103 protein-coding genes (1 of these 103 running past the window's edge) are annotated in these 115,343 nt (G+C 70.9%); 49 read left to right on the top strand and 54 right to left on the bottom strand.

What is annotated here, in order from left to right; genetic code table 11:
• From IT355_12655 to IT355_12610, 10 genes are all read left to right on the top strand, one after another.
• A protein-coding gene (locus tag IT355_12655) for a glycosyltransferase (GenBank protein ID MCC7054107.1) crosses the window boundary here: on the top strand, window positions 1–688 show its 3' portion. The gene continues 521 nt to the left of window position 1, outside the view; the window shows 688 of its 1,209 coding nt (coding positions 522–1,209); its start codon lies off the left edge, out of view; it ends in the stop codon at window positions 686–688.
• Window positions 689–900: 212 nt separating this feature from the next.
• Window positions 901–1,839 (top strand): glycosyltransferase, encoded by a 939-nt coding sequence (locus tag IT355_12650; GenBank protein ID MCC7054106.1) that lies wholly within the window; start codon window positions 901–903, stop codon window positions 1,837–1,839.
• A gap of 7 nt (window positions 1,840–1,846) precedes the next feature.
• Window positions 1,847–2,263, top strand: coding sequence for a GtrA family protein (locus tag IT355_12645; GenBank protein ID MCC7054105.1), 417 nt, complete (start codon window positions 1,847–1,849; stop codon window positions 2,261–2,263).
• The gene (locus tag IT355_12640) at window positions 2,250–3,896 is read left to right on the top strand and encodes a hypothetical protein (protein MCC7054104.1); all 1,647 of its coding nucleotides are present in this window, start codon (window positions 2,250–2,252) and stop codon (window positions 3,894–3,896) included. Before IT355_12645 ends, IT355_12640 begins: the two co-directional genes overlap by 14 nt.
• Window positions 3,897–4,097: 201 nt before the next feature.
• A complete protein-coding gene (locus IT355_12635) occupies window positions 4,098–5,459 on the top strand; it encodes a citrate synthase (protein ID MCC7054103.1) in 1,362 nt (453 codons plus the stop codon).
• Window positions 5,460–5,519: 60 nt separating this feature from the next.
• Window positions 5,520–6,440, top strand: coding sequence for a glucose-1-phosphate thymidylyltransferase RfbA (gene rfbA / locus IT355_12630; protein MCC7054102.1), 921 nt, complete (start codon window positions 5,520–5,522; stop codon window positions 6,438–6,440).
• Between the two features lie 32 nt (window positions 6,441–6,472).
• On the top strand, window positions 6,473–6,985 hold the full coding sequence (gene rfbC, locus IT355_12625) for a dTDP-4-dehydrorhamnose 3,5-epimerase (protein ID MCC7054101.1): 513 nt from the start codon (window positions 6,473–6,475) through the stop codon (window positions 6,983–6,985).
• The gene (gene rfbD, locus IT355_12620; GenBank protein ID MCC7054100.1) at window positions 6,982–7,857 is read left to right on the top strand and encodes a dTDP-4-dehydrorhamnose reductase; all 876 of its coding nucleotides are present in this window, start codon (window positions 6,982–6,984) and stop codon (window positions 7,855–7,857) included. Before rfbC ends, rfbD begins: the two co-directional genes overlap by 4 nt.
• Entirely contained in the window at window positions 7,838–8,956 is a 1,119-nt protein-coding gene (gene rfbB, locus IT355_12615; protein MCC7054099.1) for a dTDP-glucose 4,6-dehydratase, read from the top strand. The genes rfbD and rfbB overlap by 20 nt, the downstream gene beginning before the upstream one ends.
• Window positions 8,957–9,275: 319 nt before the next feature.
• On the top strand, window positions 9,276–10,343 hold the full coding sequence (locus tag IT355_12610; protein MCC7054098.1) for an acyltransferase: 1,068 nt from the start codon (window positions 9,276–9,278) through the stop codon (window positions 10,341–10,343).
• A gap of 6 nt (window positions 10,344–10,349) precedes the next feature.
• Here IT355_12610 and IT355_12605 read toward each other — a convergent pair whose 3' ends face one another.
• Together IT355_12605 and IT355_12600 are read right to left on the bottom strand one after the other, a co-directional pair.
• Complete coding sequence (locus tag IT355_12605; GenBank protein MCC7054097.1) at window positions 10,350–10,913, bottom strand: hypothetical protein; 564 nt, start codon at window positions 10,911–10,913, stop codon at window positions 10,350–10,352.
• A 189-nt stretch (window positions 10,914–11,102) separates the two neighbouring features.
• The gene (locus tag IT355_12600) at window positions 11,103–12,380 is read right to left on the bottom strand and encodes a VWA domain-containing protein (GenBank protein ID MCC7054096.1); all 1,278 of its coding nucleotides are present in this window, start codon (window positions 12,378–12,380) and stop codon (window positions 11,103–11,105) included.
• 159 nt (window positions 12,381–12,539) lie between these two features.
• Here IT355_12600 and IT355_12595 point away from each other — a divergent pair, with 159 nt between their 5' ends.
• Both IT355_12595 and IT355_12590 read left to right on the top strand, forming a co-directional pair.
• The gene (locus IT355_12595; protein MCC7054095.1) at window positions 12,540–13,616 is read left to right on the top strand and encodes a Gfo/Idh/MocA family oxidoreductase; all 1,077 of its coding nucleotides are present in this window, start codon (window positions 12,540–12,542) and stop codon (window positions 13,614–13,616) included.
• A 1-nt stretch (window position 13,617) separates the two neighbouring features.
• The gene (locus tag IT355_12590; protein MCC7054094.1) at window positions 13,618–14,196 is read left to right on the top strand and encodes an N-acetyltransferase; all 579 of its coding nucleotides are present in this window, start codon (window positions 13,618–13,620) and stop codon (window positions 14,194–14,196) included.
• On the opposite strand, the gene IT355_12585 is transcribed toward IT355_12590, so the two are convergent.
• The 3 genes from IT355_12585 to IT355_12575 form a co-directional block, all read right to left on the bottom strand.
• A complete protein-coding gene (locus IT355_12585; protein ID MCC7054093.1) occupies window positions 14,157–16,439 on the bottom strand; it encodes a PAS domain-containing protein in 2,283 nt (760 codons plus the stop codon). The two genes, IT355_12590 and IT355_12585, sit on opposite strands and share 40 nt — an antisense overlap.
• A gap of 182 nt (window positions 16,440–16,621) precedes the next feature.
• Complete coding sequence (locus IT355_12580) at window positions 16,622–18,091, bottom strand: sigma 54-interacting transcriptional regulator (protein ID MCC7054092.1); 1,470 nt, start codon at window positions 18,089–18,091, stop codon at window positions 16,622–16,624.
• Window positions 18,092–18,240: 149 nt separating this feature from the next.
• Complete coding sequence (locus IT355_12575) at window positions 18,241–20,334, bottom strand: molybdopterin oxidoreductase family protein (protein ID MCC7054091.1); 2,094 nt, start codon at window positions 20,332–20,334, stop codon at window positions 18,241–18,243.
• Window positions 20,335–20,491: 157 nt separating this feature from the next.
• Here IT355_12575 and IT355_12570 point away from each other — a divergent pair, with 157 nt between their 5' ends.
• Complete coding sequence (locus tag IT355_12570; protein MCC7054090.1) at window positions 20,492–20,695, top strand: hypothetical protein; 204 nt, start codon at window positions 20,492–20,494, stop codon at window positions 20,693–20,695.
• A 125-nt stretch (window positions 20,696–20,820) separates the two neighbouring features.
• On the opposite strand, the gene IT355_12565 is transcribed toward IT355_12570, so the two are convergent.
• The 10 genes from IT355_12565 to IT355_12520 form a co-directional block, all read right to left on the bottom strand.
• Entirely contained in the window at window positions 20,821–21,837 is a 1,017-nt protein-coding gene (locus IT355_12565; protein MCC7054089.1) for a hypothetical protein, read from the bottom strand.
• Between the two features lie 7 nt (window positions 21,838–21,844).
• Window positions 21,845–22,474 carry a hypothetical protein gene (locus IT355_12560; GenBank protein MCC7054088.1) on the bottom strand — a complete coding sequence of 210 codons (630 nt, stop codon included), beginning with the start codon at window positions 22,472–22,474 and terminating at the stop codon, window positions 21,845–21,847.
• Complete coding sequence (locus tag IT355_12555) at window positions 22,474–23,781, bottom strand: 4Fe-4S dicluster domain-containing protein (protein MCC7054087.1); 1,308 nt, start codon at window positions 23,779–23,781, stop codon at window positions 22,474–22,476. Before IT355_12555 ends, IT355_12560 begins: the two co-directional genes overlap by 1 nt.
• Window positions 23,774–24,967: an FAD-binding protein gene (locus IT355_12550; GenBank protein MCC7054086.1), complete on the bottom strand. Its 1,194-nt coding sequence runs from the start codon at window positions 24,965–24,967 to the stop codon at window positions 23,774–23,776. Before IT355_12550 ends, IT355_12555 begins: the two co-directional genes overlap by 8 nt.
• Window positions 24,934–26,343 carry an FAD-binding protein gene (locus tag IT355_12545; GenBank protein ID MCC7054085.1) on the bottom strand — a complete coding sequence of 470 codons (1,410 nt, stop codon included), beginning with the start codon at window positions 26,341–26,343 and terminating at the stop codon, window positions 24,934–24,936. Before IT355_12545 ends, IT355_12550 begins: the two co-directional genes overlap by 34 nt.
• Before the next feature lie 89 nt (window positions 26,344–26,432).
• On the bottom strand, window positions 26,433–26,897 hold the full coding sequence (locus IT355_12540; protein ID MCC7054084.1) for a response regulator: 465 nt from the start codon (window positions 26,895–26,897) through the stop codon (window positions 26,433–26,435).
• 185 nt (window positions 26,898–27,082) lie between these two features.
• Window positions 27,083–27,976 carry an RNA polymerase sigma factor RpoD/SigA gene (locus IT355_12535; protein MCC7054083.1) on the bottom strand — a complete coding sequence of 298 codons (894 nt, stop codon included), beginning with the start codon at window positions 27,974–27,976 and terminating at the stop codon, window positions 27,083–27,085.
• Between the two features lie 300 nt (window positions 27,977–28,276).
• Window positions 28,277–28,831: a 3D domain-containing protein gene (locus IT355_12530; protein ID MCC7054082.1), complete on the bottom strand. Its 555-nt coding sequence runs from the start codon at window positions 28,829–28,831 to the stop codon at window positions 28,277–28,279.
• Window positions 28,832–28,896: 65 nt separating this feature from the next.
• Window positions 28,897–29,964, bottom strand: a complete 1,068-nt coding sequence (gene aroB / locus IT355_12525; GenBank protein ID MCC7054081.1) for a 3-dehydroquinate synthase — start codon at window positions 29,962–29,964, stop codon at window positions 28,897–28,899.
• 10 nt (window positions 29,965–29,974) lie between these two features.
• Complete coding sequence (locus IT355_12520) at window positions 29,975–30,526, bottom strand: cob(I)yrinic acid a,c-diamide adenosyltransferase (protein MCC7054080.1); 552 nt, start codon at window positions 30,524–30,526, stop codon at window positions 29,975–29,977.
• Window positions 30,527–30,607: 81 nt separating this feature from the next.
• Between IT355_12520 and IT355_12515 the strand changes: the two genes are divergently transcribed.
• Window positions 30,608–31,630: an NAD(P)/FAD-dependent oxidoreductase gene (locus IT355_12515; protein MCC7054079.1), complete on the top strand. Its 1,023-nt coding sequence runs from the start codon at window positions 30,608–30,610 to the stop codon at window positions 31,628–31,630.
• 288 nt (window positions 31,631–31,918) lie between these two features.
• Here IT355_12515 and IT355_12510 read toward each other — a convergent pair whose 3' ends face one another.
• The 3 genes from IT355_12510 to IT355_12500 are packed head-to-tail and all read right to left on the bottom strand — an operon-like array spanning window position 31,919 to window position 36,029.
• Complete coding sequence (locus IT355_12510; GenBank protein MCC7054078.1) at window positions 31,919–33,520, bottom strand: serine/threonine protein kinase; 1,602 nt, start codon at window positions 33,518–33,520, stop codon at window positions 31,919–31,921.
• Window positions 33,521–33,546: 26 nt separating this feature from the next.
• Complete coding sequence (locus tag IT355_12505; protein MCC7054077.1) at window positions 33,547–34,458, bottom strand: ABC transporter permease; 912 nt, start codon at window positions 34,456–34,458, stop codon at window positions 33,547–33,549.
• Window positions 34,455–36,029, bottom strand: a complete 1,575-nt coding sequence (locus tag IT355_12500; GenBank protein MCC7054076.1) for an ABC transporter substrate-binding protein — start codon at window positions 36,027–36,029, stop codon at window positions 34,455–34,457. Before IT355_12500 ends, IT355_12505 begins: the two co-directional genes overlap by 4 nt.
• A gap of 352 nt (window positions 36,030–36,381) precedes the next feature.
• Between IT355_12500 and IT355_12495 the strand changes: the two genes are divergently transcribed.
• The 4 genes from IT355_12495 to IT355_12480 are packed head-to-tail and all read left to right on the top strand — an operon-like array spanning window position 36,382 to window position 44,847.
• Window positions 36,382–38,604: a BamA/TamA family outer membrane protein gene (locus IT355_12495; protein MCC7054075.1), complete on the top strand. Its 2,223-nt coding sequence runs from the start codon at window positions 36,382–36,384 to the stop codon at window positions 38,602–38,604.
• Window positions 38,605–38,608: 4 nt separating this feature from the next.
• Window positions 38,609–43,147: a translocation/assembly module TamB gene (locus IT355_12490; protein MCC7054074.1), complete on the top strand. Its 4,539-nt coding sequence runs from the start codon at window positions 38,609–38,611 to the stop codon at window positions 43,145–43,147.
• A gap of 1 nt (window position 43,148) precedes the next feature.
• On the top strand, window positions 43,149–44,015 hold the full coding sequence (locus IT355_12485; GenBank protein MCC7054073.1) for a sigma 54-interacting transcriptional regulator: 867 nt from the start codon (window positions 43,149–43,151) through the stop codon (window positions 44,013–44,015).
• Window positions 44,016–44,049: 34 nt separating this feature from the next.
• Entirely contained in the window at window positions 44,050–44,847 is a 798-nt protein-coding gene (locus IT355_12480; protein MCC7054072.1) for a C40 family peptidase, read from the top strand.
• A 3-nt stretch (window positions 44,848–44,850) separates the two neighbouring features.
• On the opposite strand, the gene IT355_12475 is transcribed toward IT355_12480, so the two are convergent.
• Entirely contained in the window at window positions 44,851–45,291 is a 441-nt protein-coding gene (locus IT355_12475) for a hypothetical protein (protein ID MCC7054071.1), read from the bottom strand.
• 65 nt (window positions 45,292–45,356) lie between these two features.
• Between IT355_12475 and IT355_12470 the strand changes: the two genes are divergently transcribed.
• The 8 genes from IT355_12470 to IT355_12435 all read left to right on the top strand — a co-directional run bounded on the left by IT355_12470 (window position 45,357) and on the right by IT355_12435 (window position 52,441).
• Complete coding sequence (locus tag IT355_12470; protein MCC7054070.1) at window positions 45,357–46,298, top strand: DMT family transporter; 942 nt, start codon at window positions 45,357–45,359, stop codon at window positions 46,296–46,298.
• Window positions 46,295–47,008, top strand: a complete 714-nt coding sequence (locus tag IT355_12465; GenBank protein ID MCC7054069.1) for a haloacid dehalogenase-like hydrolase — start codon at window positions 46,295–46,297, stop codon at window positions 47,006–47,008. The genes IT355_12470 and IT355_12465 overlap by 4 nt, the downstream gene beginning before the upstream one ends.
• Complete coding sequence (locus tag IT355_12460) at window positions 47,008–47,787, top strand: hypothetical protein (GenBank protein MCC7054068.1); 780 nt, start codon at window positions 47,008–47,010, stop codon at window positions 47,785–47,787. The genes IT355_12465 and IT355_12460 overlap by 1 nt, the downstream gene beginning before the upstream one ends.
• Window positions 47,784–48,176, top strand: coding sequence for a holo-ACP synthase (locus IT355_12455; GenBank protein ID MCC7054067.1), 393 nt, complete (start codon window positions 47,784–47,786; stop codon window positions 48,174–48,176). The genes IT355_12460 and IT355_12455 overlap by 4 nt, the downstream gene beginning before the upstream one ends.
• Before the next feature lie 119 nt (window positions 48,177–48,295).
• A complete protein-coding gene (locus IT355_12450; protein MCC7054066.1) occupies window positions 48,296–48,583 on the top strand; it encodes a ferrous iron transport protein A in 288 nt (95 codons plus the stop codon).
• 29 nt (window positions 48,584–48,612) lie between these two features.
• Entirely contained in the window at window positions 48,613–50,781 is a 2,169-nt protein-coding gene (gene feoB / locus IT355_12445) for a ferrous iron transport protein B (GenBank protein ID MCC7054065.1), read from the top strand.
• Between the two features lie 8 nt (window positions 50,782–50,789).
• The gene (locus IT355_12440; GenBank protein MCC7054064.1) at window positions 50,790–50,960 is read left to right on the top strand and encodes a FeoB-associated Cys-rich membrane protein; all 171 of its coding nucleotides are present in this window, start codon (window positions 50,790–50,792) and stop codon (window positions 50,958–50,960) included.
• A 5-nt stretch (window positions 50,961–50,965) separates the two neighbouring features.
• Window positions 50,966–52,441: a hypothetical protein gene (locus IT355_12435; GenBank protein MCC7054063.1), complete on the top strand. Its 1,476-nt coding sequence runs from the start codon at window positions 50,966–50,968 to the stop codon at window positions 52,439–52,441.
• A gap of 3 nt (window positions 52,442–52,444) precedes the next feature.
• Here IT355_12435 and IT355_12430 read toward each other — a convergent pair whose 3' ends face one another.
• The 11 genes from IT355_12430 to yajC are packed head-to-tail and all read right to left on the bottom strand — an operon-like array spanning window position 52,445 to window position 61,065.
• Window positions 52,445–53,179, bottom strand: coding sequence for a hypothetical protein (locus IT355_12430; GenBank protein MCC7054062.1), 735 nt, complete (start codon window positions 53,177–53,179; stop codon window positions 52,445–52,447).
• Window positions 53,180–53,213: 34 nt separating this feature from the next.
• The gene (locus tag IT355_12425; protein MCC7054061.1) at window positions 53,214–53,978 is read right to left on the bottom strand and encodes a hypothetical protein; all 765 of its coding nucleotides are present in this window, start codon (window positions 53,976–53,978) and stop codon (window positions 53,214–53,216) included.
• 51 nt (window positions 53,979–54,029) lie between these two features.
• Window positions 54,030–55,067, bottom strand: a complete 1,038-nt coding sequence (tsaD, locus tag IT355_12420) for a tRNA (adenosine(37)-N6)-threonylcarbamoyltransferase complex transferase subunit TsaD (protein MCC7054060.1) — start codon at window positions 55,065–55,067, stop codon at window positions 54,030–54,032.
• Window positions 55,068–55,083: 16 nt separating this feature from the next.
• On the bottom strand, window positions 55,084–55,635 hold the full coding sequence (locus IT355_12415) for a TlpA family protein disulfide reductase (protein ID MCC7054059.1): 552 nt from the start codon (window positions 55,633–55,635) through the stop codon (window positions 55,084–55,086).
• A complete protein-coding gene (locus tag IT355_12410; GenBank protein ID MCC7054058.1) occupies window positions 55,632–56,300 on the bottom strand; it encodes a ribulose-phosphate 3-epimerase in 669 nt (222 codons plus the stop codon). Before IT355_12410 ends, IT355_12415 begins: the two co-directional genes overlap by 4 nt.
• 48 nt (window positions 56,301–56,348) lie before the next feature.
• Window positions 56,349–57,140, bottom strand: coding sequence for a PASTA domain-containing protein (locus IT355_12405; protein MCC7054057.1), 792 nt, complete (start codon window positions 57,138–57,140; stop codon window positions 56,349–56,351).
• The gene (gene rsmB / locus IT355_12400) at window positions 57,137–58,534 is read right to left on the bottom strand and encodes a 16S rRNA (cytosine(967)-C(5))-methyltransferase RsmB (protein ID MCC7054056.1); all 1,398 of its coding nucleotides are present in this window, start codon (window positions 58,532–58,534) and stop codon (window positions 57,137–57,139) included. Before rsmB ends, IT355_12405 begins: the two co-directional genes overlap by 4 nt.
• Window positions 58,512–59,144, bottom strand: coding sequence for a thiamine phosphate synthase (locus tag IT355_12395; GenBank protein MCC7054055.1), 633 nt, complete (start codon window positions 59,142–59,144; stop codon window positions 58,512–58,514). Before IT355_12395 ends, rsmB begins: the two co-directional genes overlap by 23 nt.
• On the bottom strand, window positions 59,141–60,088 hold the full coding sequence (locus tag IT355_12390) for a methionyl-tRNA formyltransferase (protein ID MCC7054054.1): 948 nt from the start codon (window positions 60,086–60,088) through the stop codon (window positions 59,141–59,143). Before IT355_12390 ends, IT355_12395 begins: the two co-directional genes overlap by 4 nt.
• Window positions 60,089–60,112: 24 nt before the next feature.
• Window positions 60,113–60,703, bottom strand: coding sequence for a peptide deformylase (gene def / locus IT355_12385; GenBank protein ID MCC7054053.1), 591 nt, complete (start codon window positions 60,701–60,703; stop codon window positions 60,113–60,115).
• A complete protein-coding gene (gene yajC, locus IT355_12380) occupies window positions 60,703–61,065 on the bottom strand; it encodes a preprotein translocase subunit YajC (GenBank protein MCC7054052.1) in 363 nt (120 codons plus the stop codon). The genes def and yajC overlap by 1 nt, the downstream gene beginning before the upstream one ends.
• A 235-nt stretch (window positions 61,066–61,300) precedes the next feature.
• Here yajC and IT355_12375 point away from each other — a divergent pair, with 235 nt between their 5' ends.
• On the top strand, window positions 61,301–61,819 hold the full coding sequence (locus tag IT355_12375; GenBank protein MCC7054051.1) for a hypothetical protein: 519 nt from the start codon (window positions 61,301–61,303) through the stop codon (window positions 61,817–61,819).
• A gap of 2 nt (window positions 61,820–61,821) precedes the next feature.
• On the opposite strand, the gene tgt is transcribed toward IT355_12375, so the two are convergent.
• From tgt to IT355_12335, 8 genes are all read right to left on the bottom strand, one after another.
• Window positions 61,822–63,051, bottom strand: a complete 1,230-nt coding sequence (gene tgt, locus IT355_12370) for a tRNA guanosine(34) transglycosylase Tgt (GenBank protein ID MCC7054050.1) — start codon at window positions 63,049–63,051, stop codon at window positions 61,822–61,824.
• A gap of 342 nt (window positions 63,052–63,393) precedes the next feature.
• Window positions 63,394–64,443 carry a tRNA preQ1(34) S-adenosylmethionine ribosyltransferase-isomerase QueA gene (gene queA, locus IT355_12365; protein ID MCC7054049.1) on the bottom strand — a complete coding sequence of 350 codons (1,050 nt, stop codon included), beginning with the start codon at window positions 64,441–64,443 and terminating at the stop codon, window positions 63,394–63,396.
• A 240-nt stretch (window positions 64,444–64,683) separates the two neighbouring features.
• Complete coding sequence (ruvB, locus tag IT355_12360; protein MCC7054048.1) at window positions 64,684–65,715, bottom strand: Holliday junction branch migration DNA helicase RuvB; 1,032 nt, start codon at window positions 65,713–65,715, stop codon at window positions 64,684–64,686.
• 46 nt (window positions 65,716–65,761) lie between these two features.
• Window positions 65,762–66,361 carry a Holliday junction branch migration protein RuvA gene (ruvA, locus tag IT355_12355; GenBank protein ID MCC7054047.1) on the bottom strand — a complete coding sequence of 200 codons (600 nt, stop codon included), beginning with the start codon at window positions 66,359–66,361 and terminating at the stop codon, window positions 65,762–65,764.
• The gene (gene ruvC / locus IT355_12350; protein MCC7054046.1) at window positions 66,358–66,870 is read right to left on the bottom strand and encodes a crossover junction endodeoxyribonuclease RuvC; all 513 of its coding nucleotides are present in this window, start codon (window positions 66,868–66,870) and stop codon (window positions 66,358–66,360) included. The genes ruvA and ruvC overlap by 4 nt, the downstream gene beginning before the upstream one ends.
• A gap of 15 nt (window positions 66,871–66,885) precedes the next feature.
• Window positions 66,886–67,623: a YebC/PmpR family DNA-binding transcriptional regulator gene (locus IT355_12345; protein MCC7054045.1), complete on the bottom strand. Its 738-nt coding sequence runs from the start codon at window positions 67,621–67,623 to the stop codon at window positions 66,886–66,888.
• 61 nt (window positions 67,624–67,684) lie between these two features.
• A complete protein-coding gene (locus IT355_12340) occupies window positions 67,685–68,524 on the bottom strand; it encodes an AAA family ATPase (protein ID MCC7054044.1) in 840 nt (279 codons plus the stop codon).
• Window positions 68,524–68,910, bottom strand: a complete 387-nt coding sequence (locus IT355_12335; GenBank protein MCC7054043.1) for a hypothetical protein — start codon at window positions 68,908–68,910, stop codon at window positions 68,524–68,526. Before IT355_12335 ends, IT355_12340 begins: the two co-directional genes overlap by 1 nt.
• A 115-nt stretch (window positions 68,911–69,025) precedes the next feature.
• Between IT355_12335 and IT355_12330 the strand changes: the two genes are divergently transcribed.
• Genes IT355_12330 through IT355_12305 form a run of 6 tightly spaced genes read left to right on the top strand, consistent with a single transcriptional unit; the run spans window position 69,026 to window position 76,490 of the window.
• Window positions 69,026–70,585, top strand: a complete 1,560-nt coding sequence (locus IT355_12330; protein MCC7054042.1) for a response regulator — start codon at window positions 69,026–69,028, stop codon at window positions 70,583–70,585.
• Between the two features lie 47 nt (window positions 70,586–70,632).
• Entirely contained in the window at window positions 70,633–72,423 is a 1,791-nt protein-coding gene (locus IT355_12325) for an ABC transporter ATP-binding protein (protein MCC7054041.1), read from the top strand.
• On the top strand, window positions 72,420–73,496 hold the full coding sequence (locus tag IT355_12320; protein ID MCC7054040.1) for a glycosyltransferase family 4 protein: 1,077 nt from the start codon (window positions 72,420–72,422) through the stop codon (window positions 73,494–73,496). The genes IT355_12325 and IT355_12320 overlap by 4 nt, the downstream gene beginning before the upstream one ends.
• A gap of 32 nt (window positions 73,497–73,528) precedes the next feature.
• On the top strand, window positions 73,529–74,446 hold the full coding sequence (locus tag IT355_12315) for a lysophospholipid acyltransferase family protein (GenBank protein MCC7054039.1): 918 nt from the start codon (window positions 73,529–73,531) through the stop codon (window positions 74,444–74,446).
• A gap of 50 nt (window positions 74,447–74,496) precedes the next feature.
• Window positions 74,497–75,339, top strand: coding sequence for an ABC transporter permease (locus tag IT355_12310; protein MCC7054038.1), 843 nt, complete (start codon window positions 74,497–74,499; stop codon window positions 75,337–75,339).
• Window positions 75,336–76,490, top strand: coding sequence for an aminotransferase class V-fold PLP-dependent enzyme (locus tag IT355_12305; protein ID MCC7054037.1), 1,155 nt, complete (start codon window positions 75,336–75,338; stop codon window positions 76,488–76,490). Before IT355_12310 ends, IT355_12305 begins: the two co-directional genes overlap by 4 nt.
• Window positions 76,491–76,496: 6 nt before the next feature.
• On the opposite strand, the gene IT355_12300 is transcribed toward IT355_12305, so the two are convergent.
• Window positions 76,497–77,768, bottom strand: a complete 1,272-nt coding sequence (locus IT355_12300) for a tyrosine--tRNA ligase (protein MCC7054036.1) — start codon at window positions 77,766–77,768, stop codon at window positions 76,497–76,499.
• Window positions 77,769–77,840: 72 nt separating this feature from the next.
• Between IT355_12300 and IT355_12295 the strand changes: the two genes are divergently transcribed.
• The 7 genes from IT355_12295 to IT355_12265 all read left to right on the top strand — a co-directional run bounded on the left by IT355_12295 (window position 77,841) and on the right by IT355_12265 (window position 85,434).
• Window positions 77,841–80,039 (top strand): PBP1A family penicillin-binding protein, encoded by a 2,199-nt coding sequence (locus IT355_12295; GenBank protein MCC7054035.1) that lies wholly within the window; start codon window positions 77,841–77,843, stop codon window positions 80,037–80,039.
• Window positions 80,036–80,785: a hypothetical protein gene (locus IT355_12290; GenBank protein MCC7054034.1), complete on the top strand. Its 750-nt coding sequence runs from the start codon at window positions 80,036–80,038 to the stop codon at window positions 80,783–80,785. Before IT355_12295 ends, IT355_12290 begins: the two co-directional genes overlap by 4 nt.
• Window position 80,786: 1 nt before the next feature.
• Window positions 80,787–82,148, top strand: a complete 1,362-nt coding sequence (locus IT355_12285) for an amidohydrolase family protein (GenBank protein ID MCC7054033.1) — start codon at window positions 80,787–80,789, stop codon at window positions 82,146–82,148.
• A 117-nt stretch (window positions 82,149–82,265) separates the two neighbouring features.
• Window positions 82,266–82,931: a hypothetical protein gene (locus tag IT355_12280; GenBank protein MCC7054032.1), complete on the top strand. Its 666-nt coding sequence runs from the start codon at window positions 82,266–82,268 to the stop codon at window positions 82,929–82,931.
• Between the two features lie 118 nt (window positions 82,932–83,049).
• On the top strand, window positions 83,050–84,009 hold the full coding sequence (locus IT355_12275) for a branched-chain amino acid transaminase (protein ID MCC7054031.1): 960 nt from the start codon (window positions 83,050–83,052) through the stop codon (window positions 84,007–84,009).
• Between the two features lie 166 nt (window positions 84,010–84,175).
• Entirely contained in the window at window positions 84,176–84,763 is a 588-nt protein-coding gene (locus IT355_12270; GenBank protein ID MCC7054030.1) for an HNH endonuclease, read from the top strand.
• Complete coding sequence (locus IT355_12265; protein MCC7054029.1) at window positions 84,760–85,434, top strand: phosphoribosylanthranilate isomerase; 675 nt, start codon at window positions 84,760–84,762, stop codon at window positions 85,432–85,434. Before IT355_12270 ends, IT355_12265 begins: the two co-directional genes overlap by 4 nt.
• Before the next feature lie 18 nt (window positions 85,435–85,452).
• Here IT355_12265 and IT355_12260 read toward each other — a convergent pair whose 3' ends face one another.
• Genes IT355_12260 through IT355_12225 form a run of 8 tightly spaced genes read right to left on the bottom strand, consistent with a single transcriptional unit; the run spans window position 85,453 to window position 92,541 of the window.
• Entirely contained in the window at window positions 85,453–86,136 is a 684-nt protein-coding gene (locus IT355_12260; protein ID MCC7054028.1) for a hypothetical protein, read from the bottom strand.
• Window positions 86,136–87,878 (bottom strand): polymer-forming cytoskeletal protein, encoded by a 1,743-nt coding sequence (locus tag IT355_12255; protein MCC7054027.1) that lies wholly within the window; start codon window positions 87,876–87,878, stop codon window positions 86,136–86,138. Before IT355_12255 ends, IT355_12260 begins: the two co-directional genes overlap by 1 nt.
• A gap of 20 nt (window positions 87,879–87,898) precedes the next feature.
• Window positions 87,899–89,323, bottom strand: a complete 1,425-nt coding sequence (locus IT355_12250; protein MCC7054026.1) for a sigma-54-dependent Fis family transcriptional regulator — start codon at window positions 89,321–89,323, stop codon at window positions 87,899–87,901.
• A 9-nt stretch (window positions 89,324–89,332) separates the two neighbouring features.
• On the bottom strand, window positions 89,333–89,818 hold the full coding sequence (locus tag IT355_12245; GenBank protein MCC7054025.1) for a hypothetical protein: 486 nt from the start codon (window positions 89,816–89,818) through the stop codon (window positions 89,333–89,335).
• Entirely contained in the window at window positions 89,811–90,362 is a 552-nt protein-coding gene (locus tag IT355_12240) for a hypothetical protein (protein MCC7054024.1), read from the bottom strand. The genes IT355_12245 and IT355_12240 overlap by 8 nt, the downstream gene beginning before the upstream one ends.
• A gap of 44 nt (window positions 90,363–90,406) precedes the next feature.
• Complete coding sequence (locus IT355_12235) at window positions 90,407–91,003, bottom strand: hypothetical protein (protein ID MCC7054023.1); 597 nt, start codon at window positions 91,001–91,003, stop codon at window positions 90,407–90,409.
• Window positions 90,996–91,316 (bottom strand): hypothetical protein, encoded by a 321-nt coding sequence (locus tag IT355_12230; GenBank protein MCC7054022.1) that lies wholly within the window; start codon window positions 91,314–91,316, stop codon window positions 90,996–90,998. Before IT355_12230 ends, IT355_12235 begins: the two co-directional genes overlap by 8 nt.
• Entirely contained in the window at window positions 91,309–92,541 is a 1,233-nt protein-coding gene (locus IT355_12225) for a HAMP domain-containing histidine kinase (GenBank protein MCC7054021.1), read from the bottom strand. The genes IT355_12230 and IT355_12225 overlap by 8 nt, the downstream gene beginning before the upstream one ends.
• A gap of 1,937 nt (window positions 92,542–94,478) precedes the next feature.
• On the opposite strand from IT355_12225, the gene IT355_12220 reads away from it, so the two are divergent.
• Window positions 94,479–95,492 (top strand): DNA-3-methyladenine glycosylase, encoded by a 1,014-nt coding sequence (locus IT355_12220; protein ID MCC7054020.1) that lies wholly within the window; start codon window positions 94,479–94,481, stop codon window positions 95,490–95,492.
• Window positions 95,489–96,790: a dipeptidase gene (locus IT355_12215; protein MCC7054019.1), complete on the top strand. Its 1,302-nt coding sequence runs from the start codon at window positions 95,489–95,491 to the stop codon at window positions 96,788–96,790. Before IT355_12220 ends, IT355_12215 begins: the two co-directional genes overlap by 4 nt.
• Window positions 96,791–97,157: 367 nt before the next feature.
• On the opposite strand, the gene IT355_12210 is transcribed toward IT355_12215, so the two are convergent.
• Window positions 97,158–99,716: a hypothetical protein gene (locus IT355_12210; GenBank protein MCC7054018.1), complete on the bottom strand. Its 2,559-nt coding sequence runs from the start codon at window positions 99,714–99,716 to the stop codon at window positions 97,158–97,160.
• A 152-nt stretch (window positions 99,717–99,868) separates the two neighbouring features.
• On the opposite strand from IT355_12210, the gene IT355_12205 reads away from it, so the two are divergent.
• From IT355_12205 to IT355_12195, 3 genes are all read left to right on the top strand, one after another.
• Window positions 99,869–100,156 carry a hypothetical protein gene (locus IT355_12205; protein MCC7054017.1) on the top strand — a complete coding sequence of 96 codons (288 nt, stop codon included), beginning with the start codon at window positions 99,869–99,871 and terminating at the stop codon, window positions 100,154–100,156.
• A gap of 212 nt (window positions 100,157–100,368) precedes the next feature.
• Window positions 100,369–101,571: a hypothetical protein gene (locus IT355_12200; GenBank protein ID MCC7054016.1), complete on the top strand. Its 1,203-nt coding sequence runs from the start codon at window positions 100,369–100,371 to the stop codon at window positions 101,569–101,571.
• Window positions 101,572–101,653: 82 nt separating this feature from the next.
• Window positions 101,654–103,606, top strand: a complete 1,953-nt coding sequence (locus tag IT355_12195; GenBank protein MCC7054015.1) for a serine/threonine protein kinase — start codon at window positions 101,654–101,656, stop codon at window positions 103,604–103,606.
• Window positions 103,607–103,690: 84 nt separating this feature from the next.
• Here IT355_12195 and IT355_12190 read toward each other — a convergent pair whose 3' ends face one another.
• Genes IT355_12190 through tdh form a run of 3 tightly spaced genes read right to left on the bottom strand, consistent with a single transcriptional unit; the run spans window position 103,691 to window position 106,938 of the window.
• The gene (locus IT355_12190) at window positions 103,691–104,902 is read right to left on the bottom strand and encodes a glycine C-acetyltransferase (GenBank protein MCC7054014.1); all 1,212 of its coding nucleotides are present in this window, start codon (window positions 104,900–104,902) and stop codon (window positions 103,691–103,693) included.
• Between the two features lie 13 nt (window positions 104,903–104,915).
• Window positions 104,916–105,917 (bottom strand): threo-3-hydroxy-L-aspartate ammonia-lyase, encoded by a 1,002-nt coding sequence (locus tag IT355_12185; GenBank protein MCC7054013.1) that lies wholly within the window; start codon window positions 105,915–105,917, stop codon window positions 104,916–104,918.
• A complete protein-coding gene (gene tdh / locus IT355_12180; protein ID MCC7054012.1) occupies window positions 105,910–106,938 on the bottom strand; it encodes an L-threonine 3-dehydrogenase in 1,029 nt (342 codons plus the stop codon). The genes IT355_12185 and tdh overlap by 8 nt, the downstream gene beginning before the upstream one ends.
• Window positions 106,939–107,460: 522 nt before the next feature.
• On the opposite strand from tdh, the gene IT355_12175 reads away from it, so the two are divergent.
• From IT355_12175 to IT355_12165, 3 genes are all read left to right on the top strand, one after another.
• Complete coding sequence (locus tag IT355_12175) at window positions 107,461–109,113, top strand: TldD/PmbA family protein (protein ID MCC7054011.1); 1,653 nt, start codon at window positions 107,461–107,463, stop codon at window positions 109,111–109,113.
• Complete coding sequence (locus IT355_12170; protein ID MCC7054010.1) at window positions 109,110–110,504, top strand: TldD/PmbA family protein; 1,395 nt, start codon at window positions 109,110–109,112, stop codon at window positions 110,502–110,504. Before IT355_12175 ends, IT355_12170 begins: the two co-directional genes overlap by 4 nt.
• A gap of 180 nt (window positions 110,505–110,684) precedes the next feature.
• On the top strand, window positions 110,685–111,008 hold the full coding sequence (locus IT355_12165) for a hypothetical protein (protein ID MCC7054009.1): 324 nt from the start codon (window positions 110,685–110,687) through the stop codon (window positions 111,006–111,008).
• 175 nt (window positions 111,009–111,183) lie between these two features.
• Here the strand turns inward: IT355_12165 and IT355_12160 are convergent, their stop codons facing one another.
• Complete coding sequence (locus IT355_12160) at window positions 111,184–111,330, bottom strand: hypothetical protein (GenBank protein ID MCC7054008.1); 147 nt, start codon at window positions 111,328–111,330, stop codon at window positions 111,184–111,186.
• 244 nt (window positions 111,331–111,574) lie between these two features.
• Window positions 111,575–112,354, bottom strand: coding sequence for a hypothetical protein (locus IT355_12155; GenBank protein ID MCC7054007.1), 780 nt, complete (start codon window positions 112,352–112,354; stop codon window positions 111,575–111,577).
• 152 nt (window positions 112,355–112,506) lie between these two features.
• Between IT355_12155 and mutM the strand changes: the two genes are divergently transcribed.
• Window positions 112,507–113,283 (top strand): bifunctional DNA-formamidopyrimidine glycosylase/DNA-(apurinic or apyrimidinic site) lyase, encoded by a 777-nt coding sequence (gene mutM / locus IT355_12150; GenBank protein ID MCC7054006.1) that lies wholly within the window; start codon window positions 112,507–112,509, stop codon window positions 113,281–113,283.
• 518 nt (window positions 113,284–113,801) lie between these two features.
• Here the strand turns inward: mutM and IT355_12145 are convergent.
• Window positions 113,802–114,983 (bottom strand): class I SAM-dependent rRNA methyltransferase, encoded by a 1,182-nt coding sequence (locus IT355_12145; protein ID MCC7054005.1) that lies wholly within the window; start codon window positions 114,981–114,983, stop codon window positions 113,802–113,804.
• Between the last annotated feature and the right edge of the window lie 360 nt (window positions 114,984–115,343).

Below are 115,343 nucleotides of genomic sequence, written 5' to 3'. Positions count from 1 at the left end.
GCACTCCGGCTTCGGGCACGTGGTGTGCAGCCGCCGCGAGCAGGAGCAGCTGGCGGCGCTGGCGCCGCGCGCGCGCATCGCGGTGGCGGAGAACGGCGTGGACTGCGCGGCGTTCACGCCGCGTGGTGCGCACGTGCCGGGTGACGTGCATCTCGTCTTCGTCGGCTCCATGGACTACTTCCCGAACGTCGATGCGGCGCAGCATTTCGTGACCACGACCTGGCCGGCGATGCGGGCGCGGTTCCCGGCGGCGCGCCTCTCGATCGTCGGGGCCAACCCGACCGAGGCGGTGCGCGCGCTGGCGTCGGTGCCCGGCGTGACGGTCACCGGGACGGTGCCGGATGTGCGCCCGTACTACGACGGCGCGCTGGCCTCGATCGTGCCGCTGCGGACCGGTGGCGGCACGCGCCTCAAGATCCTCGAGTCGATGGCGATCGGCACACCGGTGATCTCCACGGTGATCGGCGCCGAAGGCATCGACGTCACCGACGGCGAGACGGTGCTCCTGGCCGACGCGGCGACGCCGGCCGAGTGGGTGGCGCAGGTCGAGCGGCTCGCCTCGGACCCGGCGGCCCGCCGCCGCATGTCGGCGGCGGTCCGGACGCTGGCGTCCGAGCGGTACGACTGGGTGCAGATCGGGCGCGAGATGGTGCGCACGTATGCCGACTGGCTCGGTGCGGCGCGATGATGGCCTGCTGTCGCGTTGCTGGTCCGTTGCGTGGCACCCGTGACCGTCGGGTGCGATGATGCGTCGTTTCTGGTACTTTTCCCGTCCCGGCATGTCCCTCCTGACGTCCGGGGTGCGTCGCCATGCGGCGCACTGGTGCGCGAGGCATGGTGTTGCCCCGGTCCGCGGGTGCCGCACGGCAGTCCGTTGTGCGATCCGTTTCCCAACCAGCCATGCCTGACCTGAATCCCACCGTCGCGGTCGTCATTCCCTGCCACAACGAGGAAGTGGCGATCGGGCGCACGATCGATGCGTTCCGTGCCGCGCTGCCGGCCGCCACGGTGTTCGTCTACGACAACTGCTCGACCGACGGCACCTCGCGCGTGGCGCGCGAGCATGGCGCGGTGGTGCGCTACGAGCCGCAGAAGGGGAAGGGGAACGTGGTGCGGCGGATGTTCGCCGATGTCGAGGCCGACGTCTACATCATGGTCGACGGTGACGACACCTATGACGCCTCGGCGGCGCCGGCCCTGATCGAGGTGCTGCTCTCCGAGTCGGTCGACATGGTCAGTGCGATCCGCGACGAGACCGGCGAGGCCGCCTACCGCCGCGGGCACCGCTTCGGCAACTGGATGCTCACCAGCCTGGTGTCCTACATCTTCGGCAACCGGTCGCAGGACATGCTCTCCGGCTACCGCGTGATGTCGCGCCGGTTCGTGAAGAGCTTCCCTGCGCTGTCGGCCGGCTTCGAGATCGAGACGGAGCTCACCGTGCACGCGCTGCAGCTGCGCTGCCCGATCGCGGAGCGGCGCACGCCGTACAACGAGCGGCCGCCCGGGAGCGTGAGCAAGCTCTCGACCTACCGCGACGGGTTCCGCATCCTCCGCACCATCGGCCTGCTGGTGAAGGACGAACTCCCGATGCAGTTCTTCGGCATCGTGGCCGGCGTGCTGGTGGCGCTGTCGCTGGTGCTGGCGACGCCGATCGTGCTCACCTACCTCGACACGCACACCGTGCCGCGCCTGCCGACGGCGGTGCTGGTGGTGGGCCTGACGGTGGTGGCGGCACTGAGCCTCGTGTGCGGCCTCGTGCTGTCGACGGTGACCCGTGCCCGCAATGAGATGAAGCGGCTGCACTACCTCGCGCAGTCGATCCGCATCACCGGGCGATAGCCGCGCCATGCCCGTGCGCGTGCGGCAGTTCCTCTGGTTCGCCGGCATCGGCGTGGTCGGGTTCGTGGTCGATGCCTCGATCGTGTTCGCGCTGGTGCGCGGCGCCGGCGTGAATCCGTACCTGGCGCGGGTGGCGTCGTTCTGCGCTGCGGTCACGACCACCTGGTTCCTCAACCGCACCCTCAACTTCCGCTCTGCCAGGCCGCCGCTGCGCGAGTTCGCGGGGTTCCTGGCGGCGAACAGCGTCGGTGCCGCCGTGAACTTCGGGGCCTACTCGCTGGTCATCGCGCGCATCGGCACGCAGGGGCTCGCGCCGGTGACGGCGGTGGGCGTGGGCTCCATCGCAGGACTGGGCGTCAACTTCCTGCTCTCGAGCCGCCTGGTCTTCTCCGCTGACAAGAACGAGGCCCATGCAGACCTCTAGTGCGATCACCCCGTGGACGCGGCGCGACTCGATCACCGCGCTGCTGCTCGGTGTCTGTGCCGCGGTGGCGTACCTGCTCAGCGAGGGGGTCTGGTACGGCGACGGCATCAGCTACGCGATCGACATCCACGCCGGCGTCCTGGTCGAGCCGGGGCACCTGCTCTGGCGGCCGATCGGCGCGGTCATCGCCGGCATCGCCGGCCTGGACGGGACCGCGTCCGACACCCTGTGGGTCCTCCAGGGCCTGTCGCTGCTGATGAGCGTGGCGTCGGTGGCTGCGATGCACCGGCTGCTGCGGCAGTATGTGGAACCCGCCGCGGCGACCGCTGCCGCTGCCGTGTTCCTGGTGTCGAACGGCTTCTGGACCTATGCATACTCGGGCTGCAGCTATTCGCTGAGCGTGCTGCTGCTGATCCTCGCGCTGTCCTTCGCGGTGCCGCGCGACGGGGGCGCGGTGACGGGTGGCGAGGACCTCGGTCGCGTTGCCCTCTCGGCCAGCTTCGCGGCGCTCTCGGCTGCCGCATGGGGCGTGCAGGTGATCGCCGCCCCCGCGGTCTGGGTGGTCGTGCTGTTGCATGACGGGGCGCCGGGCCTGTTGAGCCGGTCGCGCCTCGTGAAGACCGCGATCTTCACCGTGGCGTTCCTGGTCTTCCTGGTCGGGCCGCTGGCGGTGTTGCACTCGGGCGCCGCCGCCATCGGACTGGCCCGCTACCAGACGCCGACGCCGGCCACGGTGGACCTGCTGGGGTGGATCCGCTCCTCGAGCCACGGGATTGCCACGGCGTTCGGGCCGAGCCAGGTCTTCCGCGTGATCGTGGGCGTGCCGCAGTCGCTGGCGTCGCTGAGCGATTTTCCGCAGCGACTCCGGCTCTGGATGAACGGCGACGTGGCTTTCCCGGCCACGGTGTGGCTCGGCGTGCTCGTGCTGGCCTACGGGAGTGTCGCCGCGCTCGCGCTGGTGCTCTGGAAGGGGTGGAAGACGCTCGCGACGGCGCATCGGAACATCCTGCTCGCTGCCGTCCTCGGGATCGGGATCAACCTCGGCTTCGCGCTGTCGTGGCAGGGCACGGACCTGGAGCGGTATTTCCCGTCGCTGCCGCTGCAGGTGCTGCTGCTGGCGGTGGCGCTCCAGTCGTGGGGCCGGCGGACCGGTGGCTCACGGATCGTGGTGGCCGGTGTCGCTGCCACCGGCCTCATCGTGGCGACCAATGTGCTGGGGAACCTCAGGCCGCTGCTCGCGGCGGACTCGTTCCGCCGGACCTGGCTGGCGGCGCTCCATGCACACACGCGTCCGGCGGACCTCGTGCTGCTGTTCGGCAACCGGAAGTCGCAGATCTATGCGCCGCACGACGTCGGCCTGCCGAGGGTGATCAACGTGTCCAGCGTCGTGAACCTCGAGCCGGCGCGATGGCAGGAGATCGTCGCGGCCGCGGTCGCGAAGTCACGCGCCGGCGGCGGCCGGATCTTCGTGGGGGAGTCGCTGGTGCGCACCGACAGCGGCCCGCGCGATGGCTGGAGCTTCCGCCAGCGGCCGGATCCGAGTCCGGCCATGCTCCGCAGCGTGTTCCTCCCGCTCGCGGGTGACTCGGTGGTGTTCACCGTGCAGGGCGAGCGAGTCTGGCGCGCGCCGTGACGCGGCGGCGGTCGGGTCGGCGCGTGCGCGGGGCGTCGGCTGGGCGGCGCACGTCCCGAACCGGGACTCCTCGTTAGTTTTGGCCGGAGCACGCGCGCGGCGTGCGTTCGGCCCGGTGTCTGCCAGGGCCGGCGCGTGCAGGCCGTCAGGCGCCGGGACCTGCCCGGGCACAGCACCACCTTCCAGAGCGGAGACCGCGGGATGAGCGAGACGAACGCCGGGGGTACCCTCGAGTTGCGGGACAGCCGGACCGGCGCAGCGTACAGCGCGGCGATCTCCACCGAGGGCCCCGAGGGCGACACCTACGTCCGGGCCGCCGACCTGAAGCAGGTCAAGCGCGGTGAGCCGGGCGAGTTCGGGCTGCTGAGCTACGACCCGGCGTTCATGAACACCGCCAGCTGCAAGAGCGCGATCACGTTCATCGACGGCGACAAGGGGATCCTCCGCTATCGCGGCTACCCGATCGAGCAGCTCGCCGAAAAGGCGACGTTCCTCGAGGTGGCGTACCTGCTCCGCTTCGGCGAGCTGCCCACGCAGCCGCAGTACGACGGGTTCGTGAACGACATCACGTTTCACACCTACGTGCACGAGAACATCCGGAAGTTCCTCGAGGGCTTCCGCTATGACGCGCACCCGATGTCGATGCTCTGCTCGTCGGTGGCGGCGCTCTCGAGCTTCTACCCGTCGGCCCGCAACATCTTCGACCCGCGCGAGCGCTACATCTCGGTGATCCGCCTCCTGGCGAAGGTCCCGACACTGGCCGCCTTCGCCTACCGGCACGTGAAGGGCCTGCCGATCATCTACCCCGACAACACGCTGAACTACGGGGACAACTTCCTCTCGATGGTGGCCCGCATGAGCGAGCCGCGGTACGAGGCGAACCCGATCTTCAGCCGTGCGCTCGAGGTGCTGTTCATCCTGCACGCCGACCACGAGCAGAACTGCTCGACGAGCGCGGTGCGCGCCGTGGGCTCCAGCCACGTGGACCCGTTCAGCGCCGTCTCGGCCGGCATCGCCGCGCTCTTCGGTCCGCTCCACGGCGGCGCCAACGAGCAGGTGCTGCGCATGATCAAGGAGATCGGTGACCCGAAGAACGTGCCGGCCTTCATCGAGTCGGTGAAGAGCGGCAAGGGCGGCCCGAAGCTGATGGGCTTCGGGCACCGCGTGTACAAGAACTACGACCCGCGCGCCCGCATCGTGAAGAAGCTGGCCGACCAGGTCTTCGCGCAGATCGGCATCGACAAGGACCTCGAGATCGCGCTGGAGCTGGAGCGGATCGCCCTCTCGGACGACTACTTCATCGCGCGCAAGCTCTACCCGAACGTGGACTTCTACACGGGCCTGATCTACCGCTCGATGGCGTTCCCGACGGACTTCTTCACGGTCCTGTTCGCGGTGGCGCGGACGGCCGGGTGGCTGGCGCAGTGGGAGGAGATGCTCGACGACAAGGAGCAGAAGATCGCGCGTCCGCGGCAGATCTACATCGGGGCGGGGGAGCGGGAGTACGTGGACCCGCTCACCAACAAGTTCCCGCGTGCGGTCAAGGACAGCATCCGCCGCTGACCCGGTGACACCGACAGCGGGCCGCGCGGCGGCCGGGATGACCATGCGCCGGTGTGCGCGATGACGACGGACGGCACGACCGGCACGATCGCCGGCGGCGCGCGGTGCGGCATCGTGCTCGCCGGCGGCTCGGGGACGCGGCTGTACCCGATCACGCAGGGCGTCAGCAAGCAGCTCCTGCCGGTGTACGACAAGCCGATGATCTACTACCCGCTCTCCACGCTGATGCTGGCGCAGGTGCGGGACGTGCTGCTGATCACGACCCCGCACGAGCAGGTGTTCTTCCAGCGCCTGCTCGGCGACGGGTCGCAGTGGGGCATGTCGCTGCGCTATGCGGTGCAGCCATCCCCCGACGGCCTCGCGCAGGCCTTCCTCATCGGCCGCGAGTTCGTCGACGACCGGCCGAGCTGCCTCGTGCTCGGCGACAACATCTTCTACGGGCAGGACCTGCCGCAGGCCCTGAAGCGGGCCAGTGCGGTGCCGAGCGGCGCGACGGTCTTCGGCTACCGCGTGAGCGATGCGTCGGCGTACGGGGTGGTGGAGTTCGACGCCGACGGGCGGGCCGTGGGCATCGAGGAGAAGCCGGCGAAGCCACGCTCGAACTATGCCGTCACGGGCCTCTACTTCTACGACCGGCAGGTCTGCGACATCGCGGCCGGCATCCGGCCGTCGGCGCGCGGGGAGCTCGAGATCACGGACGTGAACCGCGCCTACCTGGCGATGGGCGCCCTGAACGTGCAGCTCCTTGGCCGCGGCACCGCGTGGCTCGACACCGGATCGCACGAATCGCTGCTGCAGGCTGGCCAGTTCATCCAGACCATCGAGCAGCGCCAGGGACTGAAGATCGCCTGCCCCGAGGAGATCGCGTGGCGACTCGGGTGGATCGACGATGACCAGGTGCTGCGGCTGGCCGAGCCGCTCCGGAAGACGCAGTACGGGCAGTACCTCGTCGCCATGCTCGACGAGGCGCGCGGCAGGTGAAGGTCACGCGTCTGGCGCTCCCCGGAGTCTGCGTGCTGGAACCGAGGGTGTTCGCCGACGCACGCGGGTTCTTCCTCGCCAGCTGGAACGACGAGGCCTTCCGGTTGCAGGTGGCGGACACGGGGTTCGTGCAGGACAACCAGAGCCGGTCGCTGCGCGGCACGATCCGCGGCCTGCACTTCCAGCTCCGGCACACGCAGGGCAAGCTGGTGCGGTGCAGCAGCGGCCGCATCTGGGATGTCGTGGTGGACGTGCGGCGGTCGTCGCCCACCTTCGGGCAGTCGCTCGGCCTCGAGCTTTCCGGAGAGGACCATCGGCAGCTCTGGATCCCGGCGGGGTACGCCCATGGCTACCTGGTGCTCTCGGAGACGGCTGACCTGCAGTACAAGGTGACGGACCGCTACGACCAGACCAGCGAACGCACGCTGCTGTGGAACGACCCGGCGCTGGGCATCGACTGGCCCCTCCCGCCCGGCATGGCCCCGATCCTCTCCGCGAAGGACCTGATGGGCGTTCGGCTCGCCGAACTCGAGACGCTGCCGTGACCGGCCCGGTGCTGGTCACCGGCGCCGCAGGCCAGCTCGGCGCGGAGCTGTGCCGCACGGTGCCGGAGGGCGTGCGCCTCGTGGCGGTGGACATCGCGGAGCTGGACGTGACCGATGCCGATGCGGTCGAGGCGTGCGTCGGCGCCTGCCGTCCGTCGCTGGTGATCAATGCCGCGGCGTTCACGGCCGTGGACCGTGCCGAGGCTGAGCCGGAGCTGGCGGCTGCCGTGAATGCCGGCGCGGCGCGATTGCTGGCCCGGGCGGCGGCGCATCATGGCGCGCGCATGATCCAGGTGTCCACCGACTACGTGTTCAGTGGCGCGGCCGCGGGGCCGTGGCGACCGTCGGACCTGCCGGCGCCGGCCTCGGTGTACGGGCAGACGAAGCGCGACGGGGAGCTTGCCGTGCTCGGTGCACTGGGTGGGCAGGCGCTGGTGATCCGCACCGCATGGCTGCATTCCGCGCATGGCGCGAACTTCGTGAAGACCATGCTGCGCCTGATGGCCGGGCGCGACGTGGTGCGCGTCGTGTCGGACCAGGTGGGCACTCCCACCTGGGCGCGCGAGCTCGCGGTCACGATATGGGCCGCGGCCGCGGTGCCATCGCTTGCCGGCGTGCTGCACTGGACCGACGCCGGCGTCGCGAGCTGGTACGACCTCGCGGTGGCGGTGCAGGAGGAGGCGCTGGTGCGCGGGCTGCTCCGCCACGCCGTGCCGGTGCGGCCGATCGCCACCGCCGACTACCCGACGCCGGCGGCACGACCGGCGTACAGTGTGCTGGACACCACCGCGACCACGGCTGCGCTGCATCGGGCGCCGCAGCACTGGCGCACGAACCTTCGCACCATGCTCGATGAGCTCTCCCACGCGTAGGCTGCTGGTCACCGGCGGCGCCGGCTTCATCGGCTCGAACTTCGTGCGTCACTGGCTGTCGGCCACACGCGACGGCACGGTGGTGGTGCTCGATGCGCTGACGTACGCCGGCAACCTCGCGAGCCTGGACGACCTGCGTGCCGACCCGCGCCTGGTGTTCGTGCACGGCGACATCGGCACGGCCGGCCTCGCCGCCGGCCTGCTGCGCGAGCACCAGCTCGACACGGTGGTGCACTTCGCCGCGGAGTCGCACGTCGACCGCTCCATCGCGGGGCCGGACGCGTTCATCGCGACGAACGTGACCGGCACGCACGAGCTGCTGAAGGCGGCGCGCGCCGTCTGGCTGCAGGAGCGCGCCGTCACCGGCGACGTGCGGTTCCATCACGTCTCGACCGACGAGGTGTACGGGTCGCTGGGCCCCGACGATCCCCCGTTCCACGAGGCGACCCCATACGCACCCAACTCGCCCTATTCGGCGAGCAAGGCCGCGTCTGACCACCTCGTGCGGGCGTACCACCACACCTACGGGCTGCCCGTCACCACCACCAACTGCTCGAACAACTACGGGCCGTACCACTTTCCCGAGAAGCTGATCCCGCTGGTGATCGTGAACATCCTCGATGGCCGCCCGCTGCCGGTGTACGGTGACGGCCGGAACGTCCGCGACTGGCTGTACGTGCTCGACCATGCGCGCGCGATCCGGGCGGTGCTGGATGGCGGGCGCGTCGGCGAGGTGTACAACGTCGGGGGACACAACGAGTGGGCGAACATCGACATCGTGCGGCTGGTCTGCGCGCTGGTGGACGAACGGATGGCGGCCGATGCGGCGCTGCGGGGGCGGTTCTCCTCCTGCCCTGCGGCGTCCGGTGTGCCCTCGTCGAGCCTGGTCACGTTCGTGGCCGACCGGCCCGGCCACGACCGCCGCTACGCCATCGACGCGCGCAAGATCGCGTCGGAACTGGGATTCGTGCCATCCTGCACCTTCGAGGAGGGCATCCGCGAGACGGTGGCATGGTTCCTCGCCAACGAGCCCTGGTGGCGCCGGGTGATGGACGGCAGCTACCGGGCGTGGGTGGACATGGGGATCGTACAGAGCTGATCGCGGCATCCGGCGAGCGTCACGCTTGCGCCGCGTGGGCCAGCCCCTGGTGGACTGGAAACGAAGTTCGGGGTGCAGTCGGTCGCCGTGACACCCCACCCGCCGACGTTGGAAATCCTCGCAATACCGCTGGTATTGCTGCGGTTTCCGCCTTGGCGGGTGGGGTGCCACGACACCCTTCATGCTATCCCAACTTCATTTCCAATCCACTAGGATTCATGGGCCAGTCCGCGGCCGCCCCCCCCATGCACGCGCCTCCACCATGCCGGGCCGGCCCACTGCCTGACGCCACTGCCGTCCCGCGCCACACGTCCACGCGATGAACCCACCGCAGCGCACCTACGGCATCGACCTGCTCCGTGGCATCGCGGCATTCTCGGTGCTGGTCTTCCACTACCTGTCGCGCGGGCCGCGGTCGGACTGGATCACGGACGTGCCGCTGCGGAGCCTGGAGCCCGTCGCGCGCTACGGGTTCCTCGGTGTGGACCTGTTCTTCATGGTGAGCGGGTACGTGATCTTCATGTCGGCGATCGGGCGCACCCCGCGTGCGTTCGTGGCCTCACGGGTCGCACGGCTCTATCCTGCGCTCTGGGTGGCTGCCACCATCACGTGGCTGCTGACGACGTGGCGTGGGGATCCGCGATTCGCGGTGACGTGGGTCGACTGGCTCTGGAACCTGACGCTGATCCCGCAGTATGTCGGCGCGGAATACGTCGACGGTGCGTACTGGTCGCTGGCGGTGGAGCTCCAGTTCTACCTGATGGTCTGGCTCGCGATCCGCACGAAGCTGCTGGAGCGCAGCGAATGGCTGCTGGCAGGCTGGTTGCTGGTGTCGCTGGCCGATGCCATCCGTCCGATGTACCCGGTGGAACGCTGGCTGGTGGCGAACTACGCCCCGCTCTTCACCATCGGCGCGGTGACCTTCCTCGCGCATTCGCGCGGCTGGACCGCGGCGCGCGTGGGGCTGCTGATGGCCGCGGTGCCGCTCGGCGCCTGGCACTCGGTGGCGAAGGCGCGTCGCATGGGAGACGACTGGAACGGCTTCGCACCGGACCCGGTCGTGCATGGTGCGATCGTCGTCGTGCTGGTCGGTGTGTTCCTGCTGGTGGGGACGGGGCGGATCACGATCGGGAAGACACGCTGGGCGACCATCCCCGGTGAGCTGACCTATCCCCTGTACCTGATCCACCAGAACGCCGGCTTCGTGCTGTACCAGGCGATGGTGGAGCGCGGGGTCGCACCATCGATCGCACTCGCGGTGATCGTCGTGTTCGCCGTCACCACGGCCGTTGCGATCCATCGACTGGTGGAGGAGCCGCTCGGCCCGGTGCTCCGGAGGCTGGTCAGTGCGCGGAAGCCGGCTGCCGTGGCACTCGAACCGTCTTGAGCCGGGCTACCCCGGGCGTGCCTTCGGCGTCGCCGCGTACGTCCTGCACACGCTGCGCACCGGGCAGGCGCCGCAGTGCTTCACCCGCGCCGTGCACACCAGCGCGCCGATCTCCATCAGCGCCTGGTTGTGTGTCCACACGGCGGCCGCCTGCTGCGGGAGCGAGCGCTCGGCCAGGTCCCAGAGCGCGTGCTCCGTGGCTGCCACCTTGCGGCGGGCCCGCGGCAGGAACACGCGCTGGAGCACGCGCGCCACGTTGGTGTCGACCAGCGGTGCGCGACGGCCGTATGCGAAGCTCGACACCGCGCCAGCGGTGTAGCGGCCGATGCCCGGCAGGGCGCGGAGGGCGGCCACGTCGGCCGGGAGCATCGCGGCGGGATCGGCGCCGTCACGGGTGACGAGACGGGCCGTGCGGTGCAGGTTGCGCGCGCGGGCGTAGTACCCGAGCCCCTCCCACGCCTCCTCGACGTGCGCCACGTCGGCCATGGCGATCGCATGCAGTGACGGGAACCGCGCCAGGAACTCGTGCCACCGCGGCACCACGCGCAGCACCTGCGTCTGCTGGAGCATGAGCTCCGAGACGAGGATGGCGTACGGGTCCCGGGTGCGGCGCCACGGCAGGTCACGCGCGTTGCGCCGGTACCACGCGCGCAGCAGGCGGCCGAACCGCCGCAGCGCATCATCCGGGATGCGTGCGGCGGGGGATCGCGTCCGTGGTCGCGCGGCGGCGGGCAGGGCAGTGCGTCCGGGGCGCGTGGCTCAGCTCACCCGCTTGGTCTTCTTGCGCAGGAAGTCCATCAGCACGAACTGGCCGAGGCTCATCGTGTTGGTGAAGTACGCCTTCCCGCGCGAGATGATGGACACCCGCTTCACGAAGTCCACCAGTGCGTGGTCGCGCGCCAGCATGAACGTGTTGATCGTGATGCCGGAGCGCCGGCAGTCCGCCACTTCCTTCAGCGTCTGGCCGATCACGTTCAGGTCCAACCCCATGCTGTTCTTGTAGATCTGCCCGTCCGGCATGGTGAGCGCACTGGGCTTGCCGTCGGTGATCATCACGATCTGCCGCATGTCCTTCTTCTGCGACATGAGGATGCGGCGCGCCAGCTTCAGTCCCTCGGCGGTGTTGGTGTGGTACGGCCCGACCTGCGCGCCGGCCAGCGCCGCGAGCGGGATCTCCTCGGCGCTGTCATGGAACAGCACCACGCGGATCGTGTCACCCGGGAACTGCGTGCGGATGAGGTGCGTGAGCGCCAGCGCCACCTTCTTCGCCGGCGTGAACCGGTCCTCGCCGTAGAGGATCATCGAGTGCGACGTGTCCAGCATCAGCACCGTCGCGCAGCTGGAACGGTACTCGGACTGGCGGACCATCAGGTCGGAATACTCGAGGTCCATCGGCACGTCGAGCGACCCGGTGCGGAGCATCGAGTTCCTGAGCGTCTCGTTCACGTCGAGGTTGAGCACGTCGCCGAACTCGTAGGGCCGGCTCCAGGCATCGCTCTCGATGCCCGTGGCCAGGTACGGCGTGTCATGGCTGCCGAAGGTGCTCCGGCCGAACGAGCCGAGGATGTTGCGCAGCGCCTTGTAGCCGAGGAAGTCGATGCCCTTCTGCGTGAGGTTGAACTGGACGTCCTTGCTGGCGGCATGGGCGAGCCCGCCCTTGCCGGTGACCGGCTGGTGCGAGTCCGCACCCTGCGGCGGCACCTCGGCGTTGATGAAGCCCTCGCTCATGAGGCGCCGCACGATCTGGTCGAGCAGCTCGGCCAGCTTCTCCTCGGCGTCCTCGTCCCCGTCGCCGCGGAGGGCGTCGAGCATCTCGGGCGTGAACTGCCCGCTCTCGATCAGCGCATCGAGGATGGCCTTCCGGAGCGCCTCCATCGAGCGGTCCGCCGGATCCTCGTCGTTCCCCCAGGGCGAGTAGCCGCCCGACTCCGCGAACCCGCTCTGCAGGAGGAAGTCGGACAACCCGTCGAGCAGCGCCTGCAGGTCCACTGCATCCGCCAGCTCGGGGTTGTACTTGGTGTAGGTGTGGAACTTCATCGAGCCTCCGGCGCCGGCCACGCGATGCGCGAGGGCGCGCACCGATCAGGAGTCTAACGACCGCCGCGGTGCACACGTGCCCGGGGGCGGGCGCAGCAGCGCCAAATCACGCCGCGGCGGCTATTTTCGGTGCTGGCCACTCTCCCCGCCCCCACCGACATGTCCCTCGTCATCCCATCCCGCGCACGCCCGATCACCGGGCGGCCGATCCGGTTCGGCCTCGTCGGCTGCGGCCGCATCTCGGCGAACCACATCGGGGCCATCGCGGCGCACGCCGATCGCGCCGAGCTGGTGGCCGTCTGCGACGTGGCGCCAGACCGGCTCATCGCCGCGGCAGCCGAGACCGGTGCCGCCGCCTACGACTCGATCGAGGGCCTGCTGGCACACGAGCCGCGGGTGGACGCGGTGATCCTGGCCACGCCGAGCGGCCTCCACGCCGCCCAGGCCATCGCCTGCGCCGCCGCCGGCCGCCACGTGGTGACCGAGAAGCCGATGGCCACCCGCTGGCAGGACGGGAAGGCGATGGTCCACGCCTGCGACTCCGCCGGCGTGCACCTGTTCGTCGTGAAGCAGAATCGGCGCAACCCGACCCTGCAGCTCGTGAAGCGGGCGATGCAGAAGGGGCGGTTCGGGAAGGTGTACATGGTGAACGTGAACGTCTTCTGGAGCCGGCCGCAGAGCTACTACGACAGCGCGGCGTGGCGCGGCACCTGGGAGTTCGACGGCGGCGCGTTCATGAACCAGGCCAGCCACTACGTGGACCTGCTGGACTGGCTCGTCGGTCCGGTCGAGAGCGTGCAGGCGTACACCGCCACCCTCGCCCGCAACATCCAGGTGGAGGACACGGGGGTGCTCTCGATCCGCTGGCGCACCGGCGCACTCGGCTCGATGAGCGTCACGATGCTCACCTACCCGAAGAACCTCGAGGGATCGATCACCATCCTCGGCGAGAAGGGCACCGTGCGCCTGGGCGGCGTGGCGGTGAACAAGATCGACCACTGGGAGTTCGCCGACAGCGATCCCGACGATGCGCTGGTGGAGCAGGCGAGCTACGACACCACCTCGGTGTACGGCTTCGGCCATCCGCTCTACTACGACAACGTGATCAGCGCGCTGCGCGGCGAGGTGGAGCCCGACACCGACGGTCGCGAGGGGCTGCACTCGCTCGAGCTGCTGATCGCGACCTACCTCAGCGCGCGCGACGGCACCCGCGTGGCTCTGCCGCTGGAGTACTGAGATGGCGGTCACCATCCACCCCACGGCGATCGTCGACGAGGGCGCGACCGTCGGTGATGGCACGCGGGTCTGGCACTGGGTGCACATCAGCAGCGGCGCACGCATCGGCGCGCGGTGCTCCTTCGGGCAGAACGTGTACGTCGGCAGCCGGGTCGTGATCGGTGACAACTGCAAGGTGCAGAACAACGTCTCGATCTACGACAACGTCACCCTCGAGGACGACGTGTTCTGCGGGCCGAGCATGGTCTTCACCAACGTGTACAACCCGCGGGCGGCGGTCTCACGCAAGGACGAATACCGCGACACCCTGGTCTGCCGCGGTGCCACGCTCGGCGCCAACTGCACGATCGTCTGCGGCGTGACGGTGGGCGCGTTCGCGTTCGTGGGTGCGGGGGCGGTGATCCACCGTGACGTGCCGCCGTACGCACTGATGGTGGGCGTGCCGGCGCGGCAGGTCGGCTGGATGAGCGAGCACGGGGAGCGCCTGGCGCTGCCACTGGCGGGTGACGGGGAGGCCGCCGACCCGGTGACGGGCACCCGCTACGCGATGCGTTCCGGTGTGGTGACGCGCCTGGACTGAGCGCCGGTCGGGGGGCGGGTGCCCGCCTCGGTGGCGGCGAGGGGCATGTAGATCGAGATCGCGGTCCCGACCTTGGGTTCGCTCTCGACACTGATCACCCAGGCGTGCTCACGCGCGATGCCAGCCACCGCGGCCAGGCCAAGTCCCGCCCCGCGACGCTGCTGCGTGGTGTAGAACGGGTCGAACATGCGACGCTGCGCCTCGCTGCCCATGCCGACGCCGGTGTCGGCGATGGTGAGCACGACGTACCGGCCGGCCGGCGCCGGATAGCGGCCGCTGCGATCGTCCGGCACCTCGGCCAGCGTGGTCGCGACGGTGAGCGTGCCGCCACGCGGCATCGCCTCGCGCGCATTCACCAGCAGCGCCGTGACCGCGTCCTGCACGATCGCCGGGTCACTCCAGATCGAGGAGCCGGCGGTGGTGAGCCGCAGGTCGAGCACCACGTCCTTCCCGAGCGTGCCGTGCATCGACCGCAGCGTGCCGGTGATGGCGTCGTTGAGGCTGACCGCGCCGCGGTGCGACATGCCGCGCCCGCCGTAGCACTGCAGCTGGCGCGCGACCGTGAGCCCGCGGCCCGACAACTCACTCATGCGCTTGAGCGCCATCGCGCGCATGTCGGGGTCGTGTTCGTTCTCGATCGCGAACTGCGTGAACCCGGACATCCCGACCAGCACGTCGCTGAACTGGTCCGCGACCTGGCCCGCGAAGCCCACCAGGTCGGGCGCGCCGTGTGTGACCCGTGCGCCGCTGCCGCCGCCGGCGCCCGCGCCGCTCGTCGCCTCCTGCGCCGTGACGAGGCGCATGGGCGTGGACTGGTCGGTGAAGTGCGTCACGGTGAGGGTACAGCCCCGCCGCGTGCCGTCGGCGGTGAGCAGCGTGGCGGGACCGCTGCGCGTGGGCGGCGGATCCTCGCCGGCGGCAACGGGCGCCACCAGCGGTGCTCCCACGGCATCCACGAGTTCACCATCGCGCTGGCCCATCAGCGAGCCGACCGACACCCCGAGCAGGCGCGCAGCGGCCGCGTTGGCGCGGGTGATGCGACAGCTCGCCGCACCGTCCGCCGAGGCGTCGGCGATCCACATCGCGACCGGAGAATCCTCGAACACCTGCAGGGCGCGCTGCAGGTCCTCCTGCGTGACCTTGCGACGCGCCTCCAGTTCGGACGCCATGGCGTTGAGCGCCGCACCGAGCTGGCCCAGGTCACCATCGGACTCCGCCACGGTCGAGCGGTGCGAAAGCGCCCCCGCACCGAGGCGCCGCGCATCGGCGATGAGCGTCTGCACCGGCGCCGTGAACGCGCGCAGGACGATGGTGACACCGAATCCCGCGATCGCGAGTGCCACCAGCGCCAGCAGCGCGAGGTCGCGCAGGCGGTCGTTGCTGCCGGCCATCGCGGCCTCGGACGGCAGCCCGACGTACACACGCCACGGCCGGCGTTCGAGCGTCGCGAAGCCCACCAGGCGCGACGCGTCGTCCCCGCCGCGGACACTGATCACACCATCGCGCTGGCCGCCGGTGGCGAGCACGCTGCTGTCGCCAGCGCCGCGGTCGATCCAGCGCGCAGGCCGCGCGATGCGCCCGAGCGGCTCGCCGGAGCGCCCGAGCAGCACGGCGACGGCGTTCTCGGGCAGCGTGTCACTGCCGAGCAGCGACTGGATCCCCTTGTCGGACAGCAGTGCCACGACCGCGCCGATCGTGTCGGCGAGGCAGGCGCAGGGCACCGCGCGTGGGAGCAGCGGGCGGACGATGATCATGGCGATCGAGTCAGCGGCTGCCCGGCTCAGGCCCTCGTCGACGATCGTCGGCAGGGCCGACCCGGCGCTGGCGGCGCGACCGGCCAGCGCCGGGGCCACGAGTGCGGCCCGCCGCTCGGCGGGCACGGCCGTCACGCGGTCGGCGTCGCCGAGGAACGTTCGCCGGCGCCGGCCTGCGCTGTCGAGGACGGCGATCGTGAGCGTGGTCGCCAGCGGATTCGGCCGCGGATCGACGATCTCGATCCGGCGGTCACCGATGCCCGGTCGCGCCGCCTGGACCATCGCGGAGTCGAGCAGGTCGTCCACGGTGCGCAGCCGCTCATCCATGAGCGACGCGACGGCGCGCGCGCGGGTGAGGACGTCGTCATGCAGCGCCGTGCGAGCGAGCGTCTTCTCCCGTCCGGCCGACACCGCGAGATACACCACGAACGGTGCGGTCGCAGCGGCAGCGACGGCAAGCAGGCGGTTTCGCAGGCTGGCGGAAGGCATCACGGTCACCCGACAGGTGGGACGACGGCGCGCGACGAACGGACGCGGGTGAATCTGTCGATCCGGACCCGACTGAATACTAATACGCTCGAGCTCGCCAAGTACCCCGGATGCCAGAAGCGCCCGGGCCGACGGGGACGTCGGGCCGGGCGCTCGGGGGGCGCCGGGGTAGGCGCGGCCGATCAGAAGTGGTCGTTCGGGCGCCGCCGTTTCTCGGGGATGGCCCGGCCGTACTGCCCCACGTCGTTCCGGCTGATCTTCTTGCGGGCGACGAGCGCCTCGAGCACCAGCTCGCAGGCGGCGGCGGTGGTGCCGGCATCGTCCGGATCGGCCAGCCGGAGCGCGCGGACGATGTCCAGCAGGGTCGGCACCGTCGCGAAGGCCTGGCACATGGTGGACGCCGCGACGTCGGCGGAGACCTGCAGCGCGCCCCCCTCGTCGAACCAGATCACGATCTCGTCGCTCGAGAACTCCTTGCCGGCGGCTGCCAGCGTCGCGTCGGCCGCGCGGCGGATCAGTTCGCGCGCGATCTTGTCGCCGCCGACCAGCTCGCCCTCGTATTCCAGCTCGATCTTGCCGGTGATGGCGGGCAGCGCGGCGTACACGTCACTCATGCGCGGCACCGCCACGTCCTCGCCGGTCTGGAGCGCGCGCCGCTCGGCATTCGACACCACGTTCTCCAGCACCGAGATGGGCATGCGCTGCGACACGCCGCTGCGGCGGTCGATGCGCTTGTCCTCGCGCGCCTCGAACGCGATGCGCTCGACGACCTCCGACATGAACCCCGGGACCGAGATGGCGACGGTGTCGCGGCGGAGCCACGCTTCCTGGCGCGTGATCGCGACCCCGAGGTCCACCGTCAGCGGGTAGTGGGTCATGATCTCGCTCCCGATGCGGTCCTTCAGCGGCGTGATGATCTTGCCACGCGCCGTGTAGTCCTCCGGGTTGGCCGTGAAGCAGAGCAGCACGTCGAGCGGCAGGCGCACCGGGAAGCCCTTGATCTGGACATCCCCTTCCTGGAGGATGTTGAACAGGCCGACCTGCACCTTGCCGGAGAGGTCGGGGAGCTCGTTGAGGGCGAAGATGCCGCGATTGGCGCGCGGCAGCATCCCGAACTGGATCGTGAGCTCGTCGCTGAGCAGGTGTCCACCACGCGCGGCGCGGATCGGGTCCACGTCACCGATGATGTCGGCGATGGTGACGTCGGGGGTGGCGAGCTTCTCGATGTAGCGCTGGTCGCGATGCACCCAGGCGATGGGGGTGTCGTCGCCGGCCTCCTCGATGCGGGTGCGCGCGTAGCGGGAGATCGGTGCGAACGGGCTGTCGTTGATCTCGCTGCCGGCCACGATCGGCATCTCGTCGTCCAGCAGCGCGGTGAGCGCGCGGAGGATGCGGCTCTTCGCCTGGCCGCGCAGGCCCAGCAGGATGAAGTTGTGCCGGCTCAGGAGGGCATTCACGAGCTGCGGCAGGACCGTCTCCTCGTAGCCGATCACCCCCGGCAGCAGGGTGTCACCCGCCTGCACCCGGGCCAGCAGGTTCCCGCGGATCTCGTCCTTGACGGAGCGGCGCGCGCGCGCGGGATCACCCCACGACGACTGCTTGAGTGCTCCAAGGGTGGCGGGCAATTTCGACACGACGGACTCCGGAGGCAGGGAAGAAGAAGCTCTCCGGTGCGAACGCCGACGGGGAGCGGATTCGTTTCAGGCCCGGCCGTGGCGCGGCCGGTGGGAGTGCCTGCATCGCGGAATGTACCGTGGCCGTGCCGCACGCCTGCGCGCGCTGCCGCGCCAGCTCGCCCGGGTCAGCCGATGGGGGTGATCTCGACGAGGTTGTCATAGAACACCGGTGCCTCCCCGAGGTCGGTCAGTCGCTGCGAGGTGGTCTCGTTCACGTTGCGGCCATCGGGCGAGAGTTTCGTCCACCAGATCGACGGTGCCCACGCCACGCCCGGCCGGATGCCGTCGCTGATCCTGACCCGCGCCTGGAACGCACCGCGGTCGTTGGAAACCTGCACGAGCTGGGCGTCGGCGATCCCGCGCAGTCCCGCATCGTCGGGATGCATGACGCACTCCGGCTCGCGCGCCGCCCGCCGCAGCGACGCGATGTTGACGAACGAGCTGTTGAGGAACTGGTGCGCCGGGCTCGAGATGAGCTGCAGGGGGAACCGCGCGGCGAGCAGTGGGTCGGATTCCGCCGACTCGTACGGCGGGATGTAGGTCGGCACGGGGTCCAGGCCGAGCGCCGCGAGGCGCGGCGAGACGAACTCGCACTTCCCGCTGGGGGTGAGGAACGCGCCGTTGGCGAACGGGAGGTACGGGCGCGGGACGTTGAGGCGCACCCAGCCCCGGTCCAGCAGCGCCTCGAACGTCACGCCCTGCATAAGCGCAGAGTTGGACTCGAGTGCCTGCCTGATCAGGGTGAGGTCGTCGTCACGCAGCGCCGGTTCGTCGAGCTGCATCACGGCCGCGAGGCGACGGAAGATCTCGGTGTTCGGCAGCGACGCCCCGACCGGTGCGATGGCCGGCCGGTTGAGCGAGGCGTTGTAGTGCCCATACGCGGTGTGCACATCCCAGTGCTCGAGCTGCGTGGTGGCCGGCAGCACGATGTCGGCCCAGTCGGCGGTGTCGGTCTGGAAGTGCTCGAGGACGACGGTGAAGAGGTCCTCGCGCGCGAGGCCGCGGCGCACGGCACTGGCGTCGGGGGCCACCGCGGCCGGGTTGCTGTTGTAGACGATCAGGGCGTCCACCGGCGGTCCGCCCACGCCGGCATCCGGCGTGGTGAGTGCCTCGCCGAGGAGGCTCATGTTGATCGTGCGCGCCGGCGGCCCGAGATCAGGGCGCTGCAGCGCCGCCTTGTCGAAGGCGAACGCGCCACTGGTGGACAGGCTCACGCCGCCACCGGCGCGCCGCCAGTGGCCGGTGAGTGCCGGCAGGCAGGCGATGGTCCGCACCGCCATCCCGCCGCCGGCGTGCCGCTGCAGCCCGTAGTTGAGGCGCAGGAATGCGGCGCGCGCGGTGCCATAGGCCACCGCCAGCGCCTCGATCGTGTCCTCCGCCACTCCCGTCACCGCCGCCGCACGCGCCAGCGGCCACTCGGCGGCACGCGCGCGCAGCGCGTCGATGCCGGTGGTGTGGCGCTCGATGTAGTCGTGGTCGACGAGGTCGCGCGCGAAGAGCTCGTGCATGATGCCGAGGGCGAGCGCGGCGTCGGTGCCGGGACGCGGCGCGATCCACTCGTCGCACTGTTCGGCGGTGCGGGTGCGGACCGGATCGATGCAGATGACGCGCGCGCCGGCCTTCCGGGCATCGAGGATGAACGGCCAGAGGTGCGGATTGGCCGTGAGGGTGTTGGTGCCCCACAGGATCACGAGGTCGGCCGACGGCACCCCTTCGAGGTCGGTGCCGACGCTGGCGCCGACCGTCATCATGTAGCCCACGCGGCCGGCCTCGGCGCAGATCGTCCGGTTCAGCCGGCTCGCACCGATGGCGTGGAAGAAGCGCCGGTCCATGGAACTGCCCTGCAGCTGTCCCATCGTGCCGGCGTACGAATAGGGGAGGATGGCCTCGGGGCCATGCGGTCCGCGGCGGATGGCGTCGAGGCGTGCGCCGATCTCCCGGAGCACCTCGTCCCAGGAGCAGGGCTCGAAACGGCCGCTCCCCTTCGGCCCCACGCGGCGCAGCGGCGTGGTGAGCCGGTCGGCGTGGTAGGTGCGCTCGAGGTAGCGGTTCACCTTGGCACAGAGGAAGCCGCTGGTGACCGGGTGGTCTGGGGCGCCCTGGATCCGCGTCGCGCGTCCAGAGGCGTCGACGGTGACGATCGTGGCGCAGGTGTCCGGGCAGTCGTGCGGGCACGCACCGCGCACGGTCGTGGTCACCACCTCGGCAGTATTCGGCACAATCCGGCGCTTCCTTGCGGCAAAATAGGTGGAATTTCAGCAATTCCACTTGACATCGTGGACCTGCAGAATATCCTTCACTCCGCTTCCAGCCGGCGGGCCCGCCGACCGGGAGCTTCAGTTTGTCACCACCTCGGATATCCAAGGAGATTTTCCAATGAAGCGTATCGCCACGTTTGCCGCCATGCTCGTCCTCGCCGCCTGCGGCGCCAAGACGGAAGAAGCCCCGAAGGTCGATTCCGCCGCTGCCGCTCCGGCCGCTGCGCCGGCTCCGGAGGCCGCTCCGGCCGCCGTCGCCGACACGATGAAGAAGGACAGCACCGCGATGGCCGCTCCGGCCGCCGACACGACCAAGAAGTAATCTCGCTTCGGCGAAACAAGGCGGGGCTGCTCACGAGAGCAGCCCCGCTTTGCATTCCCCCTGTCCGGGATGCGGATCGCAGCGAGGATGGCGTGCGCCGGTGCCGGGGGTAGGGCGCGCAGCAGTCAGTCTGCGGCGGCGTCGTCGGTGACCCGTGCGGCGTGCGTTGCGCCGGCGGCGTCACTCCAGGCCAGGCGCGCGTCGCGCTGCACCTCCCGTCGCAGCATCGCGATCCCGATGCCGGTGCCGCCGTCGTCGAGCGCCACGCTGCGCGAGACACCCACCGCCGCACCATCGGCATCCCGCAGTTCCGTCCCGTGCGCCGGCAGGGCACCGGGGTATGCCACGCGTCGCAGCGTGCGGTTCACGTGCCCGCGGAAGTGCACGCGCGCCACCGTCTCCTGCCCGGTGTAGCATCCCTTGCGGTAGGAGATGGCCTGCAGCGCGTCCATGTTGGCCTCCTGCGCGAGCGTGTTCTCGTCCATGTCCACGCCCCACTCCGGCCGTGCGGCCATCACGCGCAGGCGGTGCCACTCGATCTCGCCCCCGTCCACCGCGCCGGCGGCGCGCAAGGCGGCGCCCGCCGCATCCACGGCCGCGGCGTCACCGATCAGGTCCACCGTGCTGCGCGGCCCGAGGTCGGGTGCGCGCACCACCCTGACGTCGGCGTCGCCGACGGTGGCGCGGACATGCGTGAACGCCGCACCGGCTTCCAGCGCGTCCAGCGACGACGCGTCGCCGGCCACCTGGCGCAGCAGGGCAAGTGCGCGATCGCCGGCGAGGGTCAGGCAGCGGGTCTCGCTGCTCACGTCGGTGTACGTCGCCAGCCTCGGGTTCACGTACTTCCGGATCATCGCGGCGAAGCCGCTGCCAGCCGCAGCGTTGGCATCCACCAGGTAGGAGCCGACGCCGGCGCCATCCGCACCGGCGATCGCCAGGATGCGCACATCGGCGATGATCCGGCCCTTCGCCGTGAGGGCGCAGGCGTACAGGCCGTCGCCGCCCCGCAGCGCGAGCACGTCGTTCGTGACCAGGCCGGTGAGCGACTCCGCCGCCTTGGCGCCGGTGAACTGCATGCGCAGCCGCGTGCTGCGGTCGAAGAGCGGCACGGGACCAGGGGCGGCGGAATGCGGTGACATCATGTGGAGCTCAGAAGAGGGAGATGACCTGCGCCGGGTCCATCGCCGCGACGGTGGTGGCGGGCGGCACCGGCGTGCCACCATGCGTGCCGCCGGCACGGATCACCTGGAGCCCGGCAGCGCGCGCGCCCGCCAGCAGCGGGGCCGGTGCGAGTGCCACGGCCCGGTCCACATGCAATGCCGCGCGGGCGGAGGCCCAGGCCTCATGCTGGTCCCGCTCACGCATCGTCGCAAGCGAGCGGATGGTGCTGATGTACACCTCCAGTCCGGCCATCTCGAGCAGTTGCAGCGCATCGGCACGGGTGCCGCGGGTCACCACGGCGATCGGGAACTCCGAGGCGAGCGTCTCGATGGCGCCTGCCACGGCGGTGTGCAGGGTCGCCGCGCCCTGCGCGATGGCGGCACTGCCAAGGTCGGTGGCCCGGTGCAACACGAGGTCGCGACCGGTCTCGTCGAGTGCGGTGATCGCCGGCAGGTGGCTGAGCGCCACCACCGCCGGCAACCCGGTGTGGGCGAGGGCGATGCTCCGCGCGCCGAGTGTCACCCCTTCGGCGTCGAGCGCCTGCTGCAGCGCCGTGGTGCGCAGCGGGAGCGTGTCGAAGAGCACCTCCTCGATCTCCAGCAAGACGCCAGTGCGCATCAGCGTGGCGGCTCCGCGGCGTACGCGGCGTCGAGCAGGTCGATCGGGTGGGCCACGCGCACGGTGCTCCCCGCGCGCGCGAGCCCGGCGCCGATCTGCATCAGGCAGCCGGGGTTGCCGGTGGCGACGAGGGTGGCCCCGGTCGCTGCGATGTGCCGGAGCTTGGGGGCCAGCACGGCGTCGGAGACCCCCGGTTCGATCAGGTTGTAGATGCCGGCCGATCCGCAGCACTGGTCGCTGTCCTCGAGCGGGATGCGCTCGAGGTTGCCGATCGCGTCGAGCACCGCCAGTGGAGGTGCCACCAGGCGCTGTGCGTGCTGCAGGTGGCACGGGGCATCGTAGGTGATGCGCAGGGGGGCGGCGAGTGCCGCCGGCCGCGGACCGGCGTTGGCGAGCAGTTCGGTGGCATCGCGGGTACGCGCCGCCACGGCGGCGGCGCGGTCACGCCACGCCGGATCGTCGTGCAGCAGGTGGGCGTACTCCTTGAGCATCGCCCCGCAGCCGGCGGCGTTCACCGCGATCAGCGCGTCCGGCACGGCCTCGAAGGCGACGATGTTGGCGCGTGCGAGCATCCGTGCCGACGCCAGGTCGCCGGCGTGTGCGTGCAGCGCGCCGCAGCAGCGCTGCGCCGGTGCGTCGACGAGCACGTAGCCGTTCACGACCAGCGTGCGGCGGGTGGCGCTGGTGGTGGCGCCGAAGAGGCCGTCCATGACGCAGCCGGTGAGCAGCGCGACCGGCCCGCGCGATCCACTGCCGCGCGGCGCGTACTCGCGGGTTGCGAGGACCGGCCGCGTGCTGTGGAGCATCGCCATCCCGGCACCGATGCGTCCCGGCACGCGCGAGAGCAGGGCTGGGAGCCGCAGTGCGCGGGCTACCCGCCCGCCGGCCAGCGCCAGCGGCAGGAGCACCGGCGAGGCGAAGACGGCGAGGAGCAGTCGCGCGACCAGCGGTGGCGACGCGGATTCGCGCAGCGTCGCGCGCGTGGCCTCGAGCAGCTGGCCATACGGCACGCCGCTGGGGCAGGCCGTCTCGCATCCGCGGCAGCCCAGGCACCGGTCGATGTGCTGCTGCACCACCGTATCGGTGGGCGACAGCTCCCCGTCGAGCAGCCCGCGCATCAGCACGATCCGCCCGCGTGGGCTGTCGTTCTCGTCGCCGAGCGCGAGGTAGGTGGGGCACGCCTGCAGGCAGAAGCCGCAGTGCACGCAGGCATCGAGTCCCGCGGCCGCGCCGGCCAGCGGCGTGCCGGGCAGCGCGCAGGGCCGCGTGGTGGCCGCGTGGTCGCTCACGGCCGGCAGTTCAGGCATGTGCCGCCTGGCGACGGTTGCAGATGTGTGCCGGGTCGAACGCCGCCCGCACGCGACCGGCGAGGCCGGTCGCGAACGCATCCGGCGCGTCGTCCCACCAGGCGTCGGGTTGGCGCTCGACGATCACCCGCTCGTCCGCGGCAGTCGCGGAGAGGACGTCCCGCACCGGCGCCTCGGCCTCATCCGCGATGAGGCGGACGATCCCGCGACCGACGGTGGCATGCAGCACGATCGACCCCTGGCAGCGCGATCGCAGGGCGCGCAACATGCCGATGCGCGACGGCAACCCGCTCACCGGGCCGCTGAAGCGCGCCACCACCGCAGCGAGCGCATCGCGGGTCGCGAGCGCGGCCCAGACCGCGGGGTCGGTGGGCGCACAGGATGCCGCGTTCTCGATCGCGGCACGCTGCCCGCGCACGAAGGCGTCGTTCCCGCCAAGGCGCACCAGCACGATGTCGGTCCCGTCGCCGACACCGAGGCGCCGTGCGGTGTCACCGTCGACCCACTCCATCGCGAGGAACGACATCGTCGGCGCGCGCAGGATGGCCAGCAGCGTGGCGAGGTGGGCCTCGCCGTCCACGCGGATCGCCAGTGTCACGTCATGCACCGGCACGGCGCGGAGGCGCAGCGTGAGTGCCGTCACCGGACCCAGCGTGCCCCAGGCGCCCGTGTTCAGGCGCACGAGGTCGAAGCCGGCGACGTTCTTCACCACGCGGCCGCCGGCGTGCACCACCTCGCCGTAGCCCGTGACGCACTCCAGCCCCAGCACGAGGTCGCGCGGCGTGCCGAATGCATGCGCGAGCGGGCCGGCGGACGCGGTGGCGATCGTGGCGCCGATGGTCCCGTGCCGGGCGCCAGCCGGGTCCAGCCCGAGCCACTGCCCGTGTGCCGCCGTGGCATGGGACAGCTCGGCGAGCGTGGTGCCGGACCACGCGGTGAGCGTCAGGTCGCCCGGCACGTACTCGATGATGCCGGCCAGGCCGGCGAGTGACAGGGTGCGCAGACTGCACACCGGTGGGCCCGCCTGCCGCCAGGTGCCCGCGCCCTGGATGCGCAGCGGCTCACGCGCCGCGAAGGCGCCGCCGACGATCTCGCGCACGCCTGCGGTCGTGTCGGGCAGCAGCAGCGGCGTGGACACCGCGTCCGGTGCCATCACGTTGCCCGCCCCGCCGGCGCCTGGTGCCATTCGCGGCAGGTGTGCACCGGCACCACCTTGCCGCGGTTCGAGAGGTGCGCGGGGTCGAACACATCGCGCAGCCGGCACATCGCTGCCAGCGTGTCGCCATCGAAGAGCGCCGGCATGTAGTCGATCTTGTCGAGGCCCACGCCGTGCTCGCCGGTGATGGTGCCACCGGCCGCGATGCAGGCCTGCATGATCTCGGTCATGCACGCATGCACGCGCGCCGCCTCGCCGGGGTTCCCGGCGTCGTAGCTCACGCTCGGGTGCAGGTTGCCGTCGCCCGCATGGAAGATGTTCCACACCGCCACACCGTGGCGCGCGCCGATGCCCGCAATCTGCTGGAGCATGTCGGGGAGGCGCGTGCGCGGCACCACCGCATCCTGCAGCACGAGGTGCGGCGCGGCGCGGCCCATGGCACCGAACGCCTTCTTCCGGCCCTGCCAGAGCAGGGTGCGCTCGGCACCGTCGGTGGCGATGCGCACGTGCCGTGCCCCGTGCGCGCGGCAGATCGCGTCCACCGCGGCCACGTCATCCTCGAGCCCGTCCGCCACGCCGTCCAGGTCCACCAGCAGCACCGCATCACAATCCGTCGGGTACCCCGCCGCGTACACCGACGCCTCGACGAGCCGCACGGCGGCACCGTCCATCATCTCGAGCGCGGCGGGGAGGATCCCGCTGGCGATGATGGCACTGGTGGCGAGGGCGGCGTCGTGCAGCTGCGAGAAGTCCGCCAGCAGCGTGCGCACGCGCGGGGGATCGGGGAGCAGGCGCACGGTGCAGTCCAGCGCCACGCCGAAGCACCCTTCCGATCCCACGAATGCCCCCAGCAGGTCGTACCCCGCCGTCTCGCCATGCCGGCTGCCGAGGGTCACGATCTCACCGTCGGGCAGGAGCACGGTGCAGGCCACGGTGTGGTTCAGCGTCACCCCGTACTTCAGGCAGTGTGGCCCGCCGGCGTTCTCGGCCACGTTGCCGCCGATGGTGCAGGCCGACTGGCTGGACGGGTCGGGGGCATAGTGCAGCCCGTGCACGGCCGCCGCCTTCTGCAGCGCACTGTTCACCACTCCGGGCTCGACGGTCGCGATCCGGTTCACGGGATCGATGTCGAGGATGCGGGTGAGGCGGTTGAGGCCGAGGAGCACGGTACCGTCGGCCAGCGCGCCGCCACTGAGCCCGGTGCCGGCGCCGCGGGGCACGAAGGGCAGGCCGGCACCGGCGAGGGCGCGCACCACGGCCACCAACTCGTCACGGGTGCCCGGAAAGACGGCCAGCGATGGCACCTGGTGGTAGCCGGGCAAGCCATCGCTGGCGTAGGCCGTCAGCGCGCTCCGGCGCTCCAGGACGCGCCGTTCGCCGACGATGCCGGCGAGGGTCGAGGCGATCGGGAGTGATGACGTGGGCACGACCGGAAACTATCACGTCGGTGCGGACGACACCGACGTCCTGCGCGGCGCCGGTCGCCGCGCCGTCGTCAGTTCGGCTGGCCAGCCACCGGGGGCATCGCGTCCACCAGCGCGAGCAGCCGCGCGAGGTCGAACGGCTTCTGCAGCACCGCGCAGTCACTGCCCCGGATGTAGCCGGTCGATGCATCGTCGCCGGTGTCGCCGGACGAGAAGATGAAGCGCTGAGCAACCGCGGGACAGCGCTCGTGGACGCACTGGTGCAGTGCGATGCCCGTGAGGTGCGGCATGCGCATGTCGGTGATGATCGCGTCGAAACCCGCGCCGACGTGTGCGCCGTCGAGCAGCAGCGCGCGGGCCTGTTCGCCGTCGGCGGCGTCGACCACCGCCCAGCCGCGGCGCACGAAGAACCGGCGCAGCGCGTTGCGGATGGTCACTTCATCATCGACGATGAGCAGCGACCGTCCGGTCGCGCGGGCCTGCGTGGCAGCGAGCGAGGTCGCGAACTCCGACGACGTCGCCTTCGTGGGGATCATGCGGGAGCAGCGGTGGGAGGGACGTCCAAGCTACACCCGTCATGGCGGCTGTACAGCACCCACTTTGCGACGAAATCATTAACGAACGCACATGCCCACCACGACGGTGGGGCCTGTCGTGGTGGGCATGCAGTGGCGTGCGGGTGGGGCAGCCGGCCGGCGGGTCGCCGGCCGGGATCATGCGGTCAGGCGACCTGCCAGAACCCCGCCAGGGCCGAGCCGTCCGCGCTCTCACGCAGCTTCTCGAAGGCGCGCTCCCGGATCTGCCGGATGCGCTCCCGGGTGACACCGAGCAGGTCACCGATCCGCTCGAGGGTCATCGGCTCGGCGGCATCGTCGAGGCCGTAGTACATCGTGAGGATCTGGCGCTCGCGGATGGTGAGGTGCTTCTGGATGGCATCCTTCACGAACACGCGCATCAGGCGTTCGTCGGTGGCCTCCTCGATGTCGCGGCCGTCGCTGACCGAGAAGCGCTCACCGAGGGTGCTGGCGTCGCGGTCCGACTTGTCGACAGGCGCGTCGAGCGAGGTTTCGCTGGTGGTCATCTGGCGCTGGGCCCGGACCGTCTCGGCGTCCTCGTTGATCATCGCGCCCAGCTCGGCATCGGTGGGCTCACGATTGAGCTTGCCGGCAAGGATCTGCTCGGCCTTGGCCATGCGGAGCAGCGCGGAGTTCTGGTTCAGCGGCACGCGGATGCTGCGCGTCTGCTCGGCGAGCGCCTTCAGGACGGCCTGGCGCACCCACCAGACGGCGTACGAGATGAACTTGACGCCCTGGTCCGGATCGAACTTCCGCACCGCCTTCAGCAGCCCTTCATTGCCGATGGCAACCAGCTCGGCCAGGTCCAGCCCATGGCCCTGGTACTTCTTCACGTAGCTGATCACGAAACGCAGGTTGGCCGTCACGAGCCGCTCGGCAGCCGCCACATCACCCTGCTGGGCAAGGCGGGCGAGTGCCCGCTCCTCTGCCACACTGCCGATCAGCGGGAGACGCTTGATGTCGGCGAGGTACTGGTCGAAAGTGCTTCCACTGCTGGACCGGGCTGCCTGACGGCTGCGCTGAGTCGCGACCTTCTCCATGGAGTCTCCCTGATGCCAGAGCGACGCTGGTTGCGCCGCCAGCCTTCGTGTTCGCATCGAGTCGAGGGCTGGTCGGCTGATGGTGGAAGCCGGGTCGGCCCGGATTCACGGCCACAATAACCGTCACGGAATACTTACATGTCAAGTGTCAGGAAAAGTGGACAATCGTGCATTATCCCGGGGAAAAACCCGGGGTTACCATCTGCCTGACAGCGGTGACTGTAAACTTCCTGACACACAGCGAATAGATGTGTCCGGTTCAAGTTGTCGCCGTGCAACGACATCCGCACCACGCGATCGTCAGCGGGCCGGAGTCTCCTTGCGCACCAGCTGCGCGTACCCGCGACGGCGACCGAAGCGGCGCGCGGCGGTGCAGTCGGACATCCAGACGTCGATCCGGCCGCCCTTGATCGCGCCGCCGGTGTCGTCGGCCAGAAACCGGCCGTACGAGCGTCGCCCGAAGAAGAGCTCGACCTCCCGCCCGAGCGGGAACAGGGCCCGGTCCACCGCGATGATGCCGGCGCGCACCGGATTGCCGCGCCGCGTGCGCCCCTGCAGGCAGTAGGCGGTCACACTCACGGCCACGCGCTCGCCGGCGCGCGCACGATCCTCGATGCTGCGGAACAGGTGGCCGCTGGGCACTGGCACCGCAGGCTGCAGCCGGCCCGTGCGACGCGATGGGGCGACCGTCGCCACCGTGTCGGGGCGCCCACCGGTTCCGCTGTCGGTGCCTGGTGCCCCGCCGACGCTTTCGTCCGGCAGGGCGTCGGGCGCCACGGCCGGCGGCGGCGTGGGCAGCGGAGACGGGTGTGCGACGAACCAGATCGCCGCGCCGCCGACCAGCAGTTCGAGCACGATCCGGATGCGCTGTCGCTTCCGCCGGCGCCGACGCTGCCTGGACGCCGGCGGCGGCACCGCGTTCACGCCCCGCGCAGCGCCGCGATGGCCACGTCGCGCGGCACCGGAATGCCGTAGCCACACGCTGCGCCGGCCATCGACCCGCACGCTGCGGGCAATGCGTACTCCACGACACCGCCGCGGGCCTTCTTGTCGCTGCTGGTGGCGTCCACCACGACCTCGGCGCTGAGGACGGTGGGCAGCGTCACCGGCAGGCCGAGATGCCCGAGCGCCGCCTGCAGCATCCGCACGAGCGCGGGGTCGCAGAGGCCAAGGGCGACCGCGATGCGGGCCTCGGCCAGCATGCCGAAGGCCACGCAGGCGCCGTGCGGCACGGTGAAGGCCATGAGCTGCTCCACGGCGTGACCGATCGTGTGGCCGAAGTTGAGGATCTTCCGCAACCCGCCTTCGCGTTCGTCGGCGGCCACGACGGCGGCCTTGATCTCCACGCTCCGCGCGACGATCGCCTGCCAGTCGGCATCGGCGGGATCGATCCCGCCGATCATCGCGAAGTACGCCGCATCGCGGATCACGCCGTGCTTGAGCGCCTCGGCGAGGCCGTTGATCAGCTCCATCGGAGGGAGGGTGCGCAGCGTGTCGAGGTCGGCCACCACCGCCGTCGGCGGGTGGAACGCGCCGACGAGGTTCTTGCCGTGGGGCGTGTCCACACCGGTCTTGCCGCCGATCGACGCATCGACCATCGCGAGCAGCGTGGTGGGCAGGTGCACGACGGGAATGCCGCGGAGGTAGGTGGCGGCGACGAAGCCCGTCAGGTCGCAGATCACGCCACCGCCCAGCGCGATGAGGAGGCTGTCGCGGCCGAACCTCGCCGCGAGCAGGGCGTCGGTGACCTGCGCCCACGTCTCGCGGGTCTTCTGGTCCTCGCCGGGCGGGAGGGCGATGAGCAGGCTGCGATCCTCGCCGAGCGCGGCGGCGAGCCGGCCGGCGTGCAGCGGGGCCACCACGTCGTCGGAGATGACGGCAATGCGGTGGGCGGTGCGGAGCGCCGGGACGAGCGTCGGCAGCGTGTCCAGCAGTCCGTACCCGACGTGCACCGGGTACGGCAGCGTGTGGCAGGTGGTGACCGTCACCTGGCCGCGGCTACCAGGTCACTTCGCCGGCACCGGCGCGACGGTTGGCGACGCGGGCCAGCGTGAAGAGCAGGTCGGAGAGGCGGTTCAGGTAGATCACCACCAGTTCCGGCACGTCGGCATCGTGCTGCAGCCGCACCACGCGGCGCTCGGCGCGGCGACAGACCGTGCGGGCGACGTGCAGGGCCGCCGCCTTGGGGGTGCCGCCCGGCACGATGAACGCCGTCAGCGGCTCGAGCTCTGCCTCGCCGGCGTCGATGGCGCGCTCCAGCTCCTCGATGCGTTCCTCGTCGATGCGCGCCTTCCGGAGCTGCTCCGCCATCTTCTCCCGGTCGGGGGTGGCGAGGATCGCGCCGATGCCGAACAGGTCGCGCTGGACCGGCACGAGCACCTCGTCGATGCGCGGCATGAGTTCCACCGCGCGGGCCATGCCGACGGAGGCATTGAGCTCGTCGACTTCGCCGTACGCCTCGACGCGCGGGTCGTCCTTTGCCACGCGCCCACCCCCGAACAGGCCGGTGTCGCCCTTGTCACCCGTGCGGGTGTAGATCTTGTATGCCATGGCGGGAAGTTAGCCGGTCGGGGCGCCGGGGACCGGGGAGGGGTTTCACCGGGAGGGTGGGCCGGTGAGTATTCCGGCACCATGACTCACGAGCTCAGGGACCTCACGATCATCGGCGCCGGCCCGACCGGGCTGTACGCGCTGTTCTATGCCGGCATGCGTGGCATCTCGGCGCAGGTGATCGACGCGCTGCCGCAGGTGGGCGGCCAGCTGGCGGCGCTCTATCCCGAGAAGATGATCTTCGACGTGGCGGGGTTCCCGCACGTGCTGGCGAAGACGCTGGTGGGCGGGCTGCACGACCAGGCGGCGCAGTTCGGGAGCCCGCTGCACCTCAACCGGACCGTGATCGGCCTGGACGAGGTGGATGGGCATTTCGTGCTGCGCACCACCGACGGGGACTTCCCCACGCGCAGCGTGGTGATTGCGGGTGGCATCGGGGCCTTCGCGCCACGCAAGCTGCCGCAGGTGGCCACGCACGCGTGGTACGGGCGCGGCATCGACGACAGCGTGCAGGATCCCGCCCGCTACACGAACAAGCGCGTGGTGATCGTGGGCGGTGGCGACAGTGCCTTCGACTGGGCGCAGCAGCTCCGGCCTCGGGCACTGCACGTCACGCTGGTGCATCGCAGCGACCGGTTCCGCGCGCACCAGGCCACGGTGGACGACGTCCTGGCGGCCGCCGCGCGCGGGGACGCCACCGAGGTGGTCACGTTCCACGAGATCCACGACGTGGTGTCGAGCGGCGGTGAGGTGCTGACCGGGGTGGTCCTGCGCGGCACGAAGGACAAGGTGCTGCGCGAGATCCAGGCTGACGTCGTCCTGCCGATGCTGGGCTTCGTGAGCGACATCGGCGCCCTGGCGCAGTGGGGCCTCAACTGCACGAAGGACGAGCTCTGCGTGACGCCGCAGATGGAGACGGGCCGCGCGGGGATCTATGCGGCGGGCGACATCACGACCTATCCGGGCAAGCTGAAGCTGATCTCGGTCGGCTTCGGTGAGGCCGCGACGGCGGTCAACCAGGCGGTCCACTGGATCTACCCGGAGAAGAAGGTGAATCCGGGGCATTCGTCGAACCTCGCGATCTTCGGGCAGACGGCCGACTAGGTCTGCGCTGTTCGTCAAACAGCAACTGCAAACTGCTTGAACGCAAAGACGCGAAGCGGCCTGCGGCCGCCGCAAAGAGGCCGGCCTTCTGTGCTGGGCTCGGGCCTCTGCGGAGCGAGGGGCATCGGAAATGCCGGGGGAACTGCAACCGCAACCGCAGTTCCCCTCAAGTATTCAACGCGATGGCGCGCAGACGTGTCGCGCAGGGCGCAGGGCTCCTGCTCCTTTGCGGCGGCCGCAGGCCGCTTCGCGTCTTTGCGTTCAAGCAGTTTGCAGTTGCGGTAGTTGTCAGCGCTGACGTGACTCGAGCGCGCTGACGCGCGCGGCAAGGGCGGAGACGTCGGCCGCGAGACCGTCGAGCGACGGGAGCTGTGCGCCCGCTTGGCGTGACGCTGCGGGCGTTGGAGCCGTGCGGCGCACGGGAGCCGGCGCGTCGATGTGCACTTTGCCGCTTCCGCGGGAGAATCGCGCCAGTAACCACGCACCGGCGCGACCGAGCCAGACGGCGTTGAAGAGTCGTTCTGTCAGCGTGCGCTTGAACGGGCTGGTGCTGAGGATCGCGATCGCCATCGTGGTGCCGAGCACGCTTGCGAAGAAGGCGAGCGTTGACGGTGTGCCCTTCAGATGGATGTTGCCGTCCCGGCCTGCCTTGGAGAACAGTGCGGCGAGCAGCGCCGCCTGCAACACCAGCAATGCCCCGGCGAGCAGCACGCGTCGACGCCGCTTGCGAACCTCCACGGTGTCGGTGGCGCGGCGCGCGCGTTCCTCGTCGCGCTCGGTGAGCGTCACGCGCAACAGCCGCTGCAGCTCCGCAATGGAGTAGCCGGATCTGCGCAGATGACCGGCCTCGCGCAGCGCGGCCACCGTCCCAGCGACAGCGGTGGCCGCGATCACGACACCAATGGCGAACGTATTGCCATTCTGCGTGGCGACGAGGGAGGCTGTGCCGAATGCGAGCACACCTACACTGATGACTGCGCGTGCCGTGCTGCTCGACAACTCCGGGGCGAGCAGGCGGATCGCCACCGGGATCTCGGGCGTCGACAGCTGCGCCGCGTCGAGTGCCTCGACCAGCGCCTCGGCGTTTGGAAACCGGTCGTCAGCCTCCTTCGCGCAGCAGCGATCCACGGCGCCGCTGAGCGCAGGGGGCAGGTCAGTGCGCACGCCAGCCAGCGGCGGGATGACCTCGGTGAGCTGCTTGACCAGGATGCGCTGCGTGCTCTCACCCGTGACGGCGGTGCGGCCGGCGAGCGCGAACCAGGCCACCAGGCCCAGCGAGTAGAGGTCGGCACGGCCATCCACCGCCTCGCCCGCCGCCTGTTCGGGGCTCATGTACTCCGGCGTGCCCACCACCTCGCCGATGCGCGTGAGGCCCGGCTTGTCGGCGACGGGCGTGATCGCGCGCGCGATGCCGAAATCCATGACCAGCGCGCGGCCGGTCGCGCGCTCGATCATGATGTTGTCCGGCTTGATGTCGCGATGCACGACGCCGCGCCCATGCGCATATGCGAGGGCGTAGCCGACATCGGTCATGAGCCGGACGGCATCACGCTGCGACAACGGCCCCTCGCGTGCGACACGCGCCGAGAGCGCCTCCCCCTCGACGAACCCCATCGCGAAGGCGAGGACATCGTCGGTCTCCTCGATGGCGAAGACCGGGACGATGTTGGGGTGCGAGAAGCCGGCCGCGAGGCGGGTCTCGCGGAGGAACCGCTCGCGCAGCTCCGGCACGGACGCGAACTCGGGTGGCAGCACCTTGAGTGCCACCGGGCGGTCGAGCCGGCGATCACGAGCGAGGTACACGGTCCCCATGCCACCGCGTCCGAGCTCATGCTCGAGCAGGTACCGATCCCCGAGCGTCCGGCTCAGTGCCGCGAGGTCCTCGCTCATGCACGCTCCATTCTGTGGAAGGCCACCTACGCCACGCGCGGATCCGCCCGCTTGTAGGCGAGGTCGGTCACCAGGTTCACGAGCACGAAGACGACACTCAGAAAGAGCACCGTTCCCTGGATCGCCGGAAGGTCCCGCCGGGAGATCGCGTTCACCACGTAGCGCCCCAGGCCCGGCCATCCGAACACGGTCTCGGTGAGGATGCTGCCGGTGAGGTAGCTGCCGACGTCGAGCCCGAGCACGGTCACCACCGGGATCAGTGCGGTGCGCAGGCCGTGCCGGAGGACCACCGCCCCGCTCGACAGCCCCTTGGCGCGAGCGGTGCGGACGTGGTCGCTCGACATGGCGTCGAGCATGCTCGAGCGCGTGACACGGGCGAGGTAGGCGATGCTGCGTGACCCGAGCGTGAGCGCGGGCAGGATCAGCACCAGCCCGCCGCCGTAGCCGCTGGGTGGCAGCCAGCGCAGGGTGAGCGCGAAGAGCAGGATGAGGAGCAGGCCGACCCAGAACACCGGGAAGCTGATGCCGAGGTAGGTGGCGCCCATCAGCACCTTGTCGAAGGCGCCGGCCGGCCGCAGCGCGGCCAGGATCCCGATGCCGATGCCAAGGACGATGGCCAGCGCCATCGCCGCGAGGGCCAGCTGCGCCGTCTTCGGGAAGCGCTCGCGGATGTCCTGCATGATGGGGCGGCCGGTGATGTAGCTGCGGCCGAGGTCACCACGCAGCACGCCGCCGGCATAGCTCGCGAACTGGACCGGCAGCGGCTCGTCGAGCCTGAGCTCCGCGCGGAGCCGCGCGATGGTGACGCTGTCGGCGCGCTCGCCGACCATCTGCTGCACCGGGTCGCCGGGGGCGACGTACAGCAGCAGGAACACTGCAACCAGCACGCCGGCGAGCGTGGGGATGGCGAGCAGCAGCCGGCGTGCGAGGAAGGTCACGGCGCAGCGCGGTCGATGCGCGTGCCGATCATCCGCTGGCCGTTGAAGATCGTCGGCGCGGTCCAGTTCTTCAGCCAGGGCTGCACGGCGTACAGCTCGTTGTAGAAGAACAGGAAGACCATCGGCGCCTGGGCGAAGGCAATGCTGTCGGCCCGCTGGTAGAGCGCGATGCGCCGCGGGAGATCGGTCTCGCGCCGGGACGCCGTCACCACCGAGTCGAACGCCGGATCGCGGAAGAAGCTCACGTTGCCGCCCACGCCGGCGTTCGCCGAGTGGAGCAGCGGGTAGAGGAAGTTCTCGGCATCGGGGTAGTCGGCATACCAGTCCTTCAGCACCAGGTCGGCCTCACCCTTGCGCGCGGCCTCGCGCATGCTGGCGCTCTCGCGCTGCACCAGCTCGGCGGTGATGCCGGCCTCCTTGAGGTAGCCCTGGATGGCCTGCGCGACCCGCGACTGGGTGGCGTCCTGCGAGCACCAGAGCCGGAGGGTGATGCCGCCCGGGAATCCGGCCTCGGTCAGCAGCGCCCGGGCCTTCGCCACGTCGTGGGCGTACGGCGCGCGCAGGGTGTCGGCGCCCTCCAGCGCCGGCGGAATCACGCCGGCGGCGAGCCGCCCGCGGCCGCCGAGCAGCTGGGTGAGGATGGCGCGGGTGTCGATCGCGTGGTTGATCGCGCGTCGCACACGCGCGTCGGCCAGCGGGCCCCGGGTGGTGTTCATCGCGACGTACCAGAGTCGCAGGACCGGCGCGGCCTGGAGCAACCCCTTCTTCTCCTCCGTCTGCTCCCACTGCCGCGTCTCGGCCTCGGGGATGTAGAGCAGGTCGACGTTGCCCGACTCGAACTCGGCGACCGCGGTGCTCAGCTCGGGGATGATGCGGGCGACGAGCGTGTCCTGCACCGGCTTCTCGCCCCAGTAGGTCTCGTTGCGCACGAAGCGGACGAAGTCGTCGTGCTTCCACTCGGCGAGCTTCCAGGGGCCGGTGCCGACCGGCTTCTCGCCGAAGTCCGCCGGCACCGACGACGGGACGATCGACGCCACCGGCATCGCCAGCAGCTTCGGGAAGATCGCGAACGGTTCGGTGAGCGTGATCTCGATGGTGCTGTCGTTCTCGATGCGCAGGCCGCGGATGGCGGTCGCCGTGCCGGCGGCGAACTCGGTGGCGCCGGCAATCGGGAAGAGCGGCCACCCGCGCCCGCCGCGGGTCTTCGGGTCGAGCACGCGCGTGAAGCTGCCGACCACGTGGCGGGCGGTGAATGCCGTGCCGTCGTGGAACTTCACGTTCTGCCGCAGGGTGAACCGCCAGATGCGGCCATCCGGCGACACGGTCCACGACGAGGCGAGCGCCGGTTCCACCTGCGCGTCGGGGGAGAAGCGCGTCAGCCCCTCGAAGACGTACCCGACGGCGCGCCCGGTCGGCACGTCGGTGGACAGGGCGGGATCGAAGGAGCGCGGGTCGTACGTGTCGCGGCTGTCGACGATGGCGCGCCGCGGTGGGCCGGAGTCGCCGCCGCCGCAGGCCGCCAGGAAGATCACGGCGATGAGCGCCGGTACGTGGCGTCTGAGTGGTGGCATCACGGTCGGGACAGGGATGGGAGACGGGGGCGTGGCGACGGGGCGCCGAAACGAGCTAACCCGTTGTCGTGAAAGCGCGTACGTCGTTGACACCGGGAGGCACGGGCGTGAACTTACGGCCGGTTCAACAAGGGTGCCAACCGCTCCCGTCGTGCGCGGTCGCGCGACACCGTCAATCGTTCCCTCGGTCCGTCCACTGCCGCCGCGCGCTGCCATCGCATTCTCCCATCGGGCCTGGAGTGAGGCGCGCCTCCTCCGGCGCTGCCTGCACGGCGTCGCGGTGTGCCTTGGCCTGGCGAGTCCGCTCGCGCTCCATGCGCAGCGGGGCGCGTGCGATCCGGCAGAGCTCGAAGTGCGGTCGCTGTCGTTCATCGGCAACCGGGCGTTCACCGACGGGCAGCTCGCGGGGCTCATCGCCCTCACCGCCTCCGACGTGAAGCGGCGCGCCCCGGTGATCGGCAGCGTGCTCGGTGATGCGCGCTGCGCCAACCCCGGGCTGGTGGCGATCGACCGCGCACGCCTCGTGATCTACTATCGCCGGCGCGGCTATCCCGACGTGCAGGTGGACACGACCGTGCAGCGCGAGGCACGGCTGATGGATGTCCGGTTCACCATCCGCGAGGGCCGACCGACGCGGATCGACACGCTGCGCGTCACCGGTGTGGGGCTGATCGCCGAGCGGGAGCGCGTGTTGCGCAACCTGCCGATCGCGCGCGGGCAGGCATTCGACCTGTACCTGCTGGAGCAGAGCCGCGACACGCTGCGGCGCCGGCTCTCGAACGTGGGGTATCCCTTCGCCCAGGTGTTTCTCGCCACGGACGTGCTCCGCGGCGAGGGCGCGGACTCCACCAACCGGCAGGCGGTGGTGGAGTTCTCGGTGCGCCCGGGGCCGCGGGTGACCATCGGCGACGTGGTCGTGCAGGCGGTGTCGCGCGAGGGGCGGCGCCAGGAGATCCCATCCGACGTGGTGCGGGGCATCGTGGGACTGCGGCGCGGGCAGCGATACGAGCAGCACGAGGTGGAGCGTGCCACGCGTGCGCTCTACCTCACCGATGCCTACCAGCAGGTGCGCATCGAGCCGCGCCTGCGCGACTCCCTCACGTCCACGCGCGACAGCGCGACGGTGGACATGGTGGTGAACGTGGCCGAACGCTTCATGCACAGCCGCACGGTGAGTGCGGGGTTCGGCACGCTCGACTGCTTCCGCACGCAGCTGCAGTACACCGACCGCAACCTCTTCAGCCGCGCCCGCCGGCTCGAGGTCACCGGCCGGGTGAGCAAGATCGGCACCGGCCGCCCGATGGACTACTCGTGGGCCGACGGGCTGTGCGGCGCGGTGGCGAATGGCAACGACCCGTACAGCGACGAGCTCAATTACTACGTGGGGGCGACGCTGCGCCCGCCGGTGGGGCCCGGCGGGCTGCGCATCCCGGAACTGACGCTGTACAGCGAGAAGCGCGGCGAGTTCAAGGCCTACCGCCGCACCACGCCGATCGGTGCCATTGCCAGCGTCACGCTGCAGGCGGCGCCGCGGGTGCCGGTGACGCTGGCCTACGACCTCAGCCTCGGCAGGACCGAGGCGCAGCCGGCGCTCTTCTGCTCGGTGCTCAACCGGTGCGCGCCGGAGGATCGTGACGTCTTCACGAACACCCGTCGCCTCGGCGTGATCGGCGCGAACTTCACGCGCGATCGCACCGACGACCCGATCAACCCGCGCCATGGCTCGTTCACGCGGCTCGCCATCCGGCACGCCTCGCCGGTGACGTTCTCCGACTCGGCGTTCAAGTTCAGCAGCGCCGTGCTCGACGCGAGCCGGTTCTGGGGGCTGGGCTTCGGCACCACGCTGGCGGTGCGGCTGCAGCTCGGCGCCGTCTTCGGGAGCAGCGACCGCCTCGTGCCGCCGCAGGAACGCCTGTATGCCGGCGGCCCCACCACGGTGCGCGGCTTCCGGCAGAACGAGCTGGGCCCGGTGGCCTACGTCGTGAGCCCCGACACCAGCATCGCGACGCAGCGCTTCGTGCGTCGCCCGTCACCCGTCCATGCCGACTCGTTCTACTACGAAGTGAACCCGTCGGTGCAGCCGTTCCGCGTCGTGCCGGTGGGTGGCAACACCGTGGCCGTCGGCAACGTGGAACTGCGGATCCGCAGCCCGTTCCTGCCGTCGCTGCTGCAGTGGACGCTCTTCACGGACGTCGGCCAGACGTGGAGCCGCGGCGGCAGTGATGCCACCCTGCGCAACAGCACGCTCCGCGTCACGCCGGGCATCGGTGCCCGCGTCTTCTCGCCGATCGGCGTGATCCGCCTCGACTTCGGCTACAACGACTACGCGCCACGCGCCGGCGCAGCCTACTTCAACGAGCTGCCGCTTGCGGATGGCTCGCAGGCCCTCCTGTGCGTGAGCCCCGGCAACACGATCCTCGCCGGTGAGAGCCCGGGGGTCGACAGCGACGGCAAGCCGTTCGTGCGGATCGTGCAGAACGCGTACAAGAGCTGTCCCGGGAGCTACGCCCCGCGCCTGAACCGCGGCGTGCTCGGGCCATTCACCTTCTTCTTCGCGATCGGGCAGGCGTTCTGACGCGATGATCCGCCGCCGACGCCTGGTGCTGGCCTCGGGCCTCATCACCGTGCTGCTGATGGCGATCGGCGCGGTGGGCTCGGTGCTGTTCGTGACCGGCACCGACATGGGGCGCGGCTGGGTGCGGCGGGTCGTGGTGCAGCAGATGGCCCCGGTGGTGAAGGGCCGGCTCCACCTGGGGACGATCAGCGGCCCGATCCTGACCGGGCTCACCATCGACTCGATCGAGATTGCCGACAGCGCCGGCGTGCCGCTGCTGGCCGTCGGCCGCACCACGATGCGCTGGGACCCGCGTGACTTCCTCGACCGCCGCATCCTCGTCCAGCGGCTGATCACCGACAACGTCTTCGTCCAGGTCATCAAGTACAAGGACGGGGACTGGAACTACAAGCACATCTTCGCCGACGCCTTCCGGAAGGACCGGAAGCCGAAGCCGAAGGCGAAGGGCGGGTTCGGCGAGTTCATCGTCCTCGACTCGGTGTCGCTGACGCGCGGGACGTTCTTCCTGACGATGCCGTGGACGCCCGCCGACTCGCTCACGGGGGTGCGGCGCGACAGCGCGATCGCCGTCAACCTCGCGCGCACCAACGCGCAGATCCGCCGCGGGCCGCGCGGGTTCGTGCGCACCTGGAAGTGGGAGGAGGGGCACCTCGAGCTGTCGCACGTGCGCATGGCGCACCCCGACACGGTCGCCCGGCTGTTCCGCGTCACCGACATGGACGTGGCCGAGTTCGACCCGCCGTTCCGGTTCAGCAACATCCGCGGCGACGTGCGCTGGCAGGGTGACTCGATCTGGCTGGCACTGCCGCACTTCGAGTTGCCGGCCTCCGAGGGGTCTGCGACAGGGAAGGTCGTGTGGGGCAGCGACCTGCCCGAGCGATACGACATCGCGATCCGCGGCTCGAAGGTCGCGATGAACGACATCCACTGGCTCACCGAGACGTTCCCGACGCAGGGCGGCGGCACGATGGACCTGCACATCCGCAACGACCCGGCGAACCTGCGCGTGCTGACGTACGCCATCAGCAACATGGATGCGCGCAGCCACGACTCGCACCTGCGCGGCCGCATGACCTGGGGGGTGGGTGGCCCGGTGGTGACGCTCACCGACGTGGATCTGCGCGCCGAGCCGCTCGACTTCGCGCTGCTGCGCCAGTTCAACGGCATCCCGTTCCCGTACCCCTGGCGCGGCCAGTTCACCGGCACCGTGAAGGCGAAGGGCGGCCCGCTGCACCGCTTCGACGTGGACGAGCTGAAGTTCACCTTCCGTGACGCGAACGTGCCGGGCGCCACCAGCGCCGGCAGCGGTCGCGGGCAGGTGGACATCCTCTACCCGGCGTTCACGCGATTCCGCGGCTTCGACCTCGAGCTCACCCGCGGCGACCTGCGCACCCCGCGCTTCCTGAACCCCGAGTTCGCCGAGGTGAACGGGTTCGTGCGCGGCCGGGCGCGGCTCGACTCGCTCTGGTACGACGTCCGCGTGCGCGACATGGACATTTTCCACGACGACGGCAGCAACACGCCGCTGTCGCACGTCACCGGCGGTGGCCGGATGACGCTCGAGCCGAAGTACGTGCTGTACGACATGCAGCTCAATGCCGAGCCGCTCTCGCTCAGCATGCTGGGCAACTCCTACCCGCTGATGCCGCTGCGCGGCACCTACACCGGCCCGATCACGGTGAAGGGCACCATCGCGGCGCTGACGGTGACGGGGCAGCTCACCGGGGACGGCGGCACGCTCTCGGGCAGCGGCATCGTGGACATCGAGCCGGCCGGCTACGCCATCCGCGGCCAGGCGGCCTTCGGCCGGATGGACCTGCGCACGCTGCTGGAGAAGCCCACCCTGCCGGTCACGCAGCTCAACGGCCTGCTGGACCTCGACCTGCGCGGTGACTCGCTCGCGAACCTCGACGGCACCGCGGGCATCGCCCTCGACCGGTCGCGTGCCGACCGCCTGCGCCTGGACGAGGGGCGGGCGCGGTTCTCGTTCCGCGACGGCATCGCGCACCTGGACACCCTCGGCATCCTGTCGCCGTCGTTCTCGCTCATCGCGCGCGGCGGCATCGGCCTGCGTGCCGACCGCAGCGACTCGCTGTCGCTGCGCCTCACCGCCGATTCGCTGGGCGGGCTCCGGCCGTACCTGAGCACGGCGTCCGTCGAGTCGCCCGACTCGCTCGGCGGCACCGCCACCCTGCGCGCACAGCTCGCCGGCTGGCTGGACTCGGTCACCGTCCGCGCGTCGCTGTCGGGGCGCGACCTGCTGAGCGGCCGCATGATGGCGTCAGCCGCCGACCTCACGGCGTCGGGGTCGTGGGTACGTGGCCTGCCACGTGGAGCGCTGCGCTTCACCTCCGACTCGGTGGCGCTCGGGCCGGCGCGCTTCACCACGGTGACGGCCACCGGCGCATTCAGCTCCGCGCGCGACGGGCAGTTTTCCATCGACGCGCGGGCCGACAGTGGCGTGCATGCGGGCATCGCGGCGCGCCTGCGCGGTGCCGGCGACTCGGCCGTCGCAACGATCGACCAGCTCTTCGCGGGCGGGCCGAACACGCGCTGGTCGCTGCTGCACCCGGCCGTCATCTCGCGGGCCCGTGGCATCACCGCCATCGACTCGCTGGTCCTCGGCGACACCGGGGTCGCACGGGTGCGGCTCTGGGCGCGCGTACCGCAGGCCGACAGCATCTCGATGGTGCTGGACGGTGCGCAGATCCCGCTGCGCGACATCGCGTGGGTCACGCGCCGCGAGCGGACGATGACCGGCGTGCTCGAGGGGCGCCTGCAGGTGAAGGGGATGCGCGAGGCCCCCACGGCGTCACTCGTCGCACGTGCCAGTGCGATCACCGTCGGCACCACCGAGATCGGTGATGCGCGCGTGGACGGCACCTACGCCGACAGCAGCTTCCGCGCCGAGGTCTCGCTCAGCGAGCACAATCGCGCCACGTCACTGCTCTCGGCGCGGGTGGCGCTGCCGGTGACGGCCACCATGGATGCCTTCCCGTCGCTGCAGCAGGACGCCCCCCTCAGCGGCTCGCTGCTGCTGCGCAACACGCCGCTGGCGCTGTTCGAGGCCGCGACGTCGGCGATCTCGGATGCCAGCGGCACGCTGGCCGGGGAGCTGCAGCTGCGCGGCACGGTGCGCGAGCCGCGCCTGGACGGCAGCGTGACCATGGTCGAGGGGGCCAGCTACTTCGCCCCGCTCGGCGTGCGCATGGTGGGGATGAACGGCGAGCTGCGCTTCGCCGGGGACAACCTCTCGCTGCCGCGCCTGACCGTGAGTGGCGCCGGCACCCGCGGGGGCAGCGCGATCCTGAGCGGCCGCATCGGCTTCGCGTCGCTCACGGACCCGTCGTTCGACCTCGCGATCCAGTCCAGCAACCTCCGCATCTTCGACCGGCCGCGCATCGCCACGCTGGCCGTGTCCACTGACGCGGGCGGGCTGCAGATCCGCGGCACCCAGCGCGGCTCGGTGCTGACCGGCACCGTCACGATCCCCGCCGGCGACATCACCATCCCGGAACTGGGGGTGGCCAAGAACCTGGTCTCGATCGACGACCCGGAGTTCTACACGCTGATCGACACCACCACCACGCAGGGGCGCTCGCTGCTGGCGGCCGCCCCGTCGCCGCTGCTGCGCAACCTCGAGGTGCGCGACGTGCGACTGGTGATGGGCAACAACGTGTGGCTGCGCTCCGCCGAGGCGAACATCAAGCTGGCCGGCGACGTGGGTGTCACGCTCGGCCGCGCGCGGCAGGACAGCGCCCGCGTGCAGCTCGCGCTCGACGGCACGCTGCTGGCCGAGCGCGGCACCTATCGGCTCAACCTCGGCTTCGGCGCGGTGCAGCGCACCTTCGAGCTCGAGCGCGGCACGCTCAAGTTCTTCGGCGAGCCCGAGCTGAACCCCACGCTCGACATCCAGGCCGTGAACATCGTGCGGCAGTACACCCGCCAGGACCGCGACATCCCCGTGCGCATGACCATCGGCGGCACGCTGGTCGCGCCGACACTCAAGCTGGGCAGCGGCGACCCCACGCTGGTGCTCTCCGAGTCGGATGCCATCAGCTACCTGTTCACCGGACGCCCGAGCTTTGCCGTGACCACCGCCGCCGACCAGTACTCGTCGCAGGCCTACAGCGTGCTCCTGCCGACCATCGGCAGCTACTTCGGCGACCGTGTGGCGCGTGCGCTCGGCTTCGACCAGTTCCAGATCCAGACCGCCGGCGGCGTGAGCGGGCAGGAGTTCGGCGCGACCTCGGTGCTCGCCAGCACGCGCCTCGGTGGCGGCGTGCAGATCGGCGGCCGTACGTTCGTGAGTGCGACCGTCGGCCTGTGCCAGCTCTTCGGCACCGGCCAGGTGAGCAGCAGCCAGCCGTTCGTGAACTCGATCGGGGCGAAGCTGGAGTATCGCTTCAGCACATCGCTGTCGGCCTCGGTGGGTCGTGAGCCGCCCACCAGCCTCCTGCAGTGCAACAACGTGAACGCCCGCAACTTCGTCCCGACGCCGCAGCAATGGGGCCTCGACATCACGCGGAAGTGGGAGTACTGACGTGCGCGACACCGTCCCGCTGCCGCTGACCGGCACGAGCACCACCATGCGCGCCCTCGCGGCGCGAGACGGCGAGCTGCGCCGCGACACCACCCGGCCGGTGCTCATCGCGGGCGCGCGCGGCCTGGGCAAGCACCACCTGGCGCGCGGCATCCACGCCGGCTCGGAGCACCGCAACCTCCCGCTGCTCGAGCTCGACGCGCGGCACGCCGCCGCCGGCGACCTCCACCAGCTGGTGACCGGCGCACCGGACGGCACCACGCTGCTGCTGCGCCATGTCGACCGGCTTCCGCTCGCGGCGCAGCAGGAGCTCGAGGAGCGCACCCGCCAGCGCGGGCGCATCGTGCGCCTGCTCGCCACCACCACGGCCGACATCGTCGCGCTGGTGAATGCCGGTGCCTTCAGCGAGTCGCTCTACTACCGCCTCCACGCCTGGCCGATGCTGCTCCCGGCCCTCGCCGCCCGCGAGGCCGGCGACCTGCTGGCCCTCGCGTCGGCGATCCTCGCGCAGACGGCCGACGGCGATCCCGGGCTGCCGGTGTCCTGCGATCCCGCGGCGGAATCGCTGCTCTCCACCCGCCCGTGGGACGAGAACCTGCGCGAGCTGGAGGCGACGCTGGCCCTCGCGCAGATGCGTGCGCGCGGGCAGGCGCACATCGGCGCCGCGCACCTGGCGCCGACCGCCGCCGATGGCGACGTGCCGCCGGCAACCGCCACGCTCGCCGAGGTGGAGCGCTGGCACCTGCTGCGCGCACTGGCGCTCTGCCGGGGCAACCGCACCCACGCGGCGCGGCAGCTCGGCATCAGCCGCATGACACTGATCACTCGCCTGAAGCAGGCCGGCGCGACCGCGATGGAGGCGTCCTGAGCATGCGATTCCCCGTTTCCAAAGGGTGGCTGTCATGAGCAGCGACATCATCGGCCACGCCTTCGTGCGCAGCGCCATCGCGCCGCTCTTCGCGGAGGGGCGCGTGTCGTCGGCCCAGGTGTCGCAGCGGCTCGCGGGGCATCCCGTCTACGTGCTCGAGTCGCGCGACGACCACTGGCACCGGGTGCGCGGCATGGACGCCTACGAGGGCTGGATGCACGACGGGTACTTCATGCGCCTGGTGGACGAGTCGCCCGTGATCGCGACCACGTCGGAGGACTTCGCGCTGACCTACGTGCCGCGCGTCTCGATGGGCGTGATCGCGCGCAGCGAGCGCCACGGCCTGCGCGCGCTGCCGCTGGGCGCCTGGCTCGACCTCGACGAGGAGATCGTCGACGGGGATGTCGTGCCGCTGAACCGGATGGAGGAGCACTTCGCCACCGCGCCGGACGCCATCGCGCAGTCGGCGGTGGAGTGGTTCGAGGGAACGTCCTACCAGTGGGGCGGCATCACGCCATGGGGCGCGGATTGCAGCGGCTTCGTCCAGACGATCTACGGTGTGCACGGCGTGCCGCTGCCGCGGGACGCGCACCAGCAGGCCCTGGCCGGCGAGGCGGTCGCGCGCACGGCGCTCCAGCCCGCCGACCTGCTCTTCTTCTCGGACCGCGAGGACGGCCGCATCACCCACGTCGGCGTCGCCCTTGCCGGCGACCGCCTCGCGCACATCGCGCTCGGGCGCGGCGGCTTCGCGCTGGAGTGGCTGGGTGACCTCGACGACGCCTACGTCGCGACGCTGAACGCGCGGTTCGTCAGCGCACGCCGGGTGGTGTAGCCGTCACGAGACCAGGCCGGCCGGGGCCGGCGGCGCCAGCGGCAGGGCCGAGGCGAGCACCTGGGTCACCTGGAGCGCCGTTCGCGTGGCCTCCGCACCGTCCACCGCGACGACCATCGTGTAGAGCCCCGGCACGTCCATCGGCAGGTCCACCACCGCCAGCAACGGGACGTCGATGCCATCGGCGCCCTCGTGCACCGGGCCGACGACCAGCTCGCCGGTGGACGACCAGAGCACCACGCCAGCCGGGTTGACCCACTCCAGGCTCACCCCGTGCGCGCCCTCGTCCTCGGCCACGGCCTTCAGGCGCACCACGAACGTGGCCCGCGGATGCAGCGAGGGAAGCTGCCCCACGTGCAGGGCGTCGAAGACGCCCAGGATGTTGAGCTTTCCTTCCTGCGACAGGTTGGCCGCATCGGCGAACAACGCGAATTGGACATGCATCCGCGCATGCTACCCTCCCGCCGGGGGCGCAGGAAGGGATGCCGGGGGGCGCTAGATTGAGCCCCATGTCCGCCACCGTCGCCTCCGCACCCGTCACGCCGCCCGCCGCAGCCGTCGTGACGCCGGAGCCGGCCGGCTTCGGCGTGATCGACCTGCTGCTGCTGCTGATGGCCGCCATCTGGGGGGCGAACTTCTTCGCCGTGCAGTACGGCACCGCCCACATGCCGGGGCTGTCATTCAACACCTCGCGGATGGCGCTTGGAGCGATCGCGATGCTCGCGATCGCGCTGCTGACGGTCCGCGACCCCTGGCCCGGCCGCGCCGACACCATCCGTTTGCTGGTGTTCGGCGCGCTCGGCAACGGGATCTATCAGTGGCTGTTCGTCATGGGCCTCTCGCGGGCCCGTGGCGGATCGGCATCCCTGATCCTGGCGGCGTCTCCCGCCGCGCTGGCGCTCCTTGGCTGGGCCACGCGGACGGAACGGCTCACGCGGTTCCTGGTGGGCGGCGTGATCCTCTCCGTGGCCGGTGTGGCGATGGTGATGCTCGGCGACAACGTCGTCGCGCAGACCGGCGGCAGCTGGATGGGCAGCGTCTACCTGATGGCCGCGATGCTGAGCTGGTCGGTCTACGCCACCCTCCTGCGGCCGCTGACCCAGCGCGTGAACGGGCTGCACCTGACGCTGATCACGCTGATCGGCGGGCTGGTCCCCCTGCTCGGGCTCACCGGTCCCGATCTCCTCGCCACCGACTGGGGTGCGCTGCAGGCCGGCACCTGGGCGGCGATGGCATACTCGGGGCTGGGCGCGATCGTCGTCGCGTACCTGATCTACTACCATGGACTGAAGAAGATCGGGGCCACCAGGACCTCGCTGTACGCGAACCTGCAGCCCTTCGTGGCCATTCTGGTGGCATGGCAGTTCCAGGGCGACCGTCCAACCTTCTGGCAGATCATGGGATTCCTCTCCATCACCGGCGGCCTCCTGCTCGCGCGGCGCAAGGCATGACCGTCCTCGTCCTGTTCGACATCGATGGCACGATGCTGCTGGCGCATGGCGCCGGCCGGCGCAGCGTGCACCAGGCCATGACCGACGTGTTCGGGGCCACCGGACCGCAGCACCACCCGTTCGACGGCAAGACGGATCCGCAGATCGTGCGCGAGCTTGGCACCCTCGCCGGCATCACCCCTGACGTCATCGACGCACGGATGGATGCAGCCCTCGAGCGCTACTTCGGCTACCTCGAGGCCGACATCACCGGCACACCCGAGACGGTGGAACTGCTGCCGGGAGTGCATGACCTGCTCGCCGCGCTCGAGGCCCGCGAGGACGTGATGCTCGGCCTCCTCACGGGCAACATCGTCGCCGGCGCCGCCCTCAAGCTGCGCGCGGTCGACATCGCGCCCGAGCGGTTCGTGGTGGGGGCGTTCGGCTCCGACGCGGCATCACGGCCCGCCCTGCCTGCCATTGCGCAGCAGCGCGCCTCGGCGCGGATCGGCAGTGAGCTGCCGGGATCCCGGATCGTGATCATCGGCGACACGCCGCACGACCTCACCTGCGGCCGCGAGATCGGCGCCCGCGCCATCGGGGTCGAGACGGGGCGCTTCTCCGCCGCCGACCTGCATCCGTACGCCCCGCTGGCGGTCTTCGCGAACCTCACCGAGACGGCCACCGTGGTGGACACGATCCTGAGCGTGCGGCAGGAGCGCGCCGCCTGATGGTGGCCATCGCCGCGAGCATCCCCGCGCGCCTCCGCGGCGCGTGGCAGGAGCGCTCGCTGGACTACGATGCGGCGGTCGAGCTCACCGCCACCGCGCTGCAGATCGCCTACGACCCGCAGGATCCGAAGGTCGTCGAGGTCTCCCTCGACTCCCTCGACGGGGCCACGCTGGAACACGGGGTGCTCTCCCTCTGCCTTGCGACAGGGAAGAAGGTGGTGCTCTCGGATTCCGCGTACCTGGACGGGCTCCGGCTGCGTCTCGAGGCTGCGGTCTGTGCCTTCCCGGCGCAGACGCTGTCGCTGCGGGCCTTCGGGTCGGAACGCAGTGCGCCGGGGTCGGATCACGACCGCTGGTTCGAGGCACTGCTGACGGCGCGGCGGGTGGCCGAGGAGAGCCGGACGATCGAGACGCAGCGTCGGGCCTTCGATGCCGGGCGGCTGGGCCGTCATGCGCAGCTCACGCGCGAGGGCTGGGCCGCCGATCGCTTCGAGGCGGCCGCCGATCGCCGCGCGCTGGCGGCGGAACTCGAGGAGATCGCGGCACCCTACGGCTCGGCGCTCTTCCGGCTCGAGGCGGCTGCGCTGGCCCTGCGCCACGCGAGCGATGCCACGCAGTTCGGGGTCTGGCGCGGCTGGGCCGAGGCGGTGCAGGGGGCCTTCCGCAGTGCGGATGAGACCTGGTCGCTGATGGTGCCGGTGCTGGCGGACTCCCGCGGTGTGCGGGGGGCGTTCTGGCGCCGCCTGCTGCGCCGTGGTGGCGCCGGCGGCGCGACGTGATCGCCGGGATCGGGATCGACCTCGCCGACATCGACCGGATCGAGCGCCTGCTGGCGCGCCACCCGGAACGGGCCCGGGCCCGCCTGTTCACGGCGGGCGAGCGCGCCTACTGCGACCGGCGGGGGGCTCCGGCCCGGCATTTCGCGGCACGGTTCGCGGCCAAGGAGGCCGCCTACAAGGCGCTGGCGGGCAGCGAGGACGCCCGCCACATCCACTGGCAGGAGATCGAGGTGGCGAACTCACCGCTCGACGGGCGGCCGCTCCTCCGCCTGCATGGCCGGGCGGCCCGGCGGGCGACGGAGCTGGGGGTCCTGACGATCCATGTGACGCTGACCCACTCCGACGCCGTGGCGGCCGCAGTGGTGGTGCTCGAACGCCCGGACTCTTGAGTCCGGGCGGAATTGCCAACAGATTGTTCGGCATTCGGCGCTTCTGCTCTAGCCGAGCCTGAACGCTGGGTGTATTGTTCAATCACCCGCCTGAGAATCATTCTCAACTAGACCGAACCGTGACGTCTGTCGCCCTGTCGATCGTCGATTCCGCCCCCGCCGGTGCGGCGCCCCGTGCGCCCCTCGCGTGCCGGCTGGGCGAGTGCCGGGCGGGTGCGTCGGCGACCGTCGTCACGCTCGGGTGTGGGGAGAACGAGGCGTGCCGCCTCCGCGAACTCGGCCTCATGGAAGGCTCGAGCGTCAACATCGTGGATGCCCGGCACTGCATGCTCCTCGACGTGCGCGGTTCGCGGCTGGCCCTGAGCCCCGCCATCACCGCCGGCATCACCGTCCTTCCGACGCGCTGAGCGCGGCGCGGTTCACGCCGCACCTGCCGGTGTCCACCTCATTTGTGCCACACGCCGGCAGCGGGATGCCGGTCGAGCCCGGGCTGCGCCGTATCCGCGTGGCGCTCGTCGGCAACCCGAACACGGGCAAGAGCACCCTCTTCAACGCACTGACGGGGATGCGGCAGCGGGTCGGCAACTTCGCCGGCGTCACCGTGGAGCGGGTGGAAGGCGCCGTGCGCGGGCCGGCGGGTGAACAGATCACCATCGTCGACGTCCCCGGCTGCTACGCGCTCTCGCCGGCGAGCCCCGACGAGGAGATCGCGCTCGGCGTGATGCGGGGCACCGGCGGTGAGCCGATGCCCGACGTGGTGGTGGTGGTGGCCGATGCACTCCACCTCGAGCGCAACCTCTACCTCGTGAGCCAGGTGCTGGAACTCGGCCTGCCGACGGTGGTGGCGCTGAATCAGGTCGACGCCGCCGCCGACGCGGGCGTCGAGGTGGATGCCGTCGCGCTGATCCACGAGCTGGGGGTGCCGGTCATCCCGACGATCGCCACCCGTGGCGAGGGGCTCGACGTGCTGCGGAAGGCGATGGTCGCAGTGCTGGCGCAGCCCGCTCCCGTGCGGCCGTTCCCGCTGCCGCCGGACATTGCCGACGCCCTCGCACCGCTGGCCGAGGCGCTGATGACGCGCGGGGCGCCGGCCCCGATCGCGGCCCACGATGCGCTGCGGCTGCTCGCCGTGCCGCGACTCGAATCGTGGTACGGTGCCTCGCGCGACGCGATCGCGCCGGTGGTGGACGAGGCGCGCATCGCCGTCGCGGCCGCCGGCAGCAATCCGCGCAGCCTGGAGGCGGAGCTGCGCTACGGCTGGAGCAGCGCGGTGGTGGCGCGCACGGTGATCAACCACAACGCCGGCGCCCGCACCAGCAGCGACCGGATCGATGCCGTGGTGCTCCACCGTGTGTGGGGACCGGTGCTGTTCGTGGTGGTGATGGCGCTCGTCTTCCAGGGCATCTTCACCTGGGCGCAGCCGCTGATGACGGCCGTGGAGTGGGCCGTGTCGCGGCTGGGCGATGCGGTCGGCGCGCTGCTGCCGGAGGGCGACCTGCGCGGCCTGCTGGTGGACGGCGTGATCGGCGGCGTGGGCAGCGTGCTCGTCTTCCTCCCGCAGATCGCGATGCTCTTCCTGTTCATCGGGATCCTCGAGGATAGTGGCTACATGGCGCGGGCGGCGTACCTCATGGACCGCCTGATGCGCCGCGTCGGCCTGCACGGCAAGAGCTTCATCCCGATGATCAGCGGCTTCGCGTGCGCCGTGCCGGCGATCATGGCCACCCGCACCATCGAGGAGCCGAAGGACCGCCTCGCGACCATCATGGTGGTGCCGCTGATGAGCTGCTCGGCACGGCTGCCGGTGTACACGCTGCTGATCGGCGCCTTCGTGCCGCCGGTGGCCGTGCTCGGCGGGCTGTTCAGCCTGCAGGGCGTGACGATGCTCCTGATGTACGTGCTCGGCACGGTCACGGCGCTGGCCGTGGCGGCGGTGTTCAAGCGCACCCTGCTGCGCGGACCCGTGCGGCCGATGATCCTCGAGATGCCGGCCTACCGGCTGCCGAACCTGCGCACGCTGCTGCAGAACGTCTGGCATCGCGCGCAGCTCTTCCTGCGGCGGGCGGGCACTGTGATCCTCAGCTGCAGCGTGTTGCTCTGGGCGCTGGCGACCTATCCGAAGAGCGACGCGCCGGCCGGCATGCCCGCCGAGCGTGCCCACGAACTCCAGCTCGAGAACTCCGCGCTCGGCCGCGTCGGGAAGCTGATCGAGCCGGTGGTGCGCCCGCTGGGCTACGACTGGAAGATCGGGGTGTCGATCGCGGCCAGCTTTGCGGCACGTGAGGTGTTCGTGAGCACGATGGGCACGATCTACGGTGTCGGCGACGCGGACGAGACGTCGCTCGCGCTGCGCGACCGGCTGCGCTCGGAGGTGAACCCGGCCACGGGCGCGCCACGGTACTCGCCGCTGGTGGCGCTGGGGCTCATGGTCTTCTACGTCTATGCCCTGATGTGCATCAGCACGGTGGCCGTGACGGTTCGCGAGGCGGGCGGCGGACGCATCGGGTGGAACTGGGCCGCGATCCAGTTCGCCTACATGCTCGGGCTTGCGTACTTCGCGGCCCTGGTGGTGTATCAGGGTGGACGCATGCTGGGATTCCGGTAGGAGCAGACATGGTCGAACAGTTCGCCACCGCGCTGATCGTGCTGGCCGCCGCCGCCTTCGTGGTGCGGCGGATGTGGCGCGCCATTGCCGCCGCGCGGGCGCCGAAGGGCGGCGCCTGCGACGCCGGCTGCGGGTGTGCCGCGCCGCCCGCCGACCCGCGCGTGAAGCGCCCGGGCTGACGATCGTGCAGGCGCCGCGCGAGATCGGGAGCCGCTCGCCGCGCGACCTCATGCGCACGCTCGCCGTATGCGCGGGGATCGCCGCGTGCACCGATGGCACCGCAGTGGCCCCCGGTGCGCCGGTGGCCCGCAGCACCTCGGTCATGCCGGCGCTGGTGAAGCGGCTGCCGGCCGGCGTCATGGCCTACACCGTCATCAGCAGCGCGGACTCGCTTCCGGGCTCGCCACGTTTTGCCGGCGCGGCGGATGGTACGGGGCTGCTGCGCAATGGTGACGGCACCTTCACGTTGCTCACGAACCACGAGGTGATCGGTGCCGTGAGCCGCGTCACGCTCGACCACACGTTCGCGCCCGTGTCACTCGACTACGTCGTGCGCTCGGCCGCAGGCATCTGGCGGCGCTGCTCGGCCACGCTCGCCACGGTGGCGGAACATGGATTCGGCCCGCTGTTCCTGAGCGGAATCGAGGGCGGCATCGAATCGGTGGTGCAGGCCGTCGACCCGCGCATGGCCCCGCGCACCGCACCGGACGACGGCATGCTGCGACCGGCGCTGGGCCGCTGGAGCGCGGAGCAGGTGCTGCCTCTCCCGGGCACGGCGTATCCCGGGCGCACCGTGATCCTCATCGGCGATGACGACGGTGGCGCCAATGGTGGCCAGCTTGCGATGTATGTCGGCGACGCCGTGGGTGACCTGGCACACGGCACGCTGTACGTGCTCGCGCGCGCCGACGACAACACGCGCGAGATGGACATGACGACGGCCGGCGGACCGTATACGGTGCAATTCCGGCCGGTGCCGAACGGCGCCACCACCACCGGCGCGCAGGTCGAGGCCGCCGGTGCCGCGCAGCACATGATGCGTTTCGGCCGCGTGGAGGACATCGACTACCGCAAGGGCACCGGCGGCGGCCGTGAGCTGTACTTCAACGTCACGGGGCAGGCGGCCACCGGCGTGAATGCCGACGCGAGCCGGTCGGTGCATGGACGCACCTATCGCCTCGTCCTCGACGCCGGCACCCCGCTGCGCGGCACGCTGCACGTCCTGCTCGATGGCGACGACCGCAGCGGCCCGGCGCGCCTCTTCCAGAATCCCGACAACATCGTCGCCGGCACCAACCACCTGTACATCCAGGAGGATCCGCACGTCTACGGCGACGAGACCCACGACGCGTACATCTACCAGTATGCGCTCGCGACCGGCGTGCTGCGCGTGGTGCTGGAGCTGGACCACCGGCGCGACACCCCGGTGGCGGAGCCCTGGGGCGGCGCCGCGACCCCGCTCGGGTCGTGGGAGTTCGGTGCGATGATCGACGTCTCGGCGCAAACCGGAATTCGCGATGCCTTCCTGCTGGCCATCCAGCCGCATGGCTGGCGGGACGGGCGGTTCCTGCGGCTGGCCGGCAGCCACCCGGACCCCGTCATCGACGCGTCGGAGAACCAGGGCAGCCAGCTGGTGCTGCTCACCGGCCTGCCGCGATAGCGCTCAGCGCATTCGCGTCCAGATGAGCAGCGAGCAGTCCTCGTTCTGGCCGGTGTACTGCGCCGGTGTGTTGGACGTGTACAGCTCGAACGCGCCGATGTCCTGCGGCGGCACCGACGCGAGGGCGAAGCGGTAACCGCTGCCCGGTGACGTGACGTGCTGCCCGTCGATCCAGACGCCGAGATTGCGGCAGCGCGGCACGTTGATCTCGGAGCCCGAGCCGCCGCCCGTGCGCACACCCGGCAGCCCGTTGAACCAGTCGTTCATGCTGAACGGCACCCCGCCCGGGAAGTAGGCGATGTCACGGAACTGGCCGCCGCCGCGCTTGCGCCGCGTCTCGAACGCCGGTCGCCACGGCTCACCGGGATACTGGTCCTTGATCTCGACTTCCGGCAGGGACTGCCCCTCCTCGCCAAGTGCCACGCGGATCCGGAACGCCGGTGCCCGGCCGATGACGAAGCGCGCATTCCGCTCGCTGAAGCCGATCTTTCGCACGGTGATGTTGATGGCGGTGTCCGCCTCGACGGTGATGCTGGCGACGCCGCTGGAGTCGGTGCGCACGGAGTCGCCGGTGAGGAAGAACCCCACATGCGCGTCGGGCACGGGCTTGCCGGCCCGGTCACGCACCTCGATGCGGATGTCGCGAGGGGTGCGTTGCGCCTGTGCGGCGTGCGTGCACACGGCGCCCAGCAGGACGGGCAGGCCGAGGGTCAGCAGGACGCGGGGGACACGGGGCATGGCGGAGGAGGCTGTGGTGGCAGGGACGGGCCGGTCAGCGGCTGCGGGTCCAGACGAGGAGTGAGCAGTCCTCCTTGGCCGGGTCACTGTACTGCGATTGCTGCTGCGACATGCGGTACAGCTCCACGGCCGCGATGTCGGTGGCGGTGAGCTGCATCAGGGCGAGGCTCGATGACAGCCCGGGGCCGGTGACGTGCATGCCATCGATCCAGACGCCGAGCCTGGGGCAGCGGTTGATGCGCAGCCCACGCGCCGTCATCTGCACACCGGGCATGCCGTTGAACCAGTCGTCGAGCACCATCGGGGGGCGGCCGGTGAAGAAGCTGCGGTCGCGGAAAGAACCGCTCGCGCGGTGCTTCCGTTCCTCGTAGGCGCGGCGCCACGGCTCACCGGGATACTCGGCGACCACGCTCACCTCCGGCAGCCGCACGCCGAGTTGCCCGAGGGTCACCCGCACGAGGAACGCGGGCGCGCTCCCGACCGGGAAGCGTGCCGCACGCGGTTCGAACCCGATCTTGCGGACGCTGATGGTCAGGGTGCTGTCTGCCTCCACCTCGGCCAGCGCGACCCCGCTCGAGTCGGTGCTGGTGGAGTCGCCGCGCGGGAGGAAGTCCACCCGCACGCCGGGCAGCATGCGGCCGTCGCGATCACGCACCTCCACCCGCACCTGACGCGGCGCGGGCTGCGCCGGCAGCGCGCCGGCCCGGGCCAGCGTCAGCGCCAGCGCTGCGACGGCAATACCGCAGGCACGCTGCCGCAGGGCTCGGACGTGCGCCGTGGTCGTGGCCGAAGGCGTCATGCGGTGGAAGATGTGAGCCGTACCGGGAGAGGGCCATCGTGCGGACCCGGCTCAGCGGCGGATCATTCCCGGGATCGGTGCGCCGGACGTCGCCGGGAGGTCCAGGCCAGCCCAGTTGCCGCGTTCAGCATGGAAGAGGCCGGCGCGTGCGATCATGGCGGCATTGTCCGTGGCAATGCGTGGCGACGGCGCCCGCACCGCGACCGTCGGTCCGACCCGCCGGCACACCTCGGCCACCAGTGCCCGGTTGCAGGCCACCCCACCGCCCAGCACCACGCGCTGGCGACCGCCGGCGCGGACCGCGCGCGCCACCTTCTCCGCCAGTGTCTCGGTCAGCGCGTCCTGGAATCCGCGAGCGATGTGTGGCGCGTCGGCAGCGACGTCCGCGGATCCCCGTACCGCCAGCATCACCGCAGTCTTGAGCCCGCTGAACGACACATCGTAGTAATCGTCATCGCCCGGGCGCTGGTCGCGCCGCAGCATCGGCCGGGTGAAGCGGAACCGCGACGCGTCGCCCGAGGCGGCGAGGGCCTCGAGATGCCGACCGCCGGGATACGGCAGCCCGAGCAGTTTTGCCGCCTTGTCGAACGCCTCGCCCGCCGCGTCGTCGCGCGTGGCACCAAGGAGCTCGTAGCGACCCCATTCGGCCACGTCGATCAGCATCGTGTGCCCACCGCTCACCAGGAGCGCCACGAACGGCGGCACGGCATCGGCGTGCTCGAGACTGGTGGCGAAGAGGTGGCCTTCGAGGTGGTGCACTCCCACCAGCGGGACGCCGCTCGTCATGGCCAGCCCCTTGGCGGCGGCGACGCCCACCAGCAGCGCACCCACCAGCCCGGGTGCGTGCGTGACGGCGATCGCGTCGAGCGCCGGGAGTCCGACGCCGGCATCGCCCAGGGCCTGGTCGATCACCGGGAGGATGGAGGTGAGGTGCTGCCGGCTCGCGATCTCCGGCACCACGCCGCCGAAGATGCGATGGACGTCCTGCGAGAGGATCACCAGCGACTCGAGCGTCACCGTGTCGCCGCTGCCGCTGAGCACCGACGCCGACGTCTCGTCGCAGCTCGTCTCGATGCCGAGGATGCGCATCAGGCGCGGGCCGCCACTACTGGCCGGCGTCCTTCAGCAGCTGCGTGATCAGGGCGCGGTTCGGTCCCGAGTTCCAGTCCGAGGCGCCGATGCTCTTCTTCCGGATCGTGCCGTCGGCGGCGATGACGAACGTCTCCGGCACGCCGGTGGTCTGGTACGCCTGCTGGATGATGCCGCTGGCATCGTGCAGCACCTCGAACGTGAGCTTGAAACTCTCCACGAACTTCGCGATCTCGGGCGCCGAGCCGGCGCTGTCGATGCTCACGGCGACCACGTGCAGCCCTTTCGGTCCCATCTCCTTGTGCAGCGCCTCGATGCTCGGCATCTCCGTGCGGCACGGGCCGCACCAGGTGGCCCAGACGTTGAGCAGGACGACCTTGCCCCGGTAGTCGGCAAGGGACTTCGACCGGCTGGGTTCCGTCAGCGTTGCGCCGGCGAATGCGGGCGCTTGCGTGCCGACGTCCACGCCGACGAGCTCGTCCCTCAGCGTGTACGAGCCGAACCAGAGCGCGCCGCCAAGCACGGCGACGATGGCGCCGACCACGCTCCACTGCTGTCCTGCCGTCATGCCGGCTCCAGCAGGCAGAGGTCGCGGAGCGCCTTCACCTCGGCTGCCGGATCGGCGGCACTGAAGATCGCGTTGCCCGCCACGAAGGTGTCGGCACCCGCCGCGTGGCAGGCGCGGATGGTCTCGCGCGCCACGCCGCCATCCACCTCGAGCATCGCCCGGCTGCCGATGCCGTCCAGCAGCTGCCGCGCGCGCCGGATCTTGTCGAGCGACTGCGGGATGAACTTCTGCCCGCCGAAGCCGGGGTTGACCGTCATGATCAGGAGCAGGTCCAGGTCACCGGCCACCTCGCGCACGGTCTCGAGCGAGGTGGAGGGATTGAGCGTCGCCCCCGCGAGGCACCCGAGCTCCTTGATGCGCATGAGCTGGCGGTGCAGGTGCGGTGCCGTCTCGACGTGCACGGTGAGGCCGTTCACGCCCGCCTTCGCGAAACTCTCGAAGTACTTCTCCGGCTCCACGGTCATCAGGTGCACGTCGAGCGGCAGCGACGTGAGCCGGCGCACGGTCTCGATGACCTTGAGGCCGAAGGTGATGTTCGGCACGAACACGCCGTCCATCACGTCGACGTGCAGCCAGTCGGCGCCGCCGGCCTCGATCATGGCGAGGTCGTCGGCCATGCGCGCGAAGTCGACGGAGAGCAGCGAGGGGGCGATTCGGACGGTCATGTGCGAAAGATAGCGGTGCCCGTGGCGGCTGCCGTGGGTCGTCTGGCGTCAGGGTGCAACGCTGTCGCGCGGCGCGCGTGGGTGCGACACGGTGAGCGTCACCGTGCCACCGGGCACGATCGGCGCGCTGGCCCCGGGTCGCTGTGCGCTCACGAAGCCGTCAGGCTGCGAACTGCTGCTGTCGGTGCGGGTGGCACCGGGGGTCAGGCCGAGCTGGCCGAGGAGCGCCAGTGCGTCCTCCACCGGCATGCCGACGAGGGAGGGAACGCCGATGGCATCCGGGCCGGCGCTGACCGTGAGGCGCACCGTGGATGGTTGCGGCACCGTCGCGCCCCCGCGCGGCAGCGTGGCCAGCACCTCGCCGCGGGGGTGCTGGTCGAGCTTCTCGATGAACTCGCGCGGCGTGTCGAACCCGGCCGCCTCGATCTCCGTGATGGCGTCGCTGCGCGACAACCCGATCACGTTCGGCACGGTGCCGCGCTTCGCACCGAGGGAGATGTCGAGCACCACCTCGTTGCCCTTGAGCGACTTGACGCCCGGCGCCGGGTTCTGCCCCAGCACCGAGTTGCGCGGGGCGGTGGCGTGGTTCAGCGACTCGCCGATCTTCACCGAGAAGCCGGCCGCCGTGAGGCGGGCCGCCGCGTCGTTGTACAGCAGGCCGACCACGTTCGGCACCGCGGAGGCGCTCCGCGCCATCGCGCCGGGCACGAGGTAGAGCGCCACGGCGATGAAGCCGAGCACGAAGCCGGCGATCCCCGTCGTGAGGAACGGACGCCGCGCCAGTCGCTGGCGGAGCGTGCCCCCGCGCCGGTCGCGTCCCGCCACGACGGTCGGACTCACCGCACCCGCCGCAGCCGGGCCGCGAACGCGCCATCCACGCCGTGTTCCTGCGGCAGCACGCGCAACATGCCGCCGTCGAGCACACTGGCGGGCACGGTGCCCGCCGGCGGTGGCTCGAGCACGAAGGCGTCGTCGTCGGCGAGGAAGTCGTGCACCACGGCCTCGTTCTCCTCACGCTCCAGCGAGCAGGTGCTGTAGACCAGCAGCCCCCCCGGCTTCACGCTGCTGCTGGCGGCCGCGAGGATGTCACGCTGCAGCACCGGCAGGAGGGCGATGTCGCTCACGCGCAGCCGCCAGCGTGCGTCGGGGTGCCGGCGGAAGGTGCCGGTGCCGGTGCAGGGCACGTCCACGAGGATCGCATCCACGGGTTCGAGGGTGGGCGCGGTCGCATCCATCTCGCGCACATCCACGTCGGTGACCTGCATCCGGTCCAGGTTCGCGTGCAGGCGTTGCAGGCGGGCGGCGGAGCGGTCGCTGGCGATGACCTGGGCGCCGGCGCGATGCAGGGCGAGCGTCTTGCCGCCCGGCGCGGCACAGAGGTCGGCGGCGACGGCGCCTGGCGGGATGTGTGCGTACTGCACCACCAGCGCACTGCCGGCATCCTGCACGAACAGCTGCCCGCGCTGGAAGGCGCCCAGCTGCGTGAGCGACACGCCGGCCGGGAGCTGCAGCCCGTCGTCGAGCAGCGCCGGCGCGGTGGTGACGACGTCGCGCTCCTCGAGCATCGCACGCAGGGCATCCACCGTGATGCCGAACGGCCGCACGATGATCGGTGCCTCCGTGTTGTTGTGCGCGGTGAGCCGCTCCGTGGCCTCGCGCCCGAACTGGGCGATCCAGCGTTCGAGGAGCCAGCGCGGATGGCTGCTCCGGATGGCGAGGCGTTCGTCCTGGTCGTGGTGCCGGTCCAGCGCCGCTGCCGCACCCTCGGCCGTGGCGACGGCGGGCTGCTCCCGCTCACGATCGATGCGCCGGAGGACGGCGTTCACCAGCTTGCTGGCGCCGATCCCGTGCCGCCGCTTCGCCAGCTCGACGGTCTGCGCGATGGCGGCGTATGCCGGCACGCTGCCCATGGCGAGGAGCTGGTAGCTGCCAAGTCGCAGGAGGTCGCCGAGGTCGGCGTCGAGGCGCGCCAGGCCACCGGTGATGCGTGGGGCGAGGATCGCGTCCATCCAGCCGCGCGAGCGCAACAGTCCGTACACCAGTTCCTGCACCCAGCGGCGGTCGCGTGGGTCGAGGGCGGTGGTGGTGCGCTCGAAGGCGGCGTCGAGCAGCGTGCCGCCGCGCAGCGCGGCGAGGATCTCCGCCGCAGCGATGCGCGATTCGGTGATCAGCGTGCCGCGGGCCGGGGCCGCCGCGAGCGTCACAGGAGCCTCACCCGCGGAATCCCTCGTCATACGCCGCAAGATAGCGACGGGCTGCCCTGGGAGCATCGTCGAACCAGATGCCGCGCATGGCCGCGATCCCCGCCGCGCCGGTCCGGCCGATGCTGCTGGCGCGCTCCGGCGTCATGCCGCCGACCGCGATGACGGGGCAGCCGTCCGCTGCCTCGACGATTTCCGACACGAACGTCACCTGATCCGTCGCCATCCGCGCCCCGTCGTCACGGTGGCCCGCGACGAGGAAGGTGGCGCCGCTCTGCGCGGTGACCCAGGCGTCGGCCGACTCGTGCACGCTGGCGCCAAGGGCGAGGGCGGGGGCGATGCGGCGTGCATCCGCGAGCGAGAGGGAGCGCGAGGTGAGCTGCGCCCCGGTGACGCCGGCGACCATCGCCACATCCAGCCGGTCGTGCACGAGCACCCAGCTCCCGGTGCGCTCGGCCACCACGCGCAGCTCCAGCGCGAGTTCGAGCAGGCGGTGCGCCGTCACCGCGGTGGCGCGGAGGTGAATGGCGACGCGGGCATCACAGGCGTGCATCAGCGCGTGGGCGGATGCCACGAACCCCGGATCGGCCAGGATGACGTCCGTCGTGAGCGCGTGCAGCGACGGGACGGTCCCGCGTGTCACGCCTGACTCACCAGCCCGAGCACGTCATTGATCGCCACGCCGCGGCCGGCGGCCCATTCCCGCGCTGCCTGGCGTCGCTTCCCCGCCGGGTGCACGTCGGCGATGCGCACCGTGCCTTCGCCGCAGGCGACGAGCAGGCCGTCGCCGTCGACGGCGATGACGGTGCCTGGGGCGTCCACATGGGTGTGCATGTGTGACGGCCGCACGCCGAAGCACTTCACGTCACCGCCGCCGTGGGTGGTGAACGCGCCGGGCTTCGGGTCGTAGGCGCGGATGAGGTTCGCCACGACGGGGGCCGGCTGCGCCCAGTCGATGCGCGCGTCCTCGCGCCCGATCTTGGGGGCGAAGGTGGCGCGGTCGTGGTCCTGCTCGATGTCCGGCAGCCGGTCCATCTCCAGCAGCGCGAGCGCCTCGATCAGCGCCTGCGCGCCGACCTCGGCGAGCCGGTTGCGGAGCTCGCCGCCGGTCTCGTCGGCGAGGATCGGGACGCGCGCAACGTGCAGGATCGGGCCGGCGTCCATCGCCAGCACCATCCGCATGATCGTCACACCGGTCTCGGTGTGGCCGCGGCGGATGGCGGTCTCGATCGGCGCGGCACCGCGGAGTTCGGGCAGCAGCGAGGCGTGGATGTTGATGGTGCCGCGCGGCGGGTACTCGATCACGTCGGCGGGCAGGATGTGCCCGTAGGCGACGACGACGTTCAGGTCCGCGCCGAGTGCCGTCAGCTCGGCGAGGAACGCTTCGCCGCGCGGCCGTTCCGGCTGCAGCACGGGCAGCCCCTCTCGCAGCGCGACCTCCTTCACCGGCGGCGGCGTCAGGGTGCGCGTGCGGCCCACCGGCCGGTCGGGCTGGGTGACGACGCCGACAACGTCGAATCCTTCACCGAGCAGCGCCTCGAGGGGCGGCACGGCGAATTCGGGGGTGCCCCAGAAGAGGATGCGCACGTGGTCAGTTCCGGCGTGTCGAGGTCAGAGCGAATCGGCGTGATGCTGCTCCGACTCGCCGGCTTCCTCGTCCTCGGCCTTGAGCCGTGCGATCACGTCGGGGGTGAGGCGGCGGATGAAGTCGGGGAAGTCGTCACGCTGCTCGTCCCACTCGCGCATCGCCTGGCGGCGCTTGAGGATGGAGAGGTAGTCCAGGAACAGCTTGCCGTGCAGGTGGTCGATCTCGTGCTGCAGGCAGGCGCTGAACAGGTCGGTGCCTTCGAGCGTGATCGGCTGCATGTCGATGTCGAGGGCCTGCACGGTGACGCGTGCGGCGCGCTCGACTTCGTAGTGGATGTCTGGGATGGAGAGGCATCCCTCTTCGCGCCTGCTGCGTCCGGCGCGGGTGGTGACGACCGGGTTGATGAGGGTGATCGGATTCTTCTCGAGGTCCACGACGGCGATGCGTTCGCTGCGTCCGACCTGCGGGGCGGCGAGGCCGATGCCGCGGGCGGCGTACATGGTGTCGAACATGTCCGAGACGAGCTTGCGCAGTTCGGGGGTCATCTGCTGCACGGGCTGCGTCTCGCGGCGGAGGATCGGGCTGCCCAGCACCTGGATGTCGAGCACGGCCATCAGGCGACCTTGTCCGCGCTGGTGGCGGCACCGGTGGCGGAGAAGATCTTGGCGATGCGGCCGCGCTCGACGACGAGGCGTGACTCGCCGCTCTTGACGGTGACCTCGTCCTCGGGCGACGGGGTGGCGGCGGCCTTGATGTGCTGCACCTCGCCGATGATCCCGCCGGCGGTCACGACGCGGTCGCCCTTCTTGAGCTGCAGGACGGCCGACTCGTGCTTCTTCCGCTGCTGCTGCTGCGGGCGGATGAGCAGGAAGTAGAAGATCGCGAAGATGCCGCCGTACATGAGCAGCGGCGCGACGAGCGACTGTCCGCCGGGGAGCTGGAGGATGGCGAGGGTCGGGAGCGGCAGGGAGGTCATCAGGTGAGCGGCTGGGGTCGGTGGTCCGGCGGACGGCGCGCGGGGGCGCGCGTACCGGCGCGGGTCATCCCCACAAGATAGTTGGTGCCGGGCGCAGTCCCCGCATCCGGGTGGGCGGGTTTCGCGGCCGCGGCTGACCTGTTCGTCCATGGCGGTGGACAGGCGCGGTAACTTCCGCCGCGCCGCGTCGCGTCCCACCCATCCTCACCCGCGGAGACTCGTGAGGCTCGCCACCGTGATCCTTCCTGACACCGGGCTCGAGCCGCTTCGCATCTTCGGGCACGCGATCGCGGCATTCCCGTCGCCCGGCGCCGCGATGGCCTCGGCCTTCGGACTGGGCTGGCTGCTCGGTGCGGTCCCGATCGGGGCCGCCGAGGCGGCGGTGCTGGTGCTCGCCACCGTGCAACCGCCGGCGCTCGTGGTGCCGCTGGTCTTACTCAACGCGTTCGGGCACGTGCTCGGCAAGCTGCTCTGGTACTGGCTTGGCACGCAGCATGGCCGGGTGACGAACGCGTGGCTTCGGCGGCAGGTGGACACCTCGGCCGCCGTGGCCCGCCGGCATCCGCGACTCAGCGGTGCAACCCTGCTCAGCAGCGCGCTGGTGAGCCTGCCACCCTTCCACCTCACGGTCATCGGTGCCGGCATCGTGCGCGCACCGGTCGGGCTGTTCCTGCTGACCGCGTTCGCGGGACGCGCGATCCGGTTCAGCGCCGTCGCGCTGGTCCCGCAGCTGGTGCCGTGGCTGGTGCCGTGACGTCAGGCGCGGGTGGCAGGGAGGTCGGCCGCCCGGTACCGGGTGAGCCAGTCGGCGCTCCATGACGCGAAGGTGCCGGCGCGCAGGGCGGCGCGGGCGTCGGCCATGAGCGTGATGAGGTACGACACGTTGTGGAGCGACAGCAGGCGGAGGCCGAGCATCTCCTCGCTGACGAAGAGGTGCCGCAGGTAGGCGCGGTCGTAGTGCTGGCAGCACTGGCAGGGGCACCCCTCGACGAGGGGGCGCCGGTCGTGGCGGAAGGTGCTCTTGCGGACCTGGACCTTGCCGTCGGGGGTGAAGGCGGTGCCGTTGCGGCCCATGCGGGTGGGGGCAACGCAGTCGAAGAGGTCGACGCCGCGGCGGACGGCCTCGACGAGGTCGTCCGGGAAGCCGACGCCCATCATGTAGCGGGGGAGAGTGCGTGGGATGACCGGGTCCACGACCTCGAGGGTGGCGTACATGTCGGGCTTGGACTCGCCGACGGAGAGGCCGCCGATGGCGATGCCGTCCCAGGGGCCGCGGTCGAGGATGCCGCGGGCGGAGGCGACGCGGAGTTCGGGGTGGACGCCGCCCTGGATGATGGGGAAGAGGGTCTGGCGCGGTGGAACGATGTCGGTGGCGGGATCGTGAGTTGCCATGGGCGGGGCGCCGGCCGGAACTTCGAAGTGGGGGGGGGCCCCCCGACCCTCGCGCGAAATCCGGTCGAACTCCACCCGGCACCGGTCCAGCCACCGCAGGCTCCGCTCCATCGCCGCACGGCTCGCCGCCCTCTCCGCCTGCCCCGCGATCAGCTCGTCCAGCTGCATGATCACGTCCGCCCCGATGTTCCGCTCGATCCGCATCACGCCCTCGGGCGTGTACTGGTGGATCGACCCGTCGATGTGGCTCTGGAACTCCACCCCCTCCTCGCGGACCTTCCGCAGCCCCGACAGCGAGAACACCTGGAACCCGCCCGAGTCGGTCAGCATCGGCCCATCCCAGCGCGTGAAGGCGTGCAGCCCGCCCAGCGCGCGCACCATCATGTCGCCCGGCCGCAGGTACAGGTGGTAGGCGTTCGACAGGATCATCTGCCCGCCTGCCTCCTTCACCTCGCCGACACTCAGCCCCTTGATCGTGCCGTGTGTGCCGACGGGCATGAACGCGGGGGTCTCCACCACGCCGTGTGGTGTCGTGAACCAGCCCAGGCGGGCACTGCCGGAGTCGTGCGAGGTGCGGAAGGCGAAATCTGTCATCGGTCTGGCATTGGTTTCGGATCGGTTGCGTCCTGAAACCTAGCGGCTCCCTGGCGTCGTGCGCTGCGCTTTGGTCGGTGATGAGTCGGCATCGTCAACAGTGTTCGCGCGGAGGGCGCGGAAGCACGGAATGCACTACCGCGTCACCTGCCCCCGTGATTCTTCGAATCGACAAGACGTCAGGGAACTGCGAGAGCGGGCTCGCACTTCCTCTTCCCTTTGTCCCATTGAACCCGAGCGGTGCCGGCTGGTGAGTAGTGCCTTCCGTGCTTCCGTGCATTCCGCGCGAACACTGTTGACGATGCCCGCCCGACGACGATGCGCTTGCAAGCGCAGCCGAACTCAGACGATCAGCATCGCGTCGCCGTACGAATAGAACCGGTACTCCGCCTCGATCGCCTCGCGATACGCCCGCATCGTCAGCTCATACCCCGCGAACGCCGCCACCAGCATCACCAGCGTGGACTTCGGCAGGTGGAAGTTCGTGAGGAGGTGATCCACCATGCGGAAGCGGTACGGCGGATGGATGAAGATGCGGGTGTCACCGGCGCAGGCCGCCAGCTGACCCTGCGCATCGGTCGCACTCTCGAGGGTGCGCGTGGACGTCGTGCCCACGGCCCACACCGCGTGCCCGGTGCGCTTCACCTCGTTCAGCACCGCGGCCGTCGCCGCCGACACGTCGTACGACTCCTCGTGCATCACATGCTCCGCCGGGTCGTCCACGCTGATCGGCCGGAAGGTGCCCGCGCCAACGTGCAGCAGCACGTCCGCGCGCCGCACGCCCTTCGCCGAGAGCGCGTCGAGCACCGCGTCGGTGAAATGCAGCCCTGCCGTCGGCGCCGCCACCGAGCCCGCCTCGTGTGCGTACACCGTCTGGTAGCGCATCGCATCCGTCGGCGTGTCGCCGCGTGTCATGTACGGCGGCAGGGGGATGTGCCCGAAGTGCTCGATCGCCGCGGCGGCGCCCATCGTTGCGTGTAGCCGCACGCGCCTGGTGCCGCGATCGGTGGCGTCGAGCATCTCGACGTGGAACCCCTCGCCGATCGTCACCATCTTGCCCGCCTGCAGCTTCGCCCCGGGCTGCACCATCGCCTCCCACACATCGTCACCCAGTGCCTTCAGCAGCAGCACCTCCGCAGGCGCCCCGCTGGGTCGCGTGCCCAGCAGCCGCGCGCGGATCACCTTCGTCGTGTTCACCACCAGCGCATCACCGGCCGGGACGTAGTCCACGATGTCGCGGAACCGTCGGTGCTCGATGATGCCCGTGGCACGATGCACGACCAGCAGCCGGCTCTCGTCGCGGCGGGCCATCGGCTCCTGTGCGATCAGGCACTCTGGCAGGGCGAAGTCGTAGTCGCTGACTTTCGTGCCGTCTGGCCTGCGGTCGCTCACGTGGCTGGATCGTTAACAGTGTTCACGCGGAGGGCGCGGTAGCACGGAAAGACTGCAGCGGTGCTGCCCACATCTCTGCCCATTCGAAGGCTTGAATTCATGGGAACTGCGAGTGCGGGCTCGTAGTTCCTTCCAGACTTGTTCCATCGAACTGCGACCGTGCTGGCTGGTGAGGAGTGCCTTCCGTGCTTCCGCGCATTCCGCGTGAACACTGTTGACGATCTCGAACGCACACGACCGCTAGAGCAGCGACGGCTGTGACGACGACGCATCGCCAGGCGGCGTATACCCGAAGTGCCGGTACGCGATCGCCGTCGCCATCCGCCCGCGCGGCGTGCGCTGCAGGAAGCCGTTCTGCACCAGGAACGGCTCGTACACCTCCTCGATCGTCCCCTCGTCCTCGCCCACCGCGGCGGCGATCGTCTTCAGCCCGACCGGCCCACCCTCGAACTTCTCGATGATCGCGCGCAGGATCCGCGCATCCATGTCGTCGAGGCCGAACGAGTCCACCTCCAGCAGCTCCAGCGCGGCGTCGGCCACCGCCTTGTCGATCACGCCGTTCGCCTTCACCTGCGCGTAGTCGCGCACGCGGCGCAGCAGGCGGTTGGCCACCCGCGGCGTGCCCCGTGCGCGACGCGCCAGTTCGTGCGCACCATCGGGCGTGATGGTGCAGTCCAGCACGAACGCCGTGCGCTTCACGACCTGCTCGAGGTCCGACGTCGGGTAGTAGTTCAGTCGCTGCTCGATGCCGAAGCGCGCACGCATCGGCGCCGTCAGCATGCCGAGCCGCGTCGTGGCGCCGATCAGGGTGAACTTCTCCACCGGCATTGTGATCGTCTGCGCCTTCGGGCCGTCCGACAGGCGGATGTCGACCTTGAAGTCCTCCATCGCCGGGTACAGGAACTCCTCGATCACCGGGCGCAGCCGGTGGATCTCGTCGATGAACAGGATGTCCCCTGCACGCAGGTTGGTGAGCGTGCCCACCAGGTCTCCCGGCTTCTCCAGCGCCGGCCCCGCCATGGTGCGGATGTTCACGCCCATCTCGCGCGCGATCAGCTCCGCCAGCGTGGTCTTGCCCAGGCCCGGGGGCCCGAAGAACAGCACGTGGTCGAGCTGCTCCTTCCGGCTCTGCGCCGCGTCGATGTAGATGCGCAGCGAGTCCTTCACCTTCGGCTGGCCGATGAACTCGGCCAGCCGCTGCGGACGCAGGGACAGCTCCACCAGCGAGTCGTCGTCCAGTGCGTCAGGGGTCGTGATCTCGGCGCGCGTCATGCCGGACACGATACCCGAAGAAACACCGGAGCGCCAACCCGGCGCACTAGCGCGCCCCGATCCGCGCCAGCGCTGCCCGGATCAGTGCCGCCGTGCTCTCGCGGCCCTCGCCCGCATCCAGTGCTGCCCGGATGCCCGACTCGGCCTCGGCGGCGGCGTAGCCCAGTGACTGCAGCGCGCGCACGGCGTCGTCCACGCCTGCCCCGCCGGTCGCGGCCACCGATGCCGCGCCACGCTGCAGGTCGTCCAGCTTGTCGGCCAGGTCGAGGATGAGCTGGTCCGCCTTCTTCTTCCCCAGCCCCTTCACCTGCTGCAGCGTGGCCACGTCGCGCTCGCGGATCGCCCGCACCAGCCGCTCCGCGCTGAGCGCCGAGAGCATGTTCAGCGCGAGCTGCGGGCCGAAGCCCTTCGCGTTCAGCAGCCGCATGAAGACGTTGCGCTCGTACGTCGTCCCGAAGCCGAAGAGCTGCCAGCCATCCTCCTTCACCACCAGGTGCGTGTGCAACCGCACCGGCTCGCCCGCCTTCGGCAGCCCCTCGAACGTCGAGAGCGGGATCGCGAGCGTGTAGCCCACCCCGCCCGACGTCAGCAGCTCCACGCTCGCGAGGTCGCGCTCGAGCAGCGTGCCCACCAGCAGCGTGATCATCGCGCGCGCTCCAGCTGGCCGGCGATCCGCGCCTGCGTGCGCGCGGTGAGCAGGCAGGTGAGTGCTGCCGCCACGCCGTCGGCGGCGTCGTTCGGGCTCGGCACCGTCTTGAGGCGCAACAGCGTCTTGACCATGTACTGCACCTGTTCCTTGGTGGCGGCGCCGGTGCCGGTGATCGCCTTCTTGATCTCGGCCGGCGGATACTCGTGGATCGGGAGGGCCGCCTTCGCAGCCGCCAGCAGCAGCACGCCGCGCGCGTGCCCGAGCGTGATCGTCGTGCGCACGTTCCGCGCGTAGAAGATCGACTCGACCGCCACCGCGTCGGGGCGGTGCCGCTCCAGCAGCGCCGTCACGCCGTCGAAGAGCTCGCAGAGGCGATCCGGCAGCCCGTGGCGCGGCGACGTGCGGAGCACGCCACACTCCACCAGCGTGGCCGCGCCCACGCCCTCGCCGCGCACGACCCCGAATCCCGTGACGGCGGTGCCGGGATCGATCCCCAGGATCAGCAGCGGGGCTCCGGCACGTCAGTCCTCGAGCGCGGCGTCATCGATGTCGAAGTTGCCCTCGACATTCTGCACGTCGTCCAGGTCCTCGAGCACGTCCAGCAGCTTCACCAGCGTCTTCGCGTTCTCACCGGTGACGTGCACCGTGCTCTGCGGGATCCACTCCAGCTTCGCCTCGGTGACCTTCATCCCCTTCGCCTCCAGCGCCTCCTTCACGGCGTGCAGGTCGGACGACTCGGTGGTGATGGCGAACGTCCCGTCCTCGTGCGCGAAGTCGCTCGCGCCGCAGTCCAGGGCGAGCTCCATCATCGCATCCTCGTCGCCGCTGGCGGGAAGGTAGATGCGCCCCCGGCGGTCGAACATGAACGCCACCGAACCGCTGGTGCCCAGGTTCCCGCCGTTGCGCGTGAGCTTGGCGCGGACGTCCGCGACCGTGCGCGTGGGGTTGTCGGTGAGCGCCTGGATCATGAGGGCCACGCCGCCGGGCCCGTAGGCCTCGTACGTGACCTCCGTGTACTCCACGCCCTCGAGCTCGCCGGTCCCCTTCTTGATCGCGCGATCGATGTTGTCCTTCGGCATCGACACCGAGCGCGCGGCGTCGATCGCCGTGCGGAGCCGCGGATTGCCGCCGGGATCACCGCCGCCCGACTTGGCCGCGACCGTGATCTCCCGGATCAGCTTCGTGAAGACGGCACCGCGCTTGGCGTCCGTCGCCGCCTTCGCGTGCTTGATCGTTTTCCATTTGCTATGGCCAGCCATGACAACTCCGTTCGGTCTGCATGTGAGGGTCAGCCGTGAAAGATAAGGCGGCCGGGCCCGGTTACGACTCGATCAGGTCCTCGACCCGGCCGGCGCCGGGCTCGATGTAGAGGTCGGCGAAGGCCGCCACCGTGGAACGATGCTTCAGGACATGCACCTCGAAGGCCCCCGCGACGTCGGGCGCGTCGTCATACAGCGCCTCGCGGAACACCCCCAGCACCGCATCCGCCACGGCGGCCGCGCTGCCCAGCATCCCGAAGTCGGCCAGCACAGGACGCGGCGGGGGACGGCGTGACCGGTCGGCCGCCAGCGGCGCGGTGAGCAGGATCGCGACCCCCTGGTCCACCGCCGCGCGCTTGGCCATCCGCACCACCTGCGCGTGCGCCTCGGCCACGGGACGCGGCGGCTGATCCAGTCCGGCCAGGCCATCGATCAGGACGAGCGGCGGCAGGGGCTGGTCCTCGATCCGCTCCGCCAGCAGCGCCGGCGTGTGCGGGGCCCGTTCCACGGTGATGGGCAGGCGGCGCAGCACATCCGCGGCGGAGCGCAACGCGTCCGCCCCGCCGTTCGGCAGGACGCCCGTCCGCATGGCGATGTGGGTGACACCGGACTCGGCCGACACGATGCGCTCCCAGCACTGCTCCACGCTCGACTCGTGGCTCAGGATCAGGACCGGCACCCCTTGCACAGCGGCGCGGATTGCGATGCCGAGGGCGAGTGCCGTCTTGCCGGCGCCCGCGTCGCCGCCGAGGATCGCCAGTTCGCCGCGCCGCAGCCCGCCGGCAAGGAGCCGGTCGAGCGAGGGATAGCCAGTGCCGACGAGGTCGGCAGCCGGCGTCGGCTTCAGGTCCGACGCCAGCCGGTGCAGCACGTGCGAGAGGAGTTCCTTGCTGGTGGTCATCAGCGCATCGCGGCGAGGGAGGTCCGGCGGAGCAACTGCGCGAGGGTGGTCAGCTCGGCACGGGAGCCGTTGTTGAGCACGGGATCGGCGGCATCGCGCAGGGTATCGAGCGCGTCGGCCAGGTGGGCAGGGTCGCGCTCGCCCGCCGCGTCGCAGGCGCGGCTGGCGGCGCGAGACACCTCGCCGGGCAGCGACTGGGTCCCGATCCAGCGCCGCGTCGCCTCGGCGCGCTGGTGGAGGGCGTCGGGGTCGCTGAATTCCGACTCCCGCTGCACCCGGGGCAACGCCATGCGCGCCAGCATCCAGCAGGCGAGCACGGTCGTCCGGTCACGCGGCTGGGGCAGGGCGGCCGCCAGCGTCACCAGCGCCTTCAGGGGCGCGGCCACGGGCGGCAGGAGGGTGGCGGGACGTTGCACGCCGCAAACTTATCCTCGCGCGGCGCACCACCGGACGCCCCCGCGGAAACCCCGCCGACCCGCGATGGGGTAACTTCCGCGACACATGACCACCACCGCCAAAGCCGTCCTGTGGGTCGATGACGAGGCCGAGATGCTCGAGGCCCACCGCATCTTCCTCATGGACAAGGGCTACGCCGTCGAGATGGCCCGGAACTCGGAAGACGCCCTCGAGCTGCTCCGGCGCCGGCGCTTCGACGTGCTCCTGCTCGACGAGCAGATGCCCGGCAAGCGTGGCCTGGAGACCTGGCGTGACGTGCAGGCCATCGACCCGATGCTGCCGGTGGTGATGATCACCAAGAGCGAGGAGGATGGCACGCTGCGCGAGGCGCTGGGCGCGGCCGTGCACGACTACCTCGTGAAGCCGGTGAACCCGCGCCAGGTGCTCACCGCCATCACCCGGATCCTCGACGGCACGCGCCTCCGGCAACAGGCCCTGGCACGCGAGTTCGTGGAGCGGTTCCGCGCGTTCGAGGCGGAAGGCTACAGTGCCGACTGGCGGGGCTGGGTGGACCGCACCGCCGAGGTCACGCGCTGGGACGTGGCGCTGGACGAGGCCGGCGAGGGGGGGCTGCGCGAGTCGCTGGTGGGTCTCTATCCCGCCATGCGGCGCGAGTTCGCCCACTTCATCCGGCGGCAGTACCCTCTCTGGCTGGCCGACCTGCAGGGCGACCGCCCGCCCCTCTCGATCGACATCGTCGCCGAGCACGTCGCGCCGCTGCTCACCACCGAGAAGGCGGCCTGCTTCATCGTGGTGGACTGCCTGCGCCTCGACCAGTGGGCCGGGCTGGCGCCCCTGCTCGGCCAGTGGTTCACCGAGGAGCGCTCGCACTATTACTCGATCCTGCCCACCGCCACGCCGTACTCGCGGAATGCACTCTTCAGCGGCCTCTTTCCGGGCGAGATGGCGGGGATGCACCCCGACTGGTGGAAGGAGCGCGAGGACGAGTCGCTGAATGCCCACGAGCGGCAGCTGCTGGAGTTGCAGCTCAAGGAACTGGGGCACAACGTGCCGGTGCGCTACCACAAGATCAGCACCCCGCACGAGTCCGAGGAACTGGAGCGCAAGGTGACCACCGCGGTGGCGCCCGAGGGGGTGAGCGCGTTCGTGTTCAACTTCGTGGACCTGCTCACGCACAGCCGCTCCGACAACTCGGTGCTGCTGGAGGTGGCGAAGGACGAGGTGGCGCTGCGGCGGCTCACGCGGCAGTGGTTCGAGCGCTCGAGCCTCTTCAGCGTGCTGAAGGAGGCGGCGCGGAAGGGGATCACCGTGATCCTCACCAGCGACCACGGCTCCATCCTCTGCCAGACGCCGGCCACGGTGTTCGCGCGCCGCGATGCGACGCACAACCTGCGCTACAAGTTCGGTGAGGACCTGCGCGCCGAGAAGGCGGAGCAGGCGCTGCTCTTCCCGAACGCCGATGCGCTCCGGCTGCCGCGCCGCGGGCTGGGCAAGAACACGCTGCTGGCGGCCGGGGACTGCTACTTTGTGTATCCGACCAAGCTCCGCGAGTACCAGGGCCGGTACCGCGGTGGCTTCTTCCATGGCGGTGTCAGCCCCGAGGAGATGATCCTGCCGCTCGTGCGTCTCGTGCCCCGCCGCTGATCGTGTACCGTCGCCTGCTTGGAATCCTGCGTCCGCACGCCTGGCGGATGGCCGCGACGATCGCGTGCAACCTGCTGGTCGCCGGGCTCGACGTCTTCTCGCTCACGCTGCTGATCCCGTTCCTGCAGCTGCTCTTCGGCACCGCCCCCGGTGCCGCGCAGCAGGCCGCGACCGGTGGCATCCAGGGCACCCTCAACGCGTACCTTGGCCGGTTCCTCGACCCGGCCGACAAGATGGGATCGTTGCAGGTCGTCGTGCTCATCATCCTCGGCGTGGTCGCGCTGAAGAACGCCTTCGCGTGGCTCAGCGGACAGCTCGGCGCGAGCCTGCAGGAGCTGGTCACGCGCGATCTGCGCGACACGGTGTACCGCCACCTGGTGCAGCTCCCGCTCTCGTACTTCCAGCGCACGAAGGTGGGGCAGGTGGTCTCCCGCGTCCTCTCCGACACGTCGCAGAGCAAGGCGCTCGTGACCGAGCTGGTCACCCGCTCGCTGCAGAGTGCCGCCACGATCGTGGTGAGCATCACCTACCTCATCTCGCTGAGCTGGCGGCTGACGGTGGTGGCGCTGGTGCTGGCCCCGCTGCTCATCGGGGCGCTCCAGCCGATCATCCGGAAGCTCCGCAAGCGGCACCGCCGCCTGAGCAACGAGTACGGCGAGATGACGAGCATCGTGCAGGAGGCGGTGAGCGGCATCCGGCTGGTGAAGGCGAGTGGGGCCGAGCCGCACGAGACGACGCGCTTCACCGATGCCAGCGGACGCTATGCGCGTGCCATGACGCGGGTCTCGGCGCTCGGCGCCCTCTCGCAGCCGCTGACCGAGATCGCCGGCACCGGTATCGCCGTGCTGGTGCTCTGGATCGGCGCGCGCCAGGTCCTCGTCGACGGCTCGCTCAACGGTGCCGACCTGATCACGTTCCTGCTGGTGGTGCTCCGCATGCTGCAGCCGCTGAAGCAGGTCTCGCAGGTGCCGGCCACCGCGCAGCAGTCGCTGGCCAGCGCGGAGCGGCTCTTCGAGGTGCTCGACGAGCCGACCGAGGCGAGCCTCGACCGGGGCACGCGCACCGTCGCGGCGGTGGCGCAGGGCGTCCGCTTCGAGGGCGTGTCGTTCACCTACGGTGACGAGCCGGTGCTGCGTGACCTCACGTTCGAGGCGCCCCGCGGGGAGATCGTGGCCCTGGTCGGGGCCAGCGGCGCGGGGAAGAGCACCCTCGTGGACCTCGTCCCGCGCTTCATCACGCCGACGTCGGGCCGCATCCTGCTCGACGGCGTGGACCTGCAGGAGATCACGCTCCGGTCGCTGCGCGGGCTCACCGGCATCGTGAGCCAGGACACGGTGCTGTTCAACGACACCGTCCGCGCCAACATCGCCTTCGGTGCCCCCGGCCGCTACACGCAGCCGCAGGTGGAGGCCGCCGCCCGTGCCGCCAATGCGCACGAGTTCATCACCGCGCTGCCGCAGGGGTACGACACGGTGCTCGGCGAGCGCGGAACGCGGCTGAGCGGCGGGCAGCGGCAGCGCATCGCCATCGCCCGCGCCCTCCTCAGCGATCCCCCGATCCTGATCCTCGACGAGGCCACCTCGGCGCTGGACACCGAGAGCGAGCGGCTGGTGCAGGACGCGATCGACCGCCTCCTGGCCGGCCGCACGGTCTTCGTGATCGCGCACCGACTCAGCACCGTCGAGCACGCGCAGCAGATCCTGGTGCTCGATCGCGGCCGCATCATCGAGCGCGGCACGCACGCCGCGCTGCTGGCGCAGCGCGGGGCCTACCATCGGCTCTACACCCTGCAGTTCCGCGAGCGCGAACCCCTTGCCGCCGCCGGGGTGGACGCATGAAGCAGATCATGTTCTTCCACCCGTCACCGGAGTGGGACGGGCTGGCGCGGGTCTTCGTCGAGGCCGGCCACGCGCTCGCGGCACGCGGGGTGACGGTCGGCATCGCGTGCCCGCCGGCGTCGGACGTGGCGTCGGGCTGCACGGCATTCGACCTCCTGCCCTTCGAGCCGCGGGAGTCGTGGTTCGGCGACACGATGCGGTTCGCCACGATGGTCCGGGAGTTCCGGGCCAACACGGTGGTGGTCGCGGGGGACGAGGCCCACGCACTCGCCGCCTGGGCCCTGCGCCGCAACGGCCGCGGCACGGCGGTGCTCCGCCGCATGCCCACCGGCATCGTCTCACCGGTCACCTTCCGCACCCGGCTCGCCGTGCGCCTGGCCCCCACCTGGTTCATGCACAGCTCCGCCGCCGAGGCCACCGCCTCGGCCCCGGTGAAGGGCCTGCGCGGCCGGATCGTGGCCGACCTCGCGATCGACCCGGCACAATTCGACCGCGTCCTCGCCTCACCGACGCCGATCGGCACCACCACCATCGCCATCGTCACCGACCCGGATGCGCGGCGCGCCACAGCGGCCGCGCTCCGCACCATCGCAGCCATGCGCAGCCGCGGGCATCCGATCCGCGCCCTGCTCATCGGCACGCCACCGGACGCCAACGAGGTGCGGGTGCACGCCACGGCGCTTGGCCTGGGCGATGCGCTGGCACTGGTCGGCGACCCGATCGATCGCGCCCCCCTGCTCGCCGCGGCCGACCTGGTGTGGGTGGCGGCCGATCACGACGATGGCGGCATCGCGGTGCTGGACGCGATGGCGCTCCGGCGCCCCGTGATCTCGACGCGCGGCGCGATGGCCGAGCGCTACATCCGCCACGGCGAGACCGGCATGATCGTGGATCGCGAGGACGCGATGGCGAACGCCGCCACGCTCACGCACCTCCTCGACGATCCTGCGCAGCTCGATCGCCTCGCGGATGTCGCCGGCGTGGACGCGCGTGCGCGCCGCACGCTCTCGACCGTGGCGGATGCCATCATGACGGTGCTCGACCAGGCCACGGCGGCGCGGGTGGCGGCCTGACCGCGATCGACCCGCACGAGCCTGCGCCGGCCGTGCGTGCCCCCACGCTGCAACACCACCTCGAGTACGCCGGAATCCGCGCGGTGGTCTTCGCCCTGCGATTCCTGCCGTTCCGCGCCGGCTCCGCAGTGGGCGCCGCGCTGGGCCGGCTGGCCTACCGGCTCGGCATCCGCGCCCGCGTCACCGAGACCCAGATCGCCTTCGCCTTCCCCACGCTGACGCACGCACAGGTGACGGCGCTGGCGCGCGAATCGTACGAGAACCTCGGCCGCACGTCGATCGAGGCGGCGCTGATGGAGGGGGCCACGCCGGCCGACCTGCTCGCCTTGTTCGACCGGGTGGATGGCTGGGAGCACCTCGACGCCATCCTGCAGGCGGGGCGCGGTGGCCTGCTCGTCACGGGGCACCTTGGCAACTGGGAGCTGGGGGGCAGCTACATCGCGGCGCGGGGCGTACCGATCGATGCCATCGCGCGCCACATGGGCAACCGCGTCTTCGAGCGCTACCTCACGCGGGTCCGCCAGCGCTTCGGCGTGCAGGTCGTGTTCGACGAGCAGGCCGTGCGGCAGACCCCGCGCAGCGTGCGCCACAACCGGATCGTCGGCTTCCTGTCGGACCAGGGGGTGCTCGGCCTCGCGTCCCTGTTCGTGCCGTTCTTCGGGCGTGTGGCGAAGACGCCGCGCGGCCCGGCGGTGTTCGCGCTGCGCCTCGGCGTGCCGATGGTCTTCGTCGCGGCCGTGCGGCAGGCGTCGGGACACTACCGCCTCGTGGTCGAACCGCTCGAGGTGCAGGACAGCGGCGATCGCGAGGCCGACGTGCTGCGCCTCGTCACCGCCTACACCGAACGGCTCGAGCACTGGGTGCGCGAGTATCCCGGCCAGTACTTCTGGCAGCACCGGCGCTGGAAGTACCAGCCGGACGGCGCCCCGCCGCTGCCGGAGGGGATGTGAGCGCGGTGGCCGCCGCCACCGGCGCGCCGCGCACGACGGGATGGGCGGTGATGCGACAGGATGGCCGGGCCCTGACCGGTGCGCTGCTGGTGGCGGCGCTGGTCATTGCCGCCATCGCGGCGCCGCTCCTCACCTCGCACGACCCGATCGCGATCGACCTCGCGCAGCAGCTGGCGCGGCCGTCGGCGCAGCACTGGCTCGGCACCGACATCCAGGGGCGCGACATCCTGGCGCGCCTGCTCTTCGGCGCACGCATCTCCCTCGCCGTCGGCCTCGGGGCGCAGGCCATCGCCCTCCTCGTGGGGGGCACGCTCGGCCTCCTCAGCGGCTTCTACGGGCGCTGGATCGACGAGCTCGTGATGCGCGTCGCCGACGTCACGCTGGCCTTCCCGACACTGCTGCTCCTGATCGCGATGGTGGCGGCGTTCCAGCCCAGCCTCACCGTGGTGACGGTCACCATCGGCGTGGTCGGATGGGCGGGGGTGGCGCGCCTGGTGCGCGGACAGGTGATGGTCGTGCGCGGACTGGAATACGTGCAGGCCGCGCGCGCCCTCGGACTCACCGACCTGCGCATCCTGCTCCGCCATGTGCTGCCCGCGGTCACCGGGCCGCTCGTGATCGTCGGCACCCTCGGCATCGCGGCTGCGATCATGGCCGAATCGTCCCTTAGCTTCCTGGGGCTCGGCGTGCAGCCACCAACGCCCAGCTGGGGTGGCATGATCGCCGATGCCCGCGACCTGTCGCAGCTGCGGCGCGCCCCGTGGACATCCCTCGCGCCCGGCATCACCATCGGGTGTGCCGTGCTCGCCTTCAACCTGCTCGGTGACGCGCTGCGCGACGCCACCGACCCACGCCAGATCACCCGCCGGCTGGCCCGGCAGGCCACACCATGAGCGACTTCGCCGCACTCCGCCAGCGCGAGTACCCGTGGATGACGGACAGCCCCGTCATCTACCTCGACCACGCCTCGACCGGTGCCTACCCGAAGTGCACCGCCGATGTGGCGGCGTCCTACGTGCAGCTCCGGCACATGCCGCACACGCTCCGCGGAGAGCACTTCTTCGCCGTGCTGCAGCGGTCGCGTGAGCTGGTCGCGACGCTGATCGGGGCCACGCCGGGCGAGATCGCCCTCACCACCAACACCTCGCACGGCCTGAACCTCGCCGCCTTCGCGCTCCCACTCTCGGCGGGCGACGAGATCCTGACCGTCGACCGCGAGTTCCCGGCCAACGTGTTCCCCTGGATCAAGCGCGCCGAGCGCGTCGGCGCGAGCATCGTGCGGCTGCCGTGTGTGGACGACGTGCCGGATGTGCCGGCGCTGCTCGACGCCATCGCGACGCGGCCGAACGTGAAGATCGTGGCGGTGAGCTGGGTCTCGTTCTGCAGCGGCGCGCGCATCGACCTCGAAGCGGTGGGCCAGGCCTGCAAGGCGCGCGGCATCTACTTCGTGGTGGATGCCATCCAGGGGCTTGGCGCACTGCCGTTGGACGTCAGCCGCACGCACATCGACATCCTCTCGTGCGGCGCGCAGAAGTGGCTCCAGTCGCCGTGGGGCAGCGCGTTCACCTACGTGCGCCGCGCGCTGGTCACGCAGCTCGAGCCACCGGTGGTGGGATGGATGTCCACCATGGGCTCCGACGACCTGTTCAACATGCTCACCTACGAACCGGCGTGGTTCGACGACGCGCGCCGCTTCGAGGTGATCACGCTGCCATTCCCCGACTTCGCCGGGATGAACGCCAGCCTCGCGCTGTTCCTTGAACTCGGGCCCGCGGCGATCGCGGAGCACATCGCATCGCTGGGCGACCGGCTGGTGGCGTTCTGCGACGCCCACCCGGAGATCCGGCTCGTCACGCCGCGCGCCCGCGACCGGCGTGCGGGCGTGTTCGCCGTGCAGCCCCCCGACCTCGACGCCACGTCGGCCCGCCTCCGCGCACACGACGTGATCCACTCCGTCCGTGAACGCTGCATCCGGCTCGCGCCCCACTGGTACACCACGCCGGCGCAGTGGGAGACGGTCCTCGGGCTGTTGCTGCCCGGGTGAACCGCGTCAGCCTGCGGCGTCGATGAGGGCGTAGTCGCGCGCGCCTTTCCGCAGCAGCAGGTATTGCCCGCGGAGGAGCCGGTCTGCGGCCAGTGTCGCGTCATCGGCCGAGAGCCTCGCCCCGTTCACCGACAGGCCACCCTGCTGCAGCAGGCGCCGCGCCTCGCCCTTGCTGGCGGTGAGGCCGGCGGTCACGAACAGCGCCAGGGTGTCGAAGGTGTCGGCGCGCGCGACCGGCGCCGTCGGCACCTCGCGCGCCAGTGCGGCGAGCGCGGCGGCGGAGAGCACCGACGGGTCGCCCTTCGCGAACAGCAACGCGGACACCTCCGCCGCGGCCTGCGCGGCCTCGGCTCCGTGGATCATCGTCGTCACCTCGCGGGCCAGCACCTGTTGCGCCTCGCGCTTGCCGGCGGCGGTGACGATGGTCTCGTCCAGCGCCTCGATCTCGGGGCGTGAGAGCAGCGTGAAGGTGCGCAGGAAGCGGCCGGCATCGCGGTCGTCGCTGCCGATCCAGAACTGGTAGAACTGGTACGGCGAGGTGCGGCCGGCGTCGAGCCAGACGGCGCCGGCCTCGCTCTTGCCGAACTTCGTGCCGGCGGCCGTCGTCATCAGCGGCACGGTCACCGCATGGGCCTCGGCCCCGTGCAGCTTGCGGATCAGCGTCGTGCCGGCGGTGATGTTGCCCCACTGGTCGCTGCCACCGACCTGCAGCGTGACGCCGTCGCGGCGGTACAGCTCCGCGTAGTCGTACGCCTGCAGCAGCATGTACGAGAACTCGGTGAAGCTGATCCCGGCCTCGCTGCCGATGCGCGAGTCCACCGAGTCCTTCTGCAGCATGTAGTTGACCGTGAAGTGCTTGCCCACGTCGCGCAGGAAGCCGATCAGGTCGAGCGGACGGAGCCAGTCCGCATTGTTGCGCATCAGCGCCGCCCGCGGGCCGCTGAAGTCGAGCACGCGGGCGAGCTGCTCGCGGATGCCGGCGACGTTCTCGTCGACGAGCGCCGTGGTGAGGAGTTGGCGTTCGCTGGCCTTGCCGCTCGGGTCGCCGATCATCCCCGTGCCGCCGCCCACCAGCGCCACCGGCCGGTGCCCCGACCGCTGCAGGTGGACGAGCGTCATCATCGGCACCAGGCTGCCGACGTGCAGGCTGGACGCCGTCGGGTCGAAGCCGCAGTACCCGGTCACGGGGCCGCGTGCCATGGCGGCCGCAGCGCCCTCCGTGTGCTGGAACAGCAACCCGCGCCAGGCGAGTTCCTCGAGGAAAGTGTGGCCGGTCATGCCGGCAAACTAACCTCCCGGCCAGTCCCCTCCGCGTTGGCCGCACCCCCGGCGCATGGCTACCTTCCGCCAATGGCCTCAGTCGCTGGCATCCTCCAGAACCGGTTCATCCGTGGCGCGCTGCTGCTGGCGACCCTCGGCACCACGCTCGGAGCCGGCGCCTTCACCGCCGGCTGGACGCTGGTCTGCGCGGGCGGGCAGTGCCCCAGCGTGGACGTGCTGGAGCTCTACCAGCCGCGCCAGACCTCCAAGCTCTACGCCGCCGACGGCCGCTTCATCTCCGAGCTCGGCCTCGAGCGGCGCACCGTCGCGCGGCTGGCGGACATCCCGCCGCTGGTGCAGAACGCCTTCGTCTACACCGAGGACCGCCGCTTCTTCAGCCACCACGGCATCGACTTCTACCGCGTCTTCGGCTCGCTGCTCGTCAACGTCGTGCGCGGCGGCTACGCGCAGGGGTTCTCCACCATCACCATGCAGCTCGCGCGGAACATCTTCCCCGAGCGGCTCGAGCGCGCCAAGTCGGTCGTGCGCAAGATGCGCGAGGGCAAGGTCGCGCTGGCGATCGAGCGGAAGTACTCCAAGCAGAAGATCCTCGAGCTGTACCTGAACCAGATCTACCTCGGCAACGGCGCCTACGGCGTGGAGTCGGCCGCGCAGCGCTACTTCGGCAAGAACGTGCGCGAGCTGAACCTCGCCGAGGCCTCCCTGCTGGCCGCGCTGCCGAAGGCGCCCAACCGCTACAACCCGCGGGTGGAGCCGGATCGCGCCGTCCAGCGACGCAACACGGTCCTGGAGCTGCTGCGCGAGCAGCACATCATCAGCGACGCCGACGCCTCGCTGGCCAAGGCGTACCCGCTGCAGCTCGCGCAGCGGACGGAGACGGGCGACATCGCACCCTACTTCGTGGAGTGGGTGCGCAAGCAGCTCGACGAGCAGTTCGGCCGCCAGCTCTACGAGCAGGGCCTCAAGGTCTACACGACGCTCGACATCGACATGCAGCTGGCCGCCGAGCGCGCGATGGAGCAGCAGCTGCGCGCCATCGAGGGCGGCCGGTTCGGGGCCTACAAGTTCCTCACCTACGAGCAGCACTTCGCCCGCGCCGGTGACGACGACCGCGCCGAGTCGGGCATCACCCCCTACCTGCAGGGCGCGTTCGTGGCGCTCGACCCGCGCACCGGCGGCGTGCGCGCGATGGTCGGAGGCCGCGACTACGGCGACTCGAAGTTCAACCGCGCCACGCAGGCGCTGCGGCAGCCGGGGTCGACCTTCAAGCCGCTGGTCTACGCCGACGCGATCCAGAACGGCCACACCACCGCCGAGGCGCTCGAGGACAGCCCGCTCAGCGTGCCGCAGTCGGGTGGTGGCACCTGGTCGCCGCAGAACTTCGACGGCCGCAGCATGGGCTACATCCCGATGCGGCGCGCCCTGTACCTCTCGCGCAACCAGGCCACGGTGCGCCTCGGCATGAGCCTGGGCGAGGAGAGCGTGGCGGCCATGGCACGGCGCTTCGGGCTCAGCACGCCGATGCCGCCGTTCCCCAGCCTCCACCTCGGGGCCGCCGACGTCTACCCGCTCGAGATGATCGCCGCCTACACCACGTTCGCCGCCGGCGGCATCCGTGCCCGGCCCACCGGCATCGTGCGCGTCGAGAATGCGAAGGGCGAGGTACTCTGGGAGCCGAAGCCGGTGCGCACCGCCGTCCTCTCCACCGGCGAGGCCTGGCTGATGACCGACATGCTGCGCGATGTTGTCCGGCGTGGCACCGCCGCGCGCGCCGTCGCCAGCCTGCGCATTCCCTCGGGCGGCAAGACCGGCACCACCAACGACGGCGCCGACGTCTGGTTCATCGGCTTCACCCCCGACCTCGTCGCCGGCGTGTGGATGGGGCTCGACAAGCCGCGCACGATCATGCGGAACGCGCAGGGCGGTGAACTCGCGGCGCCGGCATGGACCGCCTTCATGAACGAGGTGTACCGGCGCCGCGCGAACCCCGGCGACTTCGCCGGCCCGGGCGGCCTGGTCGCGGTGCCCGTCGACCGGCTCACCGGCTTCCGCGCCGGACCGCTCTGCCCCGCCGATCGCGTCTACATCGACTACTTCGTCGCCGGCACCGAGCCCACGCAGGAGTGTGATGGCTCGCTGCCGGGGGCACCGGGCGACGGTGGTGACAGCCTCACCAACGTGATGACGCTCCCGGGGGGCGGCACCGTCGTCACGCCGCGCGTGAAGAAGCCGGCGGCCGACACGACGAATCCGTTCCGCCTGCCGTGAGCGACTGGCAACCACTCGACTGCCACGCGCACAGCACCTGCTCGGACGGCGTCCTCAGCCCGGATGAGGTGATCGCCACCGCCGCCCTGCGCGGCGTGCGCGGCACCGTCAGCGACCACGCCAGCCGCGACGTGCGATTCTCGCTCAAGAGCCCCGCGTCGGTGGACGAGTACGCCGCCCGCATCGCCCACCTCCCGTACCGCAGCGCCGAGTTCTGCTCGCACGACTCGCTCTGGCGAGACCTCACGCGTGACCAGCTCGCACGCTTCACCCACCGCATCGGCTCACTCCACGCGGTGCCGCTGGCCGATGGCTCCCTCGTGCGCATGTTCCAGCGCGCCCTCCCCGCCGGCCTCACCCGCGAGGCCTACATGGCCCTCCACGTGGACGCCGTGGAGGCCCTCGCCGATGGCATGCCGGTCGAGATCTTCGCGCACCCGACGCTGCTGCCGCACGAGCTGCGCGAGGTGCCCGCCGAGGAGCTGTGGCAGGAGTGGCACGAGGAGCGGCTGGTCGAGGCGCTGCATCGCAACGGCATCTGCTTCGAGGTCTCCAACCGCTACCGCGCACACCCGCGCCTGGTGCAGCGCGCCGTGGCGCGGGGCGTGCGCCTCTCGCTCGGCTCCGATGGGCACCAGCCACCGCAGGTCGGCAACATCGAGTGGCCGCTGGCGCTGACGCGCGCGCTGGGCGTCGCGGATGCCGACCTGTACGACCCGGCCGTCCACGGCACGCGCGGGAGCTGACGTGCGTCGCAGCTATCGGGCGGCCTGGGTGCTGCCGATGAACGGGCCGCCGATCCCCAATGGTGCCGTCACCACCGACGGCGCGATCATCACCCGCGTCGGCACCGCCGCCGGCGCCCCGGCGGTGGACGACGTCCTCGACCTCGGTGACGCGGCGATCCTGCCGGGCCTGGTCAACGTGCACTCGCACCTCGAGCTCACGCCGCTGCGCCACCTGCTCGAGGGGCTCGACTTCGCGCAGTGGATCCGCACGCTGACGCACCTGCGTCGCACCGAACTCGCTGACCCCGACGACGTCGAGGCGGGCGCGCGGATCGGCATTGCCGAGGGGCTGCTGCGCGGCATCACGACGTACGCCGACACCACCGACACCGGCGCGCCGGTGTTGCGCGCGATGACGGCGATGGGCGTGCGTGGCGTCGTGTACAAGGAAGTGTTCGGCCCATCGCCCGCGCAGTGTGATGCGTCGATGGCGGGCCTGCGCTTCGCCGTCACCGCGCTCCGCGCACTGCAGACCGATGCGGTGCGGGTGGGCATCTCGCCACATGCACCGTACTCGGTGTCGGCGGCGCTGTTCGGTGCCGCCGCCGCGTACGCACTCGCCGAATCGCTGCCGATGGCGGTGCACCTGGCCGAGAGCGCGTTCGAGGAGGCACTGGTCACGCGCGGCGAGGGACCGTACGCCGACCTGTGGCGCAGTCGCGGCATCGATCCCGCCGGTGCGCACGCGCGCTCGAGCGTGCAGCTGTTGCACGATGCCGGTGCACTCGGCGCGCGGCCGCTGATCATCCACGGCGTGCGCACGGACGCCGCCGACATCGCACTGCTGGCCGCTGCCGGCTGCGCGGTGGCGCACTGCCCCGTGTCGAACGCCCGCTTCGGGCACGGCATCGCGCCGTTGCAAGCCATGCTCGATGCGGGCCTGCGCGTCGGCATCGGCACCGACAGCGTGGCCAGCAACAACCGCATGGACCTACTCGACGAGGCGCGCGTGGCGCACCTGATGGCGTGCACGCGTGACCAGACGTGGCGCGCCTTCCCGGCGGCGATTGCACTGCAGCACGCCACGGCCGGCGGCGCGGACGCGCTCGGACTCTGGCCGGGGCTCGGGCGGCTGGCGGTCGGGGCACCGGCAGACCTCTGCGCCTTTCCGCTGGATGGCCTGGCAGCGTTGCCGGTCAGAGATGTCTGCGATTCGCTACTGCACGGCGTGGCCGGCAGCCCGGCGCGCATGACGGTCGCGGGTGGGCGCATCGCCGTCGCCGATGGAGTCCTGTGTGACACCGAGGCGCACCTGGCGGACCGGCGGCGCATCGCGGGGCGGACACAACGGCTGCTGGTCGCTCGCAGCGCCCAGACGTGACCACGGGCGCGCATTGCAGGCGAGTCCGAAAGTGCGCAGACTGCATGCAGTCCGGACCGCGCCAGCACACGCCGCACCGCCCGGGTCCGATGGCCTGACGCGCCAGCCGCACTCACCATGGCAGATCGCGAGTACTCCCCCGAGGAACTGGACCGCATCCTGCGCGATGCGGCGCAGCTGTCGACCGACGACACGCCGCGCTACTCGTTGCAGGAGATTCAGTCCATTGCGGCCGGGGCCGAGATCGCGCCTGAGCACGTGGTGCGGGCCGCCGAGCGCCTGGCGATGACGCCTGAAAGGGCCGGCAATGCTCGCTGGATCGAGCCCGCCGGGATGCAGATCGGCTGCCGCGTGGGGCGACCCGCGAGCGCGTCGGACGCCATGGCCGCCATCGCGCTCGCACGCCAGGCGCTGGGTGAGACCGGGACCGTGCACAACGTCGGTGGTGGGACCGAGTGGCGGTATGACAACGGTTTCAGTGCGCTCGCCTTGTCGATCGTGCCGGATAAGAATGGCACCGTCGTCCGCGCCGACGCCCGCGCCGACGGGCGTCAGTTCGTTCTCGGGTTCGGCGCCCTCGTCACGGCTGTCGCAACCGGCCTCTCCGTCGCATCCGTCGCCACACCGGTGGTCGGCGTCGCGGGCGGTCTGCTTGCGCTCGCGTCCGCCGGAGTCGCCGCCCGCGCCGTGTGGAACCGCTCCGTCCGGGCCACGCGGGCGCGGCTGACCACCCTCACAGACAGCATCGCCCAGCGCCTCGATCGAGGGGACGCCGTGTCCTGAGCGTGCGGCCGCCCCGTTCGGTGGCGCGGCCCCGTCGCCGTGCCGTGACAGCTTGTGCCGTGGCGCCAGTCGTCTGGAACCGGTTACTATCCCGGGTCACCCTTTCCCCGACCTGCCCATGGCCGCCCCGAAGCCCGGACCCACCGACAAGATCTGGCGAGACGGGCAGCTCGTCGCCTGGAAGGATGCGAACATCCACGTGATGTCGCACGTCGTCCACTACGGGTCGAGCGTCTTCGAGGGCATCCGCTGCTACGAGACGCCCGGCGGCGGCGCCGTCTTCCGCCTGCGCGACCACATGCGCCGGCTGGTGGACAGCGCCCGCATCTACCGCATGCCCACCCGCTACACGGTGGACGAGCTGATGCAGGCGGTGGTCGACACGGTGAACGCGAACGGGCTGTCGCAGTGCTACCTGCGCCCGCTCATGGCGCGGACCGGTGAGCAGATGGGCGTCCTGCCGTCGCAGGATCCCGAGATGACGGAGACGTTCATCGTGGCCTACAACTGGGGCGCCTATCTCGGTCCCGAGGCGCTCGAGAACGGCGTGGACGTGTGCGTGTCGAGCTGGCGGCGTGCCGCCCCCGACACCTTCCCGACCATGGCGAAGGCCGGCGGCAACTACCTGAACTCGCAGCTCTCCAAGATGCAGGCCCGCCTCGATGGCTACGTCGAGGGCATCATGCTCGACAACCAGGGCCTGGTGTCGGAGGGCAGCGGCGAGAACCTGTTCGTGATCCGGGACGACGTGCTCTACACGGCACCACTCGCCCACGGCATCCTGAATGGCATCACGCGCGACTCGGTCTCGACCATTGCGCGCGACCTGGGGTACGAGGTGCGGGAGCAGGCCCTCCCGCGGGAGTTCCTGTACGTGGCCGACGAAGTGTTCTTCACGGGCACCGCCGCCGAGATCACCCCGATCCGCAGCATCGACCGGATCCCGGTGGGCACAGGCAAGCCCGGCCCGATCTGTCGCGCCATCCAGACGGAGTTCCTCGGCATCGCCCGCGGGACGATCGAGGACCGGCACGGCTGGCTCACCCCGGTGGCCGAACCGGTGGGAGCCGCGCGATGACTCGCGTGCGGGTGGTGAGCAGCAGCCTGCTGCGTCATGGCGCCGACTGGCACTCCAGTCGCCGCCATGCCCACGCCCACGCCGGCACCCCCACGGTGTCGAATCGCGCCTCTCGCCACGCCTCGTGTGCGAGGGGCGTTTCACTTTCCTGACGGACGGAGGGTACGTGAACGTAGGCTGTCTTGCGCTCAACGCTTCGTACGAACCGCTCACGCTGGTCCCGATGCGACGTGCGCTCCGCCTGCTGCTCGACGGCAAGGCCGAGATCGTGGAATCGGACGACGGGAAGGTGGTGCGTTCGGAGAAGCTCTCCTTCCCGCGCCCGGTGGTCATCCGCCTCACGAAGTTCATCCACGTGCCGCGGCGGTTCCGGCGGCAGGTGACGAACACCTTCCTCTTCGCCCGCGATGGCTACAAGTGCCAGTACTGCGGTCGCGTGCAGTCGGAGCTCAAGCCGCGCGAGCAGCTCACACGCGACCACCTGATCCCGATCTCGCGCGGCGGGCTGAACGAGTGGAACAACGTCGTCACCGCGTGCAGCCCCTGCAACACGCGCAAGGCCAACCGCATGCCGCACGAGATCGGAATGCACCCGCTCACGATCCCGGTGGAGCCGCACTTCGTGCACCTGAGTTGGGCGGTGCGACGGCTCACGCCCAAGCAGGCACGCTACATCAAGGTGTTCTACGGCGACGACATGCTCGCCCAGATCCGCCGCATCGAGGGGTCGCCCGCCGCGGGCCAGACGGCGTGATCTCGCGCCACGTGGTCACCGCGCCACGCGTCAAGGTCTGTTGCATCAGCAGTGTGCACGAAGCCGCCGTCGCCGTGGCGCACGGCGCGTCGGCGCTCGGGCTCGTGAGCCGGATGCCCAGCGGCCCCGGCGTCGTGGACGAGGACACCATCGCCGCGATCGTCGCCACCGTGCCGCCCGCGGTGGCGACCTTCCTGCTCACCAGCGCCGTCACCGTCGAGGCGATCGTGGCACAGCAGCATCACACGCGGCCCACCACGCTGCAGCTCGTGGATCACCTCACCCCCGACGTGCATCGCGCGCTGCGAGCCGAACTTCCCGGCATCACGCTCGTGCAGGTGGTGCACGTGGAGGACGAGGCGAGCGTGGCGTACGCCCTCGCCGTGGCCCCCTCGGTGGATGCCCTGCTGCTCGACTCGGGACGGCTCACGGCTCCCGTGCGGGAACTCGGCGGCACCGGCCGCACCCATGACTGGGGCCTCTCGCGCCGCATCCGGGACGGCTGCGGCCGCCCCGTCTTCCTCGCCGGCGGCCTGCACGCCGGCAACGTGGGCGACGCCATCCGGGCCGTCGAGCCGTTCGGGCTCGACCTGTGCACCGGCGTGCGCACCGACGGCGCGCTCGACCCGCGCCGTCTCGCCGCATTCATGGAGGCCGCCGGCGCGGCCTGACGGCGGGTGGGGAAGCGCCTATTCGGCCGTGAACGTGCGCGACTGCGTCTGGTAGTGCCGCCGCTCGCCGCCCAGCAGCTTGACGAAGAAACTGCGCACTGTGCGCGTGACCGCCGTCCCGGGGTTGCGGTCGCCACGCAGCGCCGGCCGCACCTCGCCGCGCAGCCACCGCTCCACTTCGTCCAGGTCACTCAGGCTCAGGACCTCGATGTCGAGGCTGGCGTCGTAGTAGTACCGCCGGCCGCGCACCATCGGTGGCGCCATGATCCGGTATGGCCGCCCCACCAGCGCCTCCATCTCCTCGGCCGTGTCGAAGCGCCCCAGGCGGCTCACCCTGTTCTCGGCGATGCGGAAGACCTCGTACTTGCGGCTCAGCTGGTCGAAGCGCACCAGCATGTCCCACTCCACCGCCGCCGCGATGTTGTTGTTGAGCCGTTCATCGCGCCACAGCTCGCAGCGGAAGTGCAGCCGGGCGGGAAAGCCGCCGCGGACCAGGTCGCGCAGGTCGCGTGTCGCGAGGGCCGCATGCGGCGTGAAGGCCGGGCCCTCGGCGCCACCGACGGCGCGCGGCGGCAGCGACAGCTCGAGTCGCGCGTCCACCTGCGCCACCGCGGCGGTCACCGGCGACAGCAGCGCGACGGCCGCGGCGCACCCCAGCAGCAGCCGGCGCATGGCCACCCGTCGCGGCACGGCGTGTCGCACTAGTAGCGCCGCACCAGGCGCAGGAACACCTGCACACCGCGCGAGGGCGGCGCACCGAGCGCCTTCGCCACGTACACGCCGCCCTGGCCGAGCTCCAGCCCGAAGCCCACGCTGGTCTGCAGGGCATCGATCCCGGCGGGCGCGTCGGGATCGCGCGGCGCCGGTACGCTGCGCGGCGTGACCAGCCAGCCGCGGCCGACGTCCGTGAACAGCACCCACCCGGCGTAGCCGCTGCGGTCCGGCTGGATCATCCGCCGCCCCGCGAACAGGTCGAGGTTCCAGTTGATGTCGTGGCGGTAGTCCACGCTCAGCAGCAGCATGCGATCGCAGAGCGCCGGTGATCCGTCCAGCGCCACCGTGCCGGCACACTGCAGCCGATCGGGCGTCGTCACGCGTTCCCGGAACGCGAAGCCGGTGTTGGCCCCCGGCCCGCTCAGTGAGAGCCGCCGCTGCAGCGGCAGGGCGTCCCCGTGGAGCCAGCCCCCGGCGATCAGCCTGGTGTTGACCTGCACCGAGCGCGAGAGGCGTGTGTAGCGGCGCAGGTCCAGCATCCCGCGACCGTAGGTCACGCTCCGCGCTCCCGAGGCCACGGCGACCGCCGTCTCCGTGCCGTACGTCTCGTGCGTGCCGTCGCCGTACTCGTACTCGCCTTGCAGCCACCACCCCGAGCGTGGGCGCAGGGGATCGGTGCGCGTGTCGTAGCTGGCGCGCGCGATCCCGCGCGTGTACCTGGCGCGGTCGAATTGCGGGTTGTCGCGCCACGGCTCGTCGTTGCGCCACAGCGTCACCGGGTTCAGCGTGCGCCGCGGCCGCCACAGCTCATCGCTCAGCTCCAGCGATGCGCGCACGGCACGGCCATCGCGGAAGCCGATGAACCCGCTGCCGCCATGGCGGTCGTAGTAGTCGCGGTAGTCGCTGTGGGCCAGGAACGCCGACAGCCCCACTTCCACGTCGCTGAGCTGCCAGTCCTCCACCGGCGCCGCGACGTCGAACAGGCGGCCGCCGATGCTCCAGTGTTCACTGCGGCCCATGCGCAGCTCCATCTTCGCGCTATGACCCACGTTGTTGCCGTTCCACTCGATGCGCGATCCGGTGCGGAAGATCCCGAACAGGTCCGCCGCCACAGTGCCCAGCGGCGTGCGATAGCGCAGCCGCGGCCCGAACTCGATCGGCAGCCCCTCGACCCGGTTGTACGTGCGCGTGAGCGCCAGCCGCATGCCGATGCCCGCCTTCGGCTCGCCGCGGCCGATCAGGTGCCAGATCTCGTCCAGGGGCGCCTCGAGGTGCAGCTCGCCATCGTCCACGGCGTAGCGCACGGAGTCGCCCTCCACCCGCATCGGGCCGAGCTGCGCGCTGTCGGCGCCCGTCACGCGGCCGCCCAGCACCGCGATCCTGCCGGTCACGCGTGCCGTCGGCGCAAAATGCACGTCGCCATTCAGCACCAGCAGCGCACCCTCCACCGTGCCCGCGATCTCGACCGGCCCGCCGAGCACCGCCAGCGACGTGTGCAGCACGGAGTCTCGCACCAGCAGGAACGGCCCCTTCTCACGACGGGTCGCCGGCGCATTGTACACGGCCTGCGCCTGCGCGCGCTCCCAGCGCGTGGTGCCGCGCGTCGGCGTGCAGGTTGCGCCCCCCGCGGAATCGACGCAGGTGGTCCACGTCGGCTGCTGCGCGCGCACCGTCGGGGCCAGCGCCGTCACGATCACCACGCAGGCGGCCGCGCCGGCGACCGTGTGCATGCCTCTCCCGCGGTGCCGCGTCACGCGTCCCGCCGCAGCTCGCCGTGGGGCACGGCCCGCAAGTCCTGCATGCCACCACCGATGCCAAGTCGCTTCATTCGCCGGTACAGGTTGGGGCGATCCGTCTGCAGCCGTCGCGCGGCCTCGGCCACGTTGCCGGCGGTGTCGTCCAGCGCACGCACGATCAGCTGGCGCTCGTAGGCGTCCAGCGCGTCGCTCAGCGGCAGCGCCGTTCCATCCAGGCGCGGCAGCCCCGGCGACGATGCCGCATCGCCAGTTCGAGGCGCCGGCAGCACGTCGTGCACGTCACCCACGCGCAGCTCGCGACCCGGGTGCAGGATCGCCAGCCGCTCCACGATGTTCGCCAGCTCGCGCACGTTGCCCGGCCAGCGGTGCGCCCGCAGCGCCGCCAGCGCCTCGACGCTGAACGTCGGGGCCGGCCGGCCGGTCCGCGCGCGATGGAGCGCGGTGAAGTGCAGCACCAGCTGCCCGATGTCCTCGGGACGGTCACGCAGCGGCGGCAGCGTCATCGGGATCACGTTCAGCCGGAAGAAGAGATCCTCGCGGAAGCTGCCGTCGCGCACCGCCGCCTCGAGGTCGCGATTGGTGGCGGCGATGATGCGCACGTCCACGCGGATCGGCTTCCCGCCACCCACACGCTCGATCTCCTTCGCCTCGATCGCGCGCAGCAGCTTGGCCTGCGCCTCGACGCCCAGGTCGCCCACCTCGTCCAGGAACAGCGTGCCGCCGTGCGCCAGCTCGAAGCGGCCGATGCGGCGATCGGTGGCGCCGGTGAAGGCGCCGCGTTCGTGGCCGAACATCTCGCTCTCCACCAGGTCGCGCGGGATCGCAGCGCAGTTGGTGCGCACGTACGCCCGGTCACGCCGTGGGCTGCCGGTGTGCAGGGCGCCGGCCACCAGCTCCTTGCCCGTGCCCGACTCGCCGCTGATCAGCACCCGGGCATCGCTCGGCGCCACGCGGGCGATCAGTTCACGCACCTGCTGCATGGCCGGACTGTCGCCCACGAGGCCACCGGCCAGCCCGAGATCCTCGCGCAGCGTGCGTGCCGCGCGGCGGGCCTGCCGCAGTTCCAGCGCCGAGGCCAGCGCCAGCAGCGTGCCCTCGGGGGTGAGCGGCTTCTCGAGGAAGGTGAAGGCGCCCAGGCGCGTCGCCTTCACGGCGTCGCTCAGGCCGGCGCGCCCGCTCATCATCACCACCGGCAGCTCGGGAAAACGTTCGCGGAACTTCGCCAGCGTCTCCAGCCCATCGGTGTCGTTGGGCATCATCAGGTCCATCAGGACCACGTCCGGCTCGGCGTCGAGCGCCCGGGTGAAGGCGGCATGACCGTCCGGCGCATCACGCACTTCGTAGCCCTCGCCTGCGAGCAGCGCCCCGACCATCCGGCGGATGTTCGGCTCGTCGTCGACGATCAGGACGCTGGGCATTGCCGGCGGTCAGGGCTGCGCCGAACTGCGCTCGCTGAGCACGCGGGTCACGAAACGCTGGCCCTCGCTGATGCGCTCGACTTCCACCGACATCGCCTCGACGGCGGCCTCGATGCGCTGCAGGCGGTCGGTGGTGTCCCGCGCCGGCAGCGCCGCCTGCGTGTTCGCGCGGCGCACGACCAGCGCCTTCAGGAAGCCGAACACCGGGAAGGCGATGACCATGAGCGTGAAGCCGACGATGCCGTCCTTCGCCAGCATGTACACGTTCGACGGGATGTCCGGGGGGCCGCCGGGAAAGCCGACCGTGGCCACGTCCCCGCCGGCGCCGGTGGCCCCGTCGAGCGTGATCGTCTTGCCATCCTTCTGGATCGTGATGCGCCCCGGCGCCGGTTGCTCGGTGCCGACGCCGACGGCCGGTGCCTCGGGGGCCTGCGCCGGTGCCGGCGGGGCGGGAGCCTGGGCTGGGCCGGACTGCGCCATGGGGACCTCAACCACGCGGAACCTCCACTGGAGAGCGATCCGAGAGCAGGCGGGTCGTGAACCGCTGTCCCTCGCTGATGCGTTCGACTTCGATGGCCACCGACTCGATGGCGGTCTCCATGCGGGCCATCCGCTGCGTGAGCTCGGCCGGCATCGGCGTGGCACCGCCGGAGAGGGTGCGCATCCTCGTGCGGTACCACATCGTCACGGCGGCCAGCACCACCGCTGCCGTCGACAGAATCGCCAGCGCACCGACGACATAGGGACCATCGCTCTCTTCCCGCTGTTCCGGCAGGGGCATGCCGAGCGCCGTCGCCACCGCCTCCGGTGACGCGCCCTTGAGCGTGATGGTCTGGCCGTCCTTCGTGATCGTCACCACGGCATCGCTGGCGCCGTCGGCCTGGCCCTCACGGGCCGACTCGCGCGCCGCCTGCGCCTCCTCGCGTGCCGCCTGGGCCTGCTCGCGGGCGGCCTGCGCCTGTTCCTGCGCCTCCGCGCGCACCGCCTGTGCCTGCTCCTGCGCCTCGGCGCGCGCCGCCTGGGCCTGCTCGCGTGCCACGGCCGCCGCCTCGCGTGGGGACTGACTCGACCCTGCGTGCATCCTCACAGCCCTCCCTGGTTCTGCAGGACGACACCGGCATGTGCCGGCGCCTCCACCCTGACTGGCTCCGCTGCCCCTTCGGACAGCATGCGCGAAGTGTAGCGCTGCCCCTCACTGATCCGCTCGACCTCGACCGCGATCGACTCCACCGCGTTCTCGATGCGCGCCATCCGCGCCGCGGTCTCCTGGTCAGCACGCGATGGGGCGCTGCCGCGCCCGCGCTTGAGGTAGTTGAGCACCATCCACACCACCAGCACGATCGCCGTCAGCGACGCGACGGTCAGTGTCACGATCAGGTTCCCGTTCGGCATCGGCGCCGGAGCCGTGCCGACGCCGGCCTGTGCCAATTGCTCGGCCGACGGATTGGTGAGCGTGGTGGTGCGGCCGTCCTGGTCCACCGTGATCACCGTGACCCCTTCACCCGGCGGCGGTGGCGCAGCGGGCGCCGTGGCATCGCCGCCCTGCGCCGCGCGTTCCATGCCGGCCAGCGCGGCCTTCTTCGCGGCCAGCTCCAGCTGCGCATCGATGCGCGCCATCTCGGCGGCGGTCGGCGCGGCCGCCTGTGCCGGCGCACTGCCAGCCTGTGTCAGTTCACGCATGCGTCACCTCGGGGTTGTCCCGCACGGGCGCGGGCTGCATCGCTGCGGGCGGCGGCGGCACCATGCGCGCCGCGCCCTCCGTCATCAGTCGCGTGGTGAACCGCTGGCCCTCGGCCATCCGCTCCACCTCGATCGCCACCGTCTCCACCATCGCCTCGAGTCGGTCGAGCCGGCTCGCCAGTTCCGGCGACATGCCGGTGGGCAGCGCCTGGCGATCCCCGCGGCGGATCGCCGCGCGAACGAGGGGAATGCCGAGTCCCATCACGATCACCGTGAGGAAGAAGGCGACCGGGACGATGATGTCTTCATCCACTGTGGTGCCCGGGCTCCGGTGCGTCGCGCATCACTGGCAGGGTGAGGGAGATGGTGGTGCCTGCGCCATTGCCGGCGCTCCGCGCGTCGACACTGCCGCCGTGTGCAAGGATCGTCTGCCGCACGATGGCGAGCCCGAGGCCGGTGCCGCCCGGCTTGGTGGTGACGTACGGCTCCCAGATGCGCTGCAGCGTGTCGGCGGCGATGCCCGGTCCGCTGTCGTGCACCTGGACGCGCACCGACGGGACCGGCGTGTCGATGGCGCGCGCGGAGATGGTGATGGTGGCCTGCGGGCCTGCGGCATCGGCGGCGTTCAGCAGCACGTTGCTGACGGCGCGGGCCAGCGCGTCGTGGTGGCCCGGCACGAACGGCAGTCCGTCGGCGATGTCGAGCGTGACGGTCGCCGTGGGTGGCAGCGTGGTGCGTGCGGCGTAGCGCAGCAGTTCGGCGATGTCCACGTCGGCGGCGGGGCCGTCCGGCAGGCGGCCGAACTGTGCGAAGCTGCGGGCCAGCGTGTCGAGGCGCTGCACCTCGGTCTCGAGCACGTCGATGGTGTCGTGCAGGTCGGGCGCGGCCGACTGGCGCAGGCGGGCGACGGCGAAGCGGATGGGCGTGAGCGGGTTCTTCAGCTCGTGCGCCACCCGACGGGCCGTCTCGCGGAACGCACCGAGCCGGGCCGCCTCGGTGGCGGCCGTGCGTCCGGCGTCGAGCTGCATGGCCATCGTCCGCATCCTCGATCGAAGTACGTCGAACTCCGGGGCACCGCGACTCGGCGGCCCCGACGGCAACGGGTCGGCCCGTGCGATGCGCTCGGTCCAGTCCACCACCTCATCCAGCGGCCGGCTGAGCTGGCGGCTCAGGTGGCCGGCCGCTCGACCCGCCAGCAGCGCGAGACCGAGGAAGAGCACCGCCACCACCACCAGCACCGGCCGGATCACGCGTGGCGCGAGAAACTCCAGCCGCTTCGCCTGGTCGAGCGACGCGCGCAGTTCCGCCTCGTGTGCATCCAGCGCGGCCCGCGCCTCCCGGTCGGTCGTGCCGGCGCGGGCCGTGACGAGCGCCCGGTTACCGGTCTCGGCCACACGAGACCACGCGCCGCCGGACGCCATGAACGGCAGCGCCCGGTTCGCCGCCAGGAGCCCGACGGTGGTGAGTGCCGCTGCCGGCAGGATGGCGAACGCCATCAGGATCAGCAGCAGGCGGGTGCGGAACCCCAGGCGGGTCACTGAGTCGAGTACGGGAGGAGGGACGTGGAGGTTTCGGGCATTCTATGCGCTGTGCCGTGCGGCGGCGGGGCGCCGGCGGAGCCGCTGGCGTGGACGCTGGTGCCATTGTGCCGTGACACTCGCTAGTTTATTCGGTGCACTTCCGCTGTCGCGGCCTCCGGCCGGCCTCGCCCCGTACACCGGGCGGGGCGCCGGGGAGAGCGACCGCGCAGCCGCCCGGCAATCGTGCCGCTGCGGCGCGTGCCCTACACGCTTCTTCTTCTACATCCCCAGTTACATGAACGGACGCACGTCGCGCCCGGGAGCACCCCGAGGGCCCATCGCCCCGGTGCACCGCGGGCCGCAGGCCAGCAGCACGAATGCTTCGGCCTCCCCGAGTTACCAGCACTACGGCCAGGCGCCCAACGCCGCCCTGCTCATCGACTTCGACAACGTCACGATGGGCATCCGCTCCGACCTGCAGACGGAGCTCAAGAACCTCCTCTCGTCGGACATCATCAAGGGCAAGGTCGCCGTCCAGCGCGCCTACGCGGACTGGCGCCGCTACCCGCAATACGTCGTGCCGCTCGCCGAGTCGTCGATCGACATGATCATGGCGCCGGCCTATGGCAGCTCCAAGAAGAACGCCACCGACATCCGCCTCGCCATCGACGCCGTCGAGCTGATGTTCACGCGCCCCGAGATCGGGACCTTCATCCTGCTCTCCGGCGACTCCGACTTCTCGAGCATGGTCATGAAGCTCAAGGAGTACGGCAAGTACGTCATCGGCGTCGGCATCCGCGAGAGCTCCAGCGATCTGCTGGTGATGAACTGCGACGAATACTACAGCTACAACGCCCTCGCCGGCCTGGTGAAGACCAGCGACGAGGAGACAGTGAAGCGCGACCCCTGGGAACTCGTCACCGAGTCGCTCGCACGCATGGTGCGCAACGGCGACGTGATGCGCGCCGACCGGCTCAAGCAGGTCATGCAGGACATCGACAACGGGTTCGACGAGAAGAACCTCGGCATGTCGAAGTTCTCCAAGTTCGTGCAGGAGGCCGCGCAGAAGGGGCTGCTCACGCTCACCCGCCTCGAGAACGGCCAGTTCGAGATCGCCCCGCCGGGCGCACGGGCCGGCACCGCGCCGGCCATCGCCAGCAGCGACGTCGCCGGTGCGCTGGACGAGGCGGCCGAGAAGGAGGAGAAGGACGGCGAGGAGCGCAGTGGTCGCCGGCGCCGCGGCCGCGGGCGTGGACGCGGCGGTCGTGACCGCGAGCCGCGCGCCGAGCGTGCTCTCGGTGACGTGGTCTCGACGGCGGTCGCCGCCGGCACCGATGTCGCGATCGACGGCATCGAGGCCGCCCCGTCCGACGACGACGCGCCGGACGAGGTGGCGGTGGTCGCCGCGCCGCCGGCCCGCGCCCCGCGGCCGGACCGGCCGCCCCGCCGCGAGCACACCCCGCGCAGCGAGACGCCGCGCCCGGAGCCCGCGCCGCGGGCCCCCGAGCCTGCCGCACGGGTCGCACAGGGACGTGACACCATCGGCCTCGCCGGTGAGCGCCTCACCCGCAACGAGGCATTCGACCTCGTGCGCAAGGCGGTCGCCGCCACCGTCACGGACGACCGGCCGGTCGCCATGCAGCTGGTGCGCGAAAGCGCCGCTGGCATCCTCGGCCGTGACAGCGAGAGCCTCAGCGAGCGGAACTTCACGCGCATCCTCCAGGATGCACATGACGCGGACGTCGTCGACCTGCGCAAGCGTGGCGATACCTGGGAAGTGGCACCGGTGCAGGAAGTCGCCGGCGTCTCGGAACAGCTCGCGAAACACGAGGAGACGCACGCGCCGAAGGCACCGGCCGGACCGCCCGCTCCACGCGGCATGGTGTCGCGCGGCGGCATGCGTGGCCGTCTCTCGGCACCCCCCCCGGGCCTGTTGATGGTCGGTGTGGTGGATGATGTCGCGGCGCCGGCCGCTGCACCCACGCCGGATCCGGTCGCCGTGGCTGCACCGCCCGCTGTCAGGGCACCCGCCGGCAAGCCGGCACCGAAGACGCCGCAGGCCAAGGCACCGGCCGGTCGCGCCGCTGCGAAGAAGGCGCCCGCGAAGCCGGCGCCCGCCAAGCCGGCGCCCGCCAAGCAGGCAAAGGCCGCTCCCGCAAAGCCGGCGGTGGTCGCCAGGAAGCCAGCCGCACCCGCGAAGAAGGCCGCGGCAAAGGCGCCTGCAAAGAAGGCAGCACGACGCTGAGCCGTACGCAGGATCGTTGCCGGCACCTGCCGGACTCGCCCGCGCCATCGATTCCGGTGGCGCGGGCGACGTGCTTCATGCACCGCCGGTGCGCGTCGTGAACACGCGGGGGGTGCTGCCCGCGTCGTTCTACGATCGTGATCCGGCGCTCGTCGCGCGCGAGCTGCTCGGCACGCACCTCGTCGTGCACCGCGCGGGTGAGTCTCCGCTGCGCGCGCGCATCGTGGAAACGGAGGCATACCTCGGCCCGCACGATCCGGCGTGCCACGCCGTGGCCGGCATCACCCGACGGACCGCACACCTGCATGGACCACCCGGCGTCGCGTACGTGTACCGCATCTATGGCATGCACTGGTGCCTCAACGCGGTCACGTTGCCGCACGGTGTCGGCTCGGCGGTCCTGCTGCGCGCGGTCGAGCCGCTGGGTGACCTCCGCCCGCTCCGGCAGCGCCGTCCGGCGGCGCGGCGTGACCGCGACCTCACCAACGGGCCCGGGAAGCTGTGCGCCGCGTACGGCATCACGGGGGCCGACGACGGCGCGTCGCTGCAGCGAGGCGACGTGCGCATCGCGGGTGGGGCGTCCATCCCGGATGCGGAGGTCGCCCGCTCGCCGCGGATCGGCATCACCCGCGCGGCCGACTGGCCGTTGCGGTTCTTCGTGAAGGACAGTGTCTTCGTGTCCAGCACGCCCAGGCACTTCGTCGTCACCCCATTCCTGCCATGACTGCATCGATCGTGATCCGCACGGCGCTCCTGTTCGGCATCGCGGTGCCGGCACTGCCCGCACAGCAGCCAGGTGCCCAGCGGCGTCCGGCACCGACGTCACGTCCTGTGGCGGACCAACGGGACTCGCTCACCGACGTGTCGCCGCACGCCATGCGGGTGTGGCGCGAGGCGATCGTGCTGGACACGCACAACGACATGCCCACCAAGGTGGCCGACGAGCGCTACGACGCCGACATCCGCAACCCGATCGGGTTCGGCCCGGGCAAGGGCTCGACGGACTATCCCCGCCTGCTGCAGAGCGGCATCACCGGCGTGTTCTTCTCGGCGTTCGTCGATGCCCCCTATGCGTTCATGCGGCCCGACAGCTCGTTCGCACGCGCGATGCTGCTCACCAGCCAGGTGCACGCCTTCGTGAGGCGTCACCCCGACCGGCTGCTCTTCGCCACCAGCGGCGCCGACCTGCGCCGCGCCAAGCGGGAGGGCAGGGTGGCCGTCTTCGTCGGTGTCGAGGGCGGACATGCCATCCAGGGATCCATCGCGCGCCTGCGTCGACTGCATGCCGCCGGGGTGCGCTACATGACCCTGACGTGGAACAACGGCAACGCGTGGGCTGGTGCCGCGGCCGGCAGCAACAACACGCGCACCGGCGGCCTCACGCCCTTCGGGCGCCAGGTCGTGCAGGAGATGAACCGGATCGGGATCCTGGTGGACATCTCGCATACCTCGGACGCCACATTCTGGGATGCGATCCAGACGACCACCAGGCCGCTGATCGCCTCGCACTCCAGCGCCCGCGCGCTGAGCTTCCACCGCCGCAACCTCACCGACAGCATGCTGGTGGCGGTCGCGAAGACCGGGGGTGTGGTGAACGTGAACTTCTTCAGCCAGTTCATCGATTCCACCTACAACACCCGCAACGCCGCGATTGAGCGCCGGCTGCGTGCGGAAGACCGTCGCCTGCGCGACGCCGGCACGCCGAACGAGTCCATCCGCACCAGCGTGATCGCCTTGCGCCAGCGCCTGCTCGACTCGCTGCCGAGCACCGCGCTGTCGGTGCTGGTCGACCACATCGATCACGTCGCGAAGGTTGCGGGCGTGGACCACGTCGGTATCGGCTCCGACTTCGACGGCGTGACCGCATTGCCCACCGGCATGGAGGATGTCACGATGCTCCCGCGCATCGCACAGGCGCTGATCGACCGCGGGTACAGCGACACCGACATCAAGAAGGTTCTCGGCGGCAACATGCTGCGCGTGCTCGAAGCCGCCATCGACCCCACTGAGCGGCGGCGCTGATCGTCGATCTTCGATCCTCGAACAGCGAACAGCTTGAACGCAAAGACGCAAAGAACAGCCGCAAGGACGCAAAGGGGTCGGCGCGATCGGCAGCCGTCTGGCGAAGGGCATTGAAAGGGCTTGAAGGGGACTGCGGTGGACATGGAAGCCTCCCTCGTGACGACGAAGCCCCGGTGTGCATTGGATATCTCCATGCGAACCGGGGCCTCGTGACTTCGTACGAACTCACACCGCTCTGGCAGTTCCCCTCAACTCCTTCGGTGCTCGTGCGAGCGGAGCCGCGCCGCGCGAACCGACCCATTGCGTCCTTGCGGCTGTTCTTTGCGTCTTTGCGTCAAAGCTGTTCCGGATGCTCGAGCAACACCGATCAGGGCACCAGCGCGACCGGATTCTTCGACCGCTCACCCGACGTCAGGATCGCGTTGTAGACGAGCTTGAACGTGCCCCAGCTCTGCCCGCGATACTGCGGCCGGAAGCCGAACATCACCACCCGCCCCGCGCCGACGGTGATGTCCACCGCAGCGGCCTTGCCGGCGATCGCCTCGCCGCCTGACAGGTAGCCGCTCATCAGGATCGAGCCCGCGTCGCCAGGATAGCGCAGCGGCACGCTCACGGCCGCATCCTGCGCCACGTCGAAGGCCGTCGAGTTCGTGAAGTACACGCCGACCGTGTCCGGCATCCCCATCGTCAGGCTGCCCGGCGTGGCGATGGTGCGCAGGATCGAGCCCGGCGCCACGATGCTCGCCCCCGGTGCCGCGGCCGTCGAGTCGTCACCCCGCCCACGGGCCCGCGCCTGCGGCGAGATGCGGCGCACCGGCAGCCCGGGGACGGCGTCCATCGCCACCTCGCTGCCGCGGTCGAAGGTCATCAGCACGCCGCCGGCCGCGACGAAGTCGCCGATCGCCTTCACGCCGTCCGCCCCCAGGCCACCGGCGTATCCCGCGGGCGCCATGCGTGCGTTGAGCCCGTCCTTCGCCTCGCGCAGCGGGATGTCGGCCACGATCAGCACGTCGTACGCCGCGCGCAGGTTGCCGCCGCGGATGGTGCTGTCGCTCACGTTGCTGTACGGCACCCCCTTCTGGTCGAACAGCCACCGCGTCCACCCTTCATCCATGCTCGCCGTCCATGGCTTGTAGAGCCCGACGCGCGTCGGACGGGTCAGGCGTGTGCGCTCGCCACTGGCGGATGCGAGGGTCGCAGCACCACACCAGCCACCTTCCGGGCTGTAGCCGCGTGCGAACGAGCCGGGGATCGTCACCGATGATGTCTCGCTGCCGCGGTGCATGTCGACGCGGGCGCCCTTCTTCAGTGCCGCGAAGGCTGCCGGGAAGGCGCGCGAGTCGCGCAGGTCGAGCGTCACGTTGCTCCCCGCCGGTGCGGCGCAACGCGCCGGACCATTCGCCGTCGCCGCCGCGGTGCGCTGCGCCCCGGTCTCGAGCCGCACCGCCACGCCCATCTGGTACGGCAGCGTCCAGCCCGCCACGTCGTACGGTCGGTCGCCGGCGCTGGCCGGCCACTTCTGCTCCTCGAACAGGTCGCGCACGTGTGCGGCATACGGCTGGTCCAGCGACACCGTCCACGCCCCGCCGGTGGAACGCACCACGTCGTCATCGCCCGTCACTTCCACGGCGCCACGGCGCAACACCTGCACCAGCGCGTAGGCCGCCGCCGGGTCGTGCTGCTTCGACTCGATCACGTACTGCTGCCCCTTGCCGTTCGCGACCTGCGTGCGCGCCACCTGCACCATCGACCGCACGATGTCGCCGCGCATCTCCGACGACATCTTCACCAGTGCCTGCGCCGCGATCAGCTCGTAATCCATGATGTCGCGCAGCCGCCAGGTCCCGCCCTTCCACGGGCTCGGGTAGTTGACGCGCGGTTCGTTGCGCAGCCCGCGAGGGTTGGCCGAGACCTCCGCCGCCGTGAGCGTGATCGGTGTGGCGATGCGGGCGCTCGCCGCCTCGGTCAGCAGGCCGATCATGTTGTGCCGCGTGGGCGTGGAGCGGGCCCCGCCGTTCCACCACAGGTCGTACGTGATGCCGTCACCCACGCCGGTCTTCCCCGCCTGCTGGAGCGCCCATGACATCCGCTGCCCCACCAGGTTGATGCCGCGCACGATCCGTGGGTCGACGTTCTGGTTGATCGGGTCGATGTGCGGCGGCACGGTCAGGCGCATCCCGTTGCTGCCCTGCTGGTGCACGTCGTAGAACACCTGGGGAAAGTACTTGCCGTAGAGCGCCGCACTCACGTTCCGGCTCTCCTGCTGCGTCACCATGTACCAGTCCCGGTTGTTGTCGTGGCCCACGTACTCGTGGTACAGCCACGGCATCGGCCCGCCCTCGAACGGTGTGCCCACGCCCTTCCGGTACCAGTCCACGATCATCTGCATGCCGTCCGGGTTCATCGACGGCACCAGCGCCACCACCACGTTCTGCAGCGCGGCCTGCAGCGTGTCCTGCGTGACCAGTGCATGGGCCAGCTCCATCGCCATCTGGCTCGATGCGATCTCGCTGCTGTGCAGGTTGCAGCTGATGAACAGCACCATCGGCTGCGAGGCCACCAGCGAGTCCTCGGCCGCGGCACTCAGGGTGCGCGGGTCGGACAGGCGCTTCTGCGCCGCGAGGATCGCGTCCAGCCGGCGGATGTTCGCCGGCGTCGAGATGGACGCCACGATCATCGGCTTGCCTTGCGTCGTCCGGCCGATGGTGTCCAGCTTGACGCTCGGGCTCCGCTGCGCGAGTGTCGAGAAGTAGCGCAGGATCTGCGGCCAGTCGGCAAGGGTGCGATCGGCACCGACCGGAATCCCGAGCACCTCGGACGGCGCGGGCACCGTGCCCTGGGCCGCGAGCTGCGTGAGCGGTGCGGCCAGCAGCAGTGAGGCGGACAGCAGGCGCAGGACTGCAGGAATCTGGCGACCAGGAGTCATGGTTCGGTGTGACCAGGTGGAAGGAACACGGCCGGCGGCCGCGGGTCGGACGCAACGTGGCGGAGCCGGCGTCGGCCATGCCACACACTACTCGGGAGCACAGCGCGTTGTCGCCATCGATGCCACCGCGGGAACTGCGTCTGCGGACCAACGTGCACGGGACGGTTTTCGCTGCCCGCGCCGCGGTGGTCGAGCGGCTCGCGCCGGGCGAGCGGCTGCTGCTCGTCCCGGATCCACCGGTCGATGACGAGGCGCCCGCCGTCTGGGTCCACGTGGCCGGCGGCGACATCCTCGGCCACCTCCCGGTGCAGGTTGCATCCTGGCTCGCGCCCTGGATGCTGGGCGGAGGACGGTGCCAGGCCACGGTCCTGCACGTCGGAGGTCCGGACGTCGCGAGCTGGAACCGCATCGAAATCGAGCTCGAGCGCCGCGAACCCTGACGCATGGGCCGCCGAGTGCCGCGGCACGAGACACTTTCGCTGAATCCCGCGTTGCCTCCACCCGTATGGCTCACCGAGTCCGCACGCTTGTCAGGATGGTGGCTCCCACGTTGTATCCAGCCGCGCGCGCGACCGGTGCTGGCGCCGCCGGTGGAACCACGATATCGAGCTCGACCATGTTCTCTTGTGGGACCTGTCCGGGTGTACGCGACATGATGCCGCCACGGCCGAGTCGCGCGCAGCTGCTGGTGCTGATCGCCGCGACGCTGCACGCGGGCCTGTCGCCGGCATGGGCGCAGTCGGCCCCGCGCCGTGCGGGGGCACCAGGTGCGCTGGTCACGCGAGCGGCGGCGGCTGTCGTGACCATCGTCGCGTACCGCGCCGGCACCAGCGAGGTGACCAGCGCCGTCGGGGTCCGTGTGAGCGACGGCCGCGTGCTCACGACGCTGCGTCACCTCCGCGGCGCGGTGCGTGCCGAGGTGTTCGATGCGCGCGGTGACCTGCTGGGCACGGCCACAGGCCTGGAGCAGGCCGAGGTGACGCTGGACCTCGCCGTCATCGGCCAGCTCACCGGCCCCGGTGCGCGCCTCACGCTTGCCCGTCGCGCGGCAGGGCCGGCCCAGAAGCTCAGCCTGCTCGAGCCGCGCCGTGGAGCGGCAAGTACGATCGTGGAACGCGTCGTCACCCACGTCGAGCCCGACGACGCCGGTCGCACCGTGCTGCGCATCGGTGCTCCCGTGCCTGGCGCGGCAGCTGGGTCGCCCCTCGTCAATGCCCGTGGCGAACTGGTTGCGATCGCACTCGGCACCATGCCCGCACGCGACTACAACGACGCCGCGGTCGACGTGAGTGCGATCCGGGACCTGCTCGCACGGCCGCCGGTGCGCCTGGGACTGCCCGCGGTCGACGGCACGATCGCGGCGTCGCGGGCCGCCATCCCGGATGGACGCGCCGGCGCCCCCGCCATCGCTGCCGGTCGCGGCACCGAGCCCGCAGCGGGGCGCGGCATATTCCCCGAGCGCTATGGCGTGGCCATCGGCGGCGACACCGCCGGCACCTGGGCCGTGGAGCTCTTCGGATGTGCGCGTCTCGAGTCCAGGCGGAAGGTCTACTGCTACCTGCGGGTCACGAACCTCGCCCGCAGCGCCACCTTCGCCGTCAGCGGCGGCGACCTCACCGACAGCACCCGGCGCAGGCGGCGCGCGGCGGAGACCCTCGTCACGGCGAACGCCGAGCAGCGGGTGGCTGGCTGGCGGCGGAAGGCGGAGGTGCCGCTCCGGGAACTGGAGTCTGCGCGCATGGCCCTCGAGTTCACCCCGCCCGAAACGGACACCGATGCGGTACGATTGATGGTCGATGTGTCGGGTGAGAGGGCGCTCTGGTTCGGACCGTTCGTCCTCCAGCGGGCACCCTGATCCGCCATATTTGTCGTGGGGGGCGCAGCCGGCGCCTCACGCGGGCAGCATGCAATCCTGAGTCACGGGGTCTGGGCGACGCATGATCGGAGAACGCATCGGCCACCTGCGAGTCATCGCGTCCATCGGCGTCGGTGGCATGGGGGCCGTCTGGCACGCCGTGGACGAACTGCTCGACCGCCATGTCGCCCTCAAGGTGATCCGGCCCGAGCTGATGTCGCGTCCGGGGCTGGCCGAGCGGTTCCGCTCCGAGGCCATCGTGCTGGCGCGCCTCCAGCACCCGTGCATCGCCGCCCTCTACGGGCTGGAGAAGCGGGGCGACGAGTTCGTGATGGTGATGGAGTTCGTCGATGGCGAGACGCTCGACACGCGCCTGGCCGTGCACGGGGCGCTGCCCTGGCCCGAGGCCACGCGCATCACCCGCGCCGTGCTCGACGCGCTCGACCACGCGCACGAGAGCGGCGTCATCCACCGCGACATCAAGCCCGCCAACGTGATGATCACGCGTGCCGGTCGCGTGAAGGTCATGGACTTCGGTATCGCACGGCTCGTCGGCGCGCAGCGCCAGACGCGCACCGGCGCCGCCGTCGGCACCCCCTCCTACATGTCGCCCGAGCAGCTCCTCGGCCAGGAGGTGGATGGCCGGGCCGACGTGTACGCCGTTGGCACGCTGCTCTTCGAACTCACCACAGGCCACCTGCCGTTCGAGGTCGAGGGCGACTACCTGCGCATGATCGCGCAGCTGCAGCAGGTCCCGGTCGCGCCAAGCACGCACAACCCGGCACTTCCGCCGGGGCTGGACGTGATCGTCGCGCGGGCACTGCAGAAGGAGCCCGAGGATCGTTTCGCCACCTCCGGTGACTTCCGCGATGCCCTCGAGGAGCTGGAGCGCGAGCATGGCGTGCTCCGCCCGTATGGCACGCCGGCGGCGGGCTCCATGCCCGTGCCGGGGAATGGCGGCACTCGCGGCACCCCGTCTGCGTTGCCCGTGGCGGGAGCGAAGGCCGAGGCGGCCGTCACGCCATCACCGTCCTCGTCGGCACTGCTGACGCCCGTCGAGTCGGCGATGAGTGTCACGCCGGTGCCGTTCTCGCTCGAGCCCGCTGGCGCGACGCCGATCGACCTGATCGTTCCGGCGGGACTCTCCTCACCCGGCGCACTGCCGATGCCGGAGTCGGGAGAGCCTGTCGTGGCGGCTGCGTCGAGCGACGCCGCGCCGACACCGGAGTATCACTCGACGATCGATGCACCGCCCGCTGCCGCCGGTGCATCCGTCGCAGCGCCGCGACGCAGCGGCGGGTCGCGCCTGGTGATCGGTGGGGTGGCGATCGCGACCGTCCTCGCTGCCGGGATGATGCTGACGCGCAAGGTGAGCGCGCGTGAGGAACGTGCGGCCACAGCCGACTCCACGGCGGCGAGTGCCGCCGCTGCGGCGCCTCCGGTGGTGACGGCCCCCGCGGTGCCGTCGGTGACACCGCAGCCGGCTGCCGCGCCGATCGTGCCGGCGCCATCCGCCGATTCCGTGGACAGTGCCGCGGTCCGCAAGGCCGTCGCCGACTCGGTGCGGGCGGTGCGGCGGGCACAGCGTGATTCCGTCCGCAAGGCGCGCGCGGACTCGATCGCCGCTGCCACCGCCTTTGCGCTGCCCGGTGCCGCCACCACCGGCCCCACGGCCGCCGAGCGGCGTGAGGCGGAGCAGAAAGGCACGGCCGCCATCCGCGAGTGCGTCGGCGTGCTGGCCGGGCAGAATGTCCGGACCATCGAGGAGCGCTTCGGGAAGGACAACCGGAACAACATCCGGCGGGTCGCGCTCGACAACCGGCTGGAGGCCGGTGCGGCTCTCGGAATCCGCCACGAGGTGAACGACGTCGCGACGAGCGTCACGACCCGCGCCGGGGTCCTCCTCCACATCCGCGGTGACGCCGATGCCGGCCGGTCGTTCCGCGCCGAGATCCGTTCCGTCGTCGAGAAGCGGGGCACGGCGTGGGGGACGGCGCGCTGCTTCATCGACAACGACGGCGGCATCCGGCCGTAACCGCGGTCCCGCAAAGTCCCGCAGCACGACGGGCCCGGAGCACCACGCTCCGGGCCCGTCGTGTTGCCGGCGAGGCAACGCCGGTCAGCCCTGCGCGCCCCGGATGCCGAGCCGCTCTCCCACCGTGATGAACGCCTGCACGGCGAACTCCAGGTCCTCACGCGAGTGCGCCGAGGAGATCTGGCATCGCACGCGCGCCTGGCCCTGCGGCACCACCGGGAACCCGAAGCCGGTCACGAAGACGCCTTCGGCCAGCAGCGCCTGGCTCATCGCGATCGCGGTGGCCGTCTCGCCGACGATGATCGGCACGATGGGCGTCTCACCCGGCAGCGGCGAGAACCCGGCCTCGGTGATCGCCGCGCGGAACCAGTCGGCGTTCTCGCGGAGGCGCGTGACGCGCTCCGGCTGCGCCTCGATCACCCGCACGGCCTGCAGCGCACTCGCAGCCACCGTCGGGGGCAGGGCGTTCGAGAAGAGCTGCGGGCGGCTCGACTGGATCAGCGTGTCACAGAGCGCGGCGCTGCCGGCCACGAAGCCGCCGGCCGCGCCGCCCAGCGCCTTCCCCAGCGTGCTGGTGATCACGTCCACCTCACCGAGCACACCGAAGTGCTCCGCGGTGCCGCGCCCGGTCCGGCCGAGCACGCCCGTCGCGTGGCTGTCGTCCATCACCAGGATGGAGTTCGTGTCGCGCGCGATCTGGAGCAGGTCGGGCAGGCGCGCGATGCTCCCTTCCATGCTGAAGACACCATCCGTCCAGATCACCCGGCGCCGCGCCGTGGCGTTGGCCGCCAGCTTGTCGCGGAGGTCGTCCAGGTCGCCGTGCCGGTAGACGGCCGTCGTGCACTTGGTGATCGACTTCGCCAGCCGGATGCTGTCGATGATGCTGGCGTGGTTGAGTGCGTCGCTCACCACGAAGTCGCCCTCGCGCACGATGCAGTGCGTCAGCCCCTCGTTCGCGGTCCAGGCGGAGACGAAGCTGAGCGCCGCCTCGGTGCCGGCGAAGCGTGCCAGCGCCGTCTCCAGCTCGCGGTGGATCGTGAAGGTGCCGCAGATGAAGCGCACCGAGCCGGTGCCGGCGCCGAAGCGGCGCAGCCCCTCGATGCCGGCCTCGATCACGCTCGGCTCGTCACAGAGGCCGAGGTAGTTGTTCGAGGAGAGGATCAGGACCTCGCCGTGTCCCTCCATCTGCACCCGGGCCGACTGCGGGCTGTCGAGGTGGTTCAGTGTCTTGTGGACGCGGTCGGCCTTCAGCTGCGCGATGCCGGCCTGCAGCTCGGCCGTGAAGTTCGGGTTCAGTGACATGAAAGACTCAGGGCTCGGGTGCGACGGCTGGGCGCGCGTCGTCGTCCAACAGGATCCAGCGCAGCATCTCCGGGTCCACGTTGCCGCCCGAGACGATGATGCCGACGCGGCCGTGCACCGGCGCCTTGCCGCTCATCAGCGCGGCGAGGCCGAGCGCCCCGGACGGCTCGACCAGCAGCTTCATGCGGATCAGGGCGAAGCGCACCGCCGCCACGAGATCCGCGTCCGACACCGTGACCATGTCGTCGACGTGCTCCAGCAGGAGCGGGAAGGTCAGGCGTCCGGGCCCCATCGTGCGGGCACCATCCGCGATCGTCGCCGGCACCTGCGACAGGCGCTGCGGTGTGCGGGTGTGGAAGCTGCGGGTCATGTCGTCGCCGAGCTCCGGCTCGACGCCGATCACGCGGCAGCCCGGGGACATGGCGTGCGCCGCGATCGCGGAGCCGGTGAGCAGGCCGCCGCCACCGCAGCAGACCAGGAGCGCATCCAGCGGACCGACCTCCTCGATCAGCTCCGCCGCCGCGGTGCCCTGCCCGGCGATCACGTCCGCGTGATCGAACGGCGGGATGAGCGTGGCGCCGGTCTCGGCGACGATCGCCTGCGCCACCACCTCGCGCTTGTCCTCGGCCGGGTCGTACAGCTCGACCCGTGCGCCGTATCCGGCCGTCGCCGCGCGCTTGGCGGCGGGGGCGTTCGAGGGCATCACGATCGTTGCCGGCATGCCGAGGAGGCGCGCGGAGAGCGCGACGGCCTGGGCATGGTTGCCGCTGGAGTACGCGACCACGCCGGCGGCGCGCGCCGACTCGGGGAGCGCGCTGAGCGCGTTGTAGGCGCCCCGGAACTTGAACGCGCCCATCCGCTGCAGGTTCTCGCACTTCAGGAAGGCCTGCGCTCCGACGAGGGCGTCGAGGGTGCGCGAGGTGGCCACCGGCGTGCGGTGGGCGTGGCCGGCGAGGCGCGCACGGGCGCGCTCGACGTCGGCGAAGGTGGGGAGGGCCGGCTCAGTCATTGATCTCGAAGATCACCTTGCCGGCGCTCCCGTTCATGATCACCTCCATCGCCTCGTCGTACTGCTCGAGCGGGAACCGGTGGGTGATCACGGGGGTCGGGTCGAAGGTGCCGGAGCGGAGGAAGCGCGACATCTGGTCCCAGGTGTCGTACATGCGGCGGCCGACGACGCCGTAGACCGTCAGCCCCTTGAAGATGATCTCGGTGGCGAAGTCCACGTCGATCGGCCTCGACGGGATGCCGAGCATCTGCACGCGACCGGCCGGCCGCGCGAGCGCGAATGCCTGGTGGACCGCGGAGGGCGCCCCGCTGATCTCGAGCACGACATCGGCGCCGAGCCCGTTGGTCCAGCCCATCACGGCCGCCTTCGCATCCGGCGGCTGGACGGCGTCATGCGCGCCCATCGTGCGTGCGAGCGCCAGGCGCGTGGGGTTCACGTCCACGGCGATCACGCGCGCCGCACCGGCCGCCCGGCAGATCCCGACCGCGAACAGGCCGATGGGTCCGCACCCCGTCACCAGCACCACGCTGCCGGGGATGTTCGCCGTCAGCGCGGTGTGGAAGGCGTTGCCCATGGGATCCATGATGCCGCCGATGTCGTAGCTCAGGGCCGGGTCGAGCGGCCAGATGTTGGACGCCGGCATGGCGATGAAGTCGGCGAAGCAGCCGTCGCGGTCCACCCCGATGATGCGCGTGGACTGGTCCACGTGCGCATTCCCGGTGCGGCTCAGGACACTGCGCTCGTCCACGATGTGCCCCTCGGCGGTGACGCGGTCGCCCACCGTCACGTGGTGCACGAGCGATCCGGCCTGCACCACGTCGCCGGCGAACTCGTGCCCGACGGTGAATGGCGGCTTGCAGCGGCCGGCCGCCCACGCGTCCCACTGATGGATGTGGACGTCGGTCCCGCAGACGCCGGCGCGCCGGACGCGGATCAGGACTTCGTCGTCGCGAATCGTTGGCGTCGGCACGTCGTGCAGCTCGAAACCGGGGCCTGCGTGGGTCTTCACGAGTGCTCGCACGAGCACTGCTCCGTGGCTTGAGGAAGGGAATTTCTCGGCGGGTTCACCGTGCCGGCGGCACGTCGCGGTGCGCCGGAGTGCGCGAAAGGTGCCGGACGCGCACCGGCGGCGGAAGGTGCCGTGACCGCCGCGGCGGGGCCCTGACGTGCCGCCGGCGCAGCGTCCGGCGCACCGCGCCGGCGCCGCCGCGGCCGCCCTGCGCGCGGTGCGCGCGACGGCTCGCCGCACCGCGCGCCGGTGGTCGCACACATGGAGAAAACCGCACAGGTCGTGCATTTCGATGCGACGCACTGCGTCGAGATGCGACCGGCGCGGTGCGGCCGGCACCACCGCCGGCGCGCACTGCATGCGTGCCGCCGAGCGTCCGACACTCTCGCTGCGGCCGCGCGCTCGGCGTCGTCGCGCACGTCGCGCCGCACGTGCCGCCCGGATTTTTTTCGGCGCGATGTCTTGCGCCCCGTTTTTCGCCCCTTCTATATTCGCGTCAACTTGTCAAGTGGCTCCTGGAGCCGAGGGTACTGCGTGACATCTTCCCGTCGCGAATTCCTCAAGAGCAGCGCCACCGTCGCCGCAGTCGGCTTCGCGGCGAATCTCGCGTCCCCGCGCCTCGCGGGTGCCGCAGCGCCCGCATCGCGCTTTGCCGATGACGCCCTGCGCATCGCGCCCACGGTCGGCGACCCTGCCATTCGCGAACTGGTCCTCACCGCCATCGACGCCGCCCGCCGCGCCGGTGCCAGCTACGCCGACGCCCGCGTCAGCCAGAACCGCAGCCGCACCCTCGCCACCCGCGAGCGCCGCGTGCAGAACCTCAGTGACAACGAGACCCTCGGCTGCGGCATCCGCGTCCTGGTCGACGGCACCTGGGGCTTCGCCGCCACGCGCGAGCTGACCGCCGACGCCATCGCGCGCACCGCGCGCCTCGCCGTCGCGCAGGCAAAGGCCAACCGCCGCACGCAGGTCGCACCGGTCCAGCTGGCCCCCGTCACGCCGACGCCGAACGGCACCTGGAGCAGCCCGGTCCGCATCGATCCGTTCTCCGTCGCCATCGAGGACCAGGTCGGCCTGCTGCTCCGCGCCAACGAAGCCGCCCTCGGCGTCGCCGGCGTCCGCTTCGTCAACTCGGCCATGTTCTTCCTGCGCGAGGAGAAGACCTTCGCGTCGACCGATGGCACGGTCACCGTGCAGACGATCTACCGGTCGCAGCCGAGCATGACCGTGACCGCGGTGTCCGCCGACAACTCCGACTTCCAGTCGCGGCAGTCCACCGACATCCAGCCCCACGGCCTGGGATACGAGCACGTCGTGGACGGCAAGCTGGTCGAGAATGCGCCGCGCTGGGGTGCCGAGGCGGTCGAGAAACTGCGCGCCAGGCCCGTCGAGGTCGGACGCTACGACCTCGTGCTCCACCCGTCGCACCTCTGGCTCACGATCCACGAGTCGGTGGCCCACCCCACCGAGCTCGATCGCGCGCTGGGCTACGAGGCCAACTACGCCGGCACCAGCTTCGTCGCCCCGCCGCAGAAGGTGCTCGGGAAGCTGAAGTACGGCCCCGAGATCATGAACGTGCAGGGCAATCGCACCGAGGCCGGCTCCCTCGGCGCCATCGGCTGGGATGACGAGGGCGTCGCACCCGAGACCTTCGACATCATCAGGCGCGGCGTCGTGGTGGACTACCAGACCACCCGCGAGCAGGCGGGCGAACTGGCCTGGTGGTACCAGCAGCAGGGCAAGCCGGTGCGCAGCCACGGCAACTCCTACGCGCAAAGCTGGGCCGACGTCCAGTTCCAGCGCATGCCCAACGTGTCGCTCCTTCCCGGCGAGAAGGACCACACCTGGGACGACCTGATCGCCGCCACCGACCGCGGCATCGCCATCGTCGGTGACGGCAGCTTCTCCATCGACCAGCAGCGCTACAACGCGCAGTTCGGCGGCCAGCTCTTCTACGAGATCCGGGGCGGCAAGATCACCGGCATGCTCAAGGACGTCGCCTACCAGATCCGCACGCCGGAGTTCTGGGGCGCGATGGACATGCTCGGCGGGAAGCGCAGCTACGAGCTGGGCGGCGCGTTCGGCGACGGCAAGGGCCAGCCGGCCCAGTCCAATGCCGTCAGCCACGGCTGCCCGCCCACGCGGCACCGGCAGGTCAATGTCATCAACACCGGACGGAAGGCATGAGCCGACGCCTGCGAGCCGACAGCTCGCCGCGCCGGCTCTTCGAGCCCGCCCGCGTCCTGTCGCAGGCCGAGGCCGAGTCGCTGGCGAAGCGCATCGTCGGGTTCTCGCAGGCCGACAGCTGCCGCGTTTCGCTGCAGAGCTCCGCCCGTGGCAACACCCGGTTCGCCGTCAACCAGGTCTCGACCTCCGGCGACAACGAGGACGTCAGCGTCCGCGTCCGCGTGACCGTCGGGAAGAAGGTCGGCGCCGCCAGCACCAACCGGCTCGATGACGAGGGACTGCGCCAGGTGGTGCAGGTGGCCGAGCGCATCGCGCGACTGCAGCCCGACGATCCGGAGCTGATGCCCGAACTCGGTCCGCAGCAGTACACCCGCGTCGACGCCTTCCATGCCGCCACCGCGGCCGCCGAGCCCCAGCAGCGTGCCGACATCGTGCGCAAGGTCACCGAGGCCTCGCGCGCGGCCGGCCTCAGCGCCACCGGCTATCTCGAAGTCGTGACGGCCGCCACGGCGATCGCGAACTCGGCCGGGCTCTTCGCTTACCATCGCAGCACCGACTGTGCGTTCACGACCACCGTCCGCACCGCCGACGGGGCCGGCTCCGGCTGGGCGGGTGCGGCCGCGCGTGACATCGGCGCCATCGACGGTGCTGCCCTCGCCGCCACCGCCATCGACAAGGCGCGTCGGTCGCTGAACGCCGTCGCGATCGAGCCGGGCCGCTACACCGTCGTGCTGGAGCCGACTGCTGTCGGGAACCTCGTGCAGCTGATGGCCTTCGCCACCAACGCGCGGCAGGCCGACGAAGGGCGCAGCTTCTTCTCGAAGCCCGGCGGTGGCACCAAGATCGGCCTCAAGGTCGTCGACGAGCGCGTCACGCTGCGCTCCGACCCGCAGGACGCCATCGCGCCCGGCGTGCCGTTCGACGGCGATGGCCTGCCCACCCGGAACGTCACCTGGATCGAGAACGGCACCGTGAAGGAGCTCGGTTACGACCGGTTCTGGGCGGGCCGCAAGGGCGTCGCGCCCGTCGTGCTCCCGGGGACGCTGCAGATGTCCGGCGGGTCGCAGTCCGTGCAGGACATGATCGCCTCCACCGAGCGCGGCATCCTCGTCACGCGCTTCTGGTACATCCGCCCCGTCGATCCGCGCACCATCCTGTACACCGGTTTGACGCGAGATGGCACCTTCCTGATCGAGCGCGGCCGTGTGACCCGGGCGATCAAGAATTTACGATTCAACGAGTCACCCGTCTTTTTGCTGAACAACATCGAGGCGCTCGGCCAGCCGCAGCGCGTCAGTGCCAGTGAGAGCGGGTCCGCCGGGATCCCGATCGTGGTGCCGGCAGTCAAGGCCCGCGATTTCACGTTCACCAGTCTCAGTGATGCCGTCTAGCAGGTGCTGATGGTCTGAAGGGTTCAGCGTGCGACGATTGCCGCACGCGCAGGAAGTCGGCTCCTCGGGTGAGGAGTCGGCCATGGGGGCCTCCCGCCCGGTCGGGCGTGGCCCCTTGGCCCGGTCTCCACCGGGGGAGGCACGGGCCGCATCACCACTCCAGTTCTGGAGGTAGTTCCAATGGCTGCAAAGAAGGCTGCGAAGAAGGGCGCCAAGCGCGCCGCCAAGAAGGGCGCCAAGCGCGCCGCGAAGAAGGGCACGAAGCGCGTCGCCAAGAAGGGCGCAAAGAAGGGAGCCAAGAAGGCCGCCAAGAAGGGCGCCAAGAAGGCTGCCAAGAAGGGCGCCAAGAAGGCTGCAAAGAAGGGCGCAAAGAAGGCTGCCAAGAAGGGTGGCCGCAAGGCTGCCAAGAAGGGCGCCAAGAAGGCTGCGAAGCGCGGCGCCAAGAAGGCCGGCAAGCGCGCTTCCAAGAAGGCCCCGGCTGCTGCTCCTGCACCGGCGATGTAATCTCGGGTCTCCCGAGGTTCAAACGGGGGTGGCGCTCACGCGTCACCCCCGTCGTCGTGTTCCGGCAGTGCAGAAAGAAGAATGGAGGCGATACCGGGTGGCATCGCCTCCATCAGGGCGCGACCTCAGAGTCGCCGCGCCAGGCACGCGCCACGAGCGCGCACCCTTGTCCCGCTCAGACCTCTGCCAGCTCGGTTTGTTCCGGGTCGGCAGGCCCCCAGACGAACGCCATCACCGTCGGCGTGGGATCGACTTCCGCGCCCCGCGAGATGACGATGCCCATCGGCTCATCCGTCGCAACCGAACTCTTCTTCTTCGCCATGCTGTCTCCCCGAACGGTATCCCGGGATCGAGGCAGGGCACACATATATATGAATGCTGGCGCCAGGCTCGGATCACGGGGCGCCACAGTGTGACGCGTGTCTGGTGGAGCTCAGTGCACGAGAAGTGCCCAGCGCGGCTGGAAGTCCAAGTCGTTCATTGACAATGACTTCTGGAGTATCGGCTGGGTCACCCATGGCCAAACCGTATCAAATAGACACGGCTGCATGGAACAAGTCGTGTCGTTATGCGACGCGCGGCTTGTGTAGGACGATCACATCGTCGCCGGTGTCGGCGGGGGCCTGCCAGCCCGGGTACTGGGCAATCAGCGAGCGGATCGGGAACGTGGCCCGCGACGCCGCAGGGACCCCCTCGATGTAGTGCACGCCGCCGGCGGCAGTGGCGTTCTGCAGGTGTGCCAGCACGCGCGTGCGCTTCTCGGGCGTGAGGGACGCGAGCAGCTCGGCATGCCAGACGACGGCCCGCACCGGCACGTCCGGGAGCCATTCGTCGAGGCCGTCGCTGCAGCCGATCACCTGACCGGACAGCCCTGCCTGTGCCGCCGAGACGAGGACGCGCGTCACGAGATCCTCCTCGTCGAGTTCCGCGAGGGCGATCACGTGCGCACCATGCGCGGCGAGGTACAGCGTGCGCTCCTCGACGTGCGGGCCGGCGACCACCACATGCGGATGTTCTTCCGGGCGCACGGCCGCCACCAGGTGCTGCGCCGCCGAGAGGCCCCAGTGATCCGCGCGCCGGAACTGCTCGAGGATCTTGAGGCGGTTGCGGCGCCACCTGTCGTATGCCGGGATCTTCAGGCGCCGCATGATCAACTCGTTCACCGCGTCGACCAGCACCAGCTCGCTCAGCTCCAGCTGCGCCCCGGAACTCATGGAGGCCACTGCGTCGTCGGCGAGCTTCAGCAGCGAGCTGCGCGGGACCGTTTCCTTGTACCGCTCGATCTCGAGATCGACGTAATTTGCATACTCGTGCTTGAGCGAGCGTGTCGGCGTCGACAGCGGCATGGGCGTCTCGTTGGTCAGCGTGCGCGGCAAGGTGTCGCGGCCGGCGGCGCAGCGCAAGGTTCGCGCGCACATTCCTGCACGGCGCGGCCGGTTCGGCGTGCCATGGCGCGCGGCACGGACGCGAACACACCCAACGCCTTCGCTCACGGATCATGCCCGAATTGCCTGAAGTCGATGCCGCGGCCCGCTACCTGGATGCACACGTCGCGGGCCGCACGCTGCGCGACGTGACGCTGCTGCATCCGGCGATCCAGCGTGTGGACCAGGCGCGCCTCTCCAGCCTCGTGGGACGGAGGGTGCAGCGCGCCGAGCGCGTCGCCAAATGGCAGGAGCTGCTCTTCGAGGGCGGCGCGCGACTGGTGGTGCACTTCCGCATGACGGGCGACTGGGTGGTGACGCGCACGGGGACCGCGCCGCGCCACGCGCGCGCGCACTTCGCGTTCAGCGGACGGCAGCACCTGTGGCTGGTGGATCCCCGGGCCCTGGCGCGGCTCGAGGTGCGGCTGGCTGGTGAGCCGGCGTCCTCCCGGGTCGGTCCCGACGCACTCGACCCCTCGCTCGACGCCGCAGCCCTGCGGGCACGATTCGCGTCGCGCCGCACACCGGTGAAGCAGGTGCTGCTCGACCAGGGGGTGCTGGCCGGCGTGGGCAACATCTATGCGGCCGAGGCGCTGTGGCATGCGCGCGTCCATCCCGGGACACCTGCGAACCGGCTGTCGCTGGTGCGGGTGGAACGTGTGCTCGCCGGCATCCGCTGGACGATGGGTCTCGCCTTCGAGCAGCAGGGTCGGCACCAGTATGGGGAGGCCACCGATCGGTTCGCCGTCTACGATCGCGCGGCGGAGCCATGCCTGCGGTGCGGGACGCCGATCGCGCGCATGGTGCAGGGTCAGCGCTCCACCTACTGGTGCCGTCGCTGCCAGCGCTGAGGCGGCGTGTGGGTGCGCCTCGCGGTGGCCGGCAATCGTCGTGCGGTGTGCGCGAGCGGGTGCGATGCCCGGTGGTCTGCGCGGCTCGGCTATCGGGGTTCCCACGGAGCCACGGCGATCACGGAGCCCACGGAGAAGGGCTCCGTGGAAGGGCTCCTTGGAAGGGCTCCTTGGGAACTTCCGTGCGCGAGGCTGCGGTCGCATCCACGCGAGCAGTTCCAGCAACGCCCTTGTTGTTCTCCGTGGCCTCCGTGCGCGCCGTGGCTCCGTGGGAACCAGTCAGTCCCGCTCCGACATATGAGCCACGCAGCCACGCAGCCACGCAGCCGCCGTGACGTCGGGTGCCGGTCCGTGGCCTCGTGGCCTGGACACGACGTTCAGGGTGCAGTCGGCCGCCGTGACATCCCACCCGCCGACGTTGGAAAACCTCGTAATACCGCTGGTATTGCTGTGGTGTTCGCCTGGCCAACCAGGCGCCCCATCCGGCTTCGTGCTCTCCGAACTTCGATAACACGCCACTAGTCCATCGCCTCGAGCAGCGCACCCTTGAGGTAGCCCGTCTCGGGCACGGTGAGGAGCATGGGATGGTCGAGCGGCTGCAGCGTGATGGTGCGGATCGCGACCTGCCGTCCGCTCTCGGCGGCCGCATACTCCAGCACCTCGAGGAAGTCGGGCACGTGCACGTGGTGGCTGCAGCTGGCGGTGAACATGATGCCGCCGGGGGTGAGGAGCTGCATGGCGAGGCGGTTGATGTCGGCGTAGCCGCGCATCGCGTGTTCCACCGAGGCGCGGTTCTTCGCGAAGGCGGGTGGATCCACGACGATGGTGTCGAAGCGGTCGCCGTTGGCGCGGGCCTCTCGCAGCCAGGCGAAGGCGTCGGCGACGACGGGTGTGATGTTCGTGCTGCCGTTGAGGGCGGCGTTGGCGGCGACGCGCTCGAGCGCGGCGGCGGAGGAGTCCACCGCCGTCACGTGCTCGGCGTGCCGAGCCAGGTGCAGGGCGAAGGAGCCGTGGTAGCTGAAGCAGTCGAGGGCGCGGCCGCGCGCGAGCGAGCCGATGAGCGCGCGGTTGTCGCGCTGGTCGAGGAAGGCGCCGGTCTTCTGGCCCGTGCGCAGGGCGGCGAGGTAGTGGACGCCGTGTTCGGTGACGCGGATCGTGTCGGGGACGGTGCCGGCGAGCACCTCGACGGTGCGGTCGAGTCCCTCGCGGCTGCGCACGGCGGGGTCGTTGCGCGCGAGGATGCCGGTGGGGGTGAGGAGCGCCTGGAGTGCGGCGACGATGTGCGCGCGCTGCGTCTCGAGGCCGGCGCTGAGGAGCTGGACGACGAGGACGTCGTCGTAGCGATCGACGACGAGGCTCGGGGCGCCGTCGCCTTCACCGTGGACGAGGCGATAGGCGTTGCCGTCGCGCGCGAGGGGGGCCCGGCGTGCGATGGCGCGCTCGAGGGTGGTGTGCCACCAGCGGGCATCGACGGGGATGTCCGGGTTTGCCTCGAGGCGTCGGATGGTGATTTCCGAGGTGGGGCTGAAGAGGGCGGTGCCGAGCTTGCGGCCGCCGGGGCCTCGGAGGTCGGTGAGTCCGGCGGGGACGCGCGGGGCGGTGGCGATGTCGGAGCGGAAGACCCAGGGGTGTCCGCGGAGGATGCGTTCGGCGCCGCGGGAGGCGAGCGTCGTGATGGGCAGGGCAGTATGTGCGGTCATGTGTGTCCGGAGGCTACTACCGTGGCGCCGTGAGGTCGAGCGGAGCCCCTTGACCCTGCGCTGGCGTCCACTACTTTATTCAGACTCCCCGGGACAATGGCCCGGGACGCTGTGCGGGGCGTGTTGGATGCGCCGTTCAGCGGACGCTGTTTGACAATGGAATGAGTGTGGAAATCGTGGGAAGTGAATCCCATCGTCGACTGGGCACGGGCAACCGTGTCGATTCGCGATTGAGTGATTGCAGTGTGCATGAATGCGCATGCACGGCTTGACCGGTACGGGAGGTCAAGCGAGAGATGGCATGTGGGGGATGCCTGGGCACAGAGAGGCGATGAAGGCCGTGGTAAGCTGCGATAAGCT

Source organism: Gemmatimonadaceae bacterium (assembly GCA_020851035.1).
In the GTDB taxonomy this organism is placed as follows: Bacteria; Gemmatimonadota; Gemmatimonadetes; order Gemmatimonadales; family Gemmatimonadaceae; genus JACMLX01.
The sequence above is the reverse complement of the archived record's forward strand: the minus strand, read 5'-3'. Positions and strand labels throughout refer to the sequence as shown.

What these genes read in the sequence shown, in the direction of transcription:
- IT355_12650 (MCC7054106.1), top strand. Translation starts at nt 901, where the DNA reads ATGCCTGACCTGAATCCCACCGTCGCGGTCGTCATTCCCTGCCACAAC.
- IT355_12645 (MCC7054105.1), top strand. Translation starts at nt 1,847, where the DNA reads ATGCCCGTGCGCGTGCGGCAGTTCCTCTGGTTCGCCGGCATCGGCGTG.
- IT355_12640 (MCC7054104.1), top strand. Translation starts at nt 2,250, where the DNA reads ATGCAGACCTCTAGTGCGATCACCCCGTGGACGCGGCGCGACTCGATC.
- IT355_12635 (MCC7054103.1), top strand. Translation starts at nt 4,098, where the DNA reads ATGAGCGAGACGAACGCCGGGGGTACCCTCGAGTTGCGGGACAGCCGG.
- rfbA (MCC7054102.1), top strand. Translation starts at nt 5,520, where the DNA reads ATGACGACGGACGGCACGACCGGCACGATCGCCGGCGGCGCGCGGTGC.
- rfbB (MCC7054099.1), top strand. Translation starts at nt 7,838, where the DNA reads ATGAGCTCTCCCACGCGTAGGCTGCTGGTCACCGGCGGCGCCGGCTTC.
- IT355_12610 (MCC7054098.1), top strand. Translation starts at nt 9,276, where the DNA reads ATGAACCCACCGCAGCGCACCTACGGCATCGACCTGCTCCGTGGCATC.
- IT355_12605 (MCC7054097.1), bottom strand. Translation starts at nt 10,913, where the DNA reads ATGCTCCAGCAGACGCAGGTGCTGCGCGTGGTGCCGCGGTGGCACGAG.
- IT355_12600 (MCC7054096.1), bottom strand. Translation starts at nt 12,380, where the DNA reads ATGAAGTTCCACACCTACACCAAGTACAACCCCGAGCTGGCGGATGCA.
- IT355_12595 (MCC7054095.1), top strand. Translation starts at nt 12,540, where the DNA reads ATGTCCCTCGTCATCCCATCCCGCGCACGCCCGATCACCGGGCGGCCG.
- IT355_12590 (MCC7054094.1), top strand. Translation starts at nt 13,618, where the DNA reads ATGGCGGTCACCATCCACCCCACGGCGATCGTCGACGAGGGCGCGACC.
- IT355_12585 (MCC7054093.1), bottom strand. Translation starts at nt 16,439, where the DNA reads ATGCCTTCCGCCAGCCTGCGAAACCGCCTGCTTGCCGTCGCTGCCGCT.
- IT355_12570 (MCC7054090.1), top strand. Translation starts at nt 20,492, where the DNA reads ATGAAGCGTATCGCCACGTTTGCCGCCATGCTCGTCCTCGCCGCCTGC.
- IT355_12565 (MCC7054089.1), bottom strand. Translation starts at nt 21,837, where the DNA reads ATGATGTCACCGCATTCCGCCGCCCCTGGTCCCGTGCCGCTCTTCGAC.
- IT355_12560 (MCC7054088.1), bottom strand. Translation starts at nt 22,474, where the DNA reads ATGCGCACTGGCGTCTTGCTGGAGATCGAGGAGGTGCTCTTCGACACG.
- IT355_12555 (MCC7054087.1), bottom strand. Translation starts at nt 23,781, where the DNA reads ATGCCTGAACTGCCGGCCGTGAGCGACCACGCGGCCACCACGCGGCCC.
- IT355_12550 (MCC7054086.1), bottom strand. Translation starts at nt 24,967, where the DNA reads ATGGCACCAGGCGCCGGCGGGGCGGGCAACGTGATGGCACCGGACGCG.
- IT355_12540 (MCC7054084.1), bottom strand. Translation starts at nt 26,897, where the DNA reads ATGATCCCCACGAAGGCGACGTCGTCGGAGTTCGCGACCTCGCTCGCT.
- IT355_12535 (MCC7054083.1), bottom strand. Translation starts at nt 27,976, where the DNA reads ATGGAGAAGGTCGCGACTCAGCGCAGCCGTCAGGCAGCCCGGTCCAGC.
- IT355_12520 (MCC7054080.1), bottom strand. Translation starts at nt 30,526, where the DNA reads ATGGCATACAAGATCTACACCCGCACGGGTGACAAGGGCGACACCGGC.
- IT355_12515 (MCC7054079.1), top strand. Translation starts at nt 30,608, where the DNA reads ATGACTCACGAGCTCAGGGACCTCACGATCATCGGCGCCGGCCCGACC.
- IT355_12510 (MCC7054078.1), bottom strand. Translation starts at nt 33,520, where the DNA reads ATGAGCGAGGACCTCGCGGCACTGAGCCGGACGCTCGGGGATCGGTAC.
- IT355_12500 (MCC7054076.1), bottom strand. Translation starts at nt 36,029, where the DNA reads ATGCCACCACTCAGACGCCACGTACCGGCGCTCATCGCCGTGATCTTC.
- IT355_12490 (MCC7054074.1), top strand. Translation starts at nt 38,609, where the DNA reads ATGATCCGCCGCCGACGCCTGGTGCTGGCCTCGGGCCTCATCACCGTG.
- IT355_12480 (MCC7054072.1), top strand. Translation starts at nt 44,050, where the DNA reads ATGAGCAGCGACATCATCGGCCACGCCTTCGTGCGCAGCGCCATCGCG.
- IT355_12475 (MCC7054071.1), bottom strand. Translation starts at nt 45,291, where the DNA reads ATGCATGTCCAATTCGCGTTGTTCGCCGATGCGGCCAACCTGTCGCAG.
- IT355_12470 (MCC7054070.1), top strand. Translation starts at nt 45,357, where the DNA reads ATGTCCGCCACCGTCGCCTCCGCACCCGTCACGCCGCCCGCCGCAGCC.
- IT355_12465 (MCC7054069.1), top strand. Translation starts at nt 46,295, where the DNA reads ATGACCGTCCTCGTCCTGTTCGACATCGATGGCACGATGCTGCTGGCG.
- IT355_12460 (MCC7054068.1), top strand. Translation starts at nt 47,008, where the DNA reads ATGGTGGCCATCGCCGCGAGCATCCCCGCGCGCCTCCGCGGCGCGTGG.
- IT355_12440 (MCC7054064.1), top strand. Translation starts at nt 50,790, where the DNA reads ATGGTCGAACAGTTCGCCACCGCGCTGATCGTGCTGGCCGCCGCCGCC.
- IT355_12430 (MCC7054062.1), bottom strand. Translation starts at nt 53,179, where the DNA reads ATGCCCCGTGTCCCCCGCGTCCTGCTGACCCTCGGCCTGCCCGTCCTG.
- IT355_12425 (MCC7054061.1), bottom strand. Translation starts at nt 53,978, where the DNA reads ATGACGCCTTCGGCCACGACCACGGCGCACGTCCGAGCCCTGCGGCAG.
- tsaD (MCC7054060.1), bottom strand. Translation starts at nt 55,067, where the DNA reads ATGCGCATCCTCGGCATCGAGACGAGCTGCGACGAGACGTCGGCGTCG.
- IT355_12415 (MCC7054059.1), bottom strand. Translation starts at nt 55,635, where the DNA reads ATGACGGCAGGACAGCAGTGGAGCGTGGTCGGCGCCATCGTCGCCGTG.
- IT355_12410 (MCC7054058.1), bottom strand. Translation starts at nt 56,300, where the DNA reads ATGACCGTCCGAATCGCCCCCTCGCTGCTCTCCGTCGACTTCGCGCGC.
- rsmB (MCC7054056.1), bottom strand. Translation starts at nt 58,534, where the DNA reads ATGACGAGGGATTCCGCGGGTGAGGCTCCTGTGACGCTCGCGGCGGCC.
- def (MCC7054053.1), bottom strand. Translation starts at nt 60,703, where the DNA reads ATGGCCGTGCTCGACATCCAGGTGCTGGGCAGCCCGATCCTCCGCCGC.
- yajC (MCC7054052.1), bottom strand. Translation starts at nt 61,065, where the DNA reads ATGACCTCCCTGCCGCTCCCGACCCTCGCCATCCTCCAGCTCCCCGGC.
- tgt (MCC7054050.1), bottom strand. Translation starts at nt 63,051, where the DNA reads ATGACAGATTTCGCCTTCCGCACCTCGCACGACTCCGGCAGTGCCCGC.
- ruvB (MCC7054048.1), bottom strand. Translation starts at nt 65,715, where the DNA reads ATGACGCGCGCCGAGATCACGACCCCTGACGCACTGGACGACGACTCG.
- ruvA (MCC7054047.1), bottom strand. Translation starts at nt 66,361, where the DNA reads ATGATCACGCTGCTGGTGGGCACGCTGCTCGAGCGCGACCTCGCGAGC.
- IT355_12345 (MCC7054045.1), bottom strand. Translation starts at nt 67,623, where the DNA reads ATGGCTGGCCATAGCAAATGGAAAACGATCAAGCACGCGAAGGCGGCG.
- IT355_12340 (MCC7054044.1), bottom strand. Translation starts at nt 68,524, where the DNA reads ATGACCACCAGCAAGGAACTCCTCTCGCACGTGCTGCACCGGCTGGCG.
- IT355_12330 (MCC7054042.1), top strand. Translation starts at nt 69,026, where the DNA reads ATGACCACCACCGCCAAAGCCGTCCTGTGGGTCGATGACGAGGCCGAG.
- IT355_12325 (MCC7054041.1), top strand. Translation starts at nt 70,633, where the DNA reads ATGGCCGCGACGATCGCGTGCAACCTGCTGGTCGCCGGGCTCGACGTC.
- IT355_12320 (MCC7054040.1), top strand. Translation starts at nt 72,420, where the DNA reads ATGAAGCAGATCATGTTCTTCCACCCGTCACCGGAGTGGGACGGGCTG.
- IT355_12310 (MCC7054038.1), top strand. Translation starts at nt 74,497, where the DNA reads ATGCGACAGGATGGCCGGGCCCTGACCGGTGCGCTGCTGGTGGCGGCG.
- IT355_12305 (MCC7054037.1), top strand. Translation starts at nt 75,336, where the DNA reads ATGAGCGACTTCGCCGCACTCCGCCAGCGCGAGTACCCGTGGATGACG.
- IT355_12300 (MCC7054036.1), bottom strand. Translation starts at nt 77,768, where the DNA reads ATGACCGGCCACACTTTCCTCGAGGAACTCGCCTGGCGCGGGTTGCTG.
- IT355_12295 (MCC7054035.1), top strand. Translation starts at nt 77,841, where the DNA reads ATGGCCTCAGTCGCTGGCATCCTCCAGAACCGGTTCATCCGTGGCGCG.
- IT355_12280 (MCC7054032.1), top strand. Translation starts at nt 82,266, where the DNA reads ATGGCAGATCGCGAGTACTCCCCCGAGGAACTGGACCGCATCCTGCGC.
- IT355_12275 (MCC7054031.1), top strand. Translation starts at nt 83,050, where the DNA reads ATGGCCGCCCCGAAGCCCGGACCCACCGACAAGATCTGGCGAGACGGG.
- IT355_12255 (MCC7054027.1), bottom strand. Translation starts at nt 87,878, where the DNA reads ATGCACACGGTCGCCGGCGCGGCCGCCTGCGTGGTGATCGTGACGGCG.
- IT355_12250 (MCC7054026.1), bottom strand. Translation starts at nt 89,323, where the DNA reads ATGCCCAGCGTCCTGATCGTCGACGACGAGCCGAACATCCGCCGGATG.
- IT355_12235 (MCC7054023.1), bottom strand. Translation starts at nt 91,003, where the DNA reads ATGCGTGAACTGACACAGGCTGGCAGTGCGCCGGCACAGGCGGCCGCG.
- IT355_12220 (MCC7054020.1), top strand. Translation starts at nt 94,479, where the DNA reads ATGTCGCGGCGCCGGCCGCTGCACCCACGCCGGATCCGGTCGCCGTGG.
- IT355_12215 (MCC7054019.1), top strand. Translation starts at nt 95,489, where the DNA reads ATGACTGCATCGATCGTGATCCGCACGGCGCTCCTGTTCGGCATCGCG.
- IT355_12210 (MCC7054018.1), bottom strand. Translation starts at nt 99,716, where the DNA reads ATGACTCCTGGTCGCCAGATTCCTGCAGTCCTGCGCCTGCTGTCCGCC.
- IT355_12200 (MCC7054016.1), top strand. Translation starts at nt 100,369, where the DNA reads ATGATGCCGCCACGGCCGAGTCGCGCGCAGCTGCTGGTGCTGATCGCC.
- IT355_12195 (MCC7054015.1), top strand. Translation starts at nt 101,654, where the DNA reads ATGATCGGAGAACGCATCGGCCACCTGCGAGTCATCGCGTCCATCGGC.
- IT355_12185 (MCC7054013.1), bottom strand. Translation starts at nt 105,917, where the DNA reads ATGACTGAGCCGGCCCTCCCCACCTTCGCCGACGTCGAGCGCGCCCGT.
- IT355_12170 (MCC7054010.1), top strand. Translation starts at nt 109,110, where the DNA reads ATGAGCCGACGCCTGCGAGCCGACAGCTCGCCGCGCCGGCTCTTCGAG.
- IT355_12165 (MCC7054009.1), top strand. Translation starts at nt 110,685, where the DNA reads ATGGCTGCAAAGAAGGCTGCGAAGAAGGGCGCCAAGCGCGCCGCCAAG.
- IT355_12160 (MCC7054008.1), bottom strand. Translation starts at nt 111,330, where the DNA reads ATGGCGAAGAAGAAGAGTTCGGTTGCGACGGATGAGCCGATGGGCATC.
- IT355_12155 (MCC7054007.1), bottom strand. Translation starts at nt 112,354, where the DNA reads ATGCCGCTGTCGACGCCGACACGCTCGCTCAAGCACGAGTATGCAAAT.
- mutM (MCC7054006.1), top strand. Translation starts at nt 112,507, where the DNA reads ATGCCCGAATTGCCTGAAGTCGATGCCGCGGCCCGCTACCTGGATGCA.
- IT355_12145 (MCC7054005.1), bottom strand. Translation starts at nt 114,983, where the DNA reads ATGACCGCACATACTGCCCTGCCCATCACGACGCTCGCCTCCCGCGGC.